This is a genomic window from Siphonobacter sp. SORGH_AS_0500 (assembly GCF_002838835.1).
Classification (GTDB): domain Bacteria; phylum Bacteroidota; class Bacteroidia; order Cytophagales; family Spirosomataceae; genus Siphonobacter.
This window is the reverse complement of sequence record NZ_NHPP01000007.1, coordinates 227,600-324,396: the sequence shown is the minus strand read 5'-3', so window position 1 is coordinate 324,396 and position 96,797 is coordinate 227,600. Positions and strand designations below refer to the sequence as shown.

The following is a 96,797-nucleotide window of genomic DNA, read 5'->3' as shown; positions in this document are numbered from 1 at the left end:
CAACAAGGATAACTGGGATCTAAGCGTACGCCGGGCCACTTCCGTGGTACGCCTGCTGCAAAGCAAGTTCAAGGTCGATCCCGCTCGTTTGACCGCCGCCGGCAAGGGTGAGTACGAACCCAAGGACTCCAACAAGAGTGCGGCTGGACGTAAAGTCAACCGCAGAACCGAGATTATCCTCACTCCACGTCTGGATGAGTTCTTCCAGTTGCTGGAGAAAAAATAAGGCATTCCTTGAAGGAGGATACACGTGAAAACCCCGGCTCACTCCTGGTGAGCGGGGTTTTTCATGACCGCCCCTCTTATTCAGACCCAACTTTACCGCCTCTGGCCGGAAGGTTGGTGAGACACCAACCACGGCGTATAGGTAAAAAACACCGCTTACCCGCACGCCATAAAGTCCCGGCTCTACAAGTTTTATCTTTCCAAAATGATTATAAGCCTGTTTTCAGGAATTCATTCCGATACTGAAGCGGAGCTAAGCCTGTGGTTTGCCGGAATTGGCGATTGAAATGAGAGATATTTCCAAAACCACTTTGAAAGCATACTTCTGAAACCGTTAAATCCCCATCAGAAACCAGTAACTGACTGGCATAGCGAATGCGGTACTCATTGAGCGAATCCACAAAGGTTTTTTTAGTTACCTTCTTATAATACCGACAAAAGGATTGCGGTGTCATGTTAATTAACTCAGAGATCGTCTCTAGCCGGATTTCCTGACGGAAATTCTCAGACATATACGCATAAATCTTATTGAGCCGTTCGTAATCTGTTTTGGGTAACTGAGCGAAAAACTGACTGGTATCCAGAACGTTCACTTCCTTACTTTCCGTCAGGGTATGTAATAAATCCAAAAGCCCCAGTAATCGGTGAAAGTGACTGGCTTTTAATAAATACTGAAGTTCTTTGCTAGCTAATTCAGCCGTTTTTCCGTAGAAATGTAGCCCTGATTTTGCTTTTTGAAGTAAGCGGGCAATGGGTAAGAATTCTGGTTTTTTGAAGAAATCAGGGCCTAAAAACTCTTCTTTGAACTGAATAACTATCGAGTGAGCAGGATCAGTATTATTTTCATTTTTCCAGTAATGGGGCATATTAGGTCCCATTAGCACTAAATCGCCTGCTTCAAAATTTGATACGTTCGTTCCCACAAATCGCTTTCCCCGACTAGAAAGAATCAGTGTTAATTCCACTTCGGGGTGAAAATGATACGGAGCATCAAAGGCCTCTAAAATATGCTCTCGGAAGGTAAATGAGCTATCGGGCAAAGCATCTATGTGTTCAAAAGATGGCTTCATCTTTGCTAATGTTAATACGAAACAAGTAACAATACTAAGCAAATTAGACCTTTGAATACAAACCTTTAGCTCAAAAAACAGAAGCTAATCTTTGATACTGAGGATATTATTAATTTGCTTGCTTCATAAAAAGAGTTCAGCTTTTGCAAACTGAACTCTTTTCATGAGGATTATTTTGAAGCCCCGTTTTTAAGAATACTCTGATAGCGGTTCATATCCTGAAAAACTTTTAGCGAAGCCATAATCTCGGGATCTTTACTAAAAGAATGCTCTCGAAGGCCTTTTTGTAGATAATAGCGAAGAATGATTTCCTGCTCCAGCATGTACCGGATTTCGTCTTTAAACTTCAATAAATCAGAGTCTTTGCTGTGAGCAAATTTCGTTTTTAAGACTTTGAGCTGTTCCTGAACGACATCGTAATATTTTTCCTTTTTGGCAGAAGCTTCCAGTTCTTCAAATTTACGCTCAACATCGGTCGTATAATCGTAATCTTTATCACCTAGCCATTTAACAAACTCCTGATATTCAGCATCTGATAGACTAAATTCACGACCCGGCTTAATTGAAGCATGATCGTGGCGATACTTATTAGCATACTCGAAAATATAGCCTTTCCGGTATAAGCTCGTCAAAATAGCCGACTGAGCCGGGTGATCTACCAAAATATCAGGAGCAATACCACCGCCGTCATAAACGGTACGTCCACTTTTTCGGGTTTTGAACGCTGTCTGTAACGAATCCGGAATTTTACCTACCGAGCCATCCGCATTCCGATGTCCATAATCAATCGCCTGAATGCAGCGTCCAGAAGGAATGTAATATTTGGCCGTCGTTATTTTCAGCTTGCTGTTATAACTCAAATCACGGGTAATCTGAACCAGCCCTTTTCCGAAACTTTTCTGACCAATGAGTACACCCCGATCATAATCCTGAATAACGCCTGCTACAATCTCAGCTGCCGAAGCACTACGGCTGTTGGTTAATACTACCAGCGGAATTTCCGCATCCATAGCCGGATTCAGGGCCGTGTAGGTTTTATTCCACTCGCTTACTTTGCCTTTGGTACTAACAATCTCGGAATCCTTATTTACAAAGATATTCGAAATATCTACTGCCATATTTAGCAGACCGCCGGGGTTATCACGTAAATCCAGAATTACTTTTTTCATGCCTTTTCCTTTCAAATCGGTAAAAGCCTGACGTACTTCTTTGGATGCCGTTCCGGTGAAATCTTTGAGATCGATGTATCCAATTTCATCATTAATCATGCCGAAATAAGGCACGTTGGACATCTTCACTACGTCGCGAGTAACACTGATCTCCTCCGTATTATCCTGACCAAACCGACGAAGGCTCAGTTTTACGGCACTGCCCGTCTGCCCCTTCATTAACTTATCCACATTGATGCCCGGCTTCTTCACGTCCAGTCCATCAATTTTTAAAATCTCATCCCCAATGCGAATGCCTGCTTTTTCGGCAGGCGTTCCTTCATACACCATGATAACCAAGAATTTATCCTGCCGCTGCTGAGTCAGGATTCCGATTCCGTTATACTTCCCGGTGGTCATGGTCATGTAATCCTCAATGTCGTCTTCGGGGTAATAGACGGTATACGGATCGAGGTTTTTAAGCATGGCGTCAATCCCCGTACGTATGGTTTTATTAGGGTTTACGTCATCTACGTAATACGTATTAAGCTCTTTGAAAAGCGTCGCAAAAATGTCGAGATTTTTCATGATCTCGAACGTCCGCTCTCCTGGATCAGTAAAGGAGAATAATCCGAGCCCTCCCACCAGACATGTGGTAAGAAGGCCAACTTTCAGAGCGGTGTGTTTCATGAATCTATGGCTGGCTTTATAAATGCGATTTCAGAACAATTTAGAGGAAAAATTTCAATTTTGGATTATGGAAAGATGAGATTTGTCGTTTCGAACCCGATTATTCCTCCCTGGTAATTGAAGCGGAGGCCGAGTTACTGGCTTTCCCGAGTTGCTTGAGCATAAACTTCATCTTCTTTTCAATGTCAGCGAAGGGTAAAATATCTTTTGCCACGTAAACGATGGCAATGCTGGCGGGCCACTGATCGTTGGTTAACAGGATCTCTTTATGTAAACGGTAAGCTTCCCGCAGGCGGCGTTTGAGTAAATTCCGGTCAACTGCTCTTTTGAAATTGCGTTTGGAAACCGAAACCATTACTTGTGGTAAAGCCGTCGAAGCACCCGCCAAAGCATTTACCTTGAGCGGATAACTAAACAAAGCCAGGATGTCTTTACCATTGCGGGCAAAAAGTTGATCAATGACTTTTTTACTCTTCAATCGCTCCGTTTTTCGTAACCGCTGATCCATAGACGCTAAATAAGAAATGGGTGGCAAAGATACAATTCATTACCCCGACCAAACGGTTTCCAAAGGATGTTTTCGGGTTTTAATGGGTTAAACTGCATTCTAATCGTCCTTTAGCAGTAGTTAATCCCGTATCTTTAGTACCTAAGTAGCATTCCAAGTAGTTGAACGATATGCAGGCAAAGCAAATTTTATTGGTTGAAGACGATCAGCGGTTATCGGAGAGTATTTCCCGAACCCTGGGTCGAAAAGGATACGAGGTTTCTCCGGTTTTTGACGGAACCGCTGGTTTACAAAAAGCTCTGGACTCCAGTTTTGATCTGGTGATTTTGGATGTGGTTTTACCCGGACTGGATGGATACGCCATTTGCGGAGAATTGCGTCGCCAGAAGCCCCGCCTGCCTATTTTGATGTTAACTGCTCTGGATGATACCGAAGACCGATTAAAAGGATTTGAACAAGGTACAGACGACTACCTGGCTAAGCCATTTGACATCCGGGAGTTACACGCCCGCATGCAGGCCTTGCTTCGCAGAAATGAGTTTATTGAAGAATCCCAGACGCAAACGAAACTACGGATTGCAAATCTGGAAATGAATTTGCTAAATAAGACCGTTATCCGGGATGGAGAAAAGCTGGAATTAACCGCGAAAGAATACGCCCTACTGGAATATTTACTACTCCATCAAAACCGACTGATTACCAAAGCCGAGCTTTTGAAAGAAGTCTGGGGATTGAATTTTGATCCTGGTACGAACATCGTTGAAGTCTACATTGCTTACCTCCGTAAAAAAGTAGATCGCAATTTTGAGCCTAAGTTAATCCAGACCAAGGCGGGACAGGGGTATGTCTTACGTCCTGAACATTAATTCATTACTCGTTGATTCATGCGGATTCGTTACAAGCTTGCTCTGCTTTTTACGCTCATTGTTGCGAGCTTACTCACCTTGTTTTCATACGTCATTTACGAAGATTCGTCGCGGCACCGGGATGAAGTTTTTCTGGGACGACTGGAAAATAAAGCCCGAACGACAGCCCGGTATCTGATTGATGTCAAAGAGATTAATAATGAGCTACTTAGAATTATAGACCAAAACTCCCTGACGGCTCTGGACGAGGAGCTAGTGCTGGTTTTTGATCCCCGAAACAAGCTCGTTTATTCCAGTATCGATGACAAACCCGTCAAATACAGCCGTAGGTTAATCGCAGAAGTTCGGGAGGAAAAAATTGTTGAATATACCGAGGGTGTCTATGACCAGATTGGGCTGGCTTTTCCTTCTAAAATTGATAGCTCCAAGGGTGAGTACGTGGTATTAGCCTCGGCCTACGATAAATTCGGGAAATATAAACTTCGCAACCTACGGAATACGCTCCTCATCTGCTGGTTCGTTGGCGTTGGGCTAACCGTATTGGCTAGTGGCTGGTTGTCCGCTTATTTCCTGCGACCAGTAGCGACAATTAATGAAAAAATACAGCACATTACGGCTCAAAACCTCAAAGAACGTCTTTCGGAAGGAAATGGGAAGGACGAAATTGCTCAGCTAGCCATTAATTTCAATCAGATGCTAAATCGGCTGGATATGTCTTTTGAGCAACAGAAAAGCTTCGTTTCTCATGCCTCTCACGAGTTGCGAACGCCGCTTACGGCCATGAAGACGGATATTCAGTCGGGACTGGAAGAAACGTTGTCCGCCGAAGAATACCGGGAAATTCTGCGGGACTTGTTTCAGGATACCCAACGTCTAATCGGGTTAACGAACGGATTATTACAACTGGCTCGTCCGCTCGATAAAGTGCTGAGGCGAAATACCCTATCCGTCGTTGATTTATTACTTGATATTCAGTCGCACATGGGAGCAACCCAGAAAGTAACTGACATCTGTTTCGACCCGGCAATTTTTGAAATGAAACCGGATGATATTCAGGTAACGGGCGATGAGTCTTTGTTGAAAACCCTATTAACCAACCTCATGGACAATGCCTGCAAATATTCAAATGGGCATCCGGTTTACATTACCATCGAACGCCAGCAGTCCAACTGTTTTATTCACGTAAAGGATCAGGGTATTGGTATTGCCGAAAAAGATCAGGAACGGATTTTCGGGGCATTTTTCCGGGGAAATAATGCGATTCGTTATACGGGATATGGCATCGGGCTGGCCGTAAGTCAACGCATTGCTGAGTGGCACGACGGCTCTGTTTCCGTCCAAAGCGAGCTTCATCAGGGCAGCACCTTTACGCTTCGCTTACCCCTGGCCTAAAGCAAGCCTTTGAAGATCGCTCGAAATGGAAGCTTTATCCCGGTAATCAGGAAGTTCGACGCATTGAAAATTTAAAATTTTTAGGCTTAATTACTTTAGTTGTAGAACAACACACGGACGACTTGTGCGAGATTTGAAATTTAAAAAATTCAGTCAAAGCCTGACTGTTCTGATGCACTTGGCTTTCTGGGCATTTTTTCTGTCCCTGCCTTTTCTGCTCAGATCACCTCAGAATCCCCCGGGTACGCCTCGCGTAAAAGTACCCGATGAGGTAATCATTTTGCTGAATATGTTGACCATCCCCTTGTTTTATGTAAATGCTAATATATTCATTCCCAGAGTCTTAAAACGCCATGGGGTTTGGTTTTATGTGGCTTACATTCTGCTGTCGATGACAGCCGTTCTTTCCATTAATCTAAGCTTACGCAATTACGTTTTCTTCCCCGAGTTACCCTCGGCCCGAATCACGATCTATACGCTTTTTCCCGTTTTCTTCATCCTCGCCGTTAGTACCACCTATCGTCTGTTGAGTGACTATCTAGCCGACGAACAGCAGCGGAAAGAATTGGAAAATGAGCAACTTAAATCTGAGTTAAGCTTTCTACGTTCGCAGATCAGCCCCCATTTTATGTTCAACGTCTTGAACAGCATCGTTTCCCTTTCCCGGAAAAAATCGGATATGGTTGAGCCCGTCGTTATTCAGCTTTCGGATCTGATGCGTTACATGTTGTATGAGTCTAACGGCACGCGGGTTTCGTTAGAAAAAGAAATCAAGTACCTCAATAACTATATTGATTTGCAGCGAATTCGGTTCGGTAACGACGTAAAAATTAATTTTGAAGCAGACAATCGGCTTTCACATCAACCTATCGAACCCATGCTGCTGATTCCCTTTGTGGAAAACGCCTTTAAACACGGCGTCGGCATTATCAGTGATCCTGTCATTGACATTATGTTGCAGGCACAAGGGAAAACGCTCATTTTCAAGGTAAGAAACAAAGTAAATCGCCGCTTTAAAGAGGTGAAAGACAGCAGTTCAGGTATTGGGTTACCGAACGTTCAGCGTCGTTTAAGTTTATTATACCCTGAATCGCACGAATTAACCATCAGTGAAACCGGAGAATGGTATGAAGTCCAGCTTTCACTGCATTTTAATGGAGACCATCCGTTAAAAGACCGTTCTTTAACCGAAGCCATTAACGGTTGATAAATGTATTTTTAGATTATTAATCAATTAGTTAGTTACCCAAAACGACTGAAACTATGATCAATTGTCTGGCCGTTGACGATGAATCGTTGGCTCTTGATTTACTAGAAGATAACATCCGCAAAGTTCCTTTTCTGAACCTGGTTAAACGTTGTAAAAATGCGTTTGAAGCCCAGGAAGTAATGCAGCAGCAACAAATTGACTTACTGTTTCTGGATATTCAGATGCCGGGTATCAGTGGCGTGCAATTTGTGCAGAGTCTGAAAAACTCACCGATGGTAATTTTTGTAACGGCTTACGAGGAATTCGCACTCGAAGGTTTTAACCTCGACGTGATTGATTACTTACTAAAACCCGTCTCTTTCGAGCGTTTTCTCAAAGCCGTCAATAAAGCTTACGATTTATATAATCTTAGAAATCAGGAAGTTAGTACCGCATCCGTTCCTGAAATACCCGCAGTTCCGCAAGAATACTTATTCGTCAATGCAGATTATTCACTGGTAAAAATCCGCATTTCGGAAATTCTTTACGTGGAAGGCTTAAAAGACTACGTCAAGATTTATCTCGAAGGGCAAACCCGTCCGGTGATTACCCGTTTAACGATGAAGGCCATGGAAGAAAAGCTTCCCAGCGGACCTTTCCTGCGGGTCCATAAATCATTCATTATCGCCTTTGATAAAATCGAGTCCATTCGCAACCTGCGAATTAAAATTGGACAGGTTCATATTCCCATCAGCGAGTCTTACGGCGAAGCGTTATTCAAAGCCATTAATGCCGGAAAAGTGGAATAGCTTGCGGTTTTAATCCCATCTTATCTCGCTTTTATTCGATATGATCGGCAAAAAATCGAGAAGAGTATATTTCCCGAAATTAGTAAAATATCTTTTGAGTTATTTGATTAAAGTTCTGCGGGCTTGAGTCTGTTTTTCCTTTTTCAAGCTTGTTTATTTCTCTGAATTCATAGAAAAGTAATCGCCACGGCGAATCGCTATAAAGAAATCCCCTTGTGGGTAGTTTAAGTTTTGGGGTGAGAGCAACCGTCGTTTCATTGAAGCGACGGTTCTTTATTTTAGGCCAATCCGCGTATTTTGCGAGACAATCTTTCTTCGTTCTTATGGCCTTCTATTCTAATAAAGTGGTCTGGATTACTGGAGCGTCCTCCGGCATCGGGGAGGCCCTGGCTCACGCTCTGGCCCGCGAAGGTTGTCGGCTGGTTTTGTCTGCCCGGCGAGAAGCCGAGCTGGTACGGGTTAAACAAGCATTACCCGTTCCGACAGAAAACGTATGCATTCTACCACTGGACATCACCCATATCGAAGCCTTTCCCGAAGCAATTCATACGGTTCTCCAAACCTTTGGCCGCCTTGATATTCTAATTCAAAACGCCGGCATCAGTCAGCGAGGCTCCGCTCTGGAAAGCCCGCTTGACATTGATCGCCGATTAATGGAAGTAAATTATTTTGGCGTCATTGCCCTAACCAAAGCCGTCTTACCGCATTTCATTCAGCAACGTACAGGACTCATCGTTCCTATCTGTAGTCTGGCGAGTTACGTAGCCACGCCGGAACGCACGGCTTATGCTGCTTCTAAATTTGCCCTACGAGGCTTTTTTGATGCTCTTCGGGCCGAAATCTGGAAAGAAGGCATATGGGTAACCCTCGTTTGTCCGGGTTATGTCCGAACCTCACTTTCACTTAACGCCCTGAATTCCAGCGGAAAAGCTCACAATCAACTTGATAGTCACTCCTCCAAAGGACTTTCTGCCGAAAGCTGTGCCAAAGCGATTGTAAAAGCCCTGAAGAAAGGGAAAAAAGAAGTATGGATTGGCGGTTTTACAGAAGTAATGGGGGCTTACTTAAAGCGGTATGTTCCAGGCTTGCTCTGGTTATTCATTCGCAATTACCGGAGGATATAAGACTGTTCAGAAGAATCGATTTCAAGATTAAAATAGCACTATTCATAGGATTCAGATCCTCTCAAAAGAGCATATTGACTTATACTAGTAGAATCATATTCCGTAAAAATCCTTAATTCAGAGGGTATATTTATCTAATTATCAGTAAAACTTATGAAATATATGGGTGTTTTGTTAAAAATTGACATTTGATTTGCTTGACATTAGATTCCTATTACATTTGTAGTCTATTGTAATATTCCCTTAACTAAAACTTCATCAATATCATGTATAACTCTACGCTCATTTTGGGAAAACTGTCTCCTCCTTTTCTGGTTTAGTTAATCACTTTTTTCGAAGCAGTACCATCAACCTTTCTGGTTGCTGTTCCGGCATATCCTTTCGCTAGGGTATTCTGTAGTTGTCCCATTTTCTTCTATAAATATATACTCTGATTTCATTCTTAATTCTTAACCAATTCTTTAAACATGAAGAGATTAATACTCTTTCTAAACATTCTGTTTCTGACAGCGACAGTAGCTGCTTATGGACAGGATCGGGTAGTGACTGGAGTGGTTACTACATCTGACGATGGAAGTACCGTTCCCGGCGTTAGTGTTAATGTGAAAGGCACCAGCCGGGGAGCAACCACTGATGCGGATGGGAAGTATCGAATCAGTGTTCCTTCCGGAAATGTAGTGCTTGTTTTCACTTCCATTGGATTTCAAAAGCAGGAAATCGAGGTAGCCAACAAAAGCGTCATTGATGTTAAACTGATTAACGATTCCAGCGAACTTTCGGAAGTTGTGGTTATTGGGTATGGTACACAAAGTAAGCGTGATGCTACGGGTAGCATTGGTTCGGTTTCCGGAGCAAAGCTTGCTCAAATGCCTAATCAAAGCTTCGAATCAGGCCTGGCAGGTCGTACGCCTGGAGTTCAGATCACGGTTCCCAGTGGTGTATTAAACGCTCCTCCAGTATTCCGTATTCGCGGTACGAACTCCATCTCTTTAAGTTCCTATCCGCTGGTTATCGTAGACGGTGTTCCTACCTTTACAGGGAACTACAGTGCGGGAAATGCTTCCAGTAACCCACTTGCCAGTATCAATCCTAACGATATTGAGAGCATTGACGTAGCGAAAGATGCCGCAGCAACCGCCATCTATGGTAGCCGGGCCGCTAACGGGGTAGTATTCATTACTACCAAAAGAGGTAAATCGGGTAAAGTACGCGTAAGCTACGATGGATGGGCCGGTATTTCCAATACGTACCGTATGCCTGAATTGTTAAATGCTCAGGAATATCTGACTTTCAAGCGTATGGCCATCGCTAACAATCCCAATGCCCGCACGACGACATTAACTCAAACGAACGATGCCAATGGCAATCCTATCGATACGAAATGGCAGGATCAGGTATATCGTCAGGGCGTATCTCATAGCCATAACTTAAATGTATCTGGCGGTAGCGAGACCACGAATTACTACTTCTCTACGGGGTATACCAATCAACAGGGTATTATTCGTAGAAACGACTTCGAGCGTCTCAATGCGTTATTTAACGTGGACAGTAAATTAAGCAAGGCTATTACTATTGGTGGTAAAATTTCTTACTCAAATGAGAAAAACCTAGCAGCAACTTCATCTGGCTCGTTAAGCGGGGAAGCATTTAGCAGTGCAGGTTTAGGTCGCTTGGCCATAGTTCTCCCTCCAATCCTTGCTCCGTATAATAATGATGGTTCCTTAAACATTAATGCAGGGAACGCCGCAATCGGCTCGTCAAACAACATGAGCATCACCAACCTTTCTTATTATAATCCGGTTGCTCTGTTAAATCTAAACCGTTCAAACTCTGAAGTAAGTCACATTCAATCCAATGCTTACATTCAACTAAACCCAGTCAAAGGATTAACGCTGAAGAGTTCCTACGGTATTGATTACATGCTAGTTGACAATGATATCTTTTGGTCACCTTTGACTGGCGACGGTTTCTCTACTAACGGTAATGCTTCGGGTATTTTTGGCAAGTATAAAACATGGCTTTGGACAAATACAGCTCAGTATGATCGTTCTTTCGGTGGAGCTCATAACTTTAGCCTGCTGATTGGTCAGGAACAACAACGTAATACATCCAGAGGTTTTGGTCTGAATCGTCAAAGCATTGCGGATAGACAGTATACTGAATTGCAAGCAGGCTGGAACAATAATAACCCAACTAACTTAGTCTACGGAGAAAACTATTTACTTTCCGTCTTCGGTCGTCTTAACTATAACTACAAAGAAAAATACTACCTAAGTGGTAACTTACGTCAGGATGAATATTCGGCATTGGGGGAGAAAAAAGGGGTATTCTGGGGAGCGTCCGCTGGTTGGGAAATTACTCAGGAAAACTTCTGGAAAAATGCGAAGTTGAATACTATCTTCAGTAGCTTCAAAATTCGTGGTAGTTATGGTAAAGTAGGTAACATTGGTGGAGTTAATGACTACTCTCCTTATTCTTTGTATGGCTCTGGCTACTACGGTGGTTTAGCTACTCTCGGGTTCTCTACGGTTGGAAATCCTACACTTAAATGGGAGACCAGTACTAAAACAGATGTTGGCCTTAATTTCGGTCTTTTCAATGACCGTATTACGGGAGAAGTTGCCTACTACTACAATAACATTAATAACTTAATTTTATACGTTGCTCAGGCTCCTTCGGCAGGCTTACCATCGAACCCTCCGCAAAACGTTGGGACCATGTTTAACAAAGGCCTCGAATTAGCTCTGAATGCCCGAATCATTCAGACGAATAACTTCCAGTGGACTTCAAATTTCAATATTACTTTTAATAAAAATGAAGTTAGCTCTCTGGCTCCGGGCATGAACGTACTCCAAACAGGAACCAGCGGTCTGGAAACGGTTAACCAAAGTGCTCCGGGTTATTCCTTAGGTCAACTTTGGGTAGTCCGTACAGCTGGCGTTGATCCTACCACGGGTAAACGTATCTTTATTAACTCACAGGGCCAAAATGTGTATTACCAATATTATGTTCCTTCGGGCCAATACAATTATTCAACTACTCCAGACGGAAGAACGAGATATGTAAGCCCAACGGGTGGAACATCTATTACGCAAGCAGATGATGCAGTAATGTATGCAAACGTAATCCCAAAGCAATATGGTGGCTGGGATAACAACTTCAAATTCAAAAACTTTGACTTAGGAGTAATGCTGACCTATCAATTAGGCTTCAACGTTTATTATGGTACTAATGCCGGTTTGCACGATCAGCGTTGGTGGAATAATGCCCGTGATGTCTTAACAGAAGCGTGGATGCAAGAAGGCGATACAGGTAAAAAATATGCGAAACCTGTATTTAACGATAACGTGTCGAATGGCTCAGCCATGCCTTTAGACATCAATGTATTCAGAGGAGATTTCCTGAAACTACGCAACGTTACTTTCGGCTATACTCTGCCTAGTTCTCTTTTGACAAAGGTTAAAATGAGTAATCTTCGGGTTTATGTAAGCGGACAAAACTTAGCTGTATTAACTAAGTACCCCGGCCCAGACCCAGAAGTATCTTCTAATGGCCTGAGCAACTCAAGTCAGGGGGTTGATCGTAACACTGTTGGTAACACCCGTACATTTACGGTCGGTTTAAAAGCTGGATTCTAATTACTAAAGAAGGACATTCATGAAAAAGCATTTCATATACGCATCCATTTTCTGCATGACTGCCTTAGGGATTAGTTCATGCAATAGAGATTACCTTTCTCCTGTACCCGAAACTTCGGTTCCTGCCGAAAGCGGTTTTGCAACGGAGCAACGAGTTACCAATCAGCTGCTGTCTTTATATGAAGCTATGAAGCATGGTAACTTCTATGGAGGCCGTTTCGTTATTTACGGTGATATTCGTGGAGAAGAATTTATTAACGAAACTTCTAACCTGGTTACTGGTTCTGACGTTTGGTCATTAAATCCAACTAACAGTGCTACAGCTGTTGAACGTCTCTGGCAGTATGCCTATCTGACGATCAATAAGTGCAATATCTTTCTGGATGGTATGGCTAATCAAGGAACATCTGTAGTTGGTAACGATGTCGCTGCTCGCTATATCGCTGAAGCAAAGTTTATTCGTGCGATTAGCTATTACAGTCTGCTTCAGTACTATGCTCGTCCTTATGCTGAAAACAATGGAGGAAGTCCCGGTTTACCTTTACGTCTGAGCGGCATTGTTAATGCTACTGGCAATCTACAGCTTGCTCGTAGTAGCGTTGCTGAAGTATATACCCAGATTCTTAAGGATCTGAATGAAGCTGAAGCCTCTCTTCCCTCGAACTATAGCACTCCAGAGTTAAATACAACACGTGCTCATAAAAATACGGCTATCGCTTTAAAAACAAGAGTGTATTTAACCATGCAAAGTTATGCTGACGTGATAACGGAAGCGAACAAAATAGTCAGCTCTACAGCTCCTTTTACGGCCCCTACTGGTGTGGCAAATGCTTTACAGGCAGATATTTCTACAGTATTTAGCACTTTTAATACCACAGAGTCTATTTTATCAATGCCTATGACTGCAACGTCAGGTGATAACCCTGGTACTCAAAACCAGTTAGCCTATTACTATTCGCCGACTGTTGGTAACCGCGAGTATTCATTAAATCCAAATGGTATTATTGCAAATACCACTTGGAAATCGACGGATAAAAGGAGATCGTTTATTGGAACGGCCGCAAACAAAAGCTGGCTTACTAAATATAAGATAGGAACTACTTTCTCTGATTATGTCCCAGTTATGCGTTATTCTGAAGTATTACTGAACTTAGCGGAAGCAAGAGTTCGCACGTCAAATAGCGTAGACCCTCAGGCGGTGGCCCTATTAAATGCCGTACGTACACGTTCTGATGCGACTACTACATTTACTACAACAAGTTTTGCCAACGCAACGGAACTTATTAATGCGATTTTGCTGGAAAGAAGAATAGAATTCTTAGGCGAAGGCTTACGCAATAATGATTTAATGCGTCTGCTACAAACCATCCCAGCCAAAGGAACTATTTCTGCTAAAGCTCCTTCTGAACCAGGTTACATCTGGCCGATTGCAGCTTCTGAACTGTCACTGAATCCACTAATGAAAGACAACTAAGGACGATTAAATTATACACTCAATCCTACTCAAACGACTAGCTCATAAGGCTAGTCGTTTTTTTATGCCGCTTTATCTAATATATGAATTTCCCGGTCTATTTTATATTTTTTTCACTCCTTAAATTAAGCATAAAATAAACAATAGTAGTATTTAATACTCAACCCACATTGAGGGATACGATTCTGCTTCTTTTTGGAATATCCTGAAACGAAAGCAAAAATTAGAAAAAATAATTTCATCATCTGAAAATTTAATATTTGGGATTTATAAAGGCTCTTTTTTTCATTTTTAATAAAAAATACCCTTTAAAGCCTCTATTTATACATTTCTAAAAATTGGCTACCTCGCTTCATAGCTTATTAAAATCTTTCTTCGGCAATTTTTATCCAAATAAAATTTTGCCATTTATTTAAAACCACTATTTTTGTAGCCCATTTTAGAAACGAGCATTAAATCATTTACTTTTTTAGTAATTTATGCTCATTTCAATAAATGATATAGTAAGTAATTTTATTCCAACTTCATCATTTTATGAGCCTATGCAATATCTATCCTTTCTTCATTCAGCATTCATTCCATTTTCCAGCAATTGTCTTTTGCTTACCTAATTAAACTCTGGTTTTCCAGGAGCTATTTCAGGATTTTACGCGTACCCAATTTGTATTTTCATTCTTAACCAACTATTCATCCACAAACCATGAAGAAACTTTTATTCTTCACGTTCCTGCTGCTTTTCGGGTGGACGGCCCAGGCTCAGGATCGCGTTGTGACTGGTAGAGTAACTTCCAGTGATGACGGCTCACCAATTCCTGGCGTGAGCATTGTAGTGAAAGGCACTACTAAGGGAACTACTTCCGATGCTAACGGTAATTATCGTATAACCATTTCTGATAACGCTACCTCGCTGGTTTTCAGCTCCATTGGTCTTAGTCGGGTTGAAGAAGCCATTAACGGCAGAACAACCATTGACGTAGTATTACAACCTACCTCAGAATCCCTTAATGAAGTCGTAGTAACGGCTCAGGGAATCGAGCGGGATACTCGTTCGTTGGGTTACGCCACTCAAAATGTAAATGGCAGTGCTTTAGCTCAACGTTCTGAGCCTAACGTACTTAACACCTTACAGGGTAAAGTAGCCGGGGTAAACATCACGAGTTCTTCGGGAGCTCCGGGGGCTTCTACCAACATCAACATCCGGGGTATTACCTCTTTCAACGGTAACAACCAGCCTTTGATCGTTGTGGATGGTATTATCTTCAGTAACGATGTAGATAACTCTCAAAATACGCTTTTCGGATCGCAGCCTTCCAGCCGTCTTTCAGACATCAGCCCTGAGAGTATCGAGTCGATCAACGTACTGAAAGGCCCCGCGGCTTCGGTATTGTATGGTTCACGGGCTTCTGCCGGGGTAATCGTTATCACTACGAAAAGTGGTAAAGGTTTGAACGGTAAAACAGAAGTGACGTTTAATTCCTCCGTTAACTGGCAAAATGTAGCTTACTTGCCTAAGTTCCAAAACCGGTATGGCCAAGGTACGCAGAACAACTATGTAAACAACTCTACGGCCTCCTGGGGACCTGCTTTTGGAACGCCTGGTTTTGATAACGTACAGACAGCGTGGGGCGAAACCGTTCCTTATCAGGCCTATCCGAATAACGTTCGTGATTTCTACCAAACAGGAACTATGTTTCAAAACTCGCTGAACATTGCGGGTGGGGATCAGGACAATAACTTTGCCGCAACCATTTCAAGTACCATTCAAGATGGGGTAGTACGCCGTAGTGGATTCGACCGCCATAGTGTTCAGGTAGGGGGTAACTCAAAACTGAAAAATGGGGTTAAGTTAGGAGGAACTATCACTTACGTGAAGTCAGCTCAGACTGGTACAATCATGGGTAATGGCGGTAGTGCCTTTGGGCAGATCACCCGTATTCCCAGAAGCTTTGATTTAGTAGGACGTCCTTACCAGGATGCTACAGGTAAAAGTATCTACTTCGTAAACGGTCAGAACCACCCTTTATGGAGTTTGGAAAACGAATTCTATAAAAGCAACGTTGATCGTGTCTTCGGAAACTTGTCAGTTGGTTATGACATCACCAATTGGTTAAACGTTAGTTACCGAGTAACGGCTGATACGTATACTGATAATAGAAAACAAGTTTTACGCATTGGAGCGGCTCGTGCCCCCCAGGGACAAATCGATGAAGATTTACGGTTCCGTTCAGAATTAAACGGTGACTTATTAATCAATGCGAATAAGAAAGATTTATTCGTGCAAGGGCTGAATGCTACGTTGCTATTAGGTCAAAACCTCAACCAGCGTTCATTCAAACAGTCAGGCGTAGGTGCAGAGGCATTAACGATTCCTGGTTTTGATAACGTAAGCAACGGTTCGGTATTTACGAGCTCTTACGAATCTTCAACCAGAAGAAGACTGGTTGGTCACTATGGCCAGTTATCGCTGGATTATAAATCTTATTTATTCCTGGAGTTATCCGGCCGCGTAGATCAGTCATCTACCTTACCTAAAGGACAGAACGCTTACTTCTACCCTTCAGCAGCGTTAAGCTTCGTTCCTTTGGAGGCTTTCAAAGTTGAATCAGACGTTATTTCGTATGCCAAAGTACGTGGTAACATTGCCCGGGTAGGTCGTGATGCTGATCCCTATCTCTTACAATCGGTATACACTACGGCTGCCTTTGGTAATAACGTGGCTGACGTAACCTTCCCTTTAAGTGTAGGCGGCAGCAGTATTCCTGGTTTCCAAATCAGCAATCGAATTGGTTCTATGAACCTGAAGCCTGAATTTGTTACCTCTTACGAAGCAGGTCTGAACTTAGGTTTCTTCAACAACCGTTTAGGTATTGACTTTACCTTCTTCAATACCAAAAGTACCAGCCAGATTTTTGACGTAGCCATTTCTAACTCCAGCGGATACGACACGCGTACTACGAACATCGGAGAAATGCGTAACCGTGGTATTGAATTACAGGTATCAGCCACTCCGGTTCACACCAAATCATTCAAATGGGATTTGATGCTGAACTTTACTCGTATTCGCAATAAAGTTATCTCGATTGCTCCAGGCGTTACTAACTCAACTATCAACGGTGATGGCTTCATAGGTATCTCTCCATCCATTGCGGAAGGCTATCCTTATGGTGTAATCATTGGAACGGCTAATGCCCGTTCAGAAAGTGGTGAGTTACTGATTAACCCTAACACGGGTGGTTTCCTGCCCGGTATTGCTGGTCAGGTTATTTCAAACCCACAAAAAGACTGGATTGCTGGCTTAACGAACAACTTCTCTTTCAAAGGAATTACATTGTCGGCTCTGTTTGACATCAATAAAGGGGGTCAGATTTATTCCTTCTCTCAAGTTGACATGAGAAGTGCCGGACAAACAGAGATCACGGGTATTGATCGCGATCAGCCTCGTATTCTGCCCGGTGTTATTCAAAACGCTGATGGAACGACTCGTCCTAACAATATCCAGGTATCAGCACAAACGTACTGGGCGGGCTTAGGTGGTTTGGCTTCCGAAGGAGCCGTATTTGATGCTACCGCCTACCGCTTACGGGAAGTTTCTTTAAGCTATGCTCTTCCTAAAACGCTTCTGAGTCGTACCCCATTTGGAAATATTAGTGTTGGCGTGAGTGGCAGAAACTTATGGATGTTTGCTCCTGGTTTCCCCAGCGATCCTGAAATCAACACACAAGGTGCTGGTAATATCCAGGGTCTGGATTTGAACGGGATTCCTACAACTCGCAATTATGGAGTTAACCTTCGTGTAACATTCTAATTATGATTCACATGACATTCTTATCAAGACATAAAAAATGGGTTACCGGGCTGACTTTTGCCTGCTCGCTAGCCACTTTATCTTCGTGTTCTGATTTTTTGGATATTAACCAAACGCCGAATAACCCAACCACCGTTACTCCAGCGACCTTGCTGCCTAGTGGTCTGGTGGGTTCTGCTTTCGCTAATGCTAATGATCTGAACCGTTTTGCCAGCGTCATCATGAGTGTAACTGCCGGAGCCAATGGTAGCCCTGCTACCTGGGACCGGTACAATACAGACGGTTCTGATTTCGGTAACCAGTGGCGTTTTGAAATCTATGCAGGTGCCCTAATTAATTACGACAAACTGATTGAAGCTGCACAGACGACCAACTCCAATGCCTACATTGGAATTGCCAAAATCATGAAAGCCTATACGTTTGCGTTGACAACGGATACCTGGGGAGATATTCCTTATTCAGAGGCTCTGAAAGGTGAGGCGAATACGCAACCTCGTCTGGACTCACAGCAGGATATTTACTTAGGTAATAGCGAAAAAGGCATCCAAAGCCTTTTCGACTTAGTAAAAGAAGGATTAGCAGATCTAGAAAAAACCAGCACCACCAAACCGGGTTCTGATGACCTGGTGTACGGAGGTACGATGGATAACTGGAAAAAAGCGGGTAATACTTTGTTATTGAAGTTGGCTATGCAAATCAGCAGCGTTAATCCTGATCGGGCAAAAACCATCATTAACGAAGTACTTCAGGGCAATAACTACATTACCACCAATGACCAGAATCTGGGCGTTAAATTTGGGGGTCAGGTAGGTAGCCAAAGTCCGATTTATACCTATACGTATAACTCATCGTTTAGCACGGATCAGTTGATCAGTACTCGTTTTGTGAACCTACTTCAGGGTCTGAACGATCCTCGCCTGCCGATTTTCGTTACCAGACCTAGTGGTAGTTACGTAACCATCGACAACGGCTTTGCTGGTTCACCACCACCAGCAACTTCTCGCTCTATGTTCAGTACATACGTAACTGGAGAAAATGGCGTAGGCCCCGTTCGTCTGATTACTAACTGGCAGCGTGCCTTTATTCTGGCAGAAGCAGTAATCCGTTTAGGAACCGCTGGTGATGCTCAGAAATTATACGAAGAAGGCATCAAAGCTCCATGAGCTCAGCAGGTATTTCAGACGCTGACATTACCGCTTATTTCGCAGCGAACCCAACAGTAGTGACGCTTTCAGGTAGCAACGACAATAAAATCAAGCAGATCATTACGCAGAAATACATTTCTCAGTATGGTAACGGCTTAGAGCAATGGAATGACTGGAGAAGAACCGGTTACCCAACGTTAGCCCAACACCAAAACGCTGTTGGCGTGGATGGTACTCGTCCGGTACGTGCTCGTTACATTGATCAGGAAATTGCTCGTAACCCTAATTTCCCCAACAACGTTTTACAGAACGTGCGGGTTTGGTGGGACGTTAACTAGTTTCAATTCTAATCATTGACACAAATGAAAAATATATTTCTCATCCTAAGCTTGTGCATGGCCGTCGCTTTTACGTCCTGCAAAAGTGACTACGGAACATTCTACGAAGACAACCGGCCGGAGGTGCCTGTAACGTTTCCAGGGACAACAACGTACGGTTTCAATCCATACATTACTAAGTCTATCAAGGATTCGACTACTGCCTTAGAATTTACGCTTTCGATCCCCGAAAGTAGTGGTCGTACGATTAAAGAAATCACGAAAGTTTCTGCTGGAAGCACCAGTATCAACGCAGGTGGAGTAGCTACGGCAACTTATATCTCCGCTCCTATTGCAGCTACTGGAACCACGGCTAAATTCACAACCAGTCTGTCTCAGTTTAAATCAAAATCAGCGGCAAACCGTGCCCTGGTTGTAGCAGGTGGTGAAATTGCCTTCATGTTCCTGGTAACGCTGGATAACGGAGCAACCATCATTCCTGTACAGGTGAGGGTTCGAATTACGGCTTAAGCCTGATTCTTTCAGTAACAAAAAGCTCGACCGTCATGGGTCGAGCTTTTTTGTTGATTACCCAATCGCTTGGGTTAAATCTTCAATCAAGTCCTCTACATCTTCAATACCCACGCTTAGCCGGATCAGGGTATCTTTCAGCCCTGACTTCTCACGTTCGGACTTGGGAATACTGGCGTGCGTCATACTTGCCGGATGCGTGCATAAGGACTCCACGCCACCCAGTGATTCGCCCAGAGAGAATACGTTAAAGCTCGACATTACCCGAATGGCTTCTTCGTAATCATCGCCTTTTAGTTCGAAAGAAAGCATTCCGCCAAAATCCCGCATTTGCGTAGCTGCCAGCTCATGACCGGGGTGATTTTTCAAACCGGGGTAATAGACTTTCCCTACTTTGGGGTGATTCACCAGAAATTCCGCTACCTGTCGGGCATTCTCGCAATGCTGCTTCATGCGAATGTGTAAGGTCTTGATTCCCCGCAATACCAGAAAACAATCCTGTGGACCGGGCACGGCACCACAAGCGTTCTGAATAAAACGAAGACGGCTGGCGAGCTCGTCATCATTCAGCATCAAAGCTCCCATAACGGTATCGGAGTGACCACCGAGGTATTTGGTAACCGAGTGCATGACGATGTCGGCTCCTAGATCCAGTGGATTCTGCAAGTAAGGCGAAGCAAACGTATTATCCACCACTGTCAGCACTCCGCGACTTTTGGCTTTCTCTGCTAAAGTCTTAATATCCAGAATTCGAAGTAAGGGATTTGTCGGCGTTTCCAGCCAGAGCATTTTTGTATTTTCAGTAAAAACCGAATCAACTACTGCCGGATCGCTCAGATCGATGAACTTAAATTTAAGGCCAAAGTCTTCGAAAATTCGAACGAAAATTCGGTACGTTCCCCCGTATAAATCATTGGTAGCAATAATCTCATCGCCAGGTTTAAATAACTTCAGTAAAGCATCCGTTGCCGCCAAGCCGGAAGCGTAGCAAATGCCATGTTTCGCATTTTCCAGAGCAGCCAAAGCCTGTTGCAAAGCCGTTCGGGTGGGGTTATGGGTTCGGGAATATTCGTATCCTTTATGTACGCCCGGAGCTTCCTGAACGTAGGTAGAAGTCTGATAGATAGGCGTCATAATCGCTCCCGTAGAGGGATCGGGTTCAACGCCAGCATGAATGGCTTTCGTGGCAAAACGCATAAGATTTCGTTCTAATTTTTTCGTAAGTTCGGTAACAAGCTGATTTTAATTTATTCTTTTGTGCAAAAACCTATTCCCTTTAAAAAATTCACCTTTTCCAACCTGTGTTTATGAAACCTTTTTTACTTTTTCTTCTATGGGGAGTAAGCCTTTCGTCGGCTTTTGCTCAACAACTAAAACCCGGCTTTGACGGCGATGAGTACCGGGAAATGATTCAATTATTTCATCAACAGGTAGATACCGCCAAAACTGACATTATTCCCAAGCCCGTCCGTTACGAACGTTTATACCGCAGCCCTGAATCGGAATTAAAGAATCTTTGGGAGTTATGGAAGCGAACGGATGGCGTTGGTGTAATCTGTATTCGTGGAACTGTTCAGGAAACCCCTAGCTGGCTGGAGAATTTCTACGCCGCCATGATTCCGGCTACGGGCGAACTGAAACTGGGTAACGATAGAGTTTTTCGGTATCAACTGGCTCAAAACCCCAGGGCAATGGTTCATGTCGGCTGGACAATCGGGCTGTCGGATCTAGCTCCGACCATCGTTGAAAAAATTCAGGAGTTATACAAAACGGGTACCCGCGAATTTCTAATCATGGGACACAGTCAGGGCGGTGCTTTAGCGTACTTAACACGTGCGTATCTGGCCGATTTAGTTAATCGCAAGGAAATACCTCAGGATATTCGCTTCAAGACCTATTGCAGTGCAGCTCCTAAACCGGGTAATTTATACTTCGCCTATGATTATGAGTTTTTGACTCGCGATGGGTGGAGTTACACCGTTTTAAATGCTTCGGACTGGGTTCCGGAAACGCCTTTTTCCATTCAGACGCTTTCAGATTTCAATAAGGTTAACCCTTTCGAAAGTATTAGGCCTACTTTAAAAAAACAGCCTTTCATTGCCCGTATCGTACTGAGCCGGATTTTTAATCGGATGGATAGGGCCACGCGAATTGCGGAAAAACGTTTTCGTAAGAATTTAGGAAAGATGATGTATTCGCAAATCAAGAAATACAAAAAGGACTTGCCTCAACCGGATTATGAAAAGGGCAATAACTACATGCGGGCAGGTTCGCCAATTATTTTACAGCCTAACGATGCTTATCGGCAACAGTATCCCGATAGCTCTAAGAATATATTTATTCACCATTTGCTGGTTCCGTATTATACCCTAAGCCAGACGTATTATCCGGGAAAATAACCAACAGACCCTAGAGACGCGACTTCATCGCGGCTGGCTGGGAAATGAAAAACTCTCACCATGGCTGGTGAGGACACCAGCATGGCGGAAGGCAGGGGTAACAAAATTTGCCTCTTACTCAGACGCGATGACGTCGCGTCTCTACAGAGATCATCGCACTATTCTATTATAAAACAAGAACGCCTGGTAAGATTACCAGGCCGTTCTTATTATTCTTCATTCAGGATATAAAACTCATACCGCAGTGGATCGAATGTATCCAGCAACTGGGTGATGAATTTAGGATTGGCCAGATAGAAATTCAGGAAGTTATCGGTGCGTTCCTGCAAGCCACCGCCGGGGAATAGGTGGGCCTTCAGTTCGCTTAAATGACGCATATCCGTTTCCTGATTTTGAGCTTCGGAGGCAAAAATTCGTCGATCCAGTCGATCGGACCAATTTTTGAGCTTCTGTTCTTCGGCTTTGATATGCCCGTCCAGCGTTGGATTAACCACCAAAGCTTTCTTCCGAATGCCTTCCATCGCCGCTAAAATTTGCTGGATTTCAGGAGTAATGTCGAGCGAATACGCGGCGTGTTTTTCTACGTACTGCCTCCGTAATACTGCTTCGTTCTCAAATAAATCGCCAATCTCCAATTCCAGATTAGTAATGCGTCGCTGCGTCGCCGGACTAATAACCATCGCAAAATTACGAGGCATCAGAATCGGGAAGGGAATGTGGTAGTGATCGAAAACGGGTTTGAGTTGTAACCAGTACGCCAGCTCGCCCGGCCCGCCCAGGTAAGCCAGGTTAGGCAGAATCACCTCCTGATACACCGGACGCAGAATGACATTCGGACTAAAAACTTCAGGACTTTCCTCCAGCATTCTTCGTACTTCCGCTTCCGAAAAAGCAAGTTTGGTTTCATTCACACTAACACCGTTTTCTTCAGGAATCAGCCGTTCACGCAGGCCATTTTCCAGATAGAAAAAGTTAATCTCACGCGGTGTTACCTGCTGTTTATACCCCAGTTGCTCCAGTTTTTCGGAAGCTTCCTGTACGAGCGTAAATGCCGTATGATTGAAAATATCATCTTCAATAACTGGACGAAATTCGGCTTTCAGAGCCTGATCGTCCGCATCCAGCGAGATCAATCCCTCGGCACCGAATAATTCGTGGATGTAATACCGAACGGCATCTGCCAATGTTTCGTGTTGTAGATATGCCTGCTCAAAGAGTGGCAATCGTTCGGGAATTTCTTTTAGTAAAGTGGCTAACTCCTTCGGGTTCATCCGGCCCACTGCTCCTTTTTGCTCGGTATGCCAGGTATAGGTTTTGCCCGAAAGGCGAAAATGATTGATTTCCTCAAAATCATGATCTTCCGTAGCCATCCAATAGACGGGAACGAAGGTATATTCCGGGAATTCCTGCTTGAGCCGTTTCGCCAGATTAATTGCCGTTACTAACTTGAAAATTACGTAGAGCGGACCCGTGAAAATATTAAGCTGATGGCCTGAAGTTACCGTAAAGGTTTTGTCATTGAGTAAAACGCTAAAGTCGGGTTTATTCTCAATGGTTGCATATTGTTTTTCGAGGACAGAAACGAGCGTTTTTCGCTTCTCAACATCGAATTTTTTCTGCTCAATTTGCTTTCTAAATCCTTCTAAATCAGGAAACTCTCCATAAAAAGGTTTCAGTTTTTCCTGACCAGAAATAAACTCTTGAAAAAGCGAAGAAAACTGCCGCGTGTGGGCTAAAGAGATACAGCTAACCTGCATAATACCGGGATTTCGAGCCCGAAGTTCGTAAAACGGGACTGGCAAACAAACTGTATCAGGTCTGGCTTAGTTCAAAAAGTTTTCAGGTTGGTGCTTTTCATACATTTCACGCTCGTTCGTAAAGATGCGATTCATCGCCTCTAAGATTCACTAATTCACTTGTTCACGTTTAAACGAGTACCATTCGCATCCAGACGCGACTCATCATGTCTCTACGAAAAAAGGATTGAAAGCTGACTTTCAATCCTTTTTTCTGTTATTAACTAGCATTGCTTTTACACTAACTCTCCGTATAAATCAAATTCTTCCGCAGAAGTAATACGCACCTGAGCGAAATCACCCTGACTTACGTATTGAGTAGCGGGAATTAATACTTCATTATCTACTTCAGGAGAATCGAATTCCGTACGACCGATGAAGTAACCGCCTTCTTTTCGATCAAACAATACTTTGTAGGTATTGCCTATTTTGGCTTGATTCAACTCCAGAGAAATGCCCTGTTGCAATTCCATAATGTCGTCGGCCCGTTGCTGTTTTTCTTCGGCTGGGATAGTGTCTTCCATCGTGGCCGAATGCGTCGAATCTTCGTGTGAATACTGGAACACACCCAAACGATCAAAGCGGGAGTTTTCTACGAAACGGTAGGTCTCTTCGAATAACTCTTCTGATTCGCCGGGGTGACCGACGATTAACGTCGTTCGCAAAGCGATACCGGGGACTTTATCACGAATGGAATGAATGAGTTCTTCCGTTTTTTCACGAGTAATGCCACGACGCATGACTTTCAGCAATTCTGTCGAACCCGTTTGCAGGGGCATATCCAGATACTTACAGATATTTGGCTTGGCGTTCATCACATCCAGCACGTCCATTGGAAAACCGGAAGGATACGCATATTGCAGACGAATCCAGTCGATGCCTTCTACGTCCGAAATGCGATCCATTAACTCTGCCAGATTCCGTTTTTTGTAAATATCCAGTCCGTAATACGTCAAATCCTGAGCAATGAGAATCAGCTCTTTCGTGCCGCGACGAGCCAGGGAACGCACTTCCGTTTCCAGATCTTCAATCGTCCGGGAAACGTGCTTACCCCGCATTAACGGAATCGCACAGAAACTACAGGGACGATCGCAACCTTCGGCGATTTTCAGATAAGCATAATGAGCAGGCGTAGTCAACAGGCGTTCCCCGACCAATTCATGCTTGTAATCCGCCTTTAAGGTTTTAAGCAAGCGAGGCATCTCGTTACTTCCAAACCAGGCGTCAACTTCTGGAATTTCAAGCTCCAGTTCGTCTTTGTAGCGGTGCGACAAACAGCCCGTTACGTATACTTTCTCGACGATACCTTCGGCTTTCGCGTCTACGTAGCGGAGGATGGTATCGATGGATTCCTGCTTAGCGTTATCAATAAAGCCGCAGGTATTAATCACCACAATTTGCGAATCGTCCTTCTCTGACTCGTGAGCGACGTTATACCCGTTGCCTTTGAGCTGGGTAAAAAGGTTCTCCGAATCTACCAGGTTTTTAGAACAACCCAGCGTCACGATATTGACTTTATTCTTGCGTAATGTTTTGGTTTTCATTGACTAGTAAGACAAGAGACCCAACGGCTCGTCGAGGGGTTCTGCTTCTTTAATGGTCTAAAATGCGGCTGCGTAGTTAATTTCAAACTGCACCGGCGTATACTTTCCGGCTTCAACCGTAATGGGATACACATTACCGTCGCCGTCCGAGATGTTTGCCCAGAGTCCCCGCTGTTCTTTGGTGAAGATGGAATACGTTCCGGGAGCCAGTTTCACTTTGAATTTGCCCTGGCGATTGGTAACTACTTTTGCTACCCGTTTGGTTCGGATGCGTTGGTAAAAACCATCCAGTTGCTCAGTCTGGCTCTGTGGTGTTAATTCATAAATCCAGACTTCCCGCTTAATACCTTTCGCAGCTTTTATGGGCCGATCGGGCGAGGGCATTTGATTACCTGATTTCCAGGTTACCTGACCCACTATTCCCGAAGTAAGCGACGTTTTCTGGGCTTCACTTTGAAAAACGAGGCACAAAAGTACGGATAAAATCGTTAACATTCTCATATACAGAAAGATAAAAAGCGGACACCATTCGATATCCGCTTGTCGGGTTTGAAGTTTTGGGTTTAGTATTTTGAGTTAGTTCTAATTATAACAAACAACCCTATCAGGGTTAAATTCCATAAATAGCCCTAGGTGATCCACCCGGGGAGGGATTTTATTGTCCGCATCCGCAACCCTGCATTGCATACGGGGCTACTTATATTTAACCCCAATGGAGTTGTTTTATTTCGTCATCACTCAGGTCTATTAACTCGGTCAGGGTTTTATTCCCCACCTAACCCCGCATTTCATACGGGGCTACCCATATTTAACCCCGATGGGGTTATTTTATTGGATATTTCTAAGTCTAGTCTCCAAATAACGCTAAACACAAAACCCCAAACTCACCACTTACTTCAAAATATCCGCAGCCAGCTCGGGCAGGTTCAGTCCGTCGAACGTACCGGAGGACATGAGTAATAAATTAGCGTTATTCCATTCCTGAGCCAATAAAAACTCCCGTAGTTTTTGATTATCCGTAAACACTTTCAGATTAGGGTTACCAAAGGTTTCGGTAATATCTTCTGGCGAAATGGGCGTTAATTTCTTCTGCTCAATGGTGTGCGGGCTGTAATAAACCGCGGCCACATCGGGCGTATTGAATTTACCTTTATACTGAGGCAGGAAATATTTATTAAGGCTGCTGAACGTATGTAATTCCACAACGGCTACCAGCTTGCGTTCAGGGAATTGATTTTTCACCGCTTTAGCCGTCGCTTCCAGTTTAGAGGGAGCATGAGCGAAATCACGGAAAATCGCCGTTGATTCATTTTCACCCGCCCGCTCCAAACGATTGGCCGCTCCGGTAAAAGACTGAATCGCTTCGTAGAACATAAAGTCTTCGATACCGATTTTCTCGAGTACCGTTTTGGCTCCGTTCAGGTTCTTCATATTGTGCCCCCCAAAAATCTTCAGCGGCACTTCTTCACCATTCGGTTTTAACAAGTAAGTCACTCCTTCACGAATCACGTGGGGGTGTTCAGTGTATCCGAAAGGTTGTACATCCGCCCGTTCTTTCTTGGAAATCACGGACACCACATCGTCAGTATCGTCGTAGATCAGCATTCCACCTTTGGGCGAGCTTTCGGCCAATAATTCAAACTGATGTACGTAAGCCTCAAATTCGGGGTAGACATTAATATGATCCCAGGCAATACCCGAAATCAGGGTAATGTGGGGATGATAATGCAGGAATTTAGGCTGACGATCAATGGGTGAAGAGAAATATTCATCGCCTTCAATCACGATCAGTGGAGCGTCATCCGATAATTTCACCATCGTGTCAAAACCAGCGACGCGGGCTCCAACGAGGTAATCAAATTTCCGGTTGAAATATTTCAGAACGTGCAGGATGATGGCTGTAGTCGTGGTTTTACCATGACTTCCTGCAATAACTACGCGTTGTTTATTTCGACTTTGTTCAAAGACAAATTCAGGATAGGAGAATACCCGAATGCCTAATTCCTGAGCTTTCAGTAGCTCCGGGTTATCCGCCCGGGCGTGCATGCCGAGAATCACAGCGTCCAGCTCTGGCGTAATTTTTTCGGGAAACCAACCCATCTGTTCGGGCAACAGACCCGCCTGATCCAGGCGAGTTTTGGAAGGCTCATAAATTTCATCGTCTGAACCCGTTACCGTAATTCCCTTCTGGTTCAGGACGAGAGCCAGGTTGTGCATGGCTGCTCCACCGATGGCAATAAAATGTATGCGTTGAGACTTGATTATTTCGTTGGGCGAAGTCATTCAAAATCAGCTTTTAAAAAAATTAATTTTCAGGCTTTCCGTCCTCCTCACTATTAATTGAGAAAACAGAGAAAAAAAATAACCGAGCCTGCAATTATTGCAGGAGTTTTTCGGTTGCAAAGGTTATAATTTCCGTGCAAATTCGCACGCTCGTTTATGAATAGGTCAGTGGATAACTTCAGTTGTCAACAGCCTTTTCGACGAAAAACAAGTTTTTTACGAAAATTCACCCTTAAAATGTATTTCCGTCCCAAAGGATGAAAAACTACATTGATCTCATTGAGCAAACTTTTGAATTCCCAACCCGGGAGTTCGGTGTTGACGAGAAAAACACGCTCCTCTTCAACAACGTACCCCTGATGGATATTATCCGTCAGTACGGTACCCCGCTCAAACTTACGTACTTACCCAAAATTGAAGAGCATATTGAACACGCTCGTTTGCTGTTCCGTAATGCCATGAAGAAATTCAATTACAAGGGAAGTTATACGTATTGTTATTGTACGAAGTCTTCACATTTTCAATTTATTCTCGAAGAAGTTCTGAGTAATAACTGCCACCTGGAAACTTCTTCGGCTTATGACATTGCCATTATTCGGGAATTGTATCGTCAGGAAAAACTGACTAAAAATACATTCATCATCTGTAACGGCTATAAGTTACCTCAATACCAAAAATACATTACCAACCTGATCAACGATGGGTTTAACTGTATTCCGGTACTGGATAACTTAAAGGAAATCGATTATTACATCGAGAACACCCACGCAGAAACAGTTAACCTGGCGATTCGTATTGCGACGGATGAGGAACCCAACTTCTCGTTCTACACCTCACGCCTGGGGATTCGTTATTCCGATATTATGGATTTGTTCAAGAATAAAATTGAGCCAAATCCGAAGCTGAAGTTGAAAATGCTTCACTTCTTCATTAACTCGGGTATCAAGGATAACGCTTATTACTGGTCGGAGCTGACTCGCTTTATGTTCAAATATTGCGAGATGAAGAAAGTCTGTCCTGATCTGGACTCGATTGATATAGGCGGGGGGTTACCCATCCAGACTTCAGTATTCTTCAAATACGATTATCAGGCGATGATCGACGAAATCATTGAAAACATTCAATGGATTTGTAATAAGAATAACGTTCCGGTTCCAAATATTCTCACCGAGTTTGGTAGTTATACTGTCGGTGAAAGTGGTGCCGTTATTTATAAGGTAATCGACAAAAAGCAGCAGAACGACCGCGAGCTTTGGTACATGATTGACGGCAGCTTCATTACGCAGTTGCCTGATTCCTGGGGTATTGGCCAGAAATACATCATGCTGCCAGTCAATAACTGGGATCTGCCCTACGAGAAAGTAAACCTCGGCGGATTAACCTGTGACTCGCAGGATTTCTATAATACCGAAGCCCATTCGGAGGATTTATACGTACCGAGCTTTGACATTGAAAACGAAGATCAGTACATCGGTTTCTTCCATACGGGAGCGTATCAGGAGTCTCTGGGCGGTTACGGCGGTATTCAGCACTGCCTGATTCCCGCTCCGAAACACGTTATTGTCGATCTGGACGAAGAAGGGAACATCACCACTCGACTGTTTGCTCCCCAGCAAACGCACGAAAGCATGTTACAGATTCTGGGCTATGGGCTCGAACCCAAAGAAGGAGTGAATGAGTCCGCGAATATCCAGCTCAGGCCCAGGAAGAAGCCGCTATCAATGAGCAGGAAGCTTCTGTAGCTGAAGAACAGGAAAAATAAACGACTAGAAAGGGAATGGGTCCGAAAAAAGGACTTATTCCCTTTTTCGTTAAAAAAGTGGTAACTTGCTGAGGTATAAGAAAGAGGACACTAAAACTACTCGAAAATATTCATGAAAAAGTCTGCTTACCTGATCGCTCTTTTGGCCGTATTATCACTGGCCTCGTGTGCACGGAAAAACAATTGTCCGGCCTATGGTAACACGAGTATGGAAAGTACTAAACGCTAATTTGTTAAAACAATCTGGAACTATTTTGGATATACGCCTAAAAGTTTAGGCGTAATCGTTTGAGCTGTCCTTAGGGTTGCTTACTTTTGCGTTCCAATTTCAATAGCACCTAACAATGGCGAAGAAAAACAGCGGCTTAGAGTTCTTGGAAAGCCCCGAAGGATTAGCGGGCGAGTTCGGAAAAGCCCAGTCTTTTTTTGATAAAAATCAGAAAGTTGTATACGGCATCATTGCTGCGGCGATTATCGTTGTAGCAGGTTTCTTTGGCTACCAGGCCTGGCAGGATTCTCAAAACGCAGACGCTTCTGCGGCGTTGTTTCCGGCAGTAAACGAATTTGAAGCTGATTCTCTCAACAAAGCTCTGAAAGGAGGCCCTGGCGTTGAAGGGCTGGTTTCTATTGCCGATGAATACGGTTCTACGAAATCAGGGAAACTGGCGAACTTCTACGCTGGTGTTGCTTTATTGAAGCAGGGTAAGTTTGACGATGCCATCGAGCATTTGAAAGATTTCAGCAGCAATGATTTACTGGTGCAGGCTCGTGCCTACGCCCTGATTGGTGATGCTTACCTGGAGAAAAAAGATACTGAAAATGCAATCAGCTACTATAAAAAAGCGGTTGATTACAAACCCAATAAATTCTTTACCCCTACGTACCTGTTGAAGCTGGCTACGGCTTACGAAGTAGCCAAGCAAAACAAGGAAGCCATCGATTCGTACTCCAAGATTATTGAGGAATACCCTCAATCGGCTGAGTATGTATCTGCAAAGAAATACAAGGCCATTCTTGAAGGGCCAGCTTCCGAGTAGTTTAGGGCTTAAAGCACTAAAAATGAAAGGGATGAGGCCACACGGTCACATCCCTTTTTTGTTTCATCGTAGTTCGTCTGTAGCTAAATCATGGCTTCTGCACTTAAAAACCTAAGCGTTTTCAGCACTGAAAACCTTCCTGATATTTCTGAAAAACACTTTGCTATCATCGTAGCAGAATGGAACAGCGAAGTTACTGGTCCTCTTTTTACCGGAGCCTACGAAACGCTGGTGAAATACGGAGCCAACGAAGAGTTCATTCACGTACGTAGCGTTCCGGGCAGTTATGAGTTAAGCTTCGGAGCAGCTCTGGCGGCTCAGGCTTCGCACATCGATGCGGTTATTTGCATTGGCTGCGTTATTCAGGGTGAAACCAAGCATAATGACTACATCAATCACGCCGTAGCTCAGGGGCTTACCAACGTAAGTTTACAGTATAATAAACCCGTAATTTTCGGGGTACTAACGCCCAACACCCAGCAGCAGGCTCTGGATCGTGCGGGTGGCATTCACGGAAACAAAGGCGACGAAGCCGCCATTACCGCCATTAAAATGTTAGGTGTTTCTTTTTAGCGTTTGAGTCTGGTTTGAAGTTTAATACCGTTTGAAAGTTTGAGAAGGCTAGGTAAATGCCCTGTACCCGTCAAACTTATTCAAACCTTCTTAAACTTTCAAACGCCCTCAAACCTCTCTACATATTCAAACTTTAATCAATACCATCCTTCTCATGCAAGTCTGGAAATTTGGTGGTACTTCCGTTGGGAAACCCGAGCGGATGCACTCCATTCGAAACCTGATTACCGCCGACAGCGGCAAAAAATTGTTGTTCTCTCCGCGTTATCCGGCTCTACGAATGCCCTGCTTGCCATGGGTGAGTTAGCGAAAGTAGGTAATGATGAAGAACTTACCCAGAAAATTGCCGAGTTACGGGCCCATTATGATGCTTTCCTACCCGAGCTGTATCAAACGTCCGAAGGACTGGCAGAAGGACAGCAAATCGTAGAGAAAGAGTTTTCGTTTATTCAGTCCGTAACCTCTATTCGTCCTTTTACACTTAAGCAGGAAAAAGAGCTCGTAGCTGAAGGAGAAATTCTGTCTACGCAGATGTTTGAAGCCTATCTGCGGGAGCAGGGAGAAAGCTCGGTCTTATTCCCCGCTCTGGACTTCATGCTGATTGATGCCGACAATGAACCCGTTCTTTCGTTCACGGAAGAAACCCTGGGTCAGATGCTGGAGCAGCACGAAGACAAGCAAATCATCATTACTCAGGGCTTCATCTGCCGGAATCCCCGCGGCGAGGTGGATAACCTCAAACGTGGCGGTTCGGACTATACTGCATCACTAATCGGTGGAGCCATTCGGGCGGAAGAAATTCAGATCTGGACGGACATCGATGGCATGCACAATAACGACCCCCGCATCGTGAAGAAAACCTTCCCGATTCGTGAGTTAACCTTCGAGGAAGCCGCTGAACTGGCGTATTTCGGAGCGAAAATTCTTCACCCCAGCACGATTACTCCCGCTAAATTACGCGGCGTACCCGTGCGTCTGAAGAATACGATGGAACCTGAAGCTTTTGGTACACTGATTGCGACGAAATCGAGCGAACGGGAAATCAAGGCTATCGCGGCCAAAGATGGTATCACGGCTATTTATATTCACTCGACGCGTATGCTGAATGCCTACGGCTTTTTGCGTCGCGTATTCGAGGTGTTTGAAAAGTACAAAACACCTGTGGATATGATAACTACTTCGGAAGTATCCGTCTCGGTTACCATTGATAATCCAGAAAACCTGGAGAAAATCACGCTGAACTGAAGCAGTTTGCCGATCTGGAAGACCACGATTACAATCAGACGATTATCTGTATTGTAGGTAATTTCTCCGCTGATAAAAAAGGCGTAGCTCTGAAAGTACTCGACGCAATGAAAAATATTCCGATTCGGATGATTTCGTACGGTGGTTCGGAGCATAACATTTCCATTTTAGTGGATGGTTCTGCCAAAAACGAAGCCTTGAATGCCTTGAATGAGCGTCTGTTCCACTACGAAGACACCATGAAAGACATTTTCACAGCTCCCTGATTTCTATAACGAGAAGCTATTTTTGAACGTGGATCTCGACTGTATCAGAAGAAATCCGCGTTCTTTTTCTATCTGACGACTCATTAGCTGGCTTTCAAAAGCCCTGATTACCCATGCTACAACTCAACTTCATCCGGGAAAATAAAGAATTAACGCTGGCCGGTTTAAAGAAGAAATACTTCAAACAACCTGAAGAGGCCATCGAACAATTGCTGACGCTGGATCAGAAACGCCGCGAAACGCAGGTCGAGCTCGACACGACGCTGGCTCAGTCTAACGCCCTGGCCAAACAAATTGGCGGCTTAATGAAAGAAGGTAAAAAAGAAGAAGCCGAGACTGCCAAAGCCGAAACCGCTTTACTGAAAAGCCGTTCCAAGGAATTGGAAGAACAGCTTCGTCAGATCGAATCTGTTTTACAGGACGAATTGGTAAAACTGCCTAACCTTCCCCACGAAAGCGTTCCAGAAGGACGTACGCCCGAGGAAAACGTAGAAATTTACCTGTGGGGCGACAAACCCACGCTGGCCGAAGACGCTCAGCCTCACTGGGAGTTAATTAAAAAATACGACATCATTGATTTTGAATTAGGTAATAAAATCACGGGTGCGGGTTTTCCGGTGTATAAAGGCAAAGCGGCTCGTCTGCAACGGGCGATGATTAACTTTTTCCTGAACGAAGCCGTAGAGGCGGGTTACATGGAAATTCAGCCCCCAATTCTGATCAATAAAGATTCTGGCTTTGGCACGGGACAATTACCCGACAAAGAAGGCCAGATGTATTACGCCAGCGAAGATGATTTATACCTGATTCCAACGGCGGAAGTTCCGGTAACGAATATTTACCGTGATGTTATCGTAGCGGATCAGGATTTACCGATTAAGCATACGGCCTATACGCCTTGTTTCCGTCGGGAAGCAGGTAGTTGGGGTGCTCACGTGCGGGGTCTGAACCGTTTGCATCAGTTTGATAAAGTAGAACTGGTTCAGATTCAGAAACCTGAAAACTCCTATCAGGCTCTAGAAGAGATGGTAGAACACGTGAAAGGGTTATTACAGAAACTGGAGTTACCCTTCCGTATCATCCGTCTGTGCGGCGGCGATATGAGCTTTACGTCTGCTTTAACGTACGATTTTGAAGTATGGTCTGCGGCTCAACAGCGGTGGCTGGAATGTAGCTCTGTTTCTAACTTCGAAAATTATCAGGCGAACCGTCTGAAGCTTCGGTATAAGGTTGATGGTAAAACCCAGTTACTGCACACGCTGAATGGCTCTGCTCTGGCTTTACCGCGTATCCTGGCGGCTTTACTGGAGAACAATCAGACGCCTGAAGGTATCAACATTCCAAAAGTGCTGGTGCCTTATTGTGGATTCGACAAAATCTAAAAGAGTAAAATTTATTCGTCCGCGATTGCGATGACGGAAGACCCGAGTACAAAAAAGGAAGCCTTTTGGCTTCCTTTTTTGTACTCGGGCATTTACTAAACTTAAGGCAGGAATCGCAACTCTACGCGACGGTTTTTCTCCTGGCCTGCTTTCGAAGTGTTATCTCCGATGGGTTTGAAAGAGCCGTAGGCTTCCGTCAGGATTCGGCTGGGGTTCGTTACCCCGGCGTTCACTAGATATTTCTTCACGGCCTGTACGCGGCGTTCAGAAAGAGCAATATTATGACGATCCGAAGAGCGACGGTCGGCGTGACCCGTTAATTGCAGACGGCAGTTGGTACGGTTCAGTAACTCAACAATCCGCGACAGCATTTCTTCGTATTCGGGCTTAATCGTGCTTTGATTGGTTTCAAAGTTAATGTTCGCAAACACTTCCAGACAAGCCTGACCCGGAATGATTGAGTTCACTACCTGTTCAAAATCAATGGCTACCCCAGCTCCAGAAACAATGCTTCCGGCAGGTGTTTCGGGTTGTTTGTCGAAGTAATCAGAAACGCCATCGTTATCCGAATCCAGTAATAAACGAGGATCAATATCTTTCGGACGGTTCGCTTTTGCAATCGAATCAATCTCAGACATGGATAGGATTTTTTCTGGTACGTACAACAAACGAGGATCGGTATAACGCAGGTTATAGGTTCCTTTCGAAGCGTCCCAGGTTTTATCCCGACCTACTTTAATTGCATTTTTACCAAACTTGTAAGTCACAGAAATGTAAGGCGTTACGTATTTATCAAGGGCTGAATTACCGCGTTTGTAATCGCTGATATCGCCCCGGTTACCACCGAAATCATACATGCTGGAGTTATCACCCCCTACGGTTGCATCCAGTTTTTCAGTATTCACGTTATTCAGCACCATGTCCAGACCAATGTCAAAACGGGGAGATAACTCATACTGAATCGCCAGTCCTACGGGGAAAACTACTTCACGAGTCATTCTCCGGGAAGAAACCTGAAGACCCGTAATGCCGCTTTCATTGACAAACTCCTGCGTAATGTTTGACTTGCGTTTTACGCGACCCGTTCCAATTTCATAGGCCGTAGAGTTAAAAAATATGACCCCAACGCCCGCGTGTAAATCAAATTTCCAGCGGTTCAGCTTTCTAGGGCCAAATAGTAAGCTTTTCAGGTTTGTACTTCCTACCAGAGCAGCCTGATAATATTCCGCCCGAAAATAAGAGTTATAAATGCGGCTCTTTGCTCCCCGAAGGTTACCGGCGTCGAGCTTCAGGCTGGCTCCGAATAAGTGGGAAAGTTGTTTGTTCACATCCAGCCCAAAACCAATAGCTCCACGCTCAGAAGCAGGAGCGTATTCTTTGGGATGAGGAGCGGGCCAGAAATCGTACTCCCGTAAATCTCCCAGAAACTGAGGTGACCCACCCCGAACCGAAATCGACCAGGTATTTAAGGCATTAGGACCTTCATATAATGCGTTAGGCTGATAGGGTTTGGTTTGAGCACCGGCTTTTCCGGCCATCATTCCTGCGAGTACTAAAAAAGACAGACAGCGTACAATTCTCATAAGCTCTTTTTTAAAGGGACTGGAATTGAAAATCAATTCCCAGGTTGACAGTTGGAAACAGGTTGCACAAAAATAGAGGTTAATTCATGCATAAACCCTATTTGTATGCGAAGCAGAATCCCAGGTTTCAGATATACGACGAAAAAAACTTCCTGTTTGGACGACCGCAAAGATTTTCGGAGATTTTCCTATAATCGATGCATGACCTGTCTAATCATTTGATCTTTCCAGGTGCCGTAAGTGCCATTCAGGATTTGCTGACGAGCTTCTTTAACTAACCACAAATAAAAGGTTAGATTGTGAACACTCGCAATTTGTGGGCCGAGTAATTCTTCAGATTTAAATAAATGACGCAGGTAAGCTTTACTATAGAAAGTACTTACATACCCTCCTAAAAATTCATCAACTGGCGAAAAATCATCTTTCCATTTTTCGTTTTTAATGTTGATAATACCTTGCGTGGTGTACAAAATTCCATGCCGGGCATTTCGTGTAGGTAATACACAATCGAACATGTCCACGCCCAGAGCAATGCTTTCAAGAATGTTAGCAGGCGTGCCTACACCCATTAAATAACGAGGTTTATCGTAAGGAAGAATCGAGCAAACCAGATCCGTCATTTCGTACATATCCTCGGCGGGTTCGCCTACAGAAAGTCCGCCAATGGCATTTCCTTCCCGACCCATCGACGCAATGAATTCAGCCGACTGACGACGTAAATCTGGATAGGTACTCCCCTGTACTATCGGAAAAAGTGACTGCGAGTGGCCATATTTTGGCTCAGTGGCGTCGAATCGGTCGCAGCAACGTTGTAACCAGCGGTGGGTCATTTCCATTGAACGACGGGCATAGCCATAATCGCAGGGATAAGGCGTACATTCATCAAAAGCCATCACAAAATCAGCCCCAATGGTTCGCTGAATGTCCATGACACCTTCGGGCGTAAAGGTGTGCGTTGAGCCATCAATATGCGAGCGGAACTTTACGCCCATTTCATCGATCTTACGACCTGTACCCGCCAGCGAGTAAACCTGGAAACCTCCTGAATCCGTCAGGATCGGGCGATCCCAGCCGTTAAATTTGTGTAAACCTCCGGCTTTTTCCAGAATATCAAGTCCCGGACGCAGGTACAAATGGTACGTATTTCCCAGAATAATCTGAGCATTAATGTCTTCTTTCAACTCCCGCTGGTGTACGGCCTTTACGGAGGCAACCGTTCCTACGGGCATAAAAATTGGAGTTTCAATCACTCCATGATCGGTCTGGATACGCCCGGCTCTGGCTTTACTCTGGGCGTCCTGTTTTATTAAATCAAATTGCATGGTTCTCTTCTAAAAGATTGCAAAGGTAAGGACAATCGAGGGGTCGCAGGTCAGAACGCCTATATTTCAGCAACAAACGCTTATTTTTGCGGCCTGAATTTCAAACCCTGTCGTGACTGAATTCCTTCTGCTAAGTATCGTCTGCGGTATTCAGCTTCTGTATCTATTGGTATTTGCCCGAACGGCTTTCGTTTCGGTACCCTCGTCTACTCCCCAACTACTTCCGGGAGTTTCGTTGATCGTCTGTGCCTGGAATGAGCTGCAAAACCTTCGGGAGTTAATTCCTTTACTCGAAAAACAAGAGTACGAAACATTTGAAATCATTATTGTCAACGATAAATCGACCGATGGAAGTTCAACTTTTTTGCAAGAAGCTCTTCAGCACTATTCCCGGTTAAAAGTGATTCCCATTTTAGAAACGCCCTTAGGCGTTTCTTCCAAAAAATTCGCTCTCACACAGGGAATTGATGCGGCTCAGTACGAAGTCATTTTACTGACCGACGCCGACTGTCGCCCTCATTCCAGCCGCTGGATTCAACGCATGGTGGCTCAGCTAAGCCCCACTAAAGATATTGTATTAGGGGTTTCGCCTTATTTCAGAAAGGATTCATCCGTAAACGCCTTTATCCAGTTTGAAACGTTTTATACGGCATTGCAATATATTTCCTTTGCTTTGGTCGGTAATCCGTACATGGGAGTAGGAAGAAATCTGCTATACCGCAAATCACTATTTCTTCATCAAAACGGACTACAGGAATTCATGCACATTCTGGGCGGCGACGACGATTTATTCATTAACAAAGTTGCGAACGCTACCAATACAGCCGTTTGCCTACATCCCGAAAGCCTGATGTATTCCGTTCCCAAAGTTACCTGGGCTGAATGGTGGCATCAAAAACGGCGGCACGTTTCGGTGGGCAGCTATTACCGGAAAAAAGATCAGTTTTTATTAGGGCTGCTAGCGGCCTCACACGTAACAAGCTGGCTATTTTTGTGGGGCATTCTTTGGTATTCGGTCACCACAAACCCTTACGAATGGATGGGCTGGAGTATCGGCATTTTTCTCGTCCGTTTTTTTATGACCTGGATCATCTGGTACAAAGCCAGCCGGAAGCTGGCACATCCCATTCCCGGCTATCAGTTCCCAATTTTCGATTTAACATTAACGCTGTATTTACTCAGTATGGCGGTGGTATCAGCCTTTCCCAGTAAAAAAATGAGCTGGCGGTAAACCCAAACATTAAATTCAATACTCGATGGACATTATTAAAAGATATTTTCCCGACCTGACTCCCACGCAGGAAGAACAATTCAGTAAACTCGGCGAGTTATATCGCACCCTCAACGAACAGGTTAACGTGATTTCCCGTCAGGATGTAGATAACCTCTACGAACGTCATGTGCTGCATTCGCTGGGCATTGCGAAGGTGATGCAGTTTAAACCCATGACCGAAATTCTGGACGTGGGCACAGGTGGTGGCTTTCCCGGCATTCCGCTGGCCATTTTATTCCCTGAATGCCAATTTCATTTAGTGGACAGCATTGGCAAGAAAATTCGGGTTGTACAGGAAGTCGCGAAAGGCTTGGGACTTACAAATGTGCGGGCTGAACAAAAGCGTGCAGAGTTGGTAACAGCCGAGGCCTACGATTTTGTAGTAAGCCGAGCCGTAACGCGTCTGACGCCCTTTTACAGCTGGGTGAAGACCAAGGTTCACAAAAATCAGTTTAACGACCTTAAAAACGGCATTCTTTACCTAAAAGGCGGGGACTTAGAAGAGGAACTTAAAGAGCTTGGAAGAAAGACAAAAGTCTACGAACTCTCGGATTATTTTACTGAAGAGTTCTTTGAAACGAAAAAAGTAGTCCATGTCCCTTTTTAGTGGCACATTTTTAGAGAGAGAATGACGAGAGACGTGCGGAAGGCTTATTTTTGCTAGGCATTTTCCTCATTACTGCAACGATAAAACACTTATGGGTAGCTACGTTAATAACCATCTTATCAAAGACGAACACGTCGTTTTTGAAACCACGTATCATTGGACCATCTTTTTCACCTGGGCTTCGCTATTTACACTGACGATTGCCGCCTGGATCAAACGATCGTCCGATGAATTCGTTATTACCAACAAGCGACTGGTCGTGAAAACCGGATTCATTTCTCGGGACACGGTTGAGCTCAATCTAAATAAGGTAGAGAGCATTCAGGTGGAGCAAAGCGTTTGGGGCCGTATGTTTGGCTTCGGAACGATCTCCATTCACGGAACGGGAGAAACGAGTCAAGTGTATAAGCGAATCTCTGATCCTCTGGGCTTTAGAAGAAAATACCAGGAGCAGTACGATCAGTACACCCAAACTCGCGGATCATTTAATTAAAAAAATATTACAAAACACTTGCGTTCGGCTGTTTGATGCCTTAGTTTTGCACTCGCTTTCAACGCAATCCCGAATAGCTCAGTCGGTTAGAGCATCTGACTGTTAATCAGAGGGTCGCTGGTTCGAGCCCAGCTTCGGGAGCCTAGTAGTCAAGCACTTACGAGATAAAACTTGTAAGTGCTTTTTTATTTGCACAAGATTTGCACAAGGAAAATATTTTTTTATTCTGCCTAACTGTTTTTACTTCTTTTAAGTGCTTTCCACTTTACTGAAGGATAAATCGGTGGTTTAGCTTCTACTGGTTCATGCTTTTCTCAAGGCACACTTAACTTTCCTGCGTAAGCGTTCTGAAGGTACTAGTGTTGCTCACACAGAACATCGCCGTAAATAGTCAATTATACGTTTTGCGAGCGTGATTGGGCAGGATGTAATCCACTACATTATCCAGGCGGCTGGGGTGTTCTATCAGCTCTTGGTATCAATTGTCTTCGACTTCAATGTCCATTTCATTAAGCGTATCCTTTAATCGGAAACTGCCTCATATTCTACGGAAAGCTTAAATACGTTTTCGTCCCGTATGGCGTCGGTAATGACGTTATGGTGTAGACGTTCGCCAAAGAGGTCTTTGGTTGTTCGCAGTCCTAGCGAATTTTTCTGATCGTTATCTTTACCCGTAAAACCAAATATCTGGGCTTTCTAAAAAAATTCATGAACGCGTTGCTGCGTATCATCAAACTGACTGCGGTGGCATTCATCGAAGATGAATACCACCTTTTCGCACTTAACTGCTCCATTAAGGCCTGAGACTTTACTTTGATAATAGCAGAATTCAATTTCTGGATGATGGTAACGATCAGGCAGGTACCACTGGTACCATCGACACTGCCTTTGCTAAAGCTGTTGAATTCCTTGGACGTCTGGTAATTGAGATCTTTACGATCCACGACGAAAACCATTTTCGCCATCTGGGACAGGTGCATAATAATCTGGCTGGCTTTGAACGACGTTAGCGTTTTACCCTAGCCGATCGTATGCCAGATATAACCGTTTTTATTTCTTTGCTTGACCCGTCAATGATGGAATGATGGCTTCTACGGCATAGCACTGGCAAGGCTACAGTGCCATCAGGCTTTTGTAGGTTTCATATCAGCACGATTTACTTACAGATCATCTTCGAAAGTTGCAGGACTCCAGAAAAGTCCGTGTGAAGGCATCGAGATTACTGATCCACTGCTTTTCAACATTGGTCTAGTAGAAGGTCTACTTAAACGCTTTTTCGCGTAATACTTTGGTATTGACGCCGCTGCTGATCACGAAAAGTTGAATGTATTAACACAGAGCCGTATTACTGTCGTACGAATATCGCTGGTAGCGATTGTTCTGGTTAAAGACCTCTTTCAGCTCCAACCGTCACGCTTAATTTCAATCTGTACCAGCGGAAGTTCGTTGATAAGCATGGTTACGTAGTAGCGGTTTTTGTAGGTGCCTTCCATACTCACCTACTAGATGCACTGAAATAGGTTCTGGTACCAGTGCCCAACGTTAAGCAGATCTCCGTTATACTAAAGGATGTGCTCTTTAGATCTGAAGGTCTTGTCTTTCTTATTATTTCTTTTTAGCTGATTAAATCAGGAAATAATCGCTTGTAAAAGCAAGCAATTTGATTACATTACTCTTAAATTTATAAGGAACTATATAATCGGTCATAGGTCCAATAAATTTTAATTTATATTTTATTATGAATTCTTCATAACTTTCTCATTTCCAATTTAAGCTAATAAAATCAAAACACATAATAGGTAATATTTAGGACATTAAGATACATATTCCGTAGAGTTCTTTCCATTTTTTTCTTCGCAATATTTCTAACAGCATAGTTAGCCCGCTCAAGTAAGCTTTCTTCAGTATCGCCCATTTTATATTCAGATAAACCACAGCAAACTGTAACGTTATAGCTTATATCTCCAATAAGAAAGTTAGCACCAGCTAGAAATTTTCTTTTCCTTTCGGCTGCTATTTCAACTTCAGTGATAGTAGTATTAGAACTAACTATAATAAACTCGTCTCCTCTATTATACTGACGAAAAGTTTCATCAGTAAATCTATTATCTTTTGATAATAATCTCCCTACTTCTCCTAGTACTTTATCACCTATGGTTTGATTATACTTTTCATTAAATACAGCAAAATTATCAACATCAATTATAATTATTGACAACGGTTTACCTGATTGATAAGCTTCTTTAATTTTTTGAGACAAATATACCTTTAATGCTTTATCATTTCTTAATCCCGTTAAAGGATCTGTGAAATTATCTTTCTGTAGTAGTTTATATTTATTATAAAATATTAAGCCCGTCAGTATCGAAGCACATGTCATCGCAATCACCATTAGCCCTAATATTTCTATATTAGTTAAGTTGTTTCTTTTATGTAAAAAACTTAAAGTTTCACCCTTTGGGAAAAGGATAGCTACAATTAATAAAAGAGTTGTTATGCTTGGAATTTTAAAAACGTCATAAAGAATTTTAGAGAGAAAATCTTGTTTAAATTTAAGCCAAGAATTATGAATATATTGTTTCACCTATATTATTTATTAGTCAGCCTTGTTTCTTTTTCAGACAGGAATCAAATACAATAATAATATATATCTGTCATTATATTAATAAAAACTAAAATTTAATATTACCCAAGCCCTTCAGTGATAATCGATTTGGCATAATAAATTAGTTCTTCATCTGATAAGTTCAAAAGTAAACGATATGTATCTCGATGACATTTACGAAATTTCAATTTGCTTCCACAAAAACACGCATCAACTCGATTAGGCTTTTGTCTTGTTTTTATATAAATTAGGCCCTTAGCAATAGTCTGTAAGTTTTCGGTTCGGAATATCTCCTTGAAAAATTCGTTATTACCATTTATTCCATGAGACCTCTCTTTTAAGAAAAATCCGTGTATTTCTCTGTATTTTTGATTGTAAAAATATGGTTTAACTTGGGTCTTAATAAACCACTCAAGAGTAATACCTCTCTTACAAAGTAATGACTCTTCTGGCATTGATTTAATACAACAATGTCCATCAGATTCAAAAATATGCCAGTCAATATTTTTAGGTATTCTATTTCCTGTTTCAAATACCTTGGGGAATTCAAAAGGATAATTGCTAACGAATTCTATTTTTACGTGATAAGAATCAAACGGAATTCCTTCTTCGTCATCAAGCAAAAGCTCTCCGCACAATGATGGCAACCCATGTTCATCCTTAGCTATGAATAAACATGGGTTCTGATCCACTAGTGATTGTGCTTCCTCAATGAATTCCTTAGCACCTCGACTTAGTTCGCCCATGGATTTGAAGTTATAGCACCTGCTGCGGCTGCGGCCGCTGCACGTGAATTTACTTGTTGCTTCTCATCTTTCCCTTCAGGGAAACGACTGCCCAAGTGTCTCCTCCAAAGTTTGCTAGCCTTGAATTGATTTTCCTCTCTAATGGCTGCATCGGCATCAGCAATAAACTCATCTAACGATCTAAGGAAGTTATTCTTTCTGGCATCGCTATAATTAGCAAATAAGTCATCATTAGGAATAGCAGGAACGATGCATTTGAATTCACGATCTAATGCCCTTTTTATTTCTTTCAAGAGATCCCTAAGTGTAATATCATCTCTCTCATTTAATACAATTCTTTCTTTTGCATTAGAAATTAGGATGGTCATTGCTAGACCACTTGGCATCTTATTACGAATATTATCACACCATCCTTTACTGTATTTAACATGTCTTAAAAGCTTGCCATCTTTATCCTTTTTACTATTGAACCAGTTAACTACAGCTTTTGAATCACTATCCTCAAAACCATTTCCTTTAACTGCAATTCTATACTCTTGGCCTTCTATCTTATAGTAAATAGGATGGTCAATTTCGTAGTCATTGACAAAAACAGATCTGATACATTTTCTTCTATGCTCAGGGGTAGTACTTGTATGACCATTTACTGCATCCCATACCCAGCCTTGTAAAGTTGTAGCGGTTACATCTGGCTTACGAAAGAAATATACACCGTCATCCAAATCACAAATATCTTCCTTTGTCCTAATTCCAGACTTCATTTTATGAGAACCTTGAATATAAAATTTAGGGACATAATCTGGATGATTTTCTTTAAACCACTCGCGGATTCTTTTTCTAAGAGCATTCTTAGAATTGATCATTTTATTCTTCTTAGTACTACCAATGGATATATCATCATGGTAATCCATAAATAAATTGTGACAATTTGCCATTACTGTTTGATTTTCAAAAATTGGAGGATTTCGTTTAAATTTTGTTTTGTTAATTCGTTTCCAATGCCTTCAAGTCTACGAATATCTGTTTTACTTGACGCATTCAAATCGATTGTATCTGAACCTAGGTCATATTGAACTCTCATATAACCAAAATCATTACCGTGTCGCTGAGAGAATCTTTTTAAAAACAAAAGATACTGCTCTGTAATTTGCGATTGACTATCTAGAATAATATCAAGTAATCTCGGCTTAGGAATAAACCAATAAAAGAATTGTTTAGGTAACCAATGTGATTTGATAATGTGCTTACCTCTGCCTGTTCCTAATGATAGGATTTCTATTTCTCCAAAATCATACCCTAACTTATCTGTTGCTTCCAATAATCCTATTAGTGTCGGGTTATTAGCGAAAATTCCACCGTCAATCATGTTTACATTGGAACCACTGCCGTGCTCATTATTAAAACTAAAGCTATGGGGTGGAAAATAGATTGGTGCTGATGCACTAGAAAGAGCTACTTCATGAGCTGGGAGCATGAAATCTCGAAGATAGTCCTTATGATGCTTAGTCTTTAATACATTAATTGATCCCGTATTTCCATTAAATGAAGGAACACATACGTTGGTTTTCAAATCATATAATGTAGGCGTTACATCATTATTTGCTGCTTTAAAGATTTCTTCTAACTTTCTACGTAGTTTTTTATTACTGTATATAGAAGTTACAAATACGCGAGCTTTTCTTGGGATAACTTTTAGATACCACTTAGGGAAAATCATTTCTGCGTTCTCCTTATAAAACTCAACCAAGTTTTTTTCAGGTATACCTAATGCAATCGCTATTCCTAATATTGCTCCAGTTGAAGTGCCGCAGATAAGATCAAAATGTTCATGAAGCCTTTTATCAGAATTATCTTTTTGCAAATGTTTTTCAACTTCAGCTAATACTACAGCTGGTATTAGGCCCCTAATCCCGCCTCCATCAATTGATAAAATGCGGAAAGACTTTTTATTTTCTTCTTTCAATATCCTTTATCGTTTAAATGGCTCCCCATAAATAGCAGCCCAGTTTGAACTTTCTGTTGATATACACCGCTCCAGTTCTGTTACCACTATTTTAGCAACATTCATAACTTCATCCCTAGCCTGAGCTGGAGTCCTTGATGCATGGTAAAGTGTTGTGTTAGGTAGATACACTGTTTTGTTTTGGTGATCTACAAACGTAGGTGCATACCCCCTTTTAATCATTTCCTTCTTAAATTCGACATGTTTACTAGTGATGTCGTAGGTTACAATAATTGCCATTTGTTATCTTGTTAATGTTGAAAAAATAAATACCTTTGTTTCACTAATTTTACACCTACCCTCGTTGTTTCAACAAAGAAACAAAATACTATCCGTTTCACCAATGAAACACTATTTTATTTTTTCCATATGGAATCAACATTAAATACTGAGCTTCTAGCCGGGATGGTGAAAAGCAAAAGAGGGGCTAAGGGATTAAGAACTATAGCAGAAGAAATTGGCGGAGTAAGTGCTCCAACACTTTCTCGTATTGAGCAAGGAAAGATACCTGACGTTGACACATTTATTAAAATCTGCAAATGGCTTGATACTAGTACAGATACTTTTATCCTAAATTCTGCTGATGGATCTATTTCTAATAAAGATATTGTCGTGGCTCATTTGAGGGCAGATCGTGAGCTAGCAACCGATACAGTGAACATGTTAATTAAAATGATTGATTTAGCATACGCAACCAAATAAGTGATTTGTGGCCTTCAAGAGTAATTTAAAACGTGGTTTCAAAACGCGTGCCGAAGAAATGGCGATTGAGTACCGAGAAAAGTTAGGTCTTTTTGCTTGGTCACCACTGGATGCATTTCATTTAGCCGATCATCTAGGAATTCGGATATACTCAGCCGCAGAAATTTTAAGTGGTAGTAGTACTATCAAATCTTTATCAGAAGAATGTGGCTGGAGTGCCCTTACAATGACAACTAAGGCAAATAATACAATTATAATTCATAATCCATATCATTTGCCTGCTCGTCAACAATCTAACATTATGCATGAGATTGCTCATTTCTTATGCGAGCACACATTACCTCCCTCCCGGTCTGTCCCTTTACCCCTTGGAATGAGACAATTTGATCCAGCTCAGGAAGAAGAAGCTATTTGTTTGGGTGCAGCGATGCAGATTGCGAAACCAGGCTTGTTATGGGCCTTAAAAAGAAATATGTCGATAGATATGATGGCTAGTCATTTTAATGCTAGTCATGAAATGGTAAAATATCGTCTTCATTTAACTGGAGCAGAAAGACAAGCTTACTTTTCTCGACTAAAGCGAAGCAAAGCATGAACCTATTTGGCAAGGGAGGATTTTATGAACCAACTAGTTTTATAACTCTTTGTGCTTATCCAATCTGAAACCTTCCCCATGAAGGGTAGTACATGTATTGGTATTGAGTTGACGGCCAATCTCGGTCCAATCGTAGTTACACAACCAAAGCTTTTTAATGACACTACTCGGGCGGTTACTTTGATTTATGTCGGCATTAATCTGACTATTAACCCTTCCTTTTTGTTTAACCTGCTGGATTTCATTAGCTGAGATGTCTAGCGAAAGCCTGGTTTCTTTTTTTAGGCTAAGAGCTTTTTCGGCTCAATTCGCGATTATCTCTTGTTTGTGCTAAGACGTAGTCGCTAGAATACCCATCGTCAAAGTTTAGCCTTCTGAGATATCGTAGCATACAACGATTTATAACGGAGTTCCGAAGCACAGATACAAAAGCTACATTGTAAGCAAATCGATCAAGTTTATAAATCAGCAGTATTAGATCATACAATAACAACTTCTAAATCCTTATTAAATGTACATTTCTTACTAATACCCCTTCCATTCACTACAATGTCTTAAAGTCCATGATTTGTATATATTTTTGTCACATATCTTGACAAAATTTGTGACTTGTAGTAAGTCTATATTAGTCACATATTATTACTATATTTGTGACTAATATACAGGTATATAATTATGCAAAGCATTGAAAAACAAATAGATAAAACTATCAAGGCGAAGCAGAAGGGGGTACTTTTCTTTCCAGAGGATTTCGCTAGTCATGGCTCCTCTGAAGCAGTTAGAAAAGCCCTGGATCGTCTGGAAGAAAAAAAGGTACTTGTTCGGGTTGCTCAAGGGATATATGTAAGACCGAAGCAAAACAAACTCATCGGCTCCGTAATGCCTTCTGCGGAAGAAGTAGCTGAAGCCATTGCTAAACGTGATAAAATCAGAACTGTTCCCAGTGGAGCTTATGCTTTGAATGCCTTAGGGCTAAGTAACCAGATTCCGATGAAAGTAGTACTACTAACGGATGGATCTCCACGTGAGATTAAGGTTGGGAAGCGAACTATTAAATTTAAAAAAACGACTCCCAAGAATTTGCTTGCCAAAGGGAAAACCAGCCGACTCGTGATTCAGGCCTTAAAAGAACTAGGCAATGGGAAGGTTAGTGAACAAGAAGAGAAAAAAATCATAGCGTTGCTTAAAAAGGAAAGCTTTGCCGATTTAGTGCATGATATTGCTTTAGCCCCGGTATGGATTCAAAAAATAATGAAAAAGGCTTTATAAGATGACCTCCAATCCTTTTTACCAGCTCCTGCTTCTGACAAGAAAGCTATTTTTCAAGCGATCAGCAATCAGACTGGAATGCCTGCCTTTGCGGTAGAAAAAGATTGGTGGGTCACTCAAACCCTGACCATCATTTTTCAAATGGAGGTAGCCCCTCATCTAGTATTCAAAGGGGGCACTTCTCTTAGTAAAGCGTGGAAGCTTATTCATCGCTTCTCTGAAGATATTGATTTAGCCATAGATCGAGCCTTCCTGGGTTTCAAGGGAGATCTTACCAAAAGTCAAAGGACCGCATTACGAAAAGCAGCAGGAGAGTATACCACCGGCCCCTTCTTTGAAGAACTACAACAAAAATTCTCAGAAAACGGACTGGAAGATGCGAGTTTGCATGTGGTACCCGCCGCCGATAGTGATCAGGATCCTAGAATCATTGAAATTCATTATCCTCCTATTATTTCAACACCTGGCTATGTTCAGCCACGCGTGCAAATTGAAATCGGTTGTCGTTCCCTACGTGAACCGTTTACCCCTTGCCGCTTCGGCTCATTAGTAGACGAACTATATGCTGAAATCGATTTCGCGGCTCCGTTTGTTGAGATACCTACGGTTGATGCGGAGCGGACATTTTTAGAAAAATTATTTCTGCTTCACGAAGAATTTCATCGTCCACCGGAAAAGATAAGAGTCAATCGGTTAAGCCGCCATCTATACGATGTGCATCATCTCTCTCAAACAGCAATCGCCGATCAAGCTTTACAAAATCAAGAGCTCTATCAGACCATCGTTTCGCACCGATTTACTTTTTCCAAGGTTGGAAATATTGATTATAATCTTCATAACCCTAAATCGCTGAATCCCATTCCACCCGATCAGCTAATTCCTGCCTGGTCCGATGATTATAAAAAGATGCTGGAGGAAATGATCTACGAAGAAAACCCTCCGACCTTTGAGGCATTAATAATCTCCCTAAACCAAGTAAAAGAAAAACTGCAAAATCTAGGTTGGGAATTTACCATAGCATTTTAAAGGAACTATGGTTACTCACTAAGTACTACTTTTTCTAACCTCCTTGATTATTAAATCGGGTTACAGATTATAAATCACTTCTATCGAGGACGTTAATAGAAATTAGGACTCCAGCACTTCTCTAGTCAAACGCTTGTTACGATGCGAGAGATTTTGTATGTTCGAATATCGCATTAGCAATCTTATCCATGCAAGTTATTTGCCTCGAAGAAGCCGCCTTTTACGAACTGGTTGATCAAGTCGTTACCCGCTTGAGGGAAACTTCGTCCCAAGTGAATAGTCGTTGGTTAGATGACAGCGAAGCCATGAGATTGCTGGGAATCAAATCGAAAACAACGCTTCAAAAGCTTCGGGATGAAGGGAAAATTCGGTTTTCGCAGCCGCAGAAAAAAATCATCCTATACGACCGGAACTCCATTGAAGACTATTTAAACAGAAACGCTCGAAATACTTTCTAGCATGGAAGAAGAACCTATTCATCCTGACTATATCAAAGGCTTCAACGACAGCTATCTGCTGGCTCAGCACTTGCCTGAATTGGCCGAGAAACTATCGGCTATTCAAGGAAATAGCCCTCGCTTGCAAGGCATGCGAGAGGGACGTCAGCAATATCTGTCGGAACAAGTCAAAGCGAAAATGCCGTCCTGGCTTCAAGAAGACCGCCTCAGTAAAAGTAACCCTTCATCATCCCCCAGTAAAACACGTGACATAGACCCTCCGTCTAAATAAGCTATTGTTTAATGGGCAGGTCTTTACCCTTGCCATTTTTTGAGGGGATTTCGGGTAGAATTGATTCCTGAACCTTCGTATAGCTAAGTGTTTGCGTAAATCGAGCGGAGATCGAAAACGGTTTCTTCTCTTTTAATGCTTCTTTACGTATGAGGGATAGCTTTTCTTTTTCTTCTTGCTGAACGTCTTGTTTTAGCTTTAGCATGTAGTACTGGGAATAATTAATATCTTTCTTTGCCTTCAATAATCCCTTCATTTCCAGCTTGGATTTTCCCTCAAAGGGGTTCGGATAGAGCGTATGTAGCGTTGCCTGACGTAGCTGCTTTACGGTCTCGTCGTCAAGATTAAGCTCTTTTATTTGACGTTCTACCCATTCATTTACATTAGCTTCAATAGTCTCCTTTTTCTTTTCCAGGTCGTACACGACATAAGCTGGATTAGTCGGTTTTGAAGGTTTCAAAAATCCAGGAGGATTATACCGGGGTACATAGGCCTGAGGCGTGTCTCTTTCGCGAGGCGTTCGATCCAGTTGTTTATCGAGTAGCTCCATCTTTTTGCGGGCTTCGTTGACCATCTCTTCGATGTATTCAAGCCATTCCGGAAACGCGTATTTTTTAGAGTGATCTTCTGGGGTAGCCATGCTAAGAAATCGTTTTGACACTTGACATAGTCTGTTTTTCTAGTAAACTAGAAGTAGGCTTTGTATTTCTTACGGGTCGGATCTATGGACTATGAAACCTATCTCCTTGAGACTCTGTTTGATGGCGATAAAGATCGATTTGAAGAAGCCTGGCAAGAAGCTACGGCAGAAGGACGCAAGGAAGCCATTACCTGGGCCTCTCTCATGGATTCAACGGAAACGCCTGAGCCCCGTCGTCTAGACCTCGCCTCCTTTGAACCCTACACGGGCCTTTCTTACAAGCTAACAACCCTTACTTTTAATCCCTTTACGTCCTTCTTCGTTTGGCGAACTCAACGCTGAGCTTACCCACCACGTCTATCGGGATCGAATGACACTGAACCGTTCGAGCAGTATTTTTCGCTGACCCGTGGGAATGGATATTCGGTGGCCGCTACATAGTACCTCGTCCGCTTCGATTCCATCCACATGATCCAGATTAATCCCTTCCGATTTAGACAATCGGTAGAAATTATCCGTTAAATGATGGTCAAAGAGATACCCAAGGTTTGCGTAAAGCTCCACCTTTCGATGCGGATGAATACGGCTATACCCCGCTTGCGTCAGATGGAACTGGGAAGCAGGTCCCTTTGCTTCAATGTAAATAATCTCGTGATTGAAGACCCGTATAAAAATACCACCGACTGACAACAGGAACCCATCACTTTTCTTATTCGGATTCGGAAGCGGGTGTTGATAGAAGTTATGAATGGCCAATTCTATTTGGAGCGGTAATTCTGCCATCCGAAAGGGCTTGATCAGATAAGCGGATGGATTGGTTTGTTTGGCTCGATTTAACACTTTCATATCCGAGTGAGCGGTCAGATAAATGACCGGAATGGAATACTGCTTTGACAATCGCTGCACGATCTCTATGCCATCCAGGGGACCATTGAGCTGTATATCTACCAATAGAATATCGGTAGGACAGCTTTCTAATATATCCAGGGCCTTTTCAAGCGTCCGAGCAATGCCGCTCACCTCATACCCGTATTTAATTAAATTCTCCCGGATGTCGTGAGCCACCATTAACTCGTCTTCGAAAATGAGTATTCGTAATGCTTCCATGCTTTAACCGTTAAAGGATAAATGAAATGTAGTCCCGGGGTGTTGTTGAAATTCGTACGCTCCCTCCAGTTGTTCGGCAAGCATAGTAATCAGCCACATGCCGAAGGATGCGTTCGCGGGGTCTTCTGAAAAGCCAGGTCCGTTATCGGCTACCGTCAGATGAACACGCGATCCCTGATAACTACAAGTAATCATCAGAGAAGGATTTTCAGTAGCAGTAAATGCGTACTTGCAAGCGTTGACTAGTAATTCATTGATCATCAATCCCAAGGGGACAGACTTATCGACGTGCAACCAGATGGGCTGAAGCTGGTAAACTGGCTGAAGCGTTCCAAAGCCGTAAGCCTGCAAAATGCCATTCACCAGATCAGGTATATAAGTGGCTAAATTTACTTTGACGAGTTGATCCCCATCATACAGCCTGCGATGGAGTACGGCCATCGCCTGCACGCGTAGCTGGCTTTCTTCTACAGCTTGTTTGGCCACTGGATCTGAAAGCCGACTAAGGTGTAATCCTAATAGGCTAGACACTACCTGAAGATTATTCTTCACGCGATGGTTTTGCTCACTGACTAATCCCGCATTCCAGCGACTAATTCGTCGATTTTTTCGAAACAATCGAAAAAACACAACACTGATGAGGAGTGTCAGTAGAAGCAATACAGAGATGAGTACGATGAATTGATTACGCCGGGCTAATTCATCGTTTTTCGACTGTAAGAGAAGTTCTTTCTTTTGCGTCTCGTATTCAATTTCCAAACGAGCCAAGGCTCCTTCCCGGTCAGCCGATAGAGCAGCTAATTCATGCGTATGCACTTTTTCCAAATGGTAGAAAGCGTCTTTCCATTGGCCCATATTTTGGTAGAGATCCGTAGAAACTTTTTCCATATTTATACTTTGTAAAAAGTCTAAGCGTTGATGAGCTTTCGCAAACTTTTGAGCTTTCTGTAAAGCTGCCAACGCACGATCAAATTTTCGCTGACCGGTATAAATGGATACCAACTTTAAATATGAATTGAATAGGCCATTATAATCGTGCTGCTTAGTATACACCGAAAGGGCATAATTTGCATAATGCATAGCTCTTTGAGGATCACTCTCTCTATATCCACTAGAAAAAATGGAATATAGATTGGCAAGTTCATTAGGGGCTTTCATGACACGGGCATAATGGATGGCCTGCCGCTCACAGTAATAGGTACTATCTAGAAAAATTTTAGCCTGAGCCTTATTCTGCTTTTCATAGAGCTGATAGCCCAGTCCATAAGTACCTGACAAAACCAGATACGAAGCCATTAACCCATGGACGGACTGAACCTTCTGATTGTTCACTAAGGCTCGGCGAGCATACACCCTTGCTTCTTTAAACTGTCCAGAAACAACATGATTTTCAGTCAAGCGGAGGTATACTTTTCCTATAGCCTCTGAATATCCCTTGGGCTCGCGGATCCGTAAGCTTTGAATAAACCATCGTTTGGCCGTTAAAAAATCACCCAGTGCAGTATAGCGTTTCCCTAGCAAGTAACATACTTCTCCCAACTCAGCAGAATCCTTTTTTGCTACTGCTTTACGATAGTCTAATTGCGTTTCCAATAAGCGGGTATAATTCCTACTCCCAATCATTGGTTGTACTTTTTTAGGAATAGATAAGTCCACAGAATCTGCTTGCCCATAGCTAAAATAAGGAGCTATGAATAGTAAAAAGCATCTAGCAATTGAACGTATTACGTGAGCTATTCCCATACGAGTAAACGCCCCTGATTTGAGACTTTGCAAATAATTATAAAAGCACGCAAATTCCCAAATAAGCTTATTCACTAACCTTTGTTAAACTGCTTAAAATCGTCCATAACTATCGAAATCCATCCCATTTTATAGCCGAATAATAATCATTTTTTGCGGCATTTATGGCTCTATTAAAAATCCTTCGTTAGGAAAAAAGAAGGATTCATTGGGAGAAAGTAGGCCTTACTTATGTAATCTATCTGTAGGTTCGAAAAATGAAACTATTTTGAGTAATCGTCATCACCCCGTTCAATCTATCCGCTATGTTTTTTTCTATCTACTCTATTTTTTTCAGGCCTCTTACTTTTTCTAGAACCCTGAATCGTTAGCTGCTTTATTTTCTTCTTAGACAAATATCATTAGCCCATACCAAGGATCCCGTGTGTCCCCCTCTGGATTCCTCATCAGACATTAGTCCTCAAACCCACCCCAAACAGATGATGAACGCAGTGGATCTCGATCAGCCCATTCTGACGCTGGACGCGTCAACGGGACGTGGATTTTGGACTATCCGTCATGCGGTCGAAGGCGTACAGATTTTCGGCGGCATTGGATCGGGTAAGACTTCCGGCTCGGGTCGAATGCTCGCCCTCAAATACCTTCAAGCGGGCTTTGGCGGGTTAGTGCTCACCGTCAAACCCGATGAAAAACAAGCCTGGATCGAATACTGTCAGCAAACGGGTCGGAGCGAGGATCTGATTATTCTCGAACCCGGTGGCCCGCACCGATTCAACTTTCTTCGCTACGAGTCAGCGAAATCCAGCGGCGGCAGTCCTCTGACCGAAAACCTGGTCGATGTGCTTAAAACCGTCATTCGGGCAGGTGAGGAAAAAGATGCGGGTAAAAGTGACGATGCTTTTTGGGAAACCGCACTGGATATGCTCATGTTCAATGTCATCGATCTTTGCCAACTAGCGTACGGCCATGTTTCCATTAGCGATCTCTATAACATTGTTCAGACCATTCCAAAAACCATTGAAGGGCTTAAAACCGATGATGAACACGGCGGTATCAAGTATTTTCATCAAGCTTTTGAACGGGCCAAGGCCCAAGTCAATGCCTGGGCGGAAGAATGGTTTACTGGCCTGTCTTTTGAGGATCAGCAACGTCTACAAGAGGACGCTTTCCTGGAAGAAGCACTTTTGGAGGCCGTTCCTCAGGCCCGGCTCTTCAAATACATCGATCAATTTTTTGTAGAAAATTTCATCCCGCTAACGGATAAGACCCGTTCCATTATCGACTTTATTTTTTCGGGATTTCTTTTCCGCTTGCTTCGCGAACCCGTTTATTCGCTGTTTTGCCGGGATGAGCAGTCTACCGTAATGCCAGAAGATTCACTGACTGGTAAAGTCATTCTCATCAATCTCCCCGTCAAGATTTATCACAAAGTGGGACGGGATTGCCAGATTCTCTTCAAGTACCTTTGGCAACGGGCCATAGAGCAACGGGATATAGGAACGAATGGGTGTCCCGTTTTCCTGTGGGCGGACGAAGCTCAAAACTTTATCCACGAACACGACGCTGATTTTCAGGCAACGGCCCGGAGTAGCCGGGTTGCTACCGTCTATATTTCGCAAAACCTTCCCAACTATTATGCCTGCATGGGCGGAGGAAAAGCTGAGTTCAAAGTCAAAAGCTTTTTAGGGACCTTGGCCACCAAGATCTTTCACGCCAATGCGGATATTGAAACGAATAAATATGCTTCCGAACTCCTGGGAGATGCATTTTTTGAAGACCGCTCCGAAAGCATCACCGTCTCCCAGAACTTCTCTCAAACGCAGTCGAGATCTCTGAAGCTGGAACGGGCTGTCAGGCCAGAAGGCTTTGTTCGGCTCAAAACCGGCGGGCCGCAAAATGACTTTCGCGTGGAAGGGTACCTACACCGTCAGGGCGACAGCCTGATTGGAACGGTCAACTACGTTAAAATGCGTTTTAACCAACACTACTTCCCTATTGACTAGTAGTCTCACTCTTTTAAATACCCTAACTAACTTCAATCATGAAAAAGAATCTGTATTACCGCAGTGTGTTTAAACGAACCAGTCAGTTTAAGGACAATTTAGCAGCCTTTTTTCTAGCTTTTTGCTCCTGGCCTCGCCTGCTTCTGGAAGTGTTTATTCGTCGAAACATGGGGGAACGTTACTTTTCTTTTTCGACCGCTCTTTTCATTACCTTTGTTTTGTGCCTAATCCCGCCCTTTTTTAGTCTTATTTTCAGTAAGATTAGTCCTCAATTTGGCTTCGGTTTTTTCGTTCTATCATTCGGTAGCTGGTATCTGTACCTGGCCGCTTTTATTTACATGTGCCTACAGCGGCGAGAAGAGATCAAACGATTACCTTCCGTCTTTGATTTTGCCCGATTCAGCCTTTCGACTGGTCACATTCACCCTCGCTTCCGAGCATTTACCTGGATGGGAAAAACCTGTGATACCCGTACCATTGAAACCATTCTCGAACCCGCTTTCTTCTTCCTCATTGGATTTGGACTGTTCATGCTCAGTCAATACGTAGGACTGCTTATTCTCTGGTGCAGCATCTTTTATGCATTGAGTTACCGGGCTGCGTATCGACAAGGCGATCATTTCGTCATGGATAAAATAGATGAGTATATCAGTAATGAAGAACTCTCTAGATCCTTCATCGAAGGTCGACCCGTGGAGGAAACACGCGGCTTTCCCTTCTACGGACGACGACCAACGGACCCAGAGATGCGACGCCAACTTGCCAGCTCCTTCATAGTTGATGATGAGGTTGTCGATGTTTCATGACTAGCCTTAGCAGTGCTAAGGGGAGATGTCTGATGCAAAAATGATTGATGGCGTTTAACACTAGCCGTTACCGGGTATACGCTTTTCGTCACACAGCTCTGAGCCGATTCGCGTTTAATGAAAGGCAAAATATGGGATATGCATACTGGTTGAAGTGATGGTGTGTTTTCCGTTTCAACCGACCTATAGTTTATGCTTCTATTACGTGGTGGGAGGAATGGGCGTACGGCCATTTCATCGGATGGATTCAGCTCTCAGGATAGAAAAAGGTTCGTTGACCTTGGACACAAAAAATCCGGGCAAGTCACCCTGCCCGGATTAAGCGGTCAATGGATAGAATTTATTCCTAAGAATAAATATCTACTGGCTCAAGCGGTGCCACTGGTGTTGCAGTTGGGACGTAAGGCTGAACCTTGCGAACCACCAGCGGGATGCGGATACCAAACAGGCTCAGTGAGATATTCATGCCATCATTATCTGCGTGAATCCAAGCTGCACCGGCTTTGTTCCATTCTTTCTGCTCACTGCCCTTCTTGTTCGTCAGGAAGTATACAGCGTGGGTTGGGTATTTCTTTTCGGTTTGGTTTTGGGTTTCTGTGGTCATCGTAAATCTCCTTTCAGGGTTGGTCGATGATGGCAGCGAAAAGAGTGCGACCCGGACGGGACAGCTCCCCGGAGCGAAGCGGAGTCGTCAGATGATTTTTTACACCGTAAAAAATCAGGATAAGCGTCGTCCCGTCCGGGTTGCACTACGCTGACAGCATAAATCGACTAACCTTGAAAGGAGATTCTCCCACGTTCCATGAAACACAAAGCTGAACCGAATGACTCAAACGATCGCTATGCTGCTTTGTGAATGAAGGGCAGTGACCCGGCAAAGCTCAACTCGCGGGGCTTTGTTTGGCGAAACAAGGGTTTCGTATGGCCTATCACATCCTGATTTTTTGTTTTCTGCTGTGTTCTGTAGCTTGAGGCATTCCGTATACCAATCGAAGGCCTCGAAGGCTTGGTATTAAGGCTGTTGCTTCGTCGTTAAGGCTCGGTGGAATGAAAAGCTGGTTTCAAGCTCCTGTTATAAGCTGCTCCCATGATTCGGATGATCCAGGCCAGCAACGCTGACCATGCCAAATCCTATTTCAGTCAGGCCCTCTCCAAAGCTGATTATTACATCAATGATCAGGAGATGAGCGGTTATGTGCGGGGCAAATTGGCCGAACGATTGGGATTAACGGGCCCAGCCAGCAAAGAGGTATTCTTTGCTTTGTGTGAAAATGTCAACCCAACGACGGGGAAATCCCTGACGCCCCGAACCAACGAAGAACGACGCGTGGGATATGACATTAACTTTCACAGCCCAAAATCTTTATCGATTCTGCACGCCCTAGCCAAGGACGATCACCTGCTCAAAGCCTTCGAGGCGAGTGTGCAACAGACGATGCTGGATATTGAAGCTGATAGCAAAGCTCGCGTTCGCAAGGAAGGATCCTATAGTGATCGATCCACCGGTGAACTGATGTGGGCGGACTTTATTCACCAGACGGCCCGGCCTGTCGAAGGGCATCTCCCCGACCCTCATTTACATGCCCACTGCTTTGTCTTCAACGCCACGTTTGATGAAGCCGAAGGCCGCGTCAAAGCAGGCCAATTCGGCGACATCAAACGCGATATGCCCTACTACCAAGCTCGATTTCACAAGTACCTATCAGATCAACTCATCGATTTAGGGTATGGTATCCGTCGAACTGAGCAGTCGTTTGAAATTGAAAACGTCCCTGAAGACGTCATTAAGCTGTTCTCCAAACGTACGGATGAGATTGGTCGGGTTGCCAAAGAAAAAGGGATTACGGACATCCACGAGCTTAGTGAACTGGGAGCCCGCACCCGCAGCAAAAAACAAACGGGTGTGAGCATGACCGAGCTTAAAGCTGACTGGAAACGGCAAATCCAGGAGCTAAACCCGAAAGGGAACCCAGAGGACGGAGCCCGGATCATCCGGCACGCACCGGAGATGATCCGGGAGATCGTCCATGCCAAGGATTGCGTCGATCAGGCCGTGCTCCACGGATTTGAGCGAGCTTCGGTGTTGCCGGATCGCCGCCTGCTGGCGAGAGCCTACCGACAGAGCATTGGACAGCGATCCATTGCACTTGACGCTGTGGATCTCTGCTTGCAGGCCGATCCACGGGTCATCGCGATTGACGATGGGAATCAGAAGTTCCTCACAACCCGGCAGGTGATTGCCGAGGAGCATCGCATGGTTAAGCTCGCTCGCAGCGGTCAGGGCAAACTCAGGCCCTTGTATCTGGAAGCTCCCAAGCTTGCCCTGGAGGGCAAGCAGGCCCAAGCCGTGGAACATGTCCTGACTACCTCTAATCGGGTTTCTATTATCCGAGGGGTGGCAGGTTCTGGGAAAACGACCTTGATGCAAGAAGCCGTCAAGCACATGGAAGCTGCGGGCAAGACGGTCACCGTCGTCGCTCCCACGTCGGAAGCCTCGCATGGGGTCTTACGCAGCGAAGGGTTTAAGCAAGCAGATACGGTCACACAATTACTCCTGAATAAAAAAAGACAGGAAACTTTGGCGGGGCAAGTTCTCTGGGTGGATGAAGCGGGGCTTTTGGGAACTCAGGACATGACCGCTCTGCTGGAACTAGCGACCCGGCAAAATGCCCGGCTTATCCTGGGCGGTGATACGCGTCAACATTCCAGCGTGGTTCGCGGGGACGCGTTACGGATTCTCAACACCGTGGGGCGGATTCAAACAGCAGAGGTAACTAAAATTTATCGACAGCGTAATGAAGATTATCGGTCGATCGTCACGGATCTGTCCCACGGGATGGTTGAGTCTGCTTTAAAAAAACTCGATGGACTTGGGGCGATTACTGCGGTTGATCCATTGAAACCCACGAAGGAACTGCTGGCGGATTATAAGCAGGCCGTCAAAGACCAAAAGTCCATTCTGGTCATTTCGCCCACCCGTCAGCAGGCAGATGAATTAACGCTCAGCATTCGCAAGGACTTGCGGGACGAAGGCCTTTTGGGAAAGAAGGAAGTTGTTGTGCATCGGCTCGTGAATCGTAATCTAACCGAAGCTGAAAAAGGAGATTGGTCGATCATTGAAGAGGGAAATATCATTCAATTCAACCAGAACCTCTCCGGTATTCAGCGGGGAAGTCGCTGGAGAGTCACGGAGCGTACGGATCATCACGTTACTATTGCCAACAGTCAGGATGAAACGCAAGTGTTACCGACCAATAAAAGTAGTTCCTATGAAATCTATCGGTCCAAGCCCTTAGCTCTTTCCAAAGGAGACAAAATCCGTATTACCCGTAACGGTTTTGATGATCAGGACAAACGGCTCAATAACGGGCAATTGCTGGAGGTCGCCTCCGTCAAAAAAGACGGGCAAATCACTCTGCTAGGGTCAGGGGGTAAAACCCGATACCGGGTTGGTAAGGAGTTTGGTCACCTGGCTCATGCCTATTGCGTGACCAGCCATGCTTCGCAGGGGAAAACCGTTGATGAAGTGTTCATCTGGCAGCCCGCCGAAACGTTTCCGGCCACGACCTCGAAACAGTTCTACGTTTCGGTGTCTCGTGGCCGAGATCGGGCTCGCGTTTACACGGATGATAAAGAAACCTTACTAAACTACGCCAAGCGGGTGGGAGATCGCACTTCTGCTTTAGAGCTGTTAACAAAACAACCTAAAACCCAGCAACTGGCCGAGCAAACCATCCGCCAGCAATTGCCAAGACAACCGATCAAGGACCCACTTAAGCAACCCACTCCCAAACAAAAGCAGATCAGTAAAGACGATGGACCACGGATTTAAAACACGCTTTGACCAGATGCGGGAAAACAACCCGGCGAGTTTAGAAGCCAAACAGCCGGGGCAGATTGTACCCAATCATGAGGTGTTCCACCCCATCGGCTACGCCCGGAACCTATGTCTGGTTTGGCCAGAAGGAAGACGTTATTTCTTTAATTATGCCTATCTGATTGCCGCTGAGTTTTTACCTGGCCCGGACCTGAACCTGATCCGACTGGAATTTTCCTCTCATCAAGTGGTCTTGAAAGGCTATGAATTAGAAGCTCTTTTCCTGCAATTGTTGGATCATTTGCCTCGTATTATTACTGCCATTGATGCCCGTTATATCATAGACCGTACCCAGGGAGAGAGCCTTATTGTCAATATGGAAGTGGAAAAGCCCAAAAACTGAAATGTTATAGTAAGCTTTCGGTGGGGTTAATTGACGCATAGAGGATACATAAAATGACGTACATACCAAGCTTGGTCGTACGTCATTTCAGCGGAGACGGGTTAACTATTCTCTTATCATCCTAAACGTGTATTGCTTATCCTGAATAGATACCCTTAACACGTATACGCCACGTGGCAGGACTGGTAACTCATCCAGTAAGATGGTTGATCCGTTGGCGTTTTTTAGGCTTTTCTTGTAAAGTGATTTTCCATCGGCTGAATATAATATAACCTGATCCCGTTCAGCCGTTGGAGTGAGATTGACGAATTCTAACGTCAGGTTTTGCTTGAACGGATTGGGGTACGCTTTAACAGTAGGCTCAGGTCCGCCAGGAATAAGTTGCACGGAAATGATGGAGGAATGGCTCCGAATACCATCTTTATCCACCTGCACCAATCGGTAATAGAGGACATTGGTTTTAAGCTGCAAAGCTTCGACATCCAGATATTGGTAATTCCTCGTTTCACGGGACTCTCCAGCAGCAGTGATTTTGCCCAGATCGGTAAAATGCTTACCGTCCAGGGATCGTTCGATTACAAAATGATCCGTATTTACTTCCCAGACGGTCGCCCATGATAGGTATACCCCTTCGACCGTTGGTTTTCCTTTGAAGAAGAGCCATCGCAGAGGCAATCCAGTTTCAGCCAGAATTTTTACGGAAACATCGGCTTTTGATTTCATGGCCTCCTGATTTCCCACGTGATCCGTAGCCAGCGTAAAGAAGCCGTAGGTATTGCCAACAGCACCAGTAAATTGCGTTGAAGTCGTGGTCAGGCCTGATTTATAAAGAGAAAACACCCCCCCATTTTCAGACACATACAAACTATATTCCCGAATTCCAACGCCCTGTGCATCATCGGCTCCCTCCCAAGTAACGTTGAAGGAACGGACTTGAGCTTCCGCTGCCATGGGTTTGACCTTGCTTTGGGGCACACCGGCATCAATCGTGTTCTTCCACAGATTAGTGGCGATGATCTCTTCTACATCAAATATGATGCTGGCACGGGCTGAAATAGTATCCTGGGTTTGACTATTGCTTAAGGGCAGCAGACTGAATGTAACATAGCCCTCCCCATTGTGCTTCAGACTGTCATTAACGGGTAAAAAGCCTGTATTCGCCGGCAAGGTAGCAGCTAATCCGGTAGCAGGATCAATGCTTTGGAAAATCCAAAATGCCCGGCGGTTGGTTACATCCAGGCCTGCTGTGATGTCCACAAACACGCCCAGACTATCCCGCACGTCCAAGCGATTGGTGTAGACGCTGGTATTGGGTGGAACGGAAAAATTGAAACGTCCAAATCCAAAATCACTGATCCGGAGTGATGATGGGTTTAACTTGGTATGGATGGGAACATAGATAGTAACGTTCTGAGCCGGAGCGGTGGCAAATTCCGGATCGTTCTCAAACAGCACCTTGTATTCCTGGGTCTGCTTGACCGAGACCCACCGCCGTAAGGTATCATAACCCGGACGGCCAATGATTTCATTGGGGTCTGAAGCACGAACTACCGGAATAGAAATGCCCGGCGGTAAGATTTCCGAACAATCACCGCTGGGACAACCGGGTTTACCCTCTGAATCACCAGGATTACATGAAGGTTTTTCCTGTGCAAAACAGATTGATAGAGAAGAAAAAAAACAAGTAATCTATATAGATTTTTCATCTAGAGCAGATAGGTCAATAAACTTTTAGATTTTCGTTGAAAGTATTATGTATACAATACATTAATTTAAAAATATATTTTACAAAAAAATAGTCATTCACAAGTTGATTTTATAATTATAGATCATATTTTCAAACAAATGTTTACTTCCAAATTCTTTTATAAGAAATTTTTCTATTCTATTAATACTACTTTTTTCTATATTAAAAACTCTTTCAAACATATTTACATATTTATCATCACACCCAATAATCGTGATACTTGGATACTCGCATAAATAAATTCCCCAGCTTTCATTATCCCCATAAATGAAAAAGTCACTAGTTATTAGTCCAAATATATTATCAAATTTTTCTATTTTATGTTTATAACTATTATAATCAACGTCAGTCTTTATATTTTCCATAAAGGGTAATATATTTTCTGATTTTATCGGATTTATATTCTCATGTATATGTACATATTTTTCATTTAATTCTTTCATTAAATTCATAAAGCTAATGTATTCTATTTCACTATTAAATAAGTCGCCTCCCATATTTAATAGGAATTTAAATTCTCTTTTTTTAAATACCATATCAGGAGGAAATATTTGGCCTACCCCTTCTGAATTTATCTCAAATACTTTATTTTTCATAGTATGAACCTGATTTTCCTACAAAATCATTAGTTATTTATTTTTTTATACGTATCTTATACAATGTCCCTCCCTTATTTATTGCAATTGTCGCAATTCCGTTTGAGGATGCATTATATTTAGTGATAAAAGTTCCGTCTGGAAGTTGTATTCGATTATTAGTAATTTGTTTACTACCTTTTGAAAGAGACATAAATATTTCATCTATATTACCTTCAATAAATCCTTGTTGAGTTCCATTTGTTAAGCGTCCTAATGGACCAGATGATTCAATAATATCATTAACTCTCTTAGATGAAAGAATTTTGTTTAAAACACTTCCAGCATTCTTAATTAATATATTCCCTCCAGCTATTCCCACAATAGCATCTAACCCGATTCCAGCTAACTGTAATGGTATATTGCAAGGGAATAATGCTTTCGCTACATCTCCAAACGCTCCTCCAGTACTAGTTGGCTCTTCATCCCTCCAGGCAGCTTTTAGATTTTGGTAATTTTGATAAAAACCGTAGCCAAAATACCCCATTCCAGCAACTCCAGCAACACCTAAACCAATAGTAGGAGCTCCGCCGAGAGCTACAACCGCCGAGCTTGTAAAGCCTATTCCATTGCTAATGATACCTCCAATTGCTCCTAAAACACCTAATTTATTGACCAACCCTAATGGATCTGTCGCATTAATTATGTTGTTATTAACATACGCATAATTGTTAAGGCCATCGATATACTCTAACGGATCCCGCTGAGCAAAACGTCCCAAGATTGGATTTAACTCTCGATTCCGGTAATGATAGGTTTTAAAAGCAAATTCATAGGGCCTTCCTGTATATAGTAGATTATTGATAGACGAAGTTGCTAGCTCTACATCTGCTGGGCTAAAGACATGAGGTGTACCAAATGGATCGTAGGTGTAGTATTCCAGCAGATTGCCAGAGCCGTCAGTTATTGATTGAACCGTATGGAGATCGTCGGTCTGATAAAAGTAATCTTTGCCTGCGTTGTTGCTGTAGAGTATCTGATCAATCTCGTTTCCATACACATAGGTTCTGGTCGACGTACCCGTCACTTCCTCAAGCACCTGATCCAAATCGTAGTAATATTGGGTGGTTACGCCGTTCTGCATTCGGCTGATGCGGCGTCCCAAGGCATCATAGGCATAGGTTACCTGATCCGTTCCTTTCTGGATGGAGGTTACCCGGTTCTCAAAGTCATAAGTATAGGTATTGAGTCCATCGCTGAGTAGATTCCCATTTCGGTCATATACCGGAGGAGCGTTGCTATTGTTGGTGTTGATCGCCGTATATTGATTGACGTAATTGGCGGTGTACGTCTTTTCTATAGAGCCTTCTACTGCTTTGGTTCGATTGCCTAAAGCATCATAGATATATTGAAAATTCAGGTTAGGGATGAGCTGATTGTTGCTATACTGTCCAACTTTCGCACTGATTAACTGAAAGTTAGCATCGTATCCGTACTGCTCTGAGCGGGTGGGTTTGTGCACGCGTTCGGCTAGCGTTCGTTGATCTGCCGCGTCGTATTGATAAAGAATATTTAACTGGGACGCAGGGGTTGCCGTCAGACTCAACAAATTGTTCATCTTATCGTAGCTGTAGCTGGCGGACGTTCCGTTTTGAAACGTTTTCTTCGTTAGTCGATCCGCTCCGTCGTATTGCAAGCCAGCCAGCGAAGCCCCATTTTTCTTGATGTCGAGCAGTCGATCCCGCACATCAAGCGTCCATTCGATCTTCGTCCCTCCGGGGTAGGTTATAGTCTTGGTCTTCCCAGAAGGGTTGTGGGTATAAGTCGTCGCTTTACCGTTGTTATCTTCTTTCAGTAACCGTCCAGCAGCATCGTAGGAGAGTGTGATGATTGCATTCGCGTTAGCCGCTTTGATGAGAAAGCCAGCGGCATCGTAAGCCAGGGTTTCCTTGACGTTGCCAGGGTATTGACGTTCAGTCATTCGTCCCAGAGCGTCATAGGTATATTGAATCTTGGTCCCGTTACCCGTCGTTTTTTCGATTAACCGTCCAGCCGCATCATAGGCAAAGCGTTTAGTTGAACCATCTGCATAGGTTTGCAAAGTAACCTGGTTCCGGGCGTCATACGTATAGGACGTTGCATTCCCCTTAGCATCCAGAATATTGACCAAATTGCCTTTCGCATCATAGACAAAGCGGTTGGGATGGCCCAAAGGATCGGTCAAGGTCGTGGTCCGATTAAGTTTATCATACACCAAGAGTGTTACATTCCCTTTCTGGTCTATCTCTTTAATCTTGTTGCCATTGGCATCGTATGCTCGCTGAATCGTCGTTTGGTTGGGAAAGGTGGTCTTAATCAGTTGGTCATCGGCATCGTATTGAAAAGAGGTCGTATTACCATTGCCGTCTTTTTCCGTGAGCACATTACCGTTAGCATCATACGTATAGGCAATGATCGTCCCTACTTGGTCCGTCGTCGTCAGCAGTTGGCTATTGTCATCGTAGGTATGGGTTTCGAGTTTACCATTGGGATAAGTAACGGTCTTTTCATTTCCTAAAGCGTCGTACGTATAAGCCGTTGCTTCATTCAAAGGGTTTTTCACACCCATCAAACGACCCAGAGCATCATAGGTGTAGGCCGTGGTGCGATTCAACGGATCTTTTTCCGACACTCTATTTCCCCTTGCATCATACGTGAACGTTGTTACTCCACCTAACGCATCGGTCAGTGTGGTACGACGATTGAGTTTATCGTAGGTAGCTGTTGTGGTGCGGCCTGTTTTGTCTTTTACCGATAGACGATTTCCTACCGCGTCATACGCATATTCTTCCAACTTCTGGAAAGGGTCGATCGTTTTTACGAGCCGTTGTAAGGCATCATATTGATGGGTCGTCGTGCTCCCATTCGGATCAATCTCGGCGATGCGGTTTCCCATCGCATCGTAACTGTAGGTGGTAACGCCACCCAAAGCATCAGTCACTTTACTTAGGCGATACAGGTCATCATAGGTGAATCGAGTGGTATTGCCATTCTTATCGGTTTCACTGATTTTGTTGCCCGCTCCATCATACTCGTAGAAGACCGTATGTCCCAGCCCATCCGTGATCGATAAAGGCTGTTTGCGACTGTTATAGGTATATTGGGTAACATTTCCCCGGCTGTCCGTTTCCCTGATGAGGTTACCTTGACCATCATATTCGGCCAGCGTACTATTTCCCAGCGGAAATGTAGTTTTGATGCGTCTTCCTAACCCATCATACTCGTATCGCGTGATCTTTCCTAAGGCATTCGTTTCCGACTCCAGCAGACGCAGCTTGTTATAGCTATACGTTGTCACCTGGCCCAATGCATCCGTCATTTTGATGCGTTGATTTAGAGCATTGTAGACGTAGATGGTCTGGTTTTTATCGGCGTCGGTTTCCGTCAAGAGATTGCCGTAACAATCATACGTGAACGACCGAACGCCACCTTCGGGATCGGTTATTTGCGTCAGCAGTCCAGCAGCGTTGTAGGAGTAAGTGGCGGTTGCATTATTGGCATTGGTATAGGTCTGCCGGTTACCTTTGGCGTCGTAAGTTGATTTCTCAGTGCTGCCCAGCGGCTTATTAGCGGTTAGCAAATGCCCTTTGGCATCGTACGTATAAGTGGTTTGGTTACCCTTTTTATCCGTTATACTGGTGACTCGATTTAAAACTTGGTCATAGCTATAGGATGTCACCTGGCCAGCCGGATCCGTTTCTTTCAGTACATTACCTCTGGCATCATAGGCATAAAGCGTTGCTTTCTTGTTGCCATCGGTCAAACGAATAATGTTGTTATTGGCATCGTAACCATATTCGAGATGATAGCCACAGCAATTCCCGTTTTTTTCAATGACGCGGCCTTTTTCATCAAAGGTGTAAGTGGTAACGACATTCTGCCCATTAGCCTGTTCAGCTACGAAGGTTTTAAACTGACGAGATACATAGCTGAAGGTATGGCTGGTGGCACAGGAAATCACTCGGGAAACGGCCCCATTACGGTTATAAAGGAAACTCATGTTATTTCCTCCTTCGTCCGAATATCCCGTGATGCGAGCAGACGTATCCGCGTAATACCGAACGTAATCACCAAGAGGATTCGTTACTTTGGACGGGTTGCCATCCTGGTCGTACTCGTAAGTCAACTTACGTTCAGGCGAACAGGTTCGATCCTCAATCGTCGCCAAACGTCCCTGCGTCCAAGTAAATTGTAAGGTATGACCTGAGGAATGGGTCAGTGATTGCAGCAAGGTATCCGAATAAGCCAGACTAATCTGATTACCATCCAGATCCTGCATTCGGGTCAAACGTTTATGACGAGAGTTATCGAAGTAATACCGTAGTCCCTCCTTGGTTTCGACGTAGAATTTACCCGATTCATATTCCTTTAATACGTCGTAAATGCCTGTTGGGGAGGTATATCCAGTCCCCGATTTCGAATAAAAATCCCGACGGCCATCGGCTTGTTCAACCCAAATTCCTTTGGAATCGGGGTGATAAGCCATATTGTAAGTGAACGTCCATCCTTTCCCTAAACCCCAGTTCCGTGAACGGCGACTAGCGTTGTAAGAAAATGTAACGTCAATGGCCATCCCTTGGGCGGGGATACTGACATCGGTTCGGCGGTGGTAGAGATTACCTGTATAACTATTGACTTCAAATCCATTGGGAACCGGAACCGTAGGGCGGGTCCGGTTCTGTGCGAATAGCCCAGGACTAGCCAAGCCCATGAAAAGAAAGCTTGCAACAAACAGCAGGCGGACCATAGACGGTGGAGATTAAGCGATTAATCAGTGATTACAATATCAATGGACGGAATAGTACGATTATTCGAAACCGTATAAACCTTGAAAAAGCCTTTGGCTCCCGGTCGAAGAATGCCTGGAGGCCCTCCCTCTTCCTTGAACTCGAGTACCAGCTCGCTGTTGTTCGCTTTTAACTGATCGACCGAAAAGGCAACCGGGTTATTCTCATTCAAGGAGAGTAGGTATTTTGTAGGAACAGGAATATCCACCGATCCATTATTCTGATAGCTAACGATGAAGGACGTTACTGCTGCAAAACGGACACTCGCCGGGGTTACAAGTTCGGTTTCAAACTGATCTTCAAATCCGACGTTTGTAATGGAACACACAAAGCCAGATCCAACCGTAGTACCCGTATTGGTGGACGTAAAGAGATTACCCGTTCCTTGCGTAATGGTAAAGCTCTTCGGCAACACAGCAGTAGTCCCTCCGGCTTGCACGGCCTCTACATCGTATAAGCCAAGGGGCTTGTTGAGCAGATTGAATGTGACGTAAACCAGCGTCTGATCTATGTATTGTATGCGATACGCCGTGATGTTCTCTGAGCCGTTTTTCCTGAGCCGGAAACTGGTGCGCGAATTAAACCGGGCGCCTGTAATTTTCAGGGTTGCTAAACCCGTGTTTCCGCCTTGATTAGCATCGACCGTTTTAATTCCAAATGGAATGATTCTCGCAAAAAGTGAAACGGGTTGATTTTGTGCCGTCGAATATCCACCGGTCACTAACACGTAATACGTTCCAGCCTCCAAAGACGGTACTATTAATTCCTGATTAGCCAGGAAAGGTGTAGCCCCGCTGTAATCATATTGATTGACGGTAGGCATGCTTCCCTGACGGATAAAAAGCCGGTTGATGGCACCTTTAGCTGAATCTCCTTTTAAGGTCAAAGCTAAGGTTTCACCTGCCAGGGAAGCCGGAATTTCAATCCGATAATACAGCGGAGCCGTCACTGGTAGCGTTGCGGCTGTCAAGGTATTTAAGCGTAATTCTTTGACAGAGACGGCGATGGTGTTCGTTGATACCGCCTGATTGTTGGTTTCGTTTTGCTCAACAATAGTATTGAGAATGTCCGTTTTGACAATGGCGTAATACTGTCCCGTGGGTAGGTTTGCTAATGGTTTTTCCAGCGTATGAACAATACTCGCTTGAGCCGAAAGGTTAATTACACTTTCTAAGGTACCTAATAATACATCTGTTGCATCCCAAATCCCATCTTGTGAGATATATACTGCTTCACGAAGGATTCCCTTGGAAGCATTCGTTCCAATGTTGTTGAGCGTCCATCGAATAGCGATTTTTTCTCCTGCAAAAGACTGTCCACTGGGGAGTGTTACATCCTTAACGATGAGATCGGAGGGTTGCTGCTGGGTAACAAACAGATTTGCATGAACCACATTGTTATTTTCATTGCCTCGTTCAAAGACAGCATTCGTTGCATCTGTTTTAAAAAGCAGGTAGTAATTCCCATTCACATTCGCAGGGATAATGAACTGTAGTGTATCGGTGTATTCTGTTCCTGCTGCTAATGTTGCTGAGTGTGAGCGAGACCCCAACAATAGATCATTCGTTCCTAACTGCGTATCGGTAGACAGATAGAATTGATCAATCCACGTCTGGGCTGGCGTCGAGCCTAAACCGTTATTTCTTACCTTATAGCGAATCGTTAGGGGTTGAGCAGCGATAGCATTAGCAGGCGGTGCTAGCAGCGTAGGAACCAAGTCTACGGGCGGAGGTGTCACAACGGGAATGCTTGTATTCCCGTTCGCTAAACGCATGGTTTGACTGTTATTAGATCGGTTCGGGTCTGCTAACTGTTGCTGACGATCCGTGACAACGATGAAGAACACGTTTCCGCTGATATCCTGTGGTAGCGTAACCGTTAGGTTGCTGGTATAGGAACTTCCTGAGTTTAAAGGAGAAATAACTGCAATACTTCCCAACAACGCATCCGAAGCATCCCACGTAGCATTCGTACTCAGGTAAACGGCGTCTGACCACGTTGGAACTGCGGTCGGACTTGCACTATTATTTTTAACCGACCATTGTACATTCACCGTCTGACCTGCGATAACAATAGAATTAAGAATAGATGCTGTGGATACAGCCAAGTCCGTAGCAGGTAAGGTTACGAGTTTCGTGGGGGTACTCGCCAGCTTTTCGTTATTCGCTTTAGATCCATTTTCAAAAATAACCTGATCAATATCCGATCGAACGGCAATGTAGTAGGAACCAGCCGGGAGGTTACTGGGACTGGGGAAGCCGGTTTGCTGGACATATGATTGTCCACTCGTGAGACTACGGCTTTGATGAGTAGTGCCGAGTAGAACCCGAGTGGATTCATTGAGAACGGGCGTAGGCGACAAGTAGATCGCATCTGTCCAGCTTTTATTAAGCAGGGCTCCAGCTCCACTGTTCCTAACCGTATACCGAATAGTTATTGGTGTCCCCAGCGTATCTACGGAAGGTGTTACGAGCGTCGTGACTTCCAGATCAGCCCAAGAAGAAAGGGTAATGGTAAGAGGAGCCGTGACAAGGTTATTCGTTTCAACGCGTTCAAAAATGGTGTTGGTAGCGTCACTTACCAAGATCAGGTAATACGTTCCAGAAAGGTACGGAGGTAAAACGGCAGAAGCGTTTTTGGTATATTCTCCGCTTGGGTCAAGCAATTGGTTAGAGGGACTTTCAACTAGCAGCACATCGGATGCTGGATCAAAGATTTGATCTTTGGACAAGTAAATTCGATCTATCCATTGCCCGGTATAAAGAGTTGCGTCACTTTCGTTTTTTACTTTCCATTGCAATGCTATGGTTGTTTCTGAAGCGGCGGCAGAGGGGCTGGATAGGCTTTGTGGTTTCAAGTCCGGATTCAAAACCTTTATTTTGTTTACTGCGAGGGCAATATTATCGGACTCATCCGTATTTTCATAGACTTGTTTGTACAGGTCGGCTACAACGAAGAGGTAATAGTCACCTTCTTTAAGGGTGAGTGGAATCTGGACATTTTGCTGCGTTTGAACGCTGCTGAGTGAAAATAGGCTATCTCGTCGAGTCAACTGAGAAATCAAACGTGCGGAGGTAGCATTGAATGTTTGCTCCGATGAAAGATAAACTCCTTCCACCCAGCTTGGAATAGCCGTTAGTGCCCCGTCATTAGCCGTTGTCCAGTTGACTGTAACCGTTTGACCTGCTGACGCTTGCGTAACTGAGCTACCAACGTTGCTAACGACCAAATTTGGGTTCGGTCTTTGGATAATTGTCATGGCAAGACTACTTAGACTATTATTGTCTTCCCGGTTGTATTCAAAAACCCCATTGTAGCGATCCGTCACCACATGAACGTAATACAGGCCTGAAAGATCCAGCGGTAGTTTTAACCTTTGGGTTACCTGATAGGACCCTTCTTTATTTAGCGAACCCTGCCTGCTATACGTATACAGAATTTTATCTCTAGTGACATTAACCGTTTGTTCTTTGCTGATAAACACTTGATCAGTCCAGCTGGTTGCGGTCGTAGGTCCTGTCCCTTTATTAGAAACCGTGTATACCAGTGTGACTTCACCACCAGAAAAAGCATTCAACGGCGAAACCGTTACGGCCGTCACTTGCAAGTCTGGTGGAGGAGCTAAAGAAATCTTTAACGTGGAGCTGATTTTTTGATTATTCGTCAGGCTACTTTCTCGAATGGAACGGGTAGCATTAGCAGTAACAATGATGTAGTAATCTCCTTGTACGGCCTGCGGAATTTTAAAGCTTAGATTAACCGCCCGGTATGATTGCCCCGCCGATAGAGCGGTTAAATTAGCAACTCTGCCCATTAAAAACTTTTGCGTGCTTTTATCCAGATCAGGCTGATCACACAAATAGACCTCATCAAACCAAGAACTACTAGTTCCCCCTTTTCCCTGGTTTTTGATCGTCCAGTTCACCGTCAATTCTGTTTCCGAAACCGCTGTAGATGGAACCGACATTGACTCCACGACCAAATCGGGCAATTGACTGGTTTGAAAGGAACGAATGGGTCCTGCTAACTCTTTACAATCACGTTTAGCAACCACCTGCCATTGATAGGTTTGGTTATTGCGGATCAGATTCGTATCAGAAACAACATGATTAATTGTGCTGATATTGGCAATCGTAGGAACCGTTGGTTTGGAGGAATTTTTAGGCCAGATATACAGATCATAAAGTGTAGCCTTAGCTATAGGAGACCAGGTAAAAGCTACAGGCATGGATAAATTCGTTTCATTATCCTGTGGAAGCAGGTTTTGAAAACTACCCGTCAGAGATTCATTGAACACATTTACAGCGAGTGTTTTCATGGAGTCACTTCCTGCACAGACGCCGGTGTAGTTAACCTGGATCGTATGCAGGCCAGGAGCGGCCCACTGAATCGTGGATGTAGTGCCATTAGACTGCAAGCTGCCTCCGCCAGAAAGAGACCACCTATACAGCCCCGCAGTAGCATCTGCGTTTTTCAAAGCGTAGGTTTTAACGCCTATGCAGGAAACCGTATCACCTATTACACTAAATACGGAAGGCACGCGGCTAATACTTAAAGGGATGCTGTTCGCAGTACTCATCCGAACGGGATTACTGGAGGCAATTCGAATGCGGTAATTGCTGCCCGGTGGCGTAGAATAAGGAATGGTTCCAACAATGGTTCCAGACGAAGTGCTCCGAAAGGTACCTAAATTTTGAGGTGATGAAAAGTCGCCTTTCGCATCTGACAGCTGAGCCGTAAATACATTACCTTCCGAAAACGGACTATTGACAGTAAAAGGAATGGAAACCTGCTTGCCTATGCAGAGCACCGTTTCGAGTACTCCCATGGTAACAAAGACCCCTGTTGGTGGCTCTACGCGAAACGTGCTCCGATTAGTAATACTCCACTGACCTTGCTTGTTTCTAGCTCTCACGTAAAGCATGTGATCTCCTAAAGCTAGATTTTGAGCATCAATTTCAAAGACCAAAGTATCGATAGTTATCGCAGGGGTAAAGGAGAGCTGTTTTCCTTTTCCAAAGCCAGGGTCTTGATCCAGAAAATATTCGACCTGTGTAATTTCAGAAGGTGGCTGCGTCTGAGAAAAATCCTGCTTGTAAAAAGATCGGACATTCGTTTGGCTCCAGCTTCCATTTTCGTTTTTGATGCGGGTATAGAGTTGATGGACACCATTGGATAAGCCTGAAACATCCACCGCAAAGTCTGCACTGGTGGACGTGGTACTGCCAGGTAGGGAAATAGCTTTTGCCTTACCAAAGCCTGGGTCTACATCAACAAAATATTCGCCCTGAAGGATTTTAGGCAATGTGCTTGTGGGGGCAAGGCTGACATCTTTGTAAAACGTACGATTAGCCGTCTGTCCCCAATGCCCCGTGGCATTTTTAAAGCGTGTATAAAGTCGATGAAATCCCGGCGATAGGCCACTGAGGTCACAGATTAGCGAAACATTGTTAAGATCTATACCACGCGTAAAGGAAATGGATTTCCCCTGACCAAATCCCGGATCCTGATCAACGAAATACTCACCTGCAACAAGCGGAACTAAAGTAGAGGATTCGAGAGATACATTTTCTTTATAAAAGGTTCGCGTTTGCGTAAGACTCCAATGCCCTTTATTGTCTTTAAAACGAACATATAAGCGATGAAAGCCACCGGATAAGGTTGTGAGATCAAACGTCAAAGACGTTCGGCTAGAGTCTGCCACTGAGGTAATGGATACATTCTTGCCTTTTCCAAAGCCCGGATCTACATCAATAAAATATTCGCCCTGGATGATTTTAGCGGATGTGAGAGCTGGTTTGTCAAACGTTTCCTTGTAAAATATACGTGTTTGAGTCAACGACCAGCTGCCCTTGGTCACATTCACATCTCCCTCGCTTACCTGGTAAGGTTTTACTTTTGACCGCACATATAACGTATGAAAGCCCGCCGACAAATTTTTAACGTCCACCGAGAAGTTGGCCGTAATATCTTGGCCTGGCGTGATGGAAACGGGAATTGCTTTGCCAAATCCGGGGTCTTTATCAACGAAATACTCAAGTTGAGAGATCTGTTGAGCATTTAGCTGAAAGGGTAACCAACAGCATAGCAATGCTAACAACCTAATCCCATAGGTATATAGTAGTCTCATACCAGCAGCATTCTAGTAGATTGACAGAGAAAGAATACGCTTGGAGTCTAGTTGTTGGATCGTACTTTGATGGTTACATCTATTGGATCACCATTACTGCCGACGGGTTGATTCGTGAAGAAATAAATCGCAGGTATGGGTGGAATTCCAGAAAGCACATAGGGAGCTGGTCCGCTAAAGATGCCGCAATCAATCGGGTTTTGAGCAGTACTTCCGTAACCCGCAGCAAGAGCGGGAGAGCCGTTTTTTAATTTCCAGTAGGCGTCGCTATTCGTAGCGGCTTCGAAAACAGTGCTCATGTTAACGTTCGCTTTATTGCCATTTTGCGAGCCAAACTGCGTGCCTGACGCAATATTATTGGAAATAAGATTGCCCGTTCCTTCAAAAGTCCCTGCGTAAAGAATGTTGTTGGTGATGGTGCTATTGTGAGCCGTCACTTTTCCCCGTCGGAATATGTTATTTTGCAGAATAACAACGGCATTTGCATGCATGTTTAAAGCTGACACTGTCGTGGCATCGCCAGAAGCTGCATCACATCCTATGTAATTATTGGTAACAATGATGCTATTAGAAGGATAGTTGATGTTAATTATAAAACCGTAATTTTGAGTAATTAGAATGTTCGTTACGGGATTAGAAATATTGTTCTGCTTGTAATTCAAATGAATTGCCCCTGTATATTGATCTAATACGTTAGAACTAATTCTTGAGAACTTATTACGCTTTATAGTGACATTATCACAATAAATATTAAGACTATTATTATCGAAATCTAAACCCATAACTACTGAACCATCGGCTCCTGCATTAAAAATCATGTACGAAGTCTTTGCCGTCAAACTTAAAACCTGGAGTCCGACGTTTAAATCCAAAAAGTAACCAGGTCCTAAGATAACCAGCTTTTTAACTGAGGTTAGCGAGCCATAACTAGTGGGTGATCCTTCCAGGTGTAACGTGTCACCGGACGCTGCACCATTATGAGCAGCCTGCAAAGTGGTAAAATCAGCGGCTACTCCATTATTATTATTAACTCGCCAAATTTTTGCATGGGTGCTCGTGCAAGTCCACGCGAGGACCGCTACCAGAAGTAGAATGTGTTTCATACAGGAATTAGGTTAATTAATGGGTGTATAGCAAGCTCATTTATAGTTAAAAATAAGTTTGCTATGAAAACTTAACCACTGATTGGATATATGGACAAATGGACTAAATATAACTGAATAATGAAATGCCTATAAATGGGTATTTGCTGTTAAGGCAATACTAAGCGTTAAAATGTTTTGTGCTCTATATTTTTCACATTACTTCTTGTAATAATAGACCAAATATAAAGTAATAAATGAATGGATTTTTAGACAGTAAGAGACTACATGAATAATATATTTATAGTTTTAATTAACTATAATTTATCTCCCCTAAGCACTGCTTTTCTAAAGACAAAACTAAAAAAATACCAATGCTCAATTTTTGTTCGTACTGTAATGATCACGGTTACTCAAGTAACTCAGCAATGGTTGATTTATTCTTATCTCATACCTAAGAGTAATGGCGGTTATTTACGCGATAGAAAAAATGGCTGCTACAGAGAAAAAGGATTGGTTTGTTGGCTTCACTTTTACCACAGGCTACGGCGAAACAGTGTATTTTTAGTCAGTCCTAGGGAAAAGAAGAAATAGTTATTATTTTAGATTATATATAATAATTCATTTACCTCTAATGCATTTAGACAAGACAAAGCTTCGTCAATTAATCGAGAAAGCCAATACCCTAGATATAGGATTATCAAATGGCTTTCAGACCATCTCTAAGCAGACGCCCCCGGCGAAACAATTAAGTACTTTACTTTCGGGCCTTTCTGGATGGTTAACAAAACATCCTAATCTAACCAATGGGGCGTCGTATGGAAAGAAACTTGCTGAACTAAAATCTAAATTACCTGACTCCAACAGCCGTCAGGGTTCATGGATTTCGGATCAAGCAGTAAAAGAATTGCGAACAGGTCTTATCAATCTTCTGCGATTGATTGATAAGGAAAATAAATCAATATTTATCGTTCATGGTAGGGACTTATCCATGCGCGACAATGTTCAGAGTGCCTTGAGAGGATTGGGATTGCCAACGGTTATATTGGAGCGGGAAGATGATGGTGGTCAGACAGTGATCGAAAAATTCATTAAAGAGGCTGATCGCTGTGAATATGCTGTGATTGTTTGTTCAGCGGATGATGAAGGGCGTCTGCGTGTAAAAGGCCGTAGCAACAAAGATGCACCGACAAAGCCAAGAGCACGACAGAACGTTGTATTAGAGCTGGGCTATTTTTTAGCCAAATTAGGCCGTAAAAATGTCTTCGTACTACACCCCGAAGAAACTATTGAACAACCCAGTGATTTTACTGGCGTGGTTTATCAGACCTATGATAAAGCCGGCAAGTGGAAAGCAAAACTGGTACGTGAGCTAAAAGCCGCTGGCTTCAAGATCCCCGTTAATTTTTCAGATCGTATTTGATATACTCCTCTATTCAAAGGTACAGAGGAGTTTGAACTAGGCTGACGGTTGTAGGGCGTGTAGGTACTCAGCCGCTTTCTGAGCGTGAGAAGCCGCCTGAATGATAAAGCGTTTATCCTGTTTGAGCACGTCCAGCCAAGATTGAATGTAAGCTGCATGCTGGCTTTCCGGCATGGGTTCGAAGCCCAGATCAGCCGCCAAGAAGCAAGCTCCGAGTTCAGCGACCAGTTCCTCTTTGGCGTAGCCCGCGTCACCAAAGCTCTTACGACCTAAATCACGGTTCAGGCGGCTGGGGTGACGAGTCCAGTGGGTAATTTCATGGGCCAGTACGGCGTAGTAGCTTTCGGTGCTTTCAAAGCTTTCGAGGGGCGGCATTTGCACCCGATCCGTCGTGATCGAGTACGAAGCCTGCGTACCCGTATAGACATCCGCTTTGGTCTCGGCAAAGAAGCGGTCTAAGGTTTCATTGCGAGCTACTGATGATGTTTCTTTTGGCGGTTGAACGGTATAGAATCGTTCGTCCAGCCCTTCAATTTGCTGGGCATTAAAAACCGTATAGGATTTTAAGAACGGAATGGATCGCGTCGTAATGTCTCCCGAGGCGTCTTCTTCCTCCCGCGTGATTGTGTTGGCATAGACCACGAGTGATCCCTTCTCGCCTTTTCGAACATTGGCTTTTAATTCCAACGCCTGCTTGAACGTCATCCAGTAGGGAGATACATATCCTTTTTCAGCGGCAGTGCTCCAAAGCAGCAGTGTGTTGATACCCGTGTAAGGCTCCTGATTCCAACGCAAAGGCCGCCTGATGTGACCATTCAGGTGCTCGGCGTTCCAGGGCTTACGCCAGGTGAGCTGGCCTTGCTCTAAATCCGCCATGATTTTACCGGTAATGCGGGCATAGAGATCGTTGGTAGGTGGGGATGCATCGCTGGCGTGATGAGAAGAAACGGAAGGTGAAGAACGGGTCATGAGGAAAGCTCCATGTCAAGAGAGGGTTTACAGGAATGAAAATACCTGGCTATCAAGCGAGTGCACCAACCAGAATTTTGGCTCGCGAGGAAGGCTGAAAGCCGGGGAAAATTGTGGTTGGGGAAAGCGAGCGGGCCAGGTACATTCCTGGCTATAAACCCGATTGACGATGGCAGTCTTGATTTGATGTACCGCTTCCAAACCCTGTTTCACGCTTAAGGCAGCAAGCCCTCATCGGCTAAGGACCGATAATGCTGAGGCGTGATGATGAGGTGGTCTAAAATGGCAATGTCAAGTAGCCTGCCGCCTTCCCTTAACTTCGTCGTCAGGGTTCGATCAGCGGAGCTAGGCGTCAGGTTACCACTAGGATGGTTATGAGCCAGGATCAAACTGGTCGCTCCGGCTTTCAGGGCCGTAGCAAAGATCAGACGCGGATCCGCCAGGCAGGACGTTAACCCACCCGACGAAATCGTCGAAACACCCAGACAGTGGTTATGTTGGTTTAACAGGAGAATTCTAAATTCTTCGACAAGCTCGATGCGATTTTCATTCCAAGTCCGGCGAAGAATCTCGTAAGCAGTCTGCGAAGAACAGACCTGAAGTCGGTTTTCGTACGCAATGGGGTTGCGATAGACGAGTTCGATCTCATTGACTTTTAAAAGCGAGGTCACATCCAATGCTTCTGCTGTCATCTAGGCCTCCGCGTTCCGAAGCCGGGCTAAATGCCAAGTGTGCACATCCCGATGTGGAGTAAAGACCGGGCTCATCGTCTTATGATGCAGACCTTCGATGGAGCGGATCGAATTTGTGAGATAAGCCGTGGCTCGTTTGCCCGCTGCATCGTGATCCATCCAGGAATACAGCGTTTGGTAGCCGTAATGCTGCAAATAAGGGTACACCTGCCCTAAACACTCGTACGCATTCAAGACCAAACTATCCGATTGAAACGGGGCTGTATTTCTGGTACGAGCCGAGAGAAAATCCCAGCAGCTTTTAAAGACGTGCACAGTAGCCGTACCAGGAACGCTGCCTCGAATGAAGGATAGGGCTTTAGGCCGAAGGCAGCCTTTAAAGAAAGGATTGCGTAATTCATAGCCGCCCTCTTCGTTATCAAAACCTAAAACGAAAAGATGCTTTCTGGTTTTCTTATGGAGCACATAGACCTGCTTGAGATGCTGCTGGGCAACCACCAGCGGAATACCCTGTTTTTCCAGGTAGCGGATGAGGCCCAGATGCTCGATGAGGCCAGCTTTTTTGAATACCAGTAGAGCGTCTTCACATTGATGCGGATCTGAATGGCCGTACAGTTCCAGCGGAAGGTGATCGGGCCTGCGAACCATGTTATCGATCCAACGCTTCGCATCCGCCTGGGTAGAGGCTTCCTTTTGAAAGGCTAAATATTCACAGACAAAATCCAGGAGTGTGCCCCCCTTTTCGAGGCTGGTGTCATACCATTCATTCGTATCCCGTTTGATACATAACGTAGGCAAATGCTCGGGATGAAAGGGGGATGGATAAAAAGAGCATGACGCGTCGAGTGAAGCCGGTAACAGATGAAGCTTGACCAATATTTCGGAAATAGATATATGGTTAGCAGGTTCGCTATTCATTAGAATTCTCGCTAGAAATCGGTGGGTGACGAACTAGGGCCGGAAAAGTTTTCGCAGTACTTTCGGCCTGTCTGTTTTAAGAGCAGAGTCTTTCTTGCAGAAACGCATCCAGATCGCTGCGGCGGTAACGGACCGACCGACCTATTTTGATGCGTTTGAGCGGATAGCGTTTGGTACATGCCCAGACCGATAAGGTATCCGGGGCCACTCCCAGATACTTGGCAGCGGTTTTCCGATCCATTAATTCGGGCAGCAATGGGGTTGGTATAGAGTTATCAGAGATCACTCCCTGATACTTGGTAGCGGCCTTCCGGTCTATTAACTCGGGCAGGATTGGGGTTAGCATAAAAGACTCCTTTTAATCAAAAGCTGTAACGAGGTTGGTGTTTGCTTTTTTGTTACAGATCCAGTCCGTACAGGACAGCTTTGGGAGCGTCAATTCAATTCGAGATTGATTAATGAAGGTTAAACAGGATCAACTTTATTGATAGCGGTGCCTAGAAATTCACCGGTCTGGCTTAGGCAATTTCTTATCCGATAAACGCATCAGGCAATTAACGGCTGCCCGCTTGAGCAGGTTGGGATCTTCAGTAATCCGACCCGCCAGACGAGCCGCTTCCGCATAAACAGATAAAGGGTCTTCAGGGGTAAAGTGTTTATCAATTTCAATTGCTGGCATTCCAAATCGGATGACGCTTTCCATCTCAAAAATGGACACATAACCAAGCTCAGGTGAGCCGAATCCTAAATCACATAAACCAAATGCGATATCAGGATCCATGGGGTTAAGTTCTGTTAAAATCCAGGTAGCTCTTCCAAAAGGAGTAAAGAGCTTGACTACAGGCATACGATCCACGTCATTGCCATCTAAATGATCCTGACCATTGATGAGCATTCGTTCTTTTAAATCCCGTGAAAGAAGATCGGACATCCTCTACCTCCGCATACTAGAGTCCAAAACGTTGAACGTACACCGTTAGAAAATGAGTTAGAGGTTAGATTTCAAATATACCACAAGGATAACCAGCAAATCATTTCAGCTAAAAAGCCAATGTAGGCCTCTCCATTTTACATTTGGATCATGGGAAAACCTTCTATATTAATATTAATGGAGGCAGAGGTAGTGATATAAACATGTAATTACATTTGAGGATGGTATATGAATCCGTTGCCTGTAATTATTGTGGCGATATTGAATTGATAAAGCGTCATACCGTAACGCCAGGAGATAAGCCACCTTAGCGATGTGGAAACTTTTATTAAAAATTACGTTAATCAACAAGGTCATGAGCGGAAGATTCAAGAAAAGATGGTATAAATAAGCCTTAAATGGTAGTGATATCAGGAAAATGGGACGAGTGCTCGTTATAAGCCCTATAACTGTTGCTAAAAAACTAGCATCCGCCGCTGCGATTACGTCGTTTGTTGTAATCCATAATATGAGTTAAAAATAGTAATGACCTCATTTTAAATGATTGATGAAATGTGCCCATCATGGAATGGAGCAATCGATTCTTTTTTAATTTACACTTCTAGATACAATCAAAATTTATATTTTCAATTTATTCTAATAGCTAGAAATTATAAAACAAATGGCATTAATCCCCAAAATTAAAACATATCATTTTGTGCCTGATAAATATGGTTCAGAGCTACTATTAGATATTGGACGCATTGAAACCCTTAAAAATTATGTGTTAGACAGCACATTGCATCAACTTAGTTTTTACGAAATTATTTTTATCACAGCGGGATCAGGAACATTTCTATTGGATGAGTATAAAATGCCTTTATATCCGCAAACTATTATTTTTACAAGCCCTGGACAACTTCGCCGCTGGGAAATCGAGACCGAGGTAAAAGGGTATTCCTTATTTTTTGAAAAAGACTTTCTCCATCTTTTTTTTTCGGATGAGCTATTTCTGTACCGTTTTCAATACTTCAGTCAGTATTCACATCCCACCAATATGCAGATAGGTGAAACATCATTTGAGAAGTGCCTAGAACTTTTATATGAAATAGAGCGAGAGTTCGAACAAATTCAGAATGACAGCAATCATCTGATTAGATCGATACTATATCAACTGCTCGTCATTCTCAATCGCTATTATGCGAGTGTTTACAATATTCAACGGGATACCTATGTGCATGCAGATTTTTATAGATTCCGGTCTTTGTTGGAAAAGAGGTTTTTACAGGACCACACCGTTGAAGCATATACCCAAATGCTTCATGTGAGCCCGGGATTCCTTAATAAAATCTGCAGACAGTTTAGTGGATTATCAGCACTGCAAATGATTCATTGCAAGCTAATTTCAGAAATAAAGAAAAGACTATATCAAAACAAATCTATAAAAGAAATTTGTTTTGAGTTTGGATTCTCAGATCCGTCCAATTTTAACCGATTCTTTAAAAAACTTACTAATACTACTCCTCAGCAATACCGAAAGAAATTATAAAATGACAACTTTAAAGATAAAATGACCTTTTTGCAGGGCACCCTTATTCCCAATTTTACAGAAAAAAGGAATATGATAAAATCAACAACACTAAGTCTTCTATTCTTCGTAATGAATTTGCTTTGGGTAAAAGCAGAACAATTGCATGTGAATCCTAAAACGGGCAATGACAACAATTCTGGATTAAAAACCCAGCCGTTAAAAACGCTTTTAGAGGCAGCAAGGCGTGTCAATCTAAACAAAGATCAAGCAGAAACAACAATCATCCTTTCAGAAGGCATTCATGTATTAACCCAGACTGTTTTATTTAACAATGATAAATACAGCTTCACCAACCGTCTTGTCATTCGTGCGGAAGTTATGCCTGATGATACAGACTGGACACCTAACAAAATGCCGATTGTAGTAACGGTTGTACCCCTTGAACCCGGTGTAGGAGGAAAAGAAGCAAAAGGTATACAACCCGAGGTTAGCCATGTTACTATTGAAGGTCTGCGGTTTACAGGCAGTCCTGATTATACTTACCTCGATGATAACAATTTACGACGATCTTATCCCATATGGCGTGATGGGAAAAAACTGGATGATCTGCTCGTCACACAATGCCTGTTCGCCGGAAATGTAGATGTATTACCATTACATGTAGGAGTTATAGCCAATGGCTATGGTCTGGTTATCGATCATTGTGTCTTTTTCAATTGTAAAATTCCAGTTGTTTTTTGGAAAAACGATGGAAAGAATGGCAGCCACAGTGCAATGCGACATTCATTGGTATACGGTGGTTATTTCTGTGGTGTATGGACTACACAAGGTACCAATGGAGATGAATTCGACTTCCATCACAATATCATTGCTAATACGAGTACAATATGGATAAGGGAAAAGGGAAGCACACGCCGGTATAAAGCTTCTGATTGCATTTTTGTCAATTATAATAAACTAGCAGGATATGGAAGCGGCCCATTAAGCGACAGTGATGCCACACCAACAGACTTTCTAGTAATGAAAAACATACAAACCACCGGAAATGTAGTCATCGAAAAAGATCAGAGTAAACGAAATTACCTTCAATTAGCAGAAGGATCAATGGGATCGAACTTAAATGCAGGGCTTTTTAAAAGGAGAGAGACAAATTAATAGTCTTTTTATTCCCTATAATATCTTTTCGAAATGCCCTAACTTTTTTGAATTAAATCTCTTCTTGTTCTGAGAAATTGATTTGAACAGCAAAGAATGGGGAAAATTTAATAAATCCAGTAAAAAATACAGAATAATCAAAAAAGCCAGCAGTTAATCGAGCGAATCGCTAAGCCGAAACTGCTGGCAAAAAAGTTTTAAAATCATACCTATAATAGCTAAAAGGAATACAAATTGGGAAATAGAATTCTGCAGACAATTAACTTTATTTGTTGAACAAAAATGGAAAATCCCCCAAAAGTTAGACGGAATTAGGATTTAGTTACGTAGTACTGATCTCGATTTTCATCAGGCTCATTGCCTTTAACTTAAGTTTGATTCGGTGCTTATTGTAATAATGAATACAGCCTTGATCTCCTTGGTAGCACCTCTATAGAGTCATAGGTATTCAGATAAAAAGTTCGGACTTGAGCGTGCCAAAAAAATTCTTCATCACGCATTGTCTAGATGGTCCGGCAGTTTGCTTTTCGGGACATCTTCTGAATAATGCCTCGGTCTTTTAGCCAGGTTTGGTAAGATCCCTCTGGTAGGACCAGCCCTGATCCGAATGGATCAGTACGCCTTCTTTCAATGAGCCTATTTCCTTTTTCAAGCATCTCTATGACCATTTTGAATACAGGTCTTCTCGAGAGTTGATAGCTAATAAGTTCCTGATTATATGGATCACACAGACACATACGGCTTTTCTCCTTTGACCTTAAATTCGGTCACATCCGTTACCAACTTTTAAGCAGGAGCGTTTACTTTGAAGTCTCTGACAGACATTATTAATCATGCTTGTTTAGCACTTGGTCAATGTAATCTGCATATTCCTGCATCATATGCGTGCGTTGAGTCAAAAACTGGGCACGGTCATAGGCCCGATCCACACTACTTTTCGGAACATGAGCGAGTTGTCGATCGGCAATGTCATGGGCATAGTTTAGTTTTTCTTTTATAATCCCCAAGGCCAGAGCTCGAAATCCATGACCCGTCATTTTCCCATTATATCCCATCCGCTTGATCGCCACTAGCATCGTATTTTTACTCATGTGGGTTTTGTGATTATAATAGCTAGGAAAGACAAAATCCCGACTCCCATTCAAAGTTTTAAGCTCTCGAAAAATCGCTAGCGATTGTCGTGACAAGGGAACCATATGAGGAAGATTCATTTTCATCCGCTGGGCAGGAATAATCCACATCGCTTTTTCAAAATGTATTTCTTCCCATTTAGCCTCTACCAGTTCACACGTACGAACAAACGTCAGCAGTAATAATTGGAGGGCGAGAAAAGTTTGGCGATGCACCTGATTCTGGTACTCATGAAGGCAAGCTAGAAATGCCGGAAACTCATCCACTGAGATGGAGGCATAGTGCCCCCGCTTGATTTTTTTCATCGCAGCCTCTAACCCATACGTCGGATCCTGTTCTGCCCGCCCAGTCGCAATGGCATACTTAAAGACGTGACCACACAAGGCCTTCATTCGCCGGGAAAGTTCAGGAGCTGTTTTTTCAATCTTTTGAAGGCAGCTCAGCATCATTAATGGTTTGATGTCTGCCAGTGGGAAATTACCCAGGGATGGAAATATATACTTCTCCAAGCGATGTTTGATGATCTCGGCGTGCGATGACTTCCATAAAGGAAGTTGCTTGTGATACCATTCCAAGGCCATCGTTTTGAAGTTCAGTTGCTGGTTCAGCGCCTGGGTTTGAGTCACTTGAACACGTTTCAAGACCGGATCGATGCCCAGCTTTAGTTCTTTTTTTATCTCTTCTTTGGCTTTACGGGCTTCGGCGATCGAAACAGCAGGGTACGCACCAATCGATATTCGCCTTTCTTTGCCATGAAGTCGATATTTAAGCCGCCAGAATTTGGTCCCATGCGGAGTCACTTCCAGGTATAGCCCTTCTCCGTCGGTAATCTTGTATGGTTTGTTTTTTGGTTTAGCGGCCTGACAGGCCAGATGGGACAATGCCATGTTTACACTCCCTGATTCTCATAGCGAAACGTTTGAGCAATAACCGACCCTTTCATGCCCCCAATCATGCCCCCATTTTTGATTAATGTGGGTATCAGATAGACGCAGACGGATAAGGTGAGGATATAATTAAGGTGCTGCGAAAATGGAATAATTTTCGCTCGCGTAACGACTGATAATGTCAGTAAAAAAGAGAGTGGTGCCCGTAGCCGCATTGCCAGATCCTTCCCAAATGTTTGAATTCATTGATATTAAAATGGATCATCCTGTTAGCTGCCCCCAAGTATGCCCCCAGTTACGATGAATGTCCATATAACCTAGGGTATCATCAAGCTATTCTTTAGGCAACGAAAATTTATGAAAAGCTGTACTAGAGTACCATCAATCATGTAGGCCGATGAACGGAGATGCCCTCAAGGGCTTCTGAAACGATGCTCTAGCTGACTTAAAAAGCAACCGCCACTTTGTATATCCGTGTTTCAAAAACAATAAGCTTATTAGCATTGGGCAAGATGATTTTCTGAACAGCCCCGCCAAAGAAGTCAGAAGCTCAACTGGCATTTTATACCTAACCTACTTAATGTTACCAAGCAGTAACAAACCCCAAAGGCAGCAGTTTGACTACACAATCATGGATACAATTGCTTGCCATTCCCTTTTCACAAAGAAACAATGTCAAGTTTTTTGATCATCTAATTCCAGGCATGCTTCAATCAAAGCATAAGAGTTATTCCTTTTTGTAGAAAGAAGTCGACTGATAACTTGACATTTTAGGTTTTGTTTTATGCTACTTTCAGCATAAAAAAACAATAAAACAATGCTAAAATTAGCATCAAATGGTGGCTTATTAGGACTGGCTTTCTTTGGGGCATACCCAATACACCAGGCACCCACTCATACACACCGAGCGGTAGTGGCAGGACTTGTAATTCGCTGAGCGTTTTCCTCCCCATGACTGCTCCGTTTAGCCATTTCGACAATGACTAATTTTGTATCAAAGGTTGGGCATTGTCTACGCCAGTGACAGTAATGCATGTTGACGAAGCCTAAGTATAAAGATTAAAATACGTTATTTAACTATCTAACTGTATGTAGCTTTAATTACAAAGTTGATACATATTTTTACTCTGATAAGAGGAGTATAGCTCAAAGATACCCCGCTCCCAAACAAACACCATTAAAGAGCTTGTGATGGGCATTGCACGCTTAAAAGAGCCTTTAGTGAGGAGTATGTATTTCGAAGCAAACAGATGAGAAGACCCTTACCTAAAAAAATCCCTTTAACCAACCGCCAAGTGGTTAAAGGGATAAATCAATCAATGGGATACACATCAAATCATTAAAGGCACAACCCGTATGTTTGATCACCCCGCCGCGACCGGACGGCTTAATGTTAAGGCAGCCGATGGGGTGACGATAGACAATGACTATCAGATAGCTTACAATGAGATTGTCGCATGCATGGAAGATGAAGAGGATGGGCCAGGGTATTTATATGTTGCCATGAAAGGTGAAATAGGTATCATCAAATAGGTATCATCGTTTACAACGCCCTTGGAAAGCAGACTGCCCCTACATCACCGAACCAGAAACAACCCCAATCCCGCACGAGGTCGTCGAACAGGTGGCTGAGGCTTTGGAGTTCTATCAGAAGGCACTTTGTACCATAAGATTATAGACTTTGACTGCATTGCTTCTCGTGATACCATAAAGATATGGGTTTGCGTGCTAAGAGCATTTTGAAAGCCCTCGCCCCTTACACAGAGACAGAATGATGAGTAATAGGCATGACAATGAAATTATGAAGCTCTTGGACAACAAAGTCGAGGGTAATTTTCGACAAATCTACTTAGGTCAAGACGGCAATTTCTACATCACTTATAATGGTGGTGACGTTCCGATTGATCAATTTAAAAGGCTCGAAAAGCATAGAGCAATAGTCAAACAACACCCTGATTGCCCTGATCTATTTATTTCTAAAAAGTGGAGAAAGAAGAATGACCGAAGCAGTTAACCCAGACACGCATGTCTTTGGCATGGGTTATCGGTATTTTGGTGCAACAACGTCACCTGTTGATCTTGTTTATCCTGTCCTTTTTACTGCTTCCTGGCCTTAGCGTTAGTGTGCTTGGGCAGGATAAGCCTTTGGGCATCATTTTTTAAAGGTAACTATCCATAGGTGCTCGCTGTGGTGCAGCAAAAAACTGCCGGTATTTGTAGACGTGTACACAGACTGGTGCACGCCCTGCAAACGGATAGAGCAGAAAATCTTTGCCCTGCCAAATGTCGCATCGCCATTTTCCTCCTAAGTGCTTGAATTCATGGATTGTATAACAGGTTTTGTTGTGGAGTGCCCCCAACCATGCTTCCAATTAGCATGAATGTCCAGATCACTATAAGAGCCAATACCTTTTTTACAACAAAAACTATTCAAAAATGTACTCAAGTGCCATTGATCATTCGAGCCTTTCAACAGTATTATTAAAGCATGAGGTAGTGCCACTATTGCTTCTATTTGTATGAGATCCGCTACAACAACAGTACATTTCATTCGGCAAGCATTGTTTTAGCAAGATGCCCCTACCCCTACAGACAAACTTTGGTGGAGAGTCTTCTGTTAGCCAAAGAGAAATTACTTGAACAACTGACCAAATTTATTTTTTTAACTTCTATTCAACAGGGGGCTGAGCAGTTAGTGATTGAAGAGAGAGGCTCTACCCGATTCAGTTGTCTAACTCTAAAGGCAACAACTGACAGTTGTAATTTTATCCCTTACGATCAGATCAAGTAGTGGCTACAACATAGATAAATTAGGATTCTCACGACAGGAAAAAATGGGGATTAGTGGTGTTTCGTAGACTTTGTGTAATCCATCTTTACAAAAACATGGCCTACCAAGGCTCGGCTACTAGCCAGACGAATCATTACCTTTACTTGGTTGAATAATTAAAACGCTGTATAGTTGCGGCGGACCAGGCCTAAAATTAGTACTGAAGGGGACACATATAACAAGCCTAGCTAACGTTAACTGGCCTAAAGCGTCTCGTCTACTCTCTACTTATAATAATCCCCAATAAATTTTAAAGTCCGTACCGCATCGCTTCATAGAAAGATAACATAATCAACATCATTCCTTGACAGGCTCTATCTAAAAGTACGTCTACATTTACCTGTAAAGCTTTACCTTCCACGTGTATGTCTTTACTACTAACCGATTTCACGCTGGTCACCCGCGTTTCAAACGGAGATGAGCGGGCCTTTCGAATCTTGTTTCACCGCTATCGAAACAAACTTTTCAGATTTAGCCTTCGCTACGTTAAATCTACGGCAGCGGCAGAAGACATTCTTCAGGATACGTTTTTAAAAATTTGGGAACAGCGTCAATCGCTCCAGCCCGAGCTAAACTTTGAGGCTTACTTGTTTCGGATCAGTCGAAATCAGATTTTTAACGAATTTAAGAAAAGTGCTTATCACGCTGCTTTCGAGCAGTTTGTCAGTCAAAATGCCGCAGAACATCAGCAAACGGAGTCGGAGGTTGTGTCGAACGATTATCAGGAAATTCTTCAGAGTGCATTAGAGCGACTTCCTCCTCAAAGAAGGCAAATTTTTCAGCTCAGTCGCATGGAGGGGTTATCTCACGAAGAGATTGCTCAGCAGCTAAATATTTCTAAAAATACCATTAAGGTACAGATCAATAAAGCCTTGAAAAGCATCCGTCAATCCTTGGAAATGAATTCAGAGGTATCTGTTCCGGTTTTTTTACTGGTCTCCCGGATGTTATATACGCCTGCAAGTGAATTATTTTTTCTGTTAGAGTAATACCTTACTGCACTTTGATTGTAGATAGAATAACAAGTCTGAAAAAGCGTTGAATACACCCGAATCCATAGCAAGCCTCTTTGATAAATATCTTCGCAATCAATGTGATGCGAAAGAACTTCACCTATTGAGTGAAGCGTTAAAGAAGCAGCCTTCCAGTGTTTTTTTTGATCTCATGGAGAAGGACTGGGATACGTTTGAAGAGGAGAATATTCCTGGTATTTCCTTTCAGAAAGGGGATGCAGTCATGAATACCATCCTCCGTAAAAAGCGGGTTTCGTTTGGTTCAAAAATACAGTTGAAAAATTGGGCAGCAGCGGCTTGCCTAGCCTTATTCGTTGTGGGGACCGCAGGGGCAATCGTACGCTGGTATCAAACTCAACCGGTAATTTATACGTCAACGCCTTTTCGTCCTTTACAACTTCCGGATGGTACCCAGGTACAATTAAATCATCAGGCACAAGTCTCATATCGGGAGTCATTTTGGGGAGATTTTCGTCGGGTGAAGCTCCGGGGTGAAGCTTTTTTTAAGGTATTTCCTAACAAGCATCAACCTTTCATCATTGAAAGCTCCCGGGCTTCCATCCGCGTCCTAGGAACGCAGTTTAATGCCAAACAACACAAACAGGGCCTTTGGGTAGCCGTTACGGAAGGGAAGGTCGTTTTGAGTAACGCTCAGGGGAACTCCGTTAGTCTGGTCAAAAATCAATGGGGGCAGGCTCTTGACAACGGAAGTCTGGAGGTAGAATCCGGTGATGTTCAAAATTACCTGAGTTGGCAAGAAGGTCGTTTTCTCCAATTCAAAAACGTTGCTTTTCCTATTTTAGTGAATCAACTGGAACGACTCTATGGTGTAAAAATGCTTTGGCCCGCTTCGATGCGGAATAAATACCTGACCGCCACAAGCCGCTATGAACCTTTAGCTCAATTGTTACCCAAATTATCGCTTTCGCTAAACATTAACTACCGAATCGAAAACGACCTAGTTGTTTTCTCAGAAAAGTAATCACTCAACTTTTACTACTCAAATCAACCACACCTCTGCAAGGAAGTGATCCGGTTCTTCGTGCCCTAAACGTACCTCTTTATGAAACGACTGCTCTGCTTCCTGATTGGAAGTTGCCTGCTCAGTGTGCCCGTACTCAGTTCTGCACAAGTGCATCACGCCCAATTAGGGCTTGGGTATCAGCATGAGCCTGCTCAGGACGAAATTGCTCAAAAGAAAATTTCTATTCACTTTAGTAACACTAGCTTAGAAACGGCTTTACAGGCCATTGCTGAAAAATCAGGAATTGGTATTTATTACAACCCCCACTTACTTCCCCGTAAGTCTGTGTCCATCCGGCTGGCAGACATCGCTTTGCAGCAGGCTTTTGAGCTACTTTTGAAGGATACTCCACTGGAGGCTATTTTTCGGGGAGGCGATGTGATCTTAAAGGAAAAACCCAAGCACAGTCCCGCCAAGACGACCTCTAAAACCCAGCTTCAGCAGAAGGAAATTACCGTTACAGGTGTGGTTACGGATGCGATAACCGGTGAGGCTTTGCCTGGCGTGCATGTGCTGATCAAAGGAACGTATAAAGCTACCGTTACTGACAGTAAAGGAAGGTATTCTCTAGCGGTGCCTAGCCCGGAAGCTATCCTTATTTTTTCGTACATCGGGATGGATACCCAGGAACATTCCTTAGGTAACCAGTCGGTGCTTGATGTCAAACTAAGGAGTTCAATCAAGGGTCTTAATGAAGTGGTGGTGATTGGGTATGGCACCCAGCTTCGCAAAGATTTGACCGGGTCTATTGGGTCCGTGAGTGAAAAGGCATTACGACAGGTACCGATTACGGGTATGGATCAAGCCTTGCAGGGGCGAGTGGCCGGAGTTCAGGTTACGCAAACTTCTGGTCAACCTGGTGGGTCAGTCAACATTCGTATTCGGGGTACGAGCTCGATTACCGCGGGTAATGAACCCTTGTACGTGATTGACGGCGTACCTTTCTACAATTGGGGAACGACGAACAATAATGGCCCGGCGGGAATTTTTGGAACCGGGGTTGTACATAACGCTTTGAGTGCCATCAATCCCAACGACATCGTTTCAATGGAAGTCCTCAAAGACGCGGCAGCGGCTTCTATTTACGGCTCCAGAGCAGCCAACGGCGTAGTCTTGATTACTACCAAACGAGGAAAAGCTGGTCAGGCCCGGGTGGAACTTGACGCGTACTATGGCATACAATCGGTTGCTCATCAATTACCAACGCTTCATTCCAGCCAATACGCAGAGCTAATAAATGAATCCAGAGCCAATGCACGGGCAGATTTAGGTAATCCGGCTTCGGTGCCTGTAGCCGCCCGGCCCATTCCCGAACTGGCGGATCCTTCCAGTCTAATAACCAGTACGAACTGGCAGGATCAGATTTTCAAAAAAGCGGCCATTCAAAACTACCAGTTATCCATTTCGGGGGGTAATGAATTCACCCAGTATGCATTGTCGCTGGGTTATTTTAATCAGGACGGGATCATTAAAGTTTCCGGTTACAAACGCTACTCAGTCCGGCTTAATCTGGATCAGCAGGTATTCAAAAAGTTTAAAATAGGCAGTAGTATCACCGTCAACAATGCGACGAATACCATCAACCGGGCGACGGGGAATGAATTGCAGGGCGGTTTAATCTATGGTGCTTTACTGCAAACGCCGACCATTCCCGTTTACGATGCTAGCGGCAACTATGCCCGTCCCAATTATACCAGCGGTTTTGCACTGATTGATAACCCCCTGGCATCCGCTCTGGAATACTGGCATCCCATCAATACAACCCGGATGATTGGCAGTTCTTACGCGGAATACACCTTTTTGCCCGGATTTACGCTTCGAACCAGCATCGGTCTTGATGCTAACTATTTGAAAAATAATATCTTCATTCCTACGTCTACCGGTACTCCGCCGCCCAGTGTAGGCTCCGGCTTTGCTTTTGCTTCTCAGGAATTAGGCTGGTTAAACGAAAATATTCTTTCATATTCCAAACATTTCCACGCTGATCATCACCTATCGCTGGTAGGTGGGGCCACGTTTCAGGGAGCAAACTTTGAACGGATGATTAGCCGGGTTACCAATTTCCCGAATGATTTGGTAACGACGACCAATGGAGGCCAGACCGATTTGACCAACTCTTTTCGAGAAGGCTGGCGGATGGCGTCTTTTCTGGCCCGGGCTCATTATGCCTTCCGTAGTAAGTATTTATTTTCAGTAGCCATGCGGGCGGATGGATCTTCCAAATTTGGTCCCCAAAAACGATTCGGGTACTTCCCTTCTATCTCCGCAGGCTGGAATATCAGTGAGGAACCTTTTCTGGTTAATCACCGCTGGTTGAATGATCTTAAAATCCGAGTTAGCTATGGATTAACGGGGAATAGCGAAATTCAGAATGGGGTCAATAGCTTGGCTTATTATGCCTACATCGGTAGCGTAGCGACGGCCAATTATGCCTTTGGCGGCAAAGCCGTGAACGGGTTAGCTCCCAACATCCTAGCCAATGCTCGTTTAGGCTGGGAATCTACCGCTCAATTTGATGTAGGGCTAGATGTAGGGTTGTTTAACAATCGACTCAACCTGGTTACGGATGTGTACGTAAAGAATACCAATCAAATGCTGGTGTCAGGTACTCCATTAGCCTATACGACGGGCTTTTCGGGATCTACGCAGAACATTGGAGGAATGCAAAACAAAGGATGGGAATTTGCGATTAACTCCGTCAATCTACCCGGAGCTTTTCGCTGGACGACTAGTTTGAATGCAGCACTCAATAAAAACCATGTCGTAAGTCTAGGGCAGGCCGATCGCCAGATTATTTTAAGCAGTAATACCCTCATCCGGGCAGGATTACCCGTAAGTTCTTTCTATGGCTATGTCATGGAAGGCATTTTCCAAAGTGCTCAGGAGATAGAAGCTTCTCCGGTTCAACCGTTTGCCAAGCCCGGAGACCTCAAGTTTAAAGATGTCAACGGCGATGGAGTAATTAATGATGATGATCGAACCATCATCGGTAATCCAACGCCTGATTGGGTGTATGGAATGACGAATGCCTTTTCCTACAAAGGCGTTGAACTGAACATCTTCTTTCAAGGTGTACAGGGCAATCAGATTTACAATGTCACTCGTCAGAAGCGGGAATCCATGCTGGGCCAGTATAATGGCTCCACGCAAACGCTCCACCGCTGGCATTCGGCGAGTGATCCTGGCGATGGAAAGACGCCCCGAGCCGTAGCGATAGATCGTAATAACAACAATCGCTTCTCTACCCGCTGGATTGAAGACGGATCTTTTCTACGACTGAGAAATATTTCCCTAGGGTACCAATGGCCCGCTAAACTACTGAATAAGTGGCACTTAAAAGGATTAAAAACCTACGTATCTGCTCAAAATCTAATCACCTTCACTTCTTACTCGGGTTATGACCCAGAAGTGGGCCGATCCGGGAACGATCCTCTGGTAAGTGGCTATGATGATGCGAATTATCCCTTGCAACGCATGTTCATGTTTGGTCTGAACCTTTCTCTTTAATCTTCCCATGAAAAGATCTATCTTCCTCCTCACGTTAGTGCTTGGCCCTGTATTATTTAGCTCTTGCGACAAATACCTTCAACTCGAGCACCGCTCGGTAGCCGATGAAAAATCGTTCTACAAAACTTCTCAGGATGCTATTGTAGCCACGAATGCTGCTTATAATCCGTTGCAGGAAATTCATCGCAGCACACAAGGAATTTGGCTTTTGGCAGAAGTGGCTTCCGACAATACCGATGACCCGGATGTATCCATTGATAATTTGACCTTAGGTACTAGTCACGCCGCGGTATTGCAAGCCTGGCAATACCACTACTTAGGAATTGCTCGCTGTAACACGGTACTGAATCGTTTACCGGGTATAAGCATGGACGCCAGCCTTCGGAACAGGCTCATGCTAGAGGCTCAATTTTTAAGGGGACTGTATTACTTCAATTTAGTACGTCTATTCGGCCCCGTTCCCTTAGTTACTCAGGAAACGAAAGACCTGGAACAGACCCTGCCGACTAATTTACCCGCCCGGGCTTCTGAAGATGAAATCTATACGCAGATTATCGCTGATTTTACCGCAGCAGAGGCTTTACCCGCTACGTATTCTTCTTCTGATTTGGGCCGGGCTACCCGTGGAGCAGCCAAAGCGTATCTGGCTAAGGTTTACCTAACCCGTAAAAACTGGGCACAGGCAGCAGCTAAGGCTAAGGAAGTAATGGATTCTCAAGTCTATCAATTGCTGCCTTCTTACGCAAATGTTTTTGCCGTTACGCAAAAGAATAGCCGGGAGTCCATTTTTGAAGTTCAATACTTTATCGGAGCTCAGTCTGGAACGGGCAACTTTCTGGGCCATAACCTGCATGAATTATTTGCTCCGGCGGGTTCAGGCTCTTCGGTTACGGGCGTTACGGGTAGTAATGGCGTAGGCCGAAATATCCCGAGTGATGAATTAGTCGAAGCTTATGAAGCAGGTGATCCTCGAAAAGAGGCTTCCCTCAAAACGTCTTATATCAATGCTTCAGGCAATGTAGTCAATGTCAATTACACCCTTAAATACCTCGATCCATCGGCAACTGGCGGAACCCAGGGGGGGAGTGGCGTTGGCAGTAGCAATTCCGTTCGGGTCTACCGCTACGCAGATTTGTTGCTCGTATATGCAGAAGCGTTAAATGAACAGCAGGGCGGTTCTCAGGAAGCGTTGGAAGCTCTTAACAGCGTCCGTCGCCGGGCTCGGTCGGGTCAATCTGGTGTTTTGCCCGATTGGACGGGTCTGAGCCAAGCCGCGTTAAGAGAGGCTATTGATCGCGAACGTCGCGTAGAGCTAGCCTTTGAAAACCACCGCTGGTTTGATTTAGTCCGCACCGGCAAAACCAAAGCCGTCTTAGTCCAGACCAAAAATATCCAGATTCGAAATACGCTTTATCCCATCCCTGAACGGGAACGAACCATCAATCCAAAGCTAACTCAGAACGACGGTTACTAACCCCTTACGCATTTTTATTCATCCGCTTTTTATTCAAACCAATTTCTAACTGTTTTTATCAATGAAGAAAATGAAAATTTCCACTCTTTTCGCTTCGGCTTCACTGGCTTGTTTACTGATAGCAGGCATTGGTTGCCAAACCGACCAAACGGAAGTGAGCCCTGCTACTACTCAAGGGTCACATGTAAATGTGGATAAAATCAAAGCATTTGCTCAAAATGCCGTAAAACCGGGTATGCAGGATCATTATGCCGCCATGGACGAGATGTATAAGAATTTAACTTTTGAAGAACTGGAAGTATTTAACAAAGAGATAAGCCGCTTAGGTTTAGAAAAAGAATTGCAATCAGCAGCCGGAGGCCGGGTAAGTGCTGCCCAGCAGGCAGCATTGGAAAAACATACGGCAAACGTGGAGATCTACCGCAGCGAAGTCAATAAGCTAGCTGTAAAGAAGTATGGCGTTTCGTTCAATAAACTCACGCCTGAACAACTCGATGGGATTTTAACTGGCATCGTGGCTCCTTCTCTTGGGAAGGAGGGAGCGAAAATAATGGCCTGTTCTTCCGCCAGTTTTCCCTATGTGACTAGCAAAACGGACAATGCTCCTGCCAATCATACGGGTTGGACTCGCCGGGCGACACCCAGTGCCCCTAATGACTGTGATTATGAATTTTCCTACAGCGGATTTCGTTCGGAAATTTCTGCAGATAATTACTTATCTCAGCTATTATGTAGTCATTGGAATTACAAAATTGCTAGAAGATCCGTCTTTTATCCTTCTGCTAGTATTACTTATTTGTTATTCGGTAACAGAGGGGTTCAATTATATACTGGTACTGCTAATTATGACGTAAACATGAGATAAGGACGTCTTATTGATTTATTAAAGCACTAAAAATCAACTTTAAAAGGCTGTTTTAACCATCCCTATACAGCTGAAAGTATGATTCTATCATAACTACTATTATGAAAAAGAAATCCTTTAGTTTATTTATTACTACTATTATTGGCACCAGCCTCATCTTGGGCTGCCAAGAGCCATCTTCCCAGCAAGTAACGCCTCAAAATGGGCAAGAAGTAGCGATGGCGGCTTTTGTTAAGCAGGGAGTAAATCAGGCGACCACCGAAGAGATGGAAAATTGGGTAGCTCGTTACAAAAAGCTGAGCTTTGATGAGTTAGAACTTTTTAATAAGATACTTAATACGTATGTTCTTGAAAAAACGACAAAAAACTTTTCTAATGCTCAGGGACGTGTAAGTGAAAGTCAGATGAGCCTTCTGACTGCTGAAGTTAAAAAACTTGAAGAGTTCAGCAAAAAAGTGAATCAGGCTTCTATGAATACTTACCACAAACCATACAATCAACTCTCAGAAGAAGAACTTAGCCTGGTGTTAACGAAGGTTCACCTTCCTATTGATTTATTGTACTGGCAAACGGCAGAGCCTATCAAAGCAGGAAAGGTGGCGGCTTGTTCTCAGGATTCGCATCCGTTTACGGCTTCTCTAGTGAATGGGGGAACAATCAGTCATACTGGCTGGTCTTACAAAAGTGATCCTAAACATCCCAATGACTGCGACTATCAGGTGAGGTATCCTGCCTACTCGGTTCGTTTTTCTCCAAGAAATCCGATCTCTAAAGCAATGTGTGATTCTTTCAATAACCGTATTGCTTACACCCAAAGGTCTCAAACCACCTATCTTTTATTTGGGAATAACCGGATAAATTTAGCGGGAGGTATGGGTACGTTTGATGTCGATATGCAATAGTATCCCTAATTCCACCCCCTTCTTTCGTTCTTGAAGCCTCTGTTAAAGGAGGCTTCATTTGTTTGTATTACCTTAGGTCATTCCGGGGGATCTGACTTTGGTCTATCCGAACAAGCGTTCAGACCCTACCAATGTTTACCTTATGTTAATATAAGTTAAGTATTAATTTATACTAATAGTTAAATTCTCGGTAAATAATTAAATTTAAGGCATTATCCCATACCTAATAAACTTATTATGCTGGCTTTAACTAGGCAATGTCCCTATTGCCACTCCAAAGATGTTGATCGGGTACGTCGTCCTTTCTATGTTCGTAACGTACTTTTTCCCAAGCGTTATTATCGCTGTCAACGATGCATGAGGCACTTTTTCATATGTCCAGCATGGATATCGAAAGGTGTTACCATTTTTCACCGCCCGCCTAAAAAAGAACCTTCGTAAAACCTGCTGCTAGAGCATCCGCAGCCATGTCAAACAGAAAGACGGCCACACCGTTATGATTATTCCTATAGCTAGACATCAACAATAGGATGCAACTACCCCCATGATGCTACTGCTTAAATAACATCATTTCGCCTTTTACTCCTTAAAGTGCGAAAGCTGGCCGTCCTTTAGCCCCCCGCTCTATTGCCCTTTTGCTGTTTTGTGGTAGCTATATTTTCATATTTCTTGGAATAGCACAAAAATGGCATTATTAGACTTGCGAGCCCCTCTGACGGGTGAACGGCTTTACCTCAATGTTAATCAGCGGAAACGCTTCCTGGAGACAACGCGGCTTCAAGAGCCCAACATCAATTATTTTTGCAAGATTTTATGTAAATGATAGGATGTTCCATCGTCTATTTCTGTTATAAGAAGTCGGATTGATTGCATAGGGATTATTCTGCAAAGTAACACCTAACTACCGTTCATGCCTGTATCAACTATCTTATCATTTGTCCCTTCTTTAGACGTTAGAAGCTGTACTCTAATGTCATCAATCTTGAGGAATGCTATTGATTGCGTTATTAGTATAACACTTACTCTTTGATTTAAATGGTGGGTTTTACTGCTGATTTATTAAATACTACGAAGTTCCTCCATCATTTCAGCTAGAGAAATCGCTACGACATCTTTAGCAATCGGATAGCGTTCACGACCTGGATAAACCAGAAACCGTCTGGTCGCACCCATGTCTTCGCAGCCCAAATAAAATCCTTTAGAGAGTACGGGAGTCATAGAACGCTTAATTTCGATGGCATAAATCTGCTGCCGGTTGCGTTCAATAACCAAATCAATTTCAGCCCCTGCCGATGTCCGGTAAAACCAGGGTGTAGCACCGACCGGTAAACAGGATAACAGGTTTTCTACGACAAACCCTTCCCAACTCGCTCCTACCACCGGATGCCCTAAGAGGTCATCCATATCCGTCAGGTTCAATAACGCATGGGTAATGCCACTATCACGAATATAAACTTTAGGCGACTTAACTAGCCGTTTGCCCGCATTTCCAGACCAAGGACGCAGGTGACGGATCA

At 43.7% G+C, this 96,797-nt stretch carries 73 protein-coding genes, 1 tRNA gene and 2 pseudogenes (1 of these 76 cut by a window edge); 44 read left to right on the top strand and 32 right to left on the bottom strand.

Annotation, left to right across the window (positions count from 1 at the left end):
* Positions 1–226 (top strand): OmpA family protein (locus BWI96_RS10810; protein ID WP_157830317.1); only part of this gene is annotated, 226 nt, incomplete at its 5' end.
* 208 nt (positions 227–434) lie between these two features.
* Here BWI96_RS10810 and BWI96_RS10805 read toward each other — a convergent pair.
* From BWI96_RS10805 to rnpA, 3 genes are all read right to left on the bottom strand, one after another.
* On the bottom strand, positions 435–1,295 hold the full coding sequence (locus BWI96_RS10805; protein WP_106636649.1) for an AraC family transcriptional regulator: 861 nt from the start codon (positions 1,293–1,295) through the stop codon (positions 435–437).
* A gap of 170 nt (positions 1,296–1,465) precedes the next feature.
* Complete coding sequence (locus BWI96_RS10800) at positions 1,466–3,133, bottom strand: S41 family peptidase (RefSeq protein ID WP_106636648.1); 1,668 nt, start codon at positions 3,131–3,133, stop codon at positions 1,466–1,468.
* A gap of 100 nt (positions 3,134–3,233) precedes the next feature.
* Positions 3,234–3,641 (bottom strand): ribonuclease P protein component, encoded by a 408-nt coding sequence (rnpA, locus tag BWI96_RS10795; RefSeq protein WP_106636647.1) that lies wholly within the window; start codon positions 3,639–3,641, stop codon positions 3,234–3,236.
* Between the two features lie 170 nt (positions 3,642–3,811).
* Between rnpA and BWI96_RS10790 the strand changes: the two genes are divergently transcribed.
* From BWI96_RS10790 to BWI96_RS10745, 10 genes and pseudogenes are all read left to right on the top strand, one after another.
* Entirely contained in the window at positions 3,812–4,507 is a 696-nt protein-coding gene (locus BWI96_RS10790) for a response regulator transcription factor (protein ID WP_106636646.1), read from the top strand.
* A gap of 18 nt (positions 4,508–4,525) precedes the next feature.
* Complete coding sequence (locus BWI96_RS10785) at positions 4,526–5,899, top strand: HAMP domain-containing sensor histidine kinase (RefSeq protein ID WP_106636645.1); 1,374 nt, start codon at positions 4,526–4,528, stop codon at positions 5,897–5,899.
* Positions 5,900–6,023: 124 nt separating this feature from the next.
* Positions 6,024–7,106 (top strand): sensor histidine kinase, encoded by a 1,083-nt coding sequence (locus BWI96_RS10780; protein ID WP_157830316.1) that lies wholly within the window; start codon positions 6,024–6,026, stop codon positions 7,104–7,106.
* A 56-nt stretch (positions 7,107–7,162) separates the two neighbouring features.
* Positions 7,163–7,897 carry a LytTR family DNA-binding domain-containing protein gene (locus BWI96_RS10775; protein WP_106636643.1) on the top strand — a complete coding sequence of 245 codons (735 nt, stop codon included), beginning with the start codon at positions 7,163–7,165 and terminating at the stop codon, positions 7,895–7,897.
* 323 nt (positions 7,898–8,220) lie between these two features.
* Entirely contained in the window at positions 8,221–9,021 is an 801-nt protein-coding gene (locus BWI96_RS10770) for an SDR family oxidoreductase (protein WP_106636642.1), read from the top strand.
* 467 nt (positions 9,022–9,488) lie between these two features.
* Positions 9,489–12,659, top strand: coding sequence for a TonB-dependent receptor (locus BWI96_RS10765; RefSeq protein ID WP_106636641.1), 3,171 nt, complete (start codon positions 9,489–9,491; stop codon positions 12,657–12,659).
* 19 nt (positions 12,660–12,678) lie between these two features.
* Entirely contained in the window at positions 12,679–14,133 is a 1,455-nt protein-coding gene (locus tag BWI96_RS10760) for a RagB/SusD family nutrient uptake outer membrane protein (RefSeq protein WP_106636640.1), read from the top strand.
* 700 nt (positions 14,134–14,833) lie between these two features.
* Positions 14,834–17,938, top strand: coding sequence for a SusC/RagA family TonB-linked outer membrane protein (locus BWI96_RS10755; RefSeq protein ID WP_106636639.1), 3,105 nt, complete (start codon positions 14,834–14,836; stop codon positions 17,936–17,938).
* A 2-nt stretch (positions 17,939–17,940) separates the two neighbouring features.
* A pseudogene (locus BWI96_RS10750) lies at positions 17,941–19,421 on the top strand (SusD/RagB family nutrient-binding outer membrane lipoprotein).
* Positions 19,422–19,445: 24 nt separating this feature from the next.
* Positions 19,446–19,931: a hypothetical protein gene (locus BWI96_RS10745; RefSeq protein WP_106636638.1), complete on the top strand. Its 486-nt coding sequence runs from the start codon at positions 19,446–19,448 to the stop codon at positions 19,929–19,931.
* A 57-nt stretch (positions 19,932–19,988) separates the two neighbouring features.
* Here BWI96_RS10745 and BWI96_RS10740 read toward each other — a convergent pair whose 3' ends face one another.
* Entirely contained in the window at positions 19,989–21,128 is a 1,140-nt protein-coding gene (locus tag BWI96_RS10740) for a cystathionine gamma-synthase (protein WP_106636637.1), read from the bottom strand.
* Positions 21,129–21,238: 110 nt separating this feature from the next.
* Here BWI96_RS10740 and BWI96_RS10735 point away from each other — a divergent pair, with 110 nt between their 5' ends.
* Positions 21,239–22,330 carry a lipase gene (locus tag BWI96_RS10735; protein ID WP_106636636.1) on the top strand — a complete coding sequence of 364 codons (1,092 nt, stop codon included), beginning with the start codon at positions 21,239–21,241 and terminating at the stop codon, positions 22,328–22,330.
* A gap of 209 nt (positions 22,331–22,539) precedes the next feature.
* On the opposite strand, the gene bshC is transcribed toward BWI96_RS10735, so the two are convergent.
* The 4 genes from bshC to murC all read right to left on the bottom strand — a co-directional run bounded on the left by bshC (position 22,540) and on the right by murC (position 27,953).
* Positions 22,540–24,132, bottom strand: coding sequence for a bacillithiol biosynthesis cysteine-adding enzyme BshC (gene bshC / locus BWI96_RS10730; protein WP_369804134.1), 1,593 nt, complete (start codon positions 24,130–24,132; stop codon positions 22,540–22,542).
* A 230-nt stretch (positions 24,133–24,362) separates the two neighbouring features.
* On the bottom strand, positions 24,363–25,670 hold the full coding sequence (gene rimO / locus BWI96_RS10725) for a 30S ribosomal protein S12 methylthiotransferase RimO (RefSeq protein WP_106636635.1): 1,308 nt from the start codon (positions 25,668–25,670) through the stop codon (positions 24,363–24,365).
* A 57-nt stretch (positions 25,671–25,727) separates the two neighbouring features.
* On the bottom strand, positions 25,728–26,165 hold the full coding sequence (locus BWI96_RS10720) for a hypothetical protein (protein ID WP_106636634.1): 438 nt from the start codon (positions 26,163–26,165) through the stop codon (positions 25,728–25,730).
* A 396-nt stretch (positions 26,166–26,561) separates the two neighbouring features.
* Positions 26,562–27,953, bottom strand: a complete 1,392-nt coding sequence (murC, locus tag BWI96_RS10715; RefSeq protein ID WP_106636633.1) for a UDP-N-acetylmuramate--L-alanine ligase — start codon at positions 27,951–27,953, stop codon at positions 26,562–26,564.
* A 257-nt stretch (positions 27,954–28,210) separates the two neighbouring features.
* Here murC and BWI96_RS10710 point away from each other — a divergent pair, with 257 nt between their 5' ends.
* The 5 genes and pseudogenes from BWI96_RS10710 (at position 28,211) to serS (ending at position 34,218) form a co-directional block, all read left to right on the top strand.
* Positions 28,211–29,695, top strand: a complete 1,485-nt coding sequence (locus BWI96_RS10710; protein ID WP_106636632.1) for an arginine decarboxylase — start codon at positions 28,211–28,213, stop codon at positions 29,693–29,695.
* 364 nt (positions 29,696–30,059) lie between these two features.
* Positions 30,060–30,752, top strand: coding sequence for a tetratricopeptide repeat protein (locus BWI96_RS10705; RefSeq protein WP_106636631.1), 693 nt, complete (start codon positions 30,060–30,062; stop codon positions 30,750–30,752).
* A 90-nt stretch (positions 30,753–30,842) separates the two neighbouring features.
* Entirely contained in the window at positions 30,843–31,325 is a 483-nt protein-coding gene (gene ribH, locus BWI96_RS10700) for a 6,7-dimethyl-8-ribityllumazine synthase (RefSeq protein WP_106636630.1), read from the top strand.
* Positions 31,326–31,479: 154 nt separating this feature from the next.
* Positions 31,480–32,836: pseudogene (locus BWI96_RS10695) on the top strand (aspartate kinase).
* 113 nt (positions 32,837–32,949) lie between these two features.
* On the top strand, positions 32,950–34,218 hold the full coding sequence (gene serS, locus BWI96_RS10690) for a serine--tRNA ligase (RefSeq protein ID WP_106636629.1): 1,269 nt from the start codon (positions 32,950–32,952) through the stop codon (positions 34,216–34,218).
* A gap of 101 nt (positions 34,219–34,319) precedes the next feature.
* Here the strand turns inward: serS and BWI96_RS10685 are convergent, their stop codons facing one another.
* Together BWI96_RS10685 and tgt are read right to left on the bottom strand one after the other, a co-directional pair.
* A complete protein-coding gene (locus BWI96_RS10685) occupies positions 34,320–35,801 on the bottom strand; it encodes an OmpA family protein (RefSeq protein ID WP_106636661.1) in 1,482 nt (493 codons plus the stop codon).
* Positions 35,802–35,989: 188 nt separating this feature from the next.
* Complete coding sequence (tgt, locus tag BWI96_RS10680) at positions 35,990–37,123, bottom strand: tRNA guanosine(34) transglycosylase Tgt (protein WP_106636628.1); 1,134 nt, start codon at positions 37,121–37,123, stop codon at positions 35,990–35,992.
* A gap of 112 nt (positions 37,124–37,235) precedes the next feature.
* Here tgt and BWI96_RS10675 point away from each other — a divergent pair, with 112 nt between their 5' ends.
* The 4 genes from BWI96_RS10675 (at position 37,236) to BWI96_RS10660 (ending at position 39,637) form a co-directional block, all read left to right on the top strand.
* Positions 37,236–38,354 carry a glycosyltransferase gene (locus BWI96_RS10675; RefSeq protein WP_157830314.1) on the top strand — a complete coding sequence of 373 codons (1,119 nt, stop codon included), beginning with the start codon at positions 37,236–37,238 and terminating at the stop codon, positions 38,352–38,354.
* 25 nt (positions 38,355–38,379) lie between these two features.
* Positions 38,380–39,003 (top strand): 16S rRNA (guanine(527)-N(7))-methyltransferase RsmG, encoded by a 624-nt coding sequence (gene rsmG, locus BWI96_RS10670; RefSeq protein ID WP_106636626.1) that lies wholly within the window; start codon positions 38,380–38,382, stop codon positions 39,001–39,003.
* Positions 39,004–39,094: 91 nt separating this feature from the next.
* Positions 39,095–39,496 carry a PH domain-containing protein gene (locus BWI96_RS10665; RefSeq protein ID WP_106636625.1) on the top strand — a complete coding sequence of 134 codons (402 nt, stop codon included), beginning with the start codon at positions 39,095–39,097 and terminating at the stop codon, positions 39,494–39,496.
* Positions 39,497–39,563: 67 nt separating this feature from the next.
* Positions 39,564–39,637, top strand: a tRNA-Asn gene (locus BWI96_RS10660).
* Between the two features lie 381 nt (positions 39,638–40,018).
* Here BWI96_RS10660 and BWI96_RS23270 read toward each other — a convergent pair.
* The 6 genes from BWI96_RS23270 to BWI96_RS10635 form a co-directional block, all read right to left on the bottom strand.
* The gene (locus tag BWI96_RS23270; protein WP_369804137.1) at positions 40,019–40,135 is read right to left on the bottom strand and encodes a hypothetical protein; all 117 of its coding nucleotides are present in this window, start codon (positions 40,133–40,135) and stop codon (positions 40,019–40,021) included.
* Positions 40,136–40,137: 2 nt separating this feature from the next.
* The gene (locus BWI96_RS10655; protein ID WP_106636624.1) at positions 40,138–40,476 is read right to left on the bottom strand and encodes a hypothetical protein; all 339 of its coding nucleotides are present in this window, start codon (positions 40,474–40,476) and stop codon (positions 40,138–40,140) included.
* 803 nt (positions 40,477–41,279) lie between these two features.
* Entirely contained in the window at positions 41,280–42,080 is an 801-nt protein-coding gene (locus tag BWI96_RS10650; RefSeq protein WP_106636623.1) for a GGDEF domain-containing protein, read from the bottom strand.
* A gap of 101 nt (positions 42,081–42,181) precedes the next feature.
* Positions 42,182–42,847: an SEC-C metal-binding domain-containing protein gene (locus tag BWI96_RS10645; protein ID WP_106636622.1), complete on the bottom strand. Its 666-nt coding sequence runs from the start codon at positions 42,845–42,847 to the stop codon at positions 42,182–42,184.
* A complete protein-coding gene (locus tag BWI96_RS10640) occupies positions 42,835–43,782 on the bottom strand; it encodes a cyclic GMP-AMP synthase DncV-like nucleotidyltransferase (RefSeq protein ID WP_106636621.1) in 948 nt (315 codons plus the stop codon). The genes BWI96_RS10645 and BWI96_RS10640 overlap by 13 nt, the downstream gene beginning before the upstream one ends.
* Positions 43,782–44,810: a CBASS cGAMP-activated phospholipase gene (locus BWI96_RS10635; RefSeq protein ID WP_157830313.1), complete on the bottom strand. Its 1,029-nt coding sequence runs from the start codon at positions 44,808–44,810 to the stop codon at positions 43,782–43,784. Before BWI96_RS10635 ends, BWI96_RS10640 begins: the two co-directional genes overlap by 1 nt.
* A gap of 408 nt (positions 44,811–45,218) precedes the next feature.
* Between BWI96_RS10635 and BWI96_RS10625 the strand changes: the two genes are divergently transcribed.
* The 6 genes from BWI96_RS10625 to BWI96_RS10600 all read left to right on the top strand — a co-directional run bounded on the left by BWI96_RS10625 (position 45,219) and on the right by BWI96_RS10600 (position 49,170).
* On the top strand, positions 45,219–45,551 hold the full coding sequence (locus BWI96_RS10625) for a helix-turn-helix domain-containing protein (RefSeq protein WP_106636618.1): 333 nt from the start codon (positions 45,219–45,221) through the stop codon (positions 45,549–45,551).
* Between the two features lie 7 nt (positions 45,552–45,558).
* On the top strand, positions 45,559–46,146 hold the full coding sequence (locus tag BWI96_RS10620) for an ImmA/IrrE family metallo-endopeptidase (RefSeq protein WP_157830312.1): 588 nt from the start codon (positions 45,559–45,561) through the stop codon (positions 46,144–46,146).
* 675 nt (positions 46,147–46,821) lie between these two features.
* Positions 46,822–47,415 (top strand): DUF6088 family protein, encoded by a 594-nt coding sequence (locus BWI96_RS10615; RefSeq protein ID WP_106636616.1) that lies wholly within the window; start codon positions 46,822–46,824, stop codon positions 47,413–47,415.
* Between the two features lie 78 nt (positions 47,416–47,493).
* A complete protein-coding gene (locus BWI96_RS10610; protein WP_106636615.1) occupies positions 47,494–48,441 on the top strand; it encodes a nucleotidyl transferase AbiEii/AbiGii toxin family protein in 948 nt (315 codons plus the stop codon).
* 188 nt (positions 48,442–48,629) lie between these two features.
* On the top strand, positions 48,630–48,899 hold the full coding sequence (locus BWI96_RS10605; RefSeq protein ID WP_106636614.1) for a helix-turn-helix domain-containing protein: 270 nt from the start codon (positions 48,630–48,632) through the stop codon (positions 48,897–48,899).
* Position 48,900: 1 nt separating this feature from the next.
* Positions 48,901–49,170, top strand: a complete 270-nt coding sequence (locus BWI96_RS10600; RefSeq protein WP_106636613.1) for a hypothetical protein — start codon at positions 48,901–48,903, stop codon at positions 49,168–49,170.
* Between the two features lies 1 nt (position 49,171).
* On the opposite strand, the gene BWI96_RS10595 is transcribed toward BWI96_RS10600, so the two are convergent.
* Positions 49,172–49,810 (bottom strand): hypothetical protein, encoded by a 639-nt coding sequence (locus tag BWI96_RS10595; RefSeq protein ID WP_106636612.1) that lies wholly within the window; start codon positions 49,808–49,810, stop codon positions 49,172–49,174.
* A gap of 84 nt (positions 49,811–49,894) precedes the next feature.
* Here BWI96_RS10595 and BWI96_RS10590 point away from each other — a divergent pair, with 84 nt between their 5' ends.
* Complete coding sequence (locus BWI96_RS10590) at positions 49,895–50,152, top strand: hypothetical protein (protein ID WP_106636611.1); 258 nt, start codon at positions 49,895–49,897, stop codon at positions 50,150–50,152.
* A 15-nt stretch (positions 50,153–50,167) separates the two neighbouring features.
* Here BWI96_RS10590 and BWI96_RS10585 read toward each other — a convergent pair whose 3' ends face one another.
* On the bottom strand, positions 50,168–50,917 hold the full coding sequence (locus BWI96_RS10585) for a response regulator (RefSeq protein ID WP_106636610.1): 750 nt from the start codon (positions 50,915–50,917) through the stop codon (positions 50,168–50,170).
* A gap of 3 nt (positions 50,918–50,920) precedes the next feature.
* Entirely contained in the window at positions 50,921–52,510 is a 1,590-nt protein-coding gene (locus BWI96_RS10580; protein ID WP_232793679.1) for a histidine kinase dimerization/phosphoacceptor domain -containing protein, read from the bottom strand.
* Between the two features lie 572 nt (positions 52,511–53,082).
* Here BWI96_RS10580 and BWI96_RS10575 point away from each other — a divergent pair.
* Positions 53,083–54,663, top strand: a complete 1,581-nt coding sequence (locus BWI96_RS10575; protein ID WP_198555230.1) for a type IV secretory system conjugative DNA transfer family protein — start codon at positions 53,083–53,085, stop codon at positions 54,661–54,663.
* Positions 54,664–54,701: 38 nt separating this feature from the next.
* Positions 54,702–55,469 (top strand): hypothetical protein, encoded by a 768-nt coding sequence (locus BWI96_RS10570; protein ID WP_106636607.1) that lies wholly within the window; start codon positions 54,702–54,704, stop codon positions 55,467–55,469.
* Between the two features lie 346 nt (positions 55,470–55,815).
* Here BWI96_RS10570 and BWI96_RS10565 read toward each other — a convergent pair whose 3' ends face one another.
* Positions 55,816–56,073 carry a hypothetical protein gene (locus BWI96_RS10565; RefSeq protein ID WP_106636606.1) on the bottom strand — a complete coding sequence of 86 codons (258 nt, stop codon included), beginning with the start codon at positions 56,071–56,073 and terminating at the stop codon, positions 55,816–55,818.
* Positions 56,074–56,556: 483 nt separating this feature from the next.
* Between BWI96_RS10565 and mobF the strand changes: the two genes are divergently transcribed.
* Complete coding sequence (gene mobF / locus BWI96_RS10560; protein ID WP_232793678.1) at positions 56,557–59,301, top strand: MobF family relaxase; 2,745 nt, start codon at positions 56,557–56,559, stop codon at positions 59,299–59,301.
* Entirely contained in the window at positions 59,285–59,689 is a 405-nt protein-coding gene (locus tag BWI96_RS10555; protein ID WP_106636605.1) for a hypothetical protein, read from the top strand. The genes mobF and BWI96_RS10555 overlap by 17 nt, the downstream gene beginning before the upstream one ends.
* A gap of 105 nt (positions 59,690–59,794) precedes the next feature.
* Here the strand turns inward: BWI96_RS10555 and BWI96_RS10550 are convergent, their stop codons facing one another.
* Positions 59,795–61,144 carry a T9SS type A sorting domain-containing protein gene (locus BWI96_RS10550; RefSeq protein ID WP_106636604.1) on the bottom strand — a complete coding sequence of 450 codons (1,350 nt, stop codon included), beginning with the start codon at positions 61,142–61,144 and terminating at the stop codon, positions 59,795–59,797.
* Positions 61,145–61,208: 64 nt separating this feature from the next.
* Here BWI96_RS10550 and BWI96_RS21580 point away from each other — a divergent pair, with 64 nt between their 5' ends.
* Entirely contained in the window at positions 61,209–61,424 is a 216-nt protein-coding gene (locus BWI96_RS21580; protein WP_157830308.1) for a hypothetical protein, read from the top strand.
* A gap of 68 nt (positions 61,425–61,492) precedes the next feature.
* Here the strand turns inward: BWI96_RS21580 and BWI96_RS10545 are convergent, their stop codons facing one another.
* The 4 genes from BWI96_RS10545 to BWI96_RS10530 form a co-directional block, all read right to left on the bottom strand.
* Positions 61,493–62,032: a hypothetical protein gene (locus BWI96_RS10545; RefSeq protein WP_106636603.1), complete on the bottom strand. Its 540-nt coding sequence runs from the start codon at positions 62,030–62,032 to the stop codon at positions 61,493–61,495.
* A gap of 37 nt (positions 62,033–62,069) precedes the next feature.
* Positions 62,070–66,797 carry an RHS repeat-associated core domain-containing protein gene (locus BWI96_RS10540; protein ID WP_106636602.1) on the bottom strand — a complete coding sequence of 1,576 codons (4,728 nt, stop codon included), beginning with the start codon at positions 66,795–66,797 and terminating at the stop codon, positions 62,070–62,072.
* A 20-nt stretch (positions 66,798–66,817) separates the two neighbouring features.
* Complete coding sequence (locus tag BWI96_RS10535; protein WP_198555229.1) at positions 66,818–72,937, bottom strand: CARDB domain-containing protein; 6,120 nt, start codon at positions 72,935–72,937, stop codon at positions 66,818–66,820.
* A gap of 77 nt (positions 72,938–73,014) precedes the next feature.
* On the bottom strand, positions 73,015–74,070 hold the full coding sequence (locus tag BWI96_RS10530) for a hypothetical protein (RefSeq protein ID WP_106636600.1): 1,056 nt from the start codon (positions 74,068–74,070) through the stop codon (positions 73,015–73,017).
* Positions 74,071–74,683: 613 nt separating this feature from the next.
* Here BWI96_RS10530 and BWI96_RS10525 point away from each other — a divergent pair.
* Entirely contained in the window at positions 74,684–75,472 is a 789-nt protein-coding gene (locus tag BWI96_RS10525; protein WP_106636599.1) for a TIR domain-containing protein, read from the top strand.
* 36 nt (positions 75,473–75,508) lie between these two features.
* Here the strand turns inward: BWI96_RS10525 and BWI96_RS10520 are convergent, their stop codons facing one another.
* The 5 genes from BWI96_RS10520 to BWI96_RS10500 all read right to left on the bottom strand — a co-directional run bounded on the left by BWI96_RS10520 (position 75,509) and on the right by BWI96_RS10500 (position 78,982).
* Entirely contained in the window at positions 75,509–76,441 is a 933-nt protein-coding gene (locus BWI96_RS10520) for an ArdC family protein (RefSeq protein ID WP_106636598.1), read from the bottom strand.
* A 215-nt stretch (positions 76,442–76,656) separates the two neighbouring features.
* The gene (locus BWI96_RS10515; RefSeq protein ID WP_106636597.1) at positions 76,657–77,133 is read right to left on the bottom strand and encodes a JAB domain-containing protein; all 477 of its coding nucleotides are present in this window, start codon (positions 77,131–77,133) and stop codon (positions 76,657–76,659) included.
* On the bottom strand, positions 77,134–78,051 hold the full coding sequence (locus BWI96_RS10510; protein ID WP_157830307.1) for a hypothetical protein: 918 nt from the start codon (positions 78,049–78,051) through the stop codon (positions 77,134–77,136).
* A 76-nt stretch (positions 78,052–78,127) separates the two neighbouring features.
* Positions 78,128–78,397, bottom strand: coding sequence for an AlpA family transcriptional regulator (locus BWI96_RS22365; RefSeq protein ID WP_106636595.1), 270 nt, complete (start codon positions 78,395–78,397; stop codon positions 78,128–78,130).
* 159 nt (positions 78,398–78,556) lie between these two features.
* Complete coding sequence (locus BWI96_RS10500) at positions 78,557–78,982, bottom strand: DUF2958 domain-containing protein (RefSeq protein ID WP_106636594.1); 426 nt, start codon at positions 78,980–78,982, stop codon at positions 78,557–78,559.
* A 661-nt stretch (positions 78,983–79,643) separates the two neighbouring features.
* On the opposite strand from BWI96_RS10500, the gene BWI96_RS10495 reads away from it, so the two are divergent.
* Together BWI96_RS10495 and BWI96_RS10490 are read left to right on the top strand one after the other, a co-directional pair.
* Positions 79,644–80,510 carry an AraC family transcriptional regulator gene (locus tag BWI96_RS10495; protein WP_106636593.1) on the top strand — a complete coding sequence of 289 codons (867 nt, stop codon included), beginning with the start codon at positions 79,644–79,646 and terminating at the stop codon, positions 80,508–80,510.
* Positions 80,511–80,531: 21 nt separating this feature from the next.
* Positions 80,532–81,647: a hypothetical protein gene (locus tag BWI96_RS10490; RefSeq protein ID WP_106636592.1), complete on the top strand. Its 1,116-nt coding sequence runs from the start codon at positions 80,532–80,534 to the stop codon at positions 81,645–81,647.
* An 827-nt stretch (positions 81,648–82,474) separates the two neighbouring features.
* Here the strand turns inward: BWI96_RS10490 and BWI96_RS10485 are convergent.
* Positions 82,475–83,665, bottom strand: a complete 1,191-nt coding sequence (locus BWI96_RS10485; protein WP_106636591.1) for an integrase arm-type DNA-binding domain-containing protein — start codon at positions 83,663–83,665, stop codon at positions 82,475–82,477.
* Positions 83,666–85,021: 1,356 nt separating this feature from the next.
* On the opposite strand from BWI96_RS10485, the gene BWI96_RS21575 reads away from it, so the two are divergent.
* The 8 genes from BWI96_RS21575 (at position 85,022) to BWI96_RS10440 (ending at position 95,280) form a co-directional block, all read left to right on the top strand.
* Positions 85,022–85,198 carry a hypothetical protein gene (locus tag BWI96_RS21575; protein ID WP_157830306.1) on the top strand — a complete coding sequence of 59 codons (177 nt, stop codon included), beginning with the start codon at positions 85,022–85,024 and terminating at the stop codon, positions 85,196–85,198.
* A gap of 492 nt (positions 85,199–85,690) precedes the next feature.
* Positions 85,691–85,828 carry a hypothetical protein gene (locus BWI96_RS21570; protein WP_157830305.1) on the top strand — a complete coding sequence of 46 codons (138 nt, stop codon included), beginning with the start codon at positions 85,691–85,693 and terminating at the stop codon, positions 85,826–85,828.
* 1,032 nt (positions 85,829–86,860) lie between these two features.
* Complete coding sequence (locus BWI96_RS10465) at positions 86,861–87,484, top strand: RNA polymerase sigma factor (RefSeq protein ID WP_106636587.1); 624 nt, start codon at positions 86,861–86,863, stop codon at positions 87,482–87,484.
* Positions 87,485–87,533: 49 nt separating this feature from the next.
* On the top strand, positions 87,534–88,490 hold the full coding sequence (locus BWI96_RS10460) for a FecR family protein (RefSeq protein WP_157830304.1): 957 nt from the start codon (positions 87,534–87,536) through the stop codon (positions 88,488–88,490).
* An 81-nt stretch (positions 88,491–88,571) separates the two neighbouring features.
* Positions 88,572–92,039 (top strand): SusC/RagA family TonB-linked outer membrane protein, encoded by a 3,468-nt coding sequence (locus BWI96_RS10455; protein WP_106636585.1) that lies wholly within the window; start codon positions 88,572–88,574, stop codon positions 92,037–92,039.
* Positions 92,040–92,046: 7 nt separating this feature from the next.
* Complete coding sequence (locus tag BWI96_RS10450; protein WP_106636584.1) at positions 92,047–93,513, top strand: RagB/SusD family nutrient uptake outer membrane protein; 1,467 nt, start codon at positions 92,047–92,049, stop codon at positions 93,511–93,513.
* Between the two features lie 61 nt (positions 93,514–93,574).
* Positions 93,575–94,378, top strand: coding sequence for a hypothetical protein (locus BWI96_RS10445; protein ID WP_106636583.1), 804 nt, complete (start codon positions 93,575–93,577; stop codon positions 94,376–94,378).
* A gap of 101 nt (positions 94,379–94,479) precedes the next feature.
* Positions 94,480–95,280 carry a hypothetical protein gene (locus tag BWI96_RS10440; RefSeq protein ID WP_106636582.1) on the top strand — a complete coding sequence of 267 codons (801 nt, stop codon included), beginning with the start codon at positions 94,480–94,482 and terminating at the stop codon, positions 95,278–95,280.
* Between the two features lie 1,059 nt (positions 95,281–96,339).
* Here BWI96_RS10440 and BWI96_RS10435 read toward each other — a convergent pair.
* Positions 96,340–96,797 carry the final stretch of an ATP-binding protein gene (locus BWI96_RS10435; RefSeq protein WP_106636581.1) on the bottom strand. Its footprint extends 721 nt past the window's final position, so 458 of the gene's 1,179 nt are visible here — the last part of the coding sequence; its start codon lies beyond the right edge, outside the window — the gene reads right to left on this strand; the stop codon is at positions 96,340–96,342.

Bases quoted from the DNA above. Each gene is read 5' to 3' on its own strand.
- BWI96_RS10805 (WP_106636649.1), bottom strand. From the start codon at position 1,295: ATGAAGCCATCTTTTGAACACATAGATGCTTTGCCCGATAGCTCATTT.
- BWI96_RS10800 (WP_106636648.1), bottom strand. From the start codon at position 3,133: ATGAAACACACCGCTCTGAAAGTTGGCCTTCTTACCACATGTCTGGTG.
- rnpA (WP_106636647.1), bottom strand. From the start codon at position 3,641: ATGGATCAGCGGTTACGAAAAACGGAGCGATTGAAGAGTAAAAAAGTC.
- BWI96_RS10790 (WP_106636646.1), top strand. From the start codon at position 3,812: ATGCAGGCAAAGCAAATTTTATTGGTTGAAGACGATCAGCGGTTATCG.
- BWI96_RS10785 (WP_106636645.1), top strand. From the start codon at position 4,526: ATGCGGATTCGTTACAAGCTTGCTCTGCTTTTTACGCTCATTGTTGCG.
- BWI96_RS10775 (WP_106636643.1), top strand. From the start codon at position 7,163: ATGATCAATTGTCTGGCCGTTGACGATGAATCGTTGGCTCTTGATTTA.
- BWI96_RS10770 (WP_106636642.1), top strand. From the start codon at position 8,221: ATGGCCTTCTATTCTAATAAAGTGGTCTGGATTACTGGAGCGTCCTCC.
- BWI96_RS10765 (WP_106636641.1), top strand. From the start codon at position 9,489: ATGAAGAGATTAATACTCTTTCTAAACATTCTGTTTCTGACAGCGACA.
- BWI96_RS10760 (WP_106636640.1), top strand. From the start codon at position 12,679: ATGAAAAAGCATTTCATATACGCATCCATTTTCTGCATGACTGCCTTA.
- BWI96_RS10755 (WP_106636639.1), top strand. From the start codon at position 14,834: ATGAAGAAACTTTTATTCTTCACGTTCCTGCTGCTTTTCGGGTGGACG.
- BWI96_RS10745 (WP_106636638.1), top strand. From the start codon at position 19,446: ATGAAAAATATATTTCTCATCCTAAGCTTGTGCATGGCCGTCGCTTTT.
- BWI96_RS10740 (WP_106636637.1), bottom strand. From the start codon at position 21,128: ATGCGTTTTGCCACGAAAGCCATTCATGCTGGCGTTGAACCCGATCCC.
- BWI96_RS10735 (WP_106636636.1), top strand. From the start codon at position 21,239: ATGAAACCTTTTTTACTTTTTCTTCTATGGGGAGTAAGCCTTTCGTCG.
- rimO (WP_106636635.1), bottom strand. From the start codon at position 25,670: ATGAAAACCAAAACATTACGCAAGAATAAAGTCAATATCGTGACGCTG.
- BWI96_RS10720 (WP_106636634.1), bottom strand. From the start codon at position 26,165: ATGTTAACGATTTTATCCGTACTTTTGTGCCTCGTTTTTCAAAGTGAA.
- murC (WP_106636633.1), bottom strand. From the start codon at position 27,953: ATGACTTCGCCCAACGAAATAATCAAGTCTCAACGCATACATTTTATT.
- BWI96_RS10710 (WP_106636632.1), top strand. From the start codon at position 28,211: ATGAAAAACTACATTGATCTCATTGAGCAAACTTTTGAATTCCCAACC.
- BWI96_RS10705 (WP_106636631.1), top strand. From the start codon at position 30,060: ATGGCGAAGAAAAACAGCGGCTTAGAGTTCTTGGAAAGCCCCGAAGGA.
- ribH (WP_106636630.1), top strand. From the start codon at position 30,843: ATGGCTTCTGCACTTAAAAACCTAAGCGTTTTCAGCACTGAAAACCTT.
- serS (WP_106636629.1), top strand. From the start codon at position 32,950: ATGCTACAACTCAACTTCATCCGGGAAAATAAAGAATTAACGCTGGCC.
- BWI96_RS10685 (WP_106636661.1), bottom strand. From the start codon at position 35,801: ATGAGAATTGTACGCTGTCTGTCTTTTTTAGTACTCGCAGGAATGATG.
- tgt (WP_106636628.1), bottom strand. From the start codon at position 37,123: ATGCAATTTGATTTAATAAAACAGGACGCCCAGAGTAAAGCCAGAGCC.
- rsmG (WP_106636626.1), top strand. From the start codon at position 38,380: ATGGACATTATTAAAAGATATTTTCCCGACCTGACTCCCACGCAGGAA.
- BWI96_RS10665 (WP_106636625.1), top strand. From the start codon at position 39,095: ATGGGTAGCTACGTTAATAACCATCTTATCAAAGACGAACACGTCGTT.
- BWI96_RS10655 (WP_106636624.1), bottom strand. From the start codon at position 40,476: ATGCACCTGTCCCAGATGGCGAAAATGGTTTTCGTCGTGGATCGTAAA.
- BWI96_RS10645 (WP_106636622.1), bottom strand. From the start codon at position 42,847: ATGGGCGAACTAAGTCGAGGTGCTAAGGAATTCATTGAGGAAGCACAA.
- BWI96_RS10640 (WP_106636621.1), bottom strand. From the start codon at position 43,782: ATGGCAAATTGTCACAATTTATTTATGGATTACCATGATGATATATCC.
- BWI96_RS10625 (WP_106636618.1), top strand. From the start codon at position 45,219: ATGGAATCAACATTAAATACTGAGCTTCTAGCCGGGATGGTGAAAAGC.
- BWI96_RS10615 (WP_106636616.1), top strand. From the start codon at position 46,822: ATGCAAAGCATTGAAAAACAAATAGATAAAACTATCAAGGCGAAGCAG.
- BWI96_RS10610 (WP_106636615.1), top strand. From the start codon at position 47,494: ATGCCTGCCTTTGCGGTAGAAAAAGATTGGTGGGTCACTCAAACCCTG.
- BWI96_RS10605 (WP_106636614.1), top strand. From the start codon at position 48,630: ATGCAAGTTATTTGCCTCGAAGAAGCCGCCTTTTACGAACTGGTTGAT.
- BWI96_RS10600 (WP_106636613.1), top strand. From the start codon at position 48,901: ATGGAAGAAGAACCTATTCATCCTGACTATATCAAAGGCTTCAACGAC.
- BWI96_RS10595 (WP_106636612.1), bottom strand. From the start codon at position 49,810: ATGGCTACCCCAGAAGATCACTCTAAAAAATACGCGTTTCCGGAATGG.
- BWI96_RS10590 (WP_106636611.1), top strand. From the start codon at position 49,895: ATGGACTATGAAACCTATCTCCTTGAGACTCTGTTTGATGGCGATAAA.
- BWI96_RS10585 (WP_106636610.1), bottom strand. From the start codon at position 50,917: ATGGAAGCATTACGAATACTCATTTTCGAAGACGAGTTAATGGTGGCT.
- BWI96_RS10570 (WP_106636607.1), top strand. From the start codon at position 54,702: ATGAAAAAGAATCTGTATTACCGCAGTGTGTTTAAACGAACCAGTCAG.
- BWI96_RS10565 (WP_106636606.1), bottom strand. From the start codon at position 56,073: ATGACCACAGAAACCCAAAACCAAACCGAAAAGAAATACCCAACCCAC.
- mobF (WP_232793678.1), top strand. From the start codon at position 56,557: ATGATTCGGATGATCCAGGCCAGCAACGCTGACCATGCCAAATCCTAT.
- BWI96_RS10555 (WP_106636605.1), top strand. From the start codon at position 59,285: ATGGACCACGGATTTAAAACACGCTTTGACCAGATGCGGGAAAACAAC.
- BWI96_RS21580 (WP_157830308.1), top strand. From the start codon at position 61,209: ATGATTTCATTGGGGTCTGAAGCACGAACTACCGGAATAGAAATGCCC.
- BWI96_RS10545 (WP_106636603.1), bottom strand. From the start codon at position 62,032: ATGAAAAATAAAGTATTTGAGATAAATTCAGAAGGGGTAGGCCAAATA.
- BWI96_RS10540 (WP_106636602.1), bottom strand. From the start codon at position 66,797: ATGGTCCGCCTGCTGTTTGTTGCAAGCTTTCTTTTCATGGGCTTGGCT.
- BWI96_RS10530 (WP_106636600.1), bottom strand. From the start codon at position 74,070: ATGAAACACATTCTACTTCTGGTAGCGGTCCTCGCGTGGACTTGCACG.
- BWI96_RS10525 (WP_106636599.1), top strand. From the start codon at position 74,684: ATGCATTTAGACAAGACAAAGCTTCGTCAATTAATCGAGAAAGCCAAT.
- BWI96_RS10520 (WP_106636598.1), bottom strand. From the start codon at position 76,441: ATGACCCGTTCTTCACCTTCCGTTTCTTCTCATCACGCCAGCGATGCA.
- BWI96_RS10515 (WP_106636597.1), bottom strand. From the start codon at position 77,133: ATGACAGCAGAAGCATTGGATGTGACCTCGCTTTTAAAAGTCAATGAG.
- BWI96_RS10510 (WP_157830307.1), bottom strand. From the start codon at position 78,051: ATGAATAGCGAACCTGCTAACCATATATCTATTTCCGAAATATTGGTC.
- BWI96_RS22365 (WP_106636595.1), bottom strand. From the start codon at position 78,397: ATGCTAACCCCAATCCTGCCCGAGTTAATAGACCGGAAGGCCGCTACC.
- BWI96_RS10500 (WP_106636594.1), bottom strand. From the start codon at position 78,982: ATGTCCGATCTTCTTTCACGGGATTTAAAAGAACGAATGCTCATCAAT.
- BWI96_RS10495 (WP_106636593.1), top strand. From the start codon at position 79,644: ATGGCATTAATCCCCAAAATTAAAACATATCATTTTGTGCCTGATAAA.
- BWI96_RS10490 (WP_106636592.1), top strand. From the start codon at position 80,532: ATGACCTTTTTGCAGGGCACCCTTATTCCCAATTTTACAGAAAAAAGG.
- BWI96_RS10485 (WP_106636591.1), bottom strand. From the start codon at position 83,665: ATGGCATTGTCCCATCTGGCCTGTCAGGCCGCTAAACCAAAAAACAAA.
- BWI96_RS21575 (WP_157830306.1), top strand. From the start codon at position 85,022: ATGTTTGATCACCCCGCCGCGACCGGACGGCTTAATGTTAAGGCAGCC.
- BWI96_RS21570 (WP_157830305.1), top strand. From the start codon at position 85,691: ATGTCTTTGGCATGGGTTATCGGTATTTTGGTGCAACAACGTCACCTG.
- BWI96_RS10465 (WP_106636587.1), top strand. From the start codon at position 86,861: ATGTCTTTACTACTAACCGATTTCACGCTGGTCACCCGCGTTTCAAAC.
- BWI96_RS10455 (WP_106636585.1), top strand. From the start codon at position 88,572: ATGAAACGACTGCTCTGCTTCCTGATTGGAAGTTGCCTGCTCAGTGTG.
- BWI96_RS10450 (WP_106636584.1), top strand. From the start codon at position 92,047: ATGAAAAGATCTATCTTCCTCCTCACGTTAGTGCTTGGCCCTGTATTA.
- BWI96_RS10445 (WP_106636583.1), top strand. From the start codon at position 93,575: ATGAAGAAAATGAAAATTTCCACTCTTTTCGCTTCGGCTTCACTGGCT.
- BWI96_RS10440 (WP_106636582.1), top strand. From the start codon at position 94,480: ATGAAAAAGAAATCCTTTAGTTTATTTATTACTACTATTATTGGCACC.